Below are 98,069 nucleotides of genomic sequence, written 5' to 3'. Positions count from 1 at the left end.
AAGAAAAGTATTAATATCACGCATAAGAACGCCGGTTTTTTAGATGTGTTTGCTCGCACGAACATCATCCATCAAATCGGCGTTCTTGTTTCTGTCTTTCCCGTGATTCCGTGAAGAACCAAAAAAATGCCCCGCATTTGGGCGGGGCATTTTTATGCGCGAAGCTTACAGACCGTCGAGCATCGCTTTGTTACGCACAGCGCCCTTGTCGGCGCTGGTCGCCAACAACGCATACGCCTTCAACGCGGTGGTGACTTTGCGCGGACGCTTCTCCACCGGCTTCCAGCCTTTCTTGTCCTGCTCGACCCGGCGTGCCGCCAGTTCTTCATCGCTGATCAACAGGTTGATCGAACGGTTCGGGATGTCGATCAGCACCTTGTCGCCATCCTGCACCAAGCCAATCGCGCCACCGGCAGCCGCTTCTGGCGAAGCGTGGCCGATGGACAGGCCCGAAGTACCGCCAGAGAACCGACCGTCGGTCAGCAGGGCGCAGGCTTTGCCCAGGCCTTTGGATTTCAGGTAGGACGTCGGGTACAGCATCTCCTGCATACCCGGGCCGCCTTTCGGGCCTTCGTAGCGGATGATCACGATGTCGCCTTCCTTCACTTCGTCGGCGAGGATGCCGCGAACCGAGCTGTCCTGGCTCTCGTAGATCTTGGCGCGACCTTCGAAGACGTGGATGGATTCATCCACACCGGCGGTTTTCACCACGCAACCGTCGAGGGCGATGTTGCCGTACAGCACGGCCAGGCCGCCTTCCTGGGAGTAGGCGTGCTCGACACTGCGGATGCAGCCGTTTTCACGGTCGTCATCCAGGGTGTCCCAACGGGTCGACTGGCTGAACGCGGTTTGCGTCGGGATGCCCGCTGGGCCTGCCTTGAAGAAGTGAAGCACGGCTTCATCGTCAGTCTGGGTGATGTCCCATTTGGCGATGCCTTCGGCGAGCGTCTTGCTGTGCACGGTTGGCAGGTCGGTGTGCAGCAGGCCGCCACGGGCCAGGGAGCCGAGGATCGAGAAGATCCCGCCGGCGCGGTGCACGTCTTCCATGTGGTACTTCTGGATGTTCGGCGCGACTTTGCACAGCTGTGGCACGTGACGGGACAGACGGTCGATGTCGCGCAGGTCGAAATCGATCTCGGCTTCCTGGGCCGCAGCCAGCAAGTGCAGGATGGTATTGGTGGAACCGCCCATGGCGATGTCCAGGGTCATGGCGTTTTCGAACGCCTTGAAGTTAGCGATATTGCGCGGCAACACCGATTCATCGTTGTCATGGTAGTAACGCTTGCACAGCTCGACGATGGTGCGGCCGGCCTGCAGGAACAGTTGCTCGCGGTCGCTGTGGGTGGCCAGTGTCGAACCGTTGCCCGGCAAGGCCAGGCCCAAGGCTTCCACCAGGCAGTTCATCGAATTGGCGGTGAACATGCCGGAGCACGAACCGCACGTTGGGCAAGCGCTGCGCTCGTATTCCGCAACCTTCTCGTCAGAAGCGCTGGAATCGGCGGCGATCACCATGGCGTCGACCAGGTCGAGGCCGTGGGAGGCGAGCTTGGTCTTGCCGGCTTCCATCGGGCCGCCGGAAACGAAGATCACCGGGATGTTCAGGCGCAGGGAGGCCATCAGCATGCCGGGGGTGATCTTGTCACAGTTGGAGATGCACACGATGGCGTCGGCGCAGTGAGCGTTGACCATGTATTCCACGGAGTCGGCGATGATCTCGCGGCTCGGCAGGGAATACAGCATGCCGTCGTGGCCCATGGCGATGCCGTCGTCCACGGCGATGGTGTTGAATTCCTTGGCTACGCCGCCAGCGCGCTCGATCTCGCGGGCGACCAGTTGGCCCAGGTCCTTGAGGTGGACGTGGCCGGGTACGAACTGAGTGAATGAGTTGGCAATCGCGATGATCGGCTTCTTGAAGTCGTCATCTTTCATCCCCGTGGCACGCCACAGTGCGCGCGCGCCGGCCATGTTGCGGCCATGGGTGGATGTTTTCGAGCGGTAATCTGGCATGGAGCACTCCGGGCGGCTAATCGGTATCAAAGGGGAGTGAGCTTCTATTGACGTCTGGAACACTCAGAAAATGGCCGTGTGTCCAAAAGTTGCCACTCGCGTCGCGGGATCGCCGCTTGCTTGGGCCTTGAGCTCATAAACCCGCCGGGGGATGACTGGCGATGAATAGGCCGATTCTACACCGCTGGCGGCTGGAGGGAATGGCTGCAACCGTGAAGATGGCGGCTACGGGACGTGCGGGTGGCGCCGCACCCATGCGTTCAACGCCAGTGCGACGATGCTCAGAATTAGAAAGCACAGGCCAAGCGCAGTGCTTAGCTGGTGAGTAAAGGTGCTGATGAATGCACTGATAAGACCGCCGGCAATGAACAACACTGCTGCTACGGCTGATGCCGCCGTCCCCGCACTGTCTGGAAACAAGCTCATGGCCCTGGAGTTGGAAATGGGCCGGGTGATGGTCGTGCCCGCCGTGCAGAGCAGCATGGGCACCAGTACGGTCAGCGTTGATAAGCCGAACTGATAGGCCAGAAGTAGCATGACCAGCCCAGAAATCGCGATCAGCACCAGCCCTATGGCCATCTGAGTCGCAGCAGGCAGGCGTTTGTGCAGGAAGCCTGCACAGACGCCGCCCAATACGTAAGCGGCGCCATAGAGGAGTAAGGTCAGTGAGTACTCATGGGGTGACAGTTTCAGTTGGTCCATGAATATGAGCGGTGAAACAACGATGAACGAGAAGTGGCAGGCGAAGGTAATCGCGGAGATCGTGGCATAGCTGACGAAATGGCTGTTGGCGAAGACCTTGGTATAGGCCTTGAAAATACTGTATCGGCTCGCGGCTGTTTGAGGCATGCCGCCATGGAGTAACCGGTTAGCCATGATCAAGGATGCTGTACAGAGGGCTATGAACACGTAGAAGCTGGCTTGCCAGCCCCAATGCAGTTGCAGCCACGCGCCCAGCAGCGGCGAAATCGAAATGAAGATTCCTCCGGCCGTGACCATTGCTATGCGCAAACGCTCTTGTTCTCTGCCGAAAAAAAGGTCCTGCACCAACGCCTGGGACAATATGAAACCGCCGCAGCCCATGGCTTGGATGACGCGAAAGAACAGGAATTGGGGGGTGTTGCTGGCGGTCAAGCACCCGGCGGCACCGGTGATCGCCACGACCATGCTGGCCAGTAGCAGCTTCTTGCGGCCGATCTTGTCGGACAACGGGCCGATCAACAGCATTGAGCATGAAAAGCCAATGGCGAACAGGCTGACTGATCGGGCGATATGGGTTGTCGATGTGTGGAAGTGTTCCGCCAAAGCGGGAAAGGAAGGCAGCACGACGTCAAGAGGGAAGACGCCCAGCAGGGTCATGGTCATCAGCCAGAAAACAATGAATGGTTTTTCAGCGAGCGTGATAGCAGCCGACATGAGCGAGCCTCGATTCCGTGAGGAAGGGGAGAATCGAGCCTGTGGGGAGGAAAGTCAAAGTCTGGTGCGGGACGAAACTTCCTTAAAACCTGTAGGAACCCGGAAGTCCCTACAGGTCAATAGCATCAGCTATTGGGCAACAACCGGCACGTAATGCTCTTGATATACCGGGTCTCAACAATCGCCGGGTGCACCGGATGATCCGGGCCCTGGCCGCCGCGTTCCAGCATCTGGATATTGCGATCCAGGTGACGGGCGCTGGTCAGCAGGATGTTTTGCAGGTCGTCTTCCGGCAGGTGCATGGAGCACGAGGCGCTGACCAGGATGCCGTCCTTGCTGAGCAGGCGCATGGCTTGCTCGTTGAGGCGGCGGTAGGCGCCTTCGCCGTTTTTCATGTCTTTTTTGCGTTTGATGAAGGCCGGTGGGTCGGCGACGATCACGTCGAAGCGTTCTTCGCTGGCTTTCAGCTCTTTGAGGGCTTCGAACACGTCGCCTTCAATGCAAGTCATCTTCTCGGCAACACCGTTCAGCGCGGCGTTGCGCTCCACGCCGTCGAGGGCGAAGGCGGAGGCGTCGACGCAGAACACTTCACTGGCGCCGAAAGCCGCAGCTTGCACGCCCCAGCCGCCGATGTAGCTGTAGAGGTCGAGCACGCGCTTGCCTTTGGCGTACGGGGCCAGGCGGGCGCGGTTCATGCGGTGGTCGTAGAACCATCCGGTTTTCTGGCCCTGGATCACCGGGGCTTCGAATTTCACGCCGTTTTCTTCCAGGGCGACCCATTCAGGCACCAGACCGAATACGGTCTCGACGTAGCGGTTGAGGCCTTCGGCGTCGCGTGCGGCGGAGTCGTTCTTGAACAGAATGCCGCTCGGCTTGAGCACTTGGGTCAGCGCAGCGATCACGTCTTCCTTATGCGCTTCCATGGTCGCCGAAGCGATCTGCACCACCAGGATGTCGCCGAAACGGTCGACTACCAGGCCCGGCAGCAGGTCGGAATCGCCGTACACCAGGCGGTAGAACGGCTTGTCGAACAGGCGATCACGCAGTGACAGCGCCACGTTGATCCGGTGCACCAGCAGCGACTTGTCCAAAGGCAACTTGATGTCGCGCGACAGCAGGCGGGCGCAGATCAGGTTGTTCGGGCTCATGGCCACGATGCCCAGGGTCTTGCCGCCGGCTGCTTCCAGGATAGCCTGGTCGCCTGCCTGGAAGCCGTGAAGTGGGGTGGCCGCCACGTCGATTTCGTTGCTGTAGACCCACAGGTGGCCGTTGCGCAAACGGCGATCGGCATTGGGTTTGAGGCGCAGGCTTGGCAGGGACATGACGTCGCTCCGGAAAAAAGAGCGGGAGTATACCTTGTGTGGGAGCGGGCTTGCTCGCGAAAGCGGTGGGTCAGGCACTGGATCCGCCGACTGGTATACCGCTTTCGCGAGCCAGCCCGCTCCCACTTTTGATCCATTTTTAATCCGGGTTTTGATGTGTCGGTCAGCTTCCTATAAAGGTTAGAATCGCCCTCTAGCCCGGAGTATGTACTTATGTCCCAAGAGCTTTCCGCCGAACAGATCCAGCAGACCCTGCAAGGCATCAGCGTGCCGCCTCAACCGCAGATCATGGTGGATTTGCAGATGGAGCAGTACATGCCCGACCCGGACCTGGAGGTGATCGCGCGGTTGATCTCCCAGGACCCGGGCCTTTCCGGCGCGCTGCTGAAGATTGTCAATTCGTCCTATTACGGGCTGAGTAACAAGATCGCCTCGATTCAGCGCGCGGTGAACCTGCTGGGCAGCCGTTCGATCATCAACCTGATCAACGCCCTGTCGATCAAAGGCGAGATGAGCGACGACACCATCGTCACCCTCAACCGCTTCTGGGACACCGCCCAGGATGTGGCCATGACCTGCCTCACCCTGGCCAAGCGCACCGGCGCCCAGGCGGTCGACGAAGCCTATGCATTAGGGCTGTTCCACGATTGCGGCGTGCCGCTGATGCTCAAGCGCTTCCCCAATTACATGGCCGTGCTGGAGCAGGCCTACGCCAATGCGGGGCCCGATTGCCGTGTGGTCGACACCGAGAACAACGCGTTCAACACCAACCATGCGGTGGTGGGTTACTACACCGCCAAGTCCTGGCGCCTGCCGGAGCATGTGACCGACGCCATCGCCAATCACCACAACGCCTTGGCGATCTTCAGTGATGAGTCGTCGCGTAATCCGCAGCTTAAAAACTTGCTGGCGATCCTGAAAATGGCCGAGCACGTCTGCTCGTCCTGCCGCGTGCTGGGCAATCAGACCATCGACCATGAGTGGAATACTATCGGCCACCTGGTGCTGGACTACGTGGGGCTGTCGGACTACGACTTCGAGAGCATGAAGTTGTCGATCCGCGAGCTGGGCGCGCACTGACCCTTCCTTCACGAGGTACACATGCCCGAGTTACCAGAAGTCGAAACCACCCGGCGCGGCATTGCACCGCACCTGGAAGGCCAGCGCGTCAGCCGCGTGGTGGTGCGTGAACGGCGCTTGCGCTGGCCGATCCCGGAAGACCTTGATGTGCGCCTGTCCGGGCAGCGCATCGTGCTGGTGGAGCGGCGGGCCAAGTACCTGTTGATCAATGCCGAAGTGGGCACGTTGATTAGCCACCTGGGCATGTCGGGCAACCTGCGCCTGGTGGAAGTCGGCATGCCGGCCGCCAAGCATGAGCATGTGGATATCGAGCTCGAATCCGGCCTGGCCCTGCGATACACCGACCCGCGGCGTTTCGGCGCGATGCTTTGGAGCCAGGACCCGCACAATCATGAGCTGTTGATTCGCCTGGGGCCAGAGCCGCTGACGGACCTGTTTGATGGTGATCGCTTGTTTCAACTGTCCCGTGGACGGTCGATGGCGGTGAAACCGTTCATCATGGACAACGCGGTGGTGGTGGGTGTGGGCAATATTTACGCGACGGAAGCGCTGTTTGCGGCGGGCATTGATCCGCGTCGCGAGGCCGGAGGTATTTCGCGGGCGCGTTATCTGAAGTTGGCGATTGAAATCAAGCGCATCCTGGCCGCCGCTATCGCGCGCGGTGGTACGACGCTGCGGGACTTTATCGGCGGTGACGGGCAGCCGGGGTATTTCCAGCAGGAATTGTTCGTTTATGGCCGCAGCGGCGAGGCATGCAAGGTGTGCGGGACTGAGTTGCGCAATGTGGTGCTGGGGCAGCGGGCGAGTGTGTTTTGCCCTAAGTGTCAGCGCTGATTGATGTGCGAAGGCTGATGCAGCCTTCGCGGGCTTGCTCGCGAAGAGGCCCTTGCAGTCACTAAAGAGCCTCAGGCCTTACCGGTAATCTTCCGGTACTTCTCCATCAACTGCTCTTCCGTCTCCGGATGGGCCTCATCCAGCGGAATGCAATCTACCGGGCACACTTGCTGGCACTGAGGCTCGTCATAGTGGCCGACACACTGGGTGCACAGGTTAGGGTCGATCACGTAGATCTCCTCGCCTTGGGAAATCGCGGCGTTCGGGCACTCGGGTTCGCAGACGTCGCAGTTGATGCAATCGTCGGTGATGATCAGGGACATGGAAACTCCTGCCAGGGCTGTCAGCCAAGGCATCTGAAAACTAATGCGCGCAATTGTGCCGCATTGGCGCCCGCAGTGCGAGCAGGCGCCGATTAAGCGGTCTTACTTCTTGAAGCGCAGTGTCAGCGCATCGGCCACGGCCGGGTGCACGAACTTGGTGATATCGCCGCCCAAAGCGGCAATTTCACGGACCAACGTCGAGGAAATGAACGAATAACGTTCAGACGGCGTGAGGAACAGGCTTTCCACGTCCGGCGCCAATTGGCGGTTCATGTTAGCCAATTGGAATTCATATTCGAAGTCCGATACCGCGCGCAGGCCACGCAGGAACACATTGGCGTTCTGCTCTTTGGCGAAGTGCGCCAGCAGTGTGGCAAACCCCACCACTTCCACGTTGGGCAGGTGTTTGGTGACCTCACGCGCCAGCTCCACGCGCTGTTCCAGGGGAAACAGCGGGTTTTTCTTGGGGCTGGCCGCGACCGCGATGATTACATGGTCGAACAAGCGTGAGGCGCGTTCGACCAGATCGCCATGGCCTTTGGTAATCGGGTCGAAGGTACCTGGGTACAACACTCGGTTCATCGCGTCGTCCTGGCGGAGTCCGTTGGGGAACCGGATGGTATCGCAGCCATCCCGGTCGGCCAAGTCGACTTATGTAGATACATGCCGCTTATCGCGCGTTTTTTCATGCTGTTTTCAGACGTTCGGCCAAAGCCGTCGCCAGTTGCGCGGTCAAACCGTACACCGATAATTGTGGATTGGCCCCAATACTGGTGGGGAATAGCGAGCCATCGTGGATCGACAGGTTGCGCAGTTGGTGATGACGACCGAGGCTGTCGGCCACTGCGTTTTTCGGGTCTTCACCCATGGCACAACCGCCCATCACATGGGCGCTGCCCAGGCAGGTGCGGTGCAGTTCCAGGTTGAGCCCGTCGATCAGGCTGCGCGCTTCGGCCAGGGTTTTCACGTAGCGCGCGTCGTGGTGCAGCGGCTTGACCGACTTGGCGCCCGCCGCGAACTGGATTTCGGCCATGCTGTGGAACGCTCGGCGCAGGCCGTCCCAGGCGTAATCCGAGACCTGATAGTCAAGCACTGGCGTACCGTCGCCGCGCAATTCCACGCTGCCGCCCGGGCTGTCGGGGTGGAAGCCGTCGCGCAGCAACGCCAGCATCGCGTGGGTGTTGGGCAATTGGCTCATATCCAGAGCGTTCTGGGTGCCATAGCCGCCGAGTAGGGTGCTCGCCAGCGCAGGGTGTAAGGGTGGCGCTTCTAGCTTGTAGGACATTTTGCCAGTGGTGCCGTCCTGCCATTGGAAATGGTCGGAATAGATCGACTGGGGTGCGCCATAGAACGGGTTGATCATCTCATCGAATAGCGCTGCGGAGAAATTCACCAGATGCAGGAAGGTGCGCTTGCCCAACCGTGAATGCGGGTCCGGAGCATCCGAGCGCATCAGCAGCGCCGGGCTGTTGATACCACCGCCCGAGAGCACGTAATGCTTGGCTTTTACCGTGATCTTACGTCCGGTCGGCGCCACGCACAGGTCGTCCAGGGCCACGCATTCCAGGCTGCTGATGGTGTCGCCGTTGTAGACGAGGCGTTCGGCGCGTGCCAGGTAAAGCAGCTCGCCGCCCTGTTCCAGGGTGGAGGGAATGGTGGTCACCAGCATCGACTGCTTGGCGTTGACCGGGCAGCCCATGCCGCAATACCCGAGGTTGAAACAGCCACGCACATTGCGCGGGATCACATGCCAGCTGTAACCGAGCTTTTCGCAACCTTTGCGGATCACATCATTGTTCGGGTTGGGCGGCAGGGCCCAGGGCGCTATGCCCAGGCGTTGTTCCATCTTTTCAAACCACGGCGCCATCTCGGCGCTGCTATGACCCTTCACCACATATTCGCTGGCCCAATGGGCGAGTGTGGCGTCCGGGGTGCGAAAGCTCGACGTCCAGTTGATCAGTGTGGTGCCACCTACCGCCCGACCCTGCAGGATGGTGATCGCACCATCCTTGCTCATGCGGCCGATGCCCTCCTGGTACAGGCTGGTGTAGGCCTCGTCCTCGAGCAGCTTGAAATCGCTGCTGGTCTTGAGCGGGCCTTCTTCGATCAGCAGCACTTTGTAGCCGGCAGCGCTGAGGATTTCTGCGGTGGTACCGCCACCTGCGCCGCTGCCGATGATCGCCACATCGGCTTCCAGGGTCAGGTCGCTGTCGAGGGCGGCGCCGTTATGGGTTTTCCAACCACGGGCCATGCCGTCGCGGAACAGATCAGGTACGGGCATAGAAGTGCACTCTTGTTGTTATAGATATCACTGGCTACGACGTTGCGGTCCCACATTTTTGAGTGGGTTATCAGGGTCAGATCTTGGGCGGGCCCGGATAGCCGCAGTGGGCCCAGGACGCCGGCTGGAAGTACCAGGCCATGATCACCAGCTTGAGCAGCGAGCCCTGGCCCATGCGCAGCAGGTTCAGGTAGCTGTTTTCCCAGCGGTGCAAAAAGTTGCGAATCTGTTCGCCGCTGGCGTTTTCCCAGCTGCCCCAGATCCCGGTCAACGGCCCACGGGTAATGCCCATGCCCAGCACGTCGAACAGTTGTTGGGTGAGCTTGAACATCTCCGGCGACAGGCGCTGCAGGCTGAAGTCGAGCTTCTTAAGCGTGTCTTCAATCCCGCGGGTGACTTCCTGGGCGCTGGCGACGCCTTCGAGCAGCACTGGGATGACTGCGCGCAAGAAGGGCAAGTCACTGCTGCGCAACATGGCAAAGCCGCTGGCCGGCGTGCTGCTGGAGCAACCGCTGAGGCTGGCGCCGAGCCCGGCGGTGGCCAGGAAGGCACTGGCGCACAAGCCGATTTTCAAGACGCCGCGCCGTGAAAGCGCAGGTGAATCAGTCAGGCTAGGGTTCATTGTTGTTGTTATCCCGTGGGTGGCGGTATCAGCGAACGAACAGCTTCTGGATCAACGTCTGGATGGATTTGCCGTAGGGTGGGTAGATCAACTTCGCCGCGTTCAGGCGTTGTTTCACCAACACACCCTTGGCTTTGCTGAAGGTAAGAAAACCTTCGTGACCGTGGTAATGGCCCATGCCCGAGGGGCCGATGCCGCCGAACGGCATATCGTCCTGGGCCACGTGCAGCAAGGTGTCGTTCAGGCACACGCCACCGGAATGGGTTTCGTGGAGCACGCGGTTTTGCTCGCTTTTGTTGTAGCCGAAGTAATACAGGGCCAGTGGGCGAGGGCGCTTGTTGATGTAGGCAAAGGCTTGGTCGATGCCGCGATACGGCACGATCGGTAGCACCGGGCCGAAGATTTCGTCCTGCATCACGGTCATGTCGTCGCTGACATTCAACAACAGGCTGTGAGCCATGCGCCGCGCCTGGCCCTGGTCGTACAGCGGGATCAGGGTGGCGCCCTTGTCGGTGGCGTCTTTCACGTAGGCATTGAGCCGGGCCAGTTGTCGCTCGTTGATGATGGCGGTGTAGTCCGGGTTGTTGGCCAGGGTCGGATAAAACCCGCGAATGGCCTGGGTGTAGGCCTCGACAAAACCGTCGACACGATCTTCCGGCACCAGCACGTAGTCGGGTGCCACGCAGGTCTGGCCGGCGTTCAACGCTTTACCGAAGGCAATGCGCTCGGCAGCATCCTTGAGCGGTACATCAGCGGACACGATGGCCGGCGACTTGCCGCCCAACTCCAGCGTGACCGGCGTGAGGTGTTCGGCCGCCGCACGCATTACATGCTTGCCGATGCTGGTGGCGCCGGTAAACAACAGGTGGTCGAAGGGCAGCTTGGAGAACGCCATGCCTACTTCGGCTTCACCCAGCACCACGCACACCAAATCCTCCGGGAAGACCTTTGCCAGGAGCGCCTTGAGCAGTTCGCCGGTGGCGGGGGTAGATTCGCTGAGCTTGAGCATCACCCGGTTGCCCGCCGCCAACGCGCCGACCAGCGGACCGATGGCCAAGTACAGCGGGTAATTCCAGGGCACGATCACCCCGACAACGCCCAAGGGCTGGTAGATAACTTTAGCCGAAGCCGGTTGGAAGGCAATGCCTACAGCTCGCCGGGACGGTTTCATCCAGCCCTTCAGGTGTTTGCTGGCATAGTGAATGCCATGCAGGCTGGGCATCAGTTCGGCGAACAGGGTTTCGTCGGCGCTGCGGTGGCTGAAGTCCTGGCTAATCGCGTTGATCAACGCCTCGCGCTCGTCGCTGAGCAAATCACGCAGAGCCTTCAGCCATTGTTGGCGCTGTGCGGCCGGTGGCATTGGGTTGGCGGCGTAGGCGCAGCGTTGCGCATCGAACAGGGTCTGGAGTTGATCCAGCACCTGGGAATCTTGCAAGTAGGCAACGTTGGCAGACATGGCGGCGTTCCCGATTGTTATAGGTCTGCCTGAGTTTTTAGAGTCATTACTCTAAATTGTCAAATAACATCGCAGCAACATGCACATTTATCCTGGCAAGGATAGGCCGTAAGATGCCCCATCACGTGTACAGAAGCTGATCCCCTATGGCACCACGAGTAAAGACCAGCGAGCGCATTGTGCAAACCAGCCTGGAGCTTTTTAACCAGCAGGGCGAGCGCAGTGTGAGCACCAACCACATCGCCGCCCATATGGAAATTTCTCCGGGCAACCTGTACTACCACTTCCCCAACAAGCAGGCGATCATCGCCGTACTGTTTCGCGAATACGAAGCCCTGGTGGACAGTTTCCTGCGCCCGCCTCAAGGTCGTGCCATGGCCGTGGCGGACAAGCGCTTCTACCTGCAAGCCGTATTGGCCGGCATGTGGCGTTATCGTTTCCTGCACCGCGACCTCGAACACCTATTGGAAAGCGATCCAGAACTGGCCACCGGCTATCGGCGTTTTTCCCAGCGCTGCCTGATCCAGGGCGGCGCGATTTACCAGGGGTTTGTCGATGCCGGCATTCTGAATATGGACCCGGTGCAAACCGAGGCGCTGACCCTCAATGCGTGGATTATCCTGACCTCCTGGGTGCGTTTTTTGTGCACGACCAACGAAAATTCCACCCACTTGAGCGCCGAGGCCATCAAGCGCGGGGTGTATCAGGTGTTGGTGCTGGAGGCTGGGTTTGTCACGCCCCAGGCGAAAGAGGCCGTGGACGCCTTATTCAAAGAGTTTTACGTGCCGTTGAATCAGGCATTGGAAGAAGTGAAGTAGGACCTTTCTCGAATCTATTCATAGGAGGCCGTCATGCCGCTTGCCCAACTGATCAGTCCCCAGCAACTGGCCGAGCGCCAGAAGGCTGGCGGGTTGGTGATCCTGGATTGCCGCTTTGCCCTGGAAGACCCGAACTACGGGCGCTGCAGCTACGCCGAAGGGCATATCGAGGGCGCGCAGTATGCTGACTTGGAACGTCATATGAGCGGGCCGGTGACCAAGGGTGTGACCGGGCGTCATCCGTTGCCGGCAGCGCAGACGTTCGCTCGGCAATTACGGGCTTGGGGCATCAGCGCTGACACCGATGTGGTGCTGTATGACGACGGTCCTGGCGCCTACGCCGCGCGGGCATGGTGGCTGTTGGTTTGGTTGGGCAAGCGTGATGGCGTGTTTATTCTGAATGGCGGCCTCAAGGCATGGCATGCCGCGGGTTTCGCGTTGAGCCTGGATACGCCGGTCGTTGAAGCTGGCACTTTCGCGGGGACGCCGGACAATCGCCTGCTGCTCGATGCCGAACACCTGCAAAAACGCCTGGGCCAGCCGGGATTGACGCTGATCGATGCGCGCGCTCAACCGCGTTTTCGCGGCGAAGTGGAGCCTATCGATCCGATTGCCGGGCATATCCCTGGGGCGCAATGCGCGGCGTTTAACGAAAACCTGGGCAGCGACGGTCGCTTCCTGCCGGCAGATCAGCTTAAGCAGCGCTTTGCTGCCCAACTCCGGGGGCGCTCGCCGGATGAGCTGGTGGCGTATTGCGGTTCAGGCGTGACGGCCTGCCACAACCTGTTTGCGTTGAGCCTGGCGGGTTATCCCTTGGGTAAGTTGTATGCGGGGTCTTGGAGTGAGTGGATTACTGATCCGCAGCGGGAAGTCGCTACCGGCGACTGAGTTGTCCGGCGAGCAAGCCCACACATGTTTAACCGTGTTGTGTCAGTAACCACTGGGGAATCCGGCGCTCCAGGTAGTAACCGGGGCGTTTGAGCGAGCCCTCAACAAACCCAACATGCCCACCCTTGTCCGTCAGCTCAAACTCAGTGCAGTCCGACAGCTCGCTGGCCTCTGGCAGGCTATGGGCAAACACAAACGGATCATCCGCCGCCTGGATAATCAGGGTCGGCGTGCGGATACTGGCCAGGTAATAACGACTCGATGCGCGGCGGTAATAATCCTCCGCACTCAGGTAGCCGTGCAGCGGCGCGGTCACGCGGCCATCGAAGTCCCAGAACGTGCGCATCTTCTCCAGTGAGCCGAGGGACTCCAGGGTTTTAAGCCCGTCAGCCCGACCATCCTGTAGAAAACGGCTTTGCTTGACGCGGATATACGCGAGCATTTCACGCATGAAGTGTTTTTGATAAATCCGCGAAAAGCCCAGGCCGATCCGGTCCGCACACTGATCCAGGCGAAACGGCACCGACACCGCCGCCGCGCCTTGTAGCCCCGACGCCTTTCCGGTTTCGCCCAAATGCTTGAGTAGCACATTGCCGCCCAGGGAATAACCCACCGCGTACAACGGCGCCAAAGGCCGCTTGGCGCGCAGATGAGCAACCGCTGCGACCAGGTCTTCGCTGGCGCCGGAGTGGTAACTGCGTGCCAGCAGGTTGGGTTCACCCGAGCAACCGCGCCAATTCAGCGCCACGCTGGCCCAGCCTTGGACGGCGAGGGCTTTTTGCAAGCCCGCTACGTAGGGTGAGTTGGACGAACCTGTCAGCCCGTGCAGCACCAGCACCAGAGGTGCTTGCGTGTCATGAGGCCCGTGCCAGTCGAGGTCGAGGAAGTCGCCGTCGTCCAGCCACAGGCGTTCGCGTTGGCGCTCGATATGAGTGGTGGGGCGGCACAGCGGCCCCCATAGCGTTTGCAAGTGGGGGTTGCCGAGGCCGAAGGCGGGGGTGAATTTTTCAGTGAAAGGCTTCATGAGGGTCCCGCTCACCACAGGTTTAGGCGGCGGTTTCGACCACGCGGTGCCACAACGCGTAATACACCCGACCGGACTTCTGCTCCCGGTGCAGGCGCCACGCGCCCGGCAAGCCCAGTGTCGACGGCGCAGTCTCACTTTCGGTGTAGACCCACGCATCCGGCGCCAGCCATTGGCGTTCTTCCAGCAGCGCACACACGGTCGGCAGCAGGTTCTGGTTGAACGGCGGGTCGAGGAACACCACGTCGTACTCGCTGGCGGCTTGGGTTTCCAGGTAGCGCAGCGCGTCGGCGGTTTGCACCTGGCCGTTGGTGCAACGCAGGGTGCCCAAGTGTTCCTTGAGGCTGGAGACGGCCACATTGCTGGCGTCCAGTGCCTGCGCCTGGGCGGCACCACGGGACAGCGCCTCCAGGAACAGCGCGCCGCTGCCCGCGAACGGGTCCAGCACCTTGGCCCCTGCGATGTAAGGTGCGAGCCAGTTGAACAGGGTTTCGCGCACGCGATCTGGCGTCGGGCGCAGGCCTACGACGTCGGGGAAGCTCAGCTTGCGGCTGCCCCATTCGCCGCCAATGATGCGCAGCTGGCCCACACCGTTATGCACGTTGTGGACAGGTTTTTTCGGGCGAGATGAACTGGCCATTAATGCTCCGGAACCCCGAGCGGCTGCTCGGCGGGTTTATCAGTGGGGGGCGGTAGTGGCTTTTGCGCAATCGTCGGGCCGGCGGTCACGATGACCATCTTGTCCGCGCTCAAGTGTTTGTTCATTGCAGCCTTGACCTGTTCTACGGTCAGGGCCTGGGATTGTTTCATGAAATCTTCCAGATAGCTCAGCGGCAGGTTGTAGAAACCCATCGCGCCCAGCTGCCCGACGATATCGGCGTTGCTTGCGGTAGACAGCGGGAAGCTGCCAGCCAGCTCACGCTTGGCGTCATCCAGTTCTTTTTGCGTCGGGCCGGTCTTGAGGTAGTCGGCGACCACATCCTCAACCAGACGCAGGGTGCCGCCGCTCATTTCGGCGCGGGTCTGCAGATTGATCATGAACGGTCCGCGCACCTGCATCGGCGAGAAACCGGAGTACACGCCGTAGGTCAGGCCGCGCTTTTCACGCACTTCACTCATCAAGCGAGTGCCGAAACCACCGCCGCCGAGGATCTGGTTGCCCAAGGACAAGGCTGCGTAGTCCGGGTCGGCGCGGTCGATCCCCAGTTGCGCGAACAGCAGGTGAGTCTGCTTGGACGGGAACTCGATACGGGTCAGGCCGGGCTTGGGCTCGGTGGGCTGGGCGATTTTTGCCAGGGCCGGGCCTTTGGGCAGCGATGAGGAAATCTTGGCCGTCATGGCTTCAGCTTCGGCGCGGGTCATGTCGCCGACTACGGCAATCACCGCGTTGCCCGCTGCATAAGCCTTGGCGTGGAACGCCTGCAACTGCGCCAGGGTAATCTTCGGAACGCTTTGCGGCGTGCCTTCGCTTGGGTGAGCGTAAGGGTGGTCACCGTACAAGCGCTTGAACAGCTCGAGGCTCGCCAGCTTGCCGGGGTTTTGCTTCTGGTACTCAAAGCCGGCCAGGATCTGGTTCTTGATCCGCGCCAGGGAATCGGCCGGGAAAGTTGGCTTGCCGATCACTTGATCAAACAGGGTCAAGGCGGCGTCGCGTTTGTCGCTGTCACTCAGGCTGCGCAGGGAAACCAGCGCCATGTCGCGAAATGCGCCGTTGCCAAAGTCCGCGCCGAGGCCTTCAAAGTCGCGGGCAATCTGGCTCACGTCCTTGCCCGGCACGCCTTCGTTGAGCATGGCGTTGGTCATCAGCGCCAGGCCAGGCACGTCGCCGTCCTGGCTGCTGCCAGCGGCGAACAGGATGCGCACGTCGAACATCGGCAGTTCGTGGGCTTCGACGAACAGCACTTTGGCGCCTTCGGCGGTATTCCAGGTCTGCACGTCGAGCTTGCGGTTGGTCGGCGCCTTGCCGTCCAGTTCCGTCAGGGATTGCAGTGTATTGCCCGATTGGGCTTTTTCCAGCGCTGGGCTCGCAACCGATTCAGTCGGACGCATGAAGTACACGGCGCCGGCGGCGATTAAGGTGACAGCGATCAGGCCGGGAAAGATCAGGCGGCTGTTTTTGCGATCACTCATGAGCGGTCTCCTGGGGCAGGACATGGGCGACGCTGAGACGTTCGCGGGTGAAATAGGTGCGCGCGGCTTTCTGGATATCTTCCGGGGTCACGCTTTGCAGGTCGGCCAGTTCGGTGTCCATCAGCTTCCAGGACAAACCGACGGTTTCCAGCGCGCCAATGGCCGTAGCCTGGCTGGTGATGGAATCACGCTGGTAGACCAGGCCGGCAATGACTTGGGCTCGGATGCGTTCCAGTTCTTCGGCGGTCGGTGGTTTGGCTTTCAGCTCTTCCAGCAGGCGCCACAGGCCGGCCTCGGCTTGGGCCACGGTTTTCTTTTTCTGCTGGTTGGGAGTGGCGGTCAGCATGAACAGGGTATCGCCACGGGTGTAGGCGTCGTAGTGGGTAGAGGCAGCGGAGACCAGTTCCTCACCGCGTTCCAACTGCTCGGAGATACGCGCGCTGTAGCCGCCGTCCAGCAAGGCCGAGATCAGGCGCAGGGCTTGTACCGAGCGTTTGTCTTCGGCGGTGGCCAGCCCAGGTACGTTGAAACCCAGGATCACGCTCGGCAGTTGAGTCTGCACATGCAGGGTCAGCAGGCGTTCGCCCGGCTCGGCCAGTTCCATCGGGATCTTGGCCGGTGGTACGTCACGCTTGGGGATCGGGCCAAAGTAGCGCTTGGCAAGGTTTTTTACCTCGTCCGGGGTGACGTCGCCGACCACCACCAGGGTCGCGTTGTTCGGCACGTACCAGGATTGGTACCAGTGGCGCAGCTCTTCGACCTTCATGCGGTCCAGGTCGGCCATCCAGCCGATGGTCGGCGTGTGATAACCGCTGGCCGGGAAGGCCATGGCCTTGAAGCGCTCATAGGCCTTGGACATCGGATTATCATCGGTGCGCAGACGGCGCTCTTCCTTGATCACCTCGATCTCGCGGCTGAACTCGTCGGCCGGCAGGCGCAGGCTGGCCATGCGGTCGGCCTCCAGCTCGAAGGCCACACCCAGGCGGTCACGCGCCAGCACTTGGTAGTAGGCGGTGTAGTCATCGCTGGTGAACGCGTTTTCTTCGGCGCCGAGGTCGCGCAGGATCAGCGAGGCTTCGCCGGGGCCGACTTTGGCGCTGCCCTTGAACATCATGTGCTCCAGGGCGTGGGACAAACCGGTCTGGCCCGGGGTTTCGTAGCTCGAACCGACCTTGTACCACACCTGGGAAACCACCACTGGCGCGCGATGATCTTCGCGCACGACCACCTTGAGGCCGTTATCCAGGGTGAACTCATGGGTGGGTTGTGGGTCGGCAGCCAAGGCTGACAGAGGCAGACAAACTGTACCGAACAGCAGGCCTGCGGCGCGGCGGGCTAGAGCATTCATTCGTTTTTAAACCTGTTGGGCTGACCGCTTGGTCTTAGCGTCGGCGGGCGAGGAGGTTAGGGCGTGTCATTCATCATTACCAGTGGCACTGGTAATGATGAATGACACGCCCTAGGATACTGATCCGACTTAAGGACGGCCACTGCGGCGGTCCTGTTGAGGCCCTATTTAGGCCTTACAAAATGTTGCGCATGAACGAGCTGGCTAAAAAACAGTCTGTTACGCATCAAATTTTATTTACCGAAGCGCCCCTTGGCGCGTCGCTACCTTGAGATAGCCGTCTCCATGTTTGGTTCCAACGACGACAAGAAGACCCCAGCTGCGGCTGGCGAGAAGAAAGGCCTGTTCGGATGGCTGCGCAAAAAGCCGCAGGAAACCGTCGTCGAACAGCCGCAGGTTCAAGCTGAACCGATCCCTGACCCTATAGTAGAAGCCGAACCGGTCGCCGAAACGCCAGCGCCGGTGGTGTTGCCGATGGCTGAACCGGTGTTGCAGCCGGTGGCAGAGGGTGAGCCAGGGCCAGAGCCAGAGCACAAGCCGTGGCCTGAGTTGCCGGTGGCCGAAGAGCCTGTGGCGTTGGTTGAAGATGTGCAGGCCGAGCATGTGGCACCGCCGATTCCGGCTGTGGCTGCGCCGGTTGACATCGTGGTCGAAGCGCCGCCCGTCGTTGAAGTGCCTGCGCCAACGGTGGTCGAATCCCCGCCTGCCGCCGTCGAGCCCGAGCCTGTCGCTGACACTGCGCAAACCAGCAAAGCTGGCTTCTTCACCCGCCTCAAGCAAGGCCTGAGCAAAACCAGCGCCAGCATCGGCGAAGGCATGGCCAGCCTGTTCCTCGGCAAAAAAGTCATTGATGACGAACTGCTGGAAGACATCGAAACCCGTCTGCTCACCGCCGACGTGGGCGTCGAAGCTACTGCCGTAATCATCCAGAGCCTGACCCAGAAGGTAGCGCGCAAGCAGCTGACCGACGCCGACGCGCTCTACAAATCCCTGCAGGCAGAGCTGGCCGCCATGCTCAAACCGGTGGAAGCGCCGCTGGTGATCACCCCGAACAAGCCGTTCGTGATCCTGGTGGTGGGCGTCAACGGCGCCGGCAAGACCACCACCATTGGTAAATTGGCCAAGAAACTTCAGTCGGAAGGCAAGAAAGTCATGCTGGCCGCGGGCGATACCTTCCGTGCTGCCGCGGTTGAGCAGTTGCAGGTCTGGGGCGAGCGCAACAAGATCCCGGTCATCGCCCAGCACACCGGCGCCGATTCCGCCTCGGTTATCTTCGATGCCGTGCAAGCCGCCAAGGCGCGCAACATCGACGTGCTGATCGCCGATACCGCCGGTCGCCTGCACACCAAAGACAATTTGATGGAAGAACTGAAGAAAGTGCGCCGCGTGATCGGCAAGCTGGATGCAGACGCGCCGCACGAAGTGCTGCTGGTGCTCGACGCCGGTACCGGCCAGAACGCCATCAGCCAGGCCAAACAATTCAACCAGACGGTGCAACTGACCGGCCTGGCATTGACTAAGCTCGACGGCACGGCCAAGGGCGGTGTGATTTTCGCCCTGGCTAAACAGTTCGGGCTGCCGATTCGTTACATCGGCGTTGGTGAAGGCATCGACGACCTGCGCACCTTTGAAGCCGAACCCTTTGTACAGGCGCTGTTTGCCGAGCGGGAGCGTTCATGATTCGATTCGAACAGGTCGGTAAACGCTATGCCAACGGGCATGTCGGCTTGCATGAGCTGAGCTTTCGAGTGCGTCGCGGCGAATTCTTGTTTGTCACCGGCCATTCCGGTGCAGGCAAAAGTACCTTGCTGCGCCTGCTGCTGGCCATGGAGCGCCCAACCACCGGCAAACTGCTGCTGGCGGGTCAGGATCTGGCAACTATCAGCAATGCGCAGATTCCCTTCCTGCGCCGCCAGATCGGCGTGGTGTTCCAGAACCACCAGTTACTGTTCGATCGCACGGTGTTCAATAACATCGCGCTGCCGTTGCAGATCCTCGGGCTGTCCAAGGCCGAGATCGTCAAGCGCGTGGACTCGGCCCTTGAGCGCGTGGCGCTGTCTGACAAGACTGATCTCTACCCCGGCGACCTGTCCACCGGCCAGCAACAGCGTGTCGGCATCGCCCGCGCCATCGTGCATCGCCCGGCCTTGCTGCTGGCTGATGAACCCACCGGTAACCTCGACCCGCGACTGGCGGCCGAGATCATGGGGGTATTCGAAGACATCAACCGCCTGGGCACCAGCGTGCTGATCGCCAGCCACGACCTCGCGCTGATCGCGCGCATGCGCCATCGCATGCTGACCCTGCAACGCGGCCGCCTGATCGGTGACGGGGAGGCCGGCGTATGAGTGCAACACGCAGCCCTAAAGTCTCCGAGCGCGTGGCGCCGAAACCGGCCGACCCGCAACCGCAGAAGAAGAAAAAACACGACGAAGACGACGGCCCGGACTTCAGCACCTTGCTGCGAGCCTGGATTGAAAGCCATCGCGCCAGCCTGCTCGACAGCCTGCGTCGCCTGGGCAAGCAGCCGATCGGCAGTTTTTTCACCTGCCTGGTGATGGCTGTGGCGTTGAGCCTGCCGATGGGTTTGTCGTTGCTGCTCAATAATGTCGAGCGCCTGGGCGGTTCCTGGCAGCGCGCGGCGCAAATTTCCCTGTACTTGAACATCGACGCCAGCGCCAAAGACGGCGAGTCCCTGCGCGATGACATCAAGAATATGCCCGGCGTGGCGGAGGCTGAGTACATCAGCCGTGATCAGGCTCTTGAAGAGTTCCAGCAACAATCCGGCCTGGGCGAGGCGCTCAAGGAGCTGCCGCAGAACCCGCTGCCGGGCGTGGTTCTGGTAACACCGAACGAAGTCGATAAGCCGACGCTGGAAGCCCTGCGACAAAAACTCGCAGAGATGCCCAAGGTGCAACAGGCGCAACTTGATCTAGTCTGGGTTGAGCGGCTGGCGGCGATTCTGAAGCTGGGCGACCGGTTTGTGTTCGGGCTGACGGTGCTGTTGGTGTCTGCATTACTTTTGGTGATAGGTAATACCATTCGTCTTCATATTGAAAACCGTCGCATCGAGATAGAAGTGATTAAACTGGTCGGCGGCACGGACAGCTATGTGCGTCGTCCTTTTCTGTACATGGGCGCGCTTTATGGCTTCGGTGCCGGGATTTTGTCCTGGGGGGTGCTGGCGTTTGGCCTTGACTGGCTGAACGACGCGGTTGTCGGGCTTGCCGGACTTTATGGCAGTGATTTCGCCTTGGCCGGTGTGCCGGTCGCCGATGGTCTGAGCCTCTTGCTTGGCGCAGTACTGTTGGGGTATATCGGTGCCTGGATTGCGGTTGCACGGCATTTACGTGAGTTGGCACCGAAGTAGTTAATGCCAGATTAATGTGGTTACGTTGTATTGACCGTATCAGTGGTTTAGGGAACTTGTCCTACGGTTCCCGGTCAATTTTCGCAGTGCTGAACTGCACGAGTTATGTGAGTCGGAGGTTTTTTCGTATGACCACTTCTTTGCAACCTGCTTATGCCTTGGTGCCAGGTGCGAACCTGGAAGCCTATGTGCACACGGTGAACAGCATTCCATTGCTGACGCCTGAGCAGGAGCGTGAACTGGCCGAGAGTCTCTACTATGAGCAGGATTTGGGGGCGGCTCGGCAGATGGTGCTCGCCCACCTGCGTTTTGTCGTACATATCGCCCGTAGCTATAGCGGCTACGGCCTGGCCCAGGCTGACCTGATCCAGGAAGGCAACGTTGGCCTGATGAAGGCGGTCAAGCGCTTCAACCCTGAAATGGGTGTGCGCCTGGTGTCGTTTGCCGTCCACTGGATCAAGGCGGAAATCCACGAGTTCATCCTGCGCAACTGGCGCATTGTGAAAGTCGCGACCACCAAGGCCCAGCGCAAGCTGTTCTTCAACCTGCGCAGCCAGAAGAAACGCCTGGCGTGGCTGAATAACGAGGAAGTCCACCGTGTGGCCGAAAGCCTCGGCGTGGAGCCGCGTGAAGTGCGCGAGATGGAAAGCCGCCTGACCGGCCATGACATGGCCTTCGACCCGGCCGCCGAAGCGGACGACGACAGCGCCTTCCAATCGCCGGCCAACTACCTGGAAGATCACCGGTACGACCCGGCGCGTCAATTGGAGGATGCGGACTGGAGCGACAACTCCAACCACAACCTGCACGAAGCGTTGGAAGTGCTGGACGACCGCAGCCGTGACATCCTCTACCAGCGCTGGCTGGCGGAAGAAAAAGCCACGCTGCACGACCTGGCACAGAAGTACAACGTGTCGGCTGAGCGGATTCGTCAGCTTGAGAAAAGCGCGATGAATAAGCTGAAGTTGTCGATCGCCGCCTAAAACGCTGCGAAAAGCCAAAAAAATGCCCCGATCGAGAGATCGGGGCATTTTTGTTTGCATCTATTAACTGACCGTAGCCGCTGTCGAGAGAGGTTGGGTCAGTCGGACCAAGGCGCCTTGCGGGAGTTATTCAACTCAACCAGATAACCATCCCCACCCAACTGGCCCATCTGCTGCCGAATCCACGCCGCGCGCCTTGCCACATACGCCGTCGGATGGCTGGCACTCCAGACCCGAGGGTTAGGCAGTACGGCGGCCAAATAGCTGGCCTGTTGCCGAGAAAGCCCCTTGGCACTTACCCCAAAGTGATGCCGCGCTGCCGCTTCTGCGCCAAACACCCCTTCATCCCACTCAACGCTGTTGAGGTACACCTCAAGAATCCGCTGCTTGGGCCACAACACCTCGATCAGCCCGGTAAACCAAACCTCCAGGCCTTTGCGTAAATAACTGCGGCCGGCCCACAGGAACAGGTTTTTCGACACCTGCTGGCTCAACGTGCTGGCGCCGCGTATCGAACCGCCGCGCTCGTTGTGCTGGATCGCCGCCTGGATTGCGCCGAAATCAAAACCCCAGTGCTGCGGGAAGTGCTGGTCTTCACCGGCAATCACCGCCATTTTGAGGTCATCGGAGATCTCGTCCCACGGCACCCAGCTGCGCTGCAGGTCGATGGGCTCACCGTCAAGCCACGATTCGACCTTGCGCTCCACCATCAGCGCAGTGAAGGGCGGCGGGACGAAGCGAAACAGCAGGACCAACAGCACACTGCCGATGGCGAGCCATTTGACGACGTTGAGAAAGCGTTTGAAGAGGACACGCAGCATAGAGATGGCTTGGCCGAACCCGTTGAGCGGGCCATTATACAGACCCTGCCCGATGAGTCTGACTGGAGTTCCTCATGCTGCGTAGCTTTCTGATGCTGGCTGCCTTTTTCGGCTTCACCGGTGTCGCCCTTGGCGCCTTCGCCGCCCACGGCCTGAAGAACCGCCTGAGTGCCGAATACCTGGCGATCTTCCATACCGGTGTGACCTACCAACTGGTGCACACCCTGGCCCTGTTTGGCGTGGCACTGTTGGCCGCGCACATTCCTGGCCGGCTGGTCACCTGGGCGGGTATCTCCTTTGCCGTCGGCATCCTGCTGTTCTCCGGCAGCCTGTATGTGCTGACGATGACCGGTATCAGCAAGCTCGGCATCATCACGCCATTTGGTGGCCTGGCCTTTCTGCTCGGCTGGTTCTTTCTGGGGCTGGCGGCGTGGCGCTTGCAGCTTTAGACCGCTTGACGCTTGAAGCTGACCTTCAGGTCCCAATCGCGCTAGAATGCTGGCCCCTAAAAACGATGGCGGCCCCTGGCATGCGCATTCAGTTGAACGGCGAGTCCCTTGAACTGCCCGACGGTGAAACCGTTGCGGCCCTACTGACCCGTCTGGACCTGACCGGGCGTCGCGTCGCAGTGGAGCTCAACCTGGATATCGTCCCGCGTAGCCAGCACGCCGAGACCGCGCTCACCGACGGTGACCAGGTCGAAGTGGTCCACGCCATCGGCGGCGGCTAGTCGCGCAGCTTGCTGAATTCTGCAGAACCTCACCCCATTTCGAGGATTTCCCATGAGCATCGTTCGTAGCGACAAGCCCTTCGTCCTGGCCGGTCGTACCTACCAGTCCCGCCTGTTAGTGGGTACCGGCAAGTACCGCGACATGGAAGAGACCCGCCTGGCCATTGAAGCCTCGGGCGCCGAGATCGTCACCTTCGCCGTGCGCCGCACCAACCTCGGCCAGATCGAAGGCGAGCCGAACCTGCTCGAAGTGCTGTCGCCGGATCGCTACACCTTTTTGCCGAACACCGCCGGGTGCTACGACGCCATTGAAGCCGTGCGCACCTGCCGCCTGGCCCGTGAGCTGCTCGACGGCCATAATCTGGTGAAGCTGGAAGTGCTGGCCGACCAGAAAACCCTGTTTCCCAACGTGATCGAGACCCTCAAGGCCGCTGAAACGCTGGTCAAGGAAGGCTTCGACGTGATGGTCTACACCAGCGATGACCCGATCATCGCGCGCCAACTGGCCGAAATCGGCTGTATCGCCGTGATGCCGCTGGCCGGTCTGATCGGTTCCGGTCTGGGTATCTGCAATCCGTACAACCTGCAGATCATCCTTGAAGAAGCCAAGATTCCCGTGCTGGTCGACGCGGGCGTGGGCACTGCCTCCGACGCTACCATCGCCATGGAACTGGGCTGCGACGCAGTGCTGATGAACTCGGCCATCGCCCATGCCCAACAGCCAATCATGATGGCTGAAGCCATGAAACACGCCATCGTCGCGGGCCGCCTGGCGTACCTCGCCGGTCGCATGCCGAAAAAACTCTACGCCAGCGCCTCCTCGCCGCTGGATGGTCTGATCAAGTAAGAGCCATTGATGACTGAATCAAACGAAACGCCGAACACTCTGGACGACGCCGACGAGTCCAAGCACCGCCGCATCAAGAGTTTTGTGATGCGCGCCGGTCGCATGACCGAAGGCCAGCAAAAGGGCCTGGAGCAAGGCGCACCCTTGTTTGTGCTGCCCCTGGCCGACGCACCGGTGGATTACGACCAGGTGTTCGGCCGTTCGGCCCCGCGTTCCCTGGAAATCGGCTTCGGCATGGGCCACTCCCTGCTGGAAATGGCGGCAGCCTCGCCAGAACAGGATTTCATCGGTGTTGAAGTGCATCGCCCAGGTGTTGGCGCGTTGCTCAACGGCGTATTGACCCAAGGGTTGACCAACCTGCGGGTCTACGACTGCGACGCGATCGAAGTGCTCAACCGCTGCATCGCCGACAACAGCCTTGATCGGCTGATGCTGTTCTTCCCGGATCCTTGGCATAAATCCCGTCACCACAAGCGCCGTATCGTCCAGGCTTCCTTCGCGGAGCTGGTACGCAGCAAGCTCAAGGTCGGCGGCATCTTGCACATGGCCACCGACTGGGAACCGTACGCGGAATACATGCTGGAAGTCATGAACGTGGCCCCCGGCTACCGCAACCTGGCCGAAGACGGCAAATGCGTGCCACGCCCGGCTGAGCGCCCGATCACCAAGTTCGAACGTCGCGGCGAGCGATTGGGGCATGGGGTGTGGGATTTGAAGTTCGAAAAAATCGACTGAGTAGCACACGGTCAAAACTGTGGGAGCTGGCTTGTCGGATCGCGGCACCGCTGCGATGCAGACACCTCGGTGTATCAGTGATACCCAGGTGATGCTATCGCAGCGGTGCGGCGATCCGACAAGCCAGCTCCCACATTTGTTTTGTGTTGGGCTTTAGGTCAGCGGCGGTCTGCCACAACCCCAATCAACACCAGCACCACCACCAGCACCGGTGCCAGGCTGTAGTTATTGAACTGGCTCAACCCTCGCACAATCCACGGTGTGGCATAGATCAACGCCGCGCCGCTGCCGATCATGCACAGCAGCGCCATCAACGGGACGCGCAATGCGCCGGCGACGCTGCCCAGGCGGGCTTCTACCCAGCCTTTGATATCAGCGCCAAACAGCACCAGCAAACAGCCCACAAGGGCCAGGGATATTTCCGACAGGTTGCTGCGGCTCCAGCGGGATACGGTGGCGAGCAGGTCGAGTACCAAATCCATTCGATTTCCTTAGAGCGTCAGCTCAAAAACTTCTGCAGCAGGTCATTGAGAAAGAGTTGCCCGCGGTCGGTCGCCGCCAGGCGTGACGGTTCGACCTGCATTAAGCCGCTTTGTTCTGCATCCGTGCGTGCGTCATCCAGGCTTGCCAGATCGAGGCCGGTGCGCTCGGCGTAGAGCTTGGCTTCGACACCTTCGGTCAGGCGCAAAGCGTTCATCAGGAACTCAAACGGCAGTTCCTCGTTAGTCAGCTCTTTCGCCCCAGCCTGAAAGCTTTTGGCCGGGTTGAGGTAGTCCTTCGGCGCTCGCGTCTTCCAGGTGCGCACGATGCGCCCGTCCGGATGGCTGAGTTTGCCGTGGGCGCCGGCGCCGATGCCGATAAAGTCACCGAAGCTCCAGTAGTTCAGGTTATGCCGCGCCGGGCGACCTGGCTGGGCATAGGCCGAGACTTCATATTGCGCGTAACCGTGTTCAGCAAGCAGCGCCTGGCCCGCTTCCTGGATATCCCACAGCGTATCGTCTTCCGGCAGCGCGGGCGGCTGGTTCCAGAATACGGTGTTGGGCTCCAGGGTCAGTTGGTACCACGACAAGTGCGAGGGTTTGAGCGCGATGGCTTGGCGCAAATCGCTCAACGCGTCGTCCAGGGACTGATCGGGCAAACCGTGCATCAAATCCAGGTTGAAGTTATCAAACCCGGCCAGGCGCGCCATGCCCGCTGCACGCACGGCTTCATCACCATTGTGGATACGTCCCAGGGCCTGGAGCTTTTCCTGCTGGAAACTCTGGATGCCGATGGACAGGCGATTGATCCCCAGCTTGCGATAAGCCACGAATTTCTCTTGCTCGAACGTCCCTGGGTTGGCTTCCAGGGTGATCTCTATATCGCTGGCAAACCGGATGCGTGCTTCCACGCCCTCAAGCAAGCGGCCCAGCGCTGCGGCGCTGAACAGACTGGGCGTACCACCACCGAAGAAGATCGAACTCAGTTCGCGACCGTAAACCGCATACAGGTCCTGATCGAGATCGGCCAGCAAGGCGTCCACATAGTCTTCTTCCGGCAGCACCTTGCTGGCGGTGTGGGAGTTGAAGTCGCAATAGGGGCATTTGCGTACGCACCACGGGATGTGGATATACAGCGCCAGGGGCGGCAGCACAGGCAGGGCCGCCCGGGGTGTTTGCGCGCCGCCGTGGATCAGCGGCTGCGCGGAGGTGTTCTGGGTCATTTCAGGCTCAGGCGTTGGCGCAGCAAATCCATTGCGCGAGCGCGATGGCTGATCTGGTTCTTGTCGGCCGGGCTCAACTCGGCGCTCGAGACATTACGTTCCGGTACCCAGAACAGCGGGTCATAGCCAAAACCATGCTCACCGCTGGCCGCATGCAGAATGCGCCCGTGCCACAGGCCTTCGCACAGGATCGGCAATGGATCATCGGCATGTCGTACCAGGGCCAGCACACACACGAACTGCGCGCCGCGCATCGCGTCCGGTACATCCTTGAGGGCGTCGAGCAACTTGGCGTTGTTGGCCGCGTCGCCTTTGCCGTCGGCGTAACGTGCCGAGTAAATGCCAGGGGCGCCGCCGAGGAAGTCCACCGCCAGGCCCGAGTCATCCGCCAGCGCCGGCAGGCCGGAAATACGTGCCGCATTGCGTGCCTTGAGAATGGCGTTCTCGACGAAGGACAGGCCGGTCTCTTCCGGCTCCACCTGGCTGAACTCGCCAATCGAGCGCAATTGCACGGATTCGCCGAGCATCGCCTGGAGTTCTTTAAGCTTGCCGGCGTTGTGGCTGGCGAGTACGAGTTGGGTAAGGTTTATCATTGCGCCGGAAACAGTTCCTGGTTGAATTGGAAGCTATGGGCTTTGCCACCGGTTTCAACATTGATGGTAAACGTCTTGTATTCCCGCTGCGTCACGGCGTAAGGGGCGAGGTAGTTAATCCCGCCTTTTTCTTCGATTTGCTTGAACGTCAGTATCTCGCTCTTACCGCCCAAATCCTTGATGGTGCCCGTCACTTGCGCCGCCACTGGCGTCACACCCTTGATCACGGTTACGTTGATCAAACCCTTCTCCTTGCTGCGCACCACGCCGATCTTCTGGGCGGTTTCCGGTTGCAGGAAGCTGGAAGTGAAGGTGTTGTAGTGGACGGTGATATCGCCAAAGTCTTTCTTGCGATTTGCGTCGATAGCGTCCGCGGCCATGGCGCTGGCGCCCAGGCAAGCGGTCAATAGAAAAACAGCCAAACGACTCATGAACGTCCCTCTTGAAAGATGATTAGACGGCAATCTTGTGGTCGATCAGGCCAGGGCTGCTGACCCGGTAAATACCAATTTCGCCCAACAGGTTGGGCCATAGCTTACTCGCCCAGCCGTGGCGGTGCTGTTGATCGACGGCAAGGCGGTTGATCACTTTGGCTTCACGCTCGCTACACAAGGCTTCGAAGTCTTCGAAAGTGCAGAAGTGGATGTTCGGCGTGTTGTACCAGGTGTAGGGCAGGAAATCCGATACCGGCATGCGGCCCTTTGTGGCCAGGTACCAGCGGCAGCGCCAGTGACCGAAGTTGGGAAAGGTGATGATGCACTGGCGGCCGACGCGCAGCATTTCGTCGAGGATGCGATCCGGGTAGTGCACCGCCTGTAGCGCCTGGGTCATCACCACGATGTCGAAACTGTTGCTGGCAAAGTTGCCCAGGCCCTTGTCCAGGTCCTGTTCGATCACGTTAATGCCCTTGGCTACGCACTGGGCGATGTTGTCCGGGTCGTTTTCCAGGCCGTAGCCGGTGACTTGCTTGTTGTCCCGCAGCCAACTCAGCAGTTCCCCATCGCCGCAACCCAAGTCGAGCACGCGGCTGCCAGCGGGGATCCAGTCTTGGATGATTTCCAGGTCGGCTCTCATGGTGCTCTCACAAAGTTATGCGGTTCATGTAGTTGCTGAAGGCTTGCAGGTACCGCGGGATCGGAATCAGGAAGGCGTCATGGCCTTGCGGAGCATCGATCTCCAGGTAGCAGACGTCTTTGCGCGCAGCCATCAGCGCATCCACCAGCTCACGCGAGCGTGCCGGCGAGAAACGCCAGTCGGTGGTGAAGGACATCACGCAAAACTTGGCCGTAGCGCCCTCGAAGGTTTTCGCCAGGTCGTCGTCGTGGTTGGCGGCCGGGTCGAAGTAGTCCAGGGCCTTGGTCATCAGCAAGTACGTATTGGCGTCGAAACGCCCCGAGAATTCCTCGCCCTGATAACGCAGGTAGCTCTCCACCTGGAACTCAACGCTGTGGAAGTCGTAGTTGAGCTTTTCGCTCTTGAGGCCACGGCCGAATTTTTCGCCCATGGAATCATCGGACAGGTAGGTGATGTGCCCGACCATGCGCGCCAGCATCAGGCCGCGCTTGGGAATCACACCCGCTTCCTGGAACGAACCGCCGTGGAACTCGGGGTCGGTAAGGATGGCCTGGCGCGCCACTTCGTTGAAGGCGATGTTCTGTGCCGACAACTTGGGGGCCGAGGCGATAGCCAGGCAATGGCGCACGCGATCCGGGTAGGTAATGGTCCATTGCAGCGCCTGCATGCCGCCCAGGCTGCCGCCGATCACCGCTGCCCATTGATCGACGCCCAACAGGTCGGCAAGACGCGCCTGGCTGTGCACCCAGTCTTCCACGGTGAGCACCGGGAAGTCGGCGCCGAACGGCTTGCCGGTTTCCGGGTTGATACTGCTCGGGCCAGTGGATCCGTTGCAGCCGCCTAGGTTGTTCAGGCTGACCACGAAGAACGTGTTTGTGTCGATGGGTTTGCCAGGGCCGATGCAACTGTCCCACCAGCCAGGCTTGCGCTCGTCGGCGGAGTGGAAACCGGCAGCGTGATGATGGCCGGACAGGGCGTGGCAGATCAGCACGGCATTGCTCGCCGTGGCGTTCAGTTGGCCGTAGGTTTCGTAGATCAGGTCATAGGCAGGCAGCGAACGTCCGCAGGCCAGGGCCAGCGGTTCGCTGAAGTGCGCCACTTGGGGCACGACCAGTCCAACAGAATCGGGGGGGAAGGCAGTTGGCATCGACCCTGCTCTCGTTTAAATGAGGCGTAAGTCTAAAGACCGCTGCACCTAGCGGCAAGCAAAGGCCTGTGCGGATTCAATTCAATAGGCAGATACAAAATGTGGGAGCTGGCTTGCCTGCGATACCGGCGTGCCAGTCAGCCAATCCGTTGACTGATACACCGCTGTCGCAGGTAAGCCAGCTCCCACACTTTACTGCGCCAAGTGTTAGATCAGCACTCGCAGGATGTCCGGCATTGACGTCATGGCCGCCAGGTTGTTGATCACCAGCATATCCAGCAACTTGAGCACCATGAACGCCAGGATCGGCGAGATATCCAGGCCGCCCAGGTTCGGCAGCAGCCTGCGGAACGGCGCCAGGGCCGGCTCGCAGATCTGGTTCACCAGCTCAGCGCCGGGGTTATGGCTACCCGGAGCGACCCAGGACAGGATCACGCTGATGATCAAAGCAAAGAAGAAGATCTTCAGGAACAGCGCGGTCACGCCGATGATTGCCCAGACCAGCAACTGGACGAAATTGCCGGTGGTGCCGTAGGTCAGCAGCAGGGTCAGCGCCATCAAGGCCAACTGCACCAGGATCGCCAGTACCAGCGACGACATGTCCAGGCCGAAAAGGCTCGGGATGATCCGGCGCAACGGCTTGAGCAGTGGCTGGGTGGCCTTGACGATGAACTGGCAGAGCGGGTTGTAGAAGTTCGCGCGCACCAGTTGCAGCACGAAGCGCATCAGCACGATCAGCAAATACAGACTGCCGATGGTTTGCAGCACGTAGACGGCTGCGGTGTTCAAACCAATCATGTTGGCTCCTTATTTGCCAAGTTGTTCGGCGAGTTCGGCCGAGCGGTGCGCAGCGGCGCCCAATGCTTTTTCGACCAGGGCTTCAAAGCCCCCGGCCTGGAACGATTCGATAGCCGCTTGTGTGGTGCCGCCGGGGGAGGTCACGCGACGGCGCAACTCGGCTGCGTCCACGTCGCTGGACACCGCCATATGTGCGGCGCCCAGGGCGGTCTGTTCAGCCAGCTGCTCGGCAACGTCCTTGGACAGGCCCAGTTTTACGCCGGCGGCGGTCATGGCTTCGATCAGCAGGAAGAAATACGCCGGGCCGCTGCCGGATACGGCGGTGACCGCGTCCAGTTGCTGCTCCTGTTCCAGCCACAGGGCGATGCCCACGGCGGACAGCAGCTCTTGGGCCTGGTCACGTTGTTCGGCGGTGACGTCAGCCGTTGCGTACAAACCGCTCACGCCCTGGCGCAGCAGGGATGGCGTATTCGGCATACAACGCACGATCGGCTGGTCGCCGAGCCATTGCTTCAGGCTGGCGCAGTTGATCCCGGCGGCGATGGACACCACCAGTTGCTGCGGTTGCAGGCTCGGGCGCAGGCTTTCGCACACGGCCTTCATGGCTTGCGGCTTGACTGCCAGCACGATCACGTCGACGCCCTGGATGGCCTCAGCGTTGTCGGCAAAGGTTTCAATGCCGTGCTCGGCGCTGACGCGGGCACGGGTGTCGGCGCCCGGGTCGCTGGCGCGAATTTGCGCGCTGCCCAGGCCTTGGGCCCGTAGGCCTCCGATCAGGCTGGCCGCCATGTTGCCGGCGCCGATAAAAGCTATACGCGTGTCTGTCATGACAGGTCCTTGGTTAAATAGAAGTCAGCCATTTTCAAGGCTGGCCGTAGTCGCGGGCGCCGAACAGGGCGGTACCGATCCGCACCCAGGTGGCGCCTTGGGCAATGGCCGACTCGAGGTCGTGGCTCATGCCCATGGAAAGTGTGTCCAACGGCAGGTTCAAACGGGCTTGCAGCTCGCGTACGGTGGCGAACGCCGCATCTTGGGCCGCCCGATCTTCAGTCGGCTCGGGGATCGCCATCAAGCCACGCAGCTTCAGGCGCGGCAAGGCGCTGATCGCATTGGCCAGGGCCGGCAGGTCGGCGGGTGTACAGCCGGACTTGCTGGCTTCGCCACTGACGTTGACCTGAATGCAGATATTCAGCGGCGGCAGGTTGGCCGGGCGCTGTTCGGACAAACGTTGAGCAATTTTCAAGCGGTCCACGGAATGCACCCAAGCGAAGTTCTCGGCGATCGCACGAGTCTTGTTCGATTGAATGGGGCCGATGAAGTGCCAACTCAAGGGCAAGTCGGTCAATTCCTCCTGTTTGCCCAACGCTTCCTGTAGATAGTTCTCGCCAAAATCGCGCATCCCGGCGGCATAGGCTTCGCGCACTGCGAGTGCGGGTTTGGTCTTGCTCACGGCCAGCAGGTGGATGCTGCTTGCGTCACGTTGCACGGCGTCGGCTGCGGCGCGGATGCGCTGGCTAACCAGGCCGATGTTGTCTGCTATCGTCGACATTCAAGATGCGCCCGTGGATATGGAGTCCGCGGCATTCTACTGGAAATGGAAAGCCCTATGGATATCACTGAATTACTCACGGCCAGCGTGCGCCGTGGCGCCTCCGACCTGCATTTGTCAGCTGGCCTGGCGCCGATGTTGCGGGTGGATGGCGAGGTGTGGCCGCTGGATTGGCCGGTGCTCTCACCTACGCAAGTTGCGGACTTATTGAGACCCTTACTGAATCAGCACCAACAAAAGGATTTCGAAACATCTCTTGAAACGGATTTTGCTTTCGAGCTGCCCGACGTAGCGCGGTTCCGTGCGAATGTGTTCCAGCAGGACCGCGGCATGGGCGCCGTGTTTCGCACCATCCCCTCTGAGGTGCAGAGCCTGGAAAGCCTGGGCCTGGGGGATGTGTTTCAGCGTATCGCCCAGCTACCGCGCGGCTTGGTGTTGGTGACTGGCCCCACTGGCTCGGGCAAGTCCACAACCTTGGCGGCGATGATCGATTTTCTCAATCAGCATCGGCGTCAGCACATCCTCACGCTCGAAGACCCCATCGAGTTTATCCACACACCGAAAACGGCGTTGATCAACCAACGCCAGGTGCACCGCGACACCCATAGCTTTTCCACCGCACTGCGCTCGGCGCTACGGGAAGATCCTGACGTGATCCTGGTGGGTGAACTGCGCGACCTGGAAACCATCCGCCTGGCGCTGACGGCGGCGGAGACCGGGCACCTGGTCTTTGGCACACTGCACACCAGCTCGGCGGCGAAGTCCGTAGACCGGCTGGTGGATGTGTTCCCGTCCGGGGAAAAAGCCATGGTCCGCGCGATGCTGTCAGAGTCGTTGCAGGCGGTGGTGTCCCAAGTGCTGGTGAAGAAGATGGGCGGCGGGCGGGTGGCGGCTCACGAGATCATGCTGGGCACGCCGGCGATTCGGAATTTGATCCGCGAGGACAAGGTGGCGCAGATGGCCTCGGCGATCCAGACGGGTGGAGCGTTGGGGATGAAGACGCTGGATATGAGTTTGAAGGCGTTGGTCGGGGAGGGCGTGATCAGTCGGGAAGAGGCGCAGGGCAAGGCGAGGGTGCCTGCAGACATATGAGGTCTTGAAAACGATGTAAATAAAAGGTGGGAGCGAGCAAGCTCGCTCCCACCTTTTTACTGTATTTCAGCCTGAAATCAGCGCTGGACGATCCGCAAGTTGTTCTGCTCTTTAGGCAGAACCCGCTTGGCAACCACGTAGTTCTTATTCCAGAACGGCTTTTTCAGCGTGTCGATGCTGACCGATTTGCCACGGCGCGGCGCGTGGATAAAACGGTCATTGCCCAGGTAGATAGCAACGTGGTTCACCTTACGGCTCTTCAGTTTGAAGAACAACAGGTCACCCGGTTTCAGGTCCTTGCGATCAACCTTCTGCCCGTGGCCTGCGGCCATGGCATTGGACGTGCGCGGCAAGTCTACTGCTGCAACATCATTAAACGCATATTTCACCAAACCACTGCAGTCGAACCCTTTACTTGGGCTGCTACCGCCCCAACGATAAGGAGTACCGAGCACGTTGACGGCGCGGCTGAGGACGCTGCTGCTCTGCTTGGTGTTGACGCCTACCAGGCCCGGTACTGCTTTGCCGTTGTGGGCCTTGCTCAGTTGAGTTGGGCGGCTGACAGTCAGCTTTACCGACTTGGTAGTGCCTGGCGTGCTGTGGACTTTAGGGGTGAAACCGTTAACGTTAGGAAGTCGTTGCTCACGATTGGTGGCGTGGGCGGCCAGTGGCATTAATAGGCAAATGGTTAGCCATGTCTTGAAAAATGGTCGCATTAGGCGTGGCTCTTATGGGTTTGCGCGCAACTTTATAACAGGTTTTAGTGTCGTTCTCAGGCCGTTTGTCGACTGAACCTTGACGTCAAAATCAGGAAAAACGCGACGATTCGCCGCAATTGTCCTACACAAGGCAGGTGGCATAAGGCTTTCAGGGCAGGGAAGATACCATTTGCCGTACGTCGGGCGCCTGTAAAAAAGTCACAAAGAAAGTGAAAAATTTTTTCTATCGAGGCAAAAGAGGTACGCGATGAACACCTATCAGCAGATTGGCCAGCAACAAGACACCCACAGCAAGGTGATCGGTTACCTGTTGTGGATTTTCGGTTTTACCGGCGCGCATCGCTTCTATTACGGCAAGCCGGTGACCGGTACGATCTGGTTTTTCACCTTGGGCTTGCTGGGGATTGGCTGGCTGATCGACCTGTTCCTGATTCCGGCCATGGACCGTGAAGCGGACCTGCGTTTTACCGCCGGGCCTATCGAATACAACGTGGCGTGGATTCTGTTGGCGTTCCTGGGCGTATTTGGCGTGCACCGTATGTATCAGGGCAAATGGATCTCCGGCCTGATCTACCTGCTGACCGGCGGCTTGTTCCTGGTGGGCGTGCTGTATGACTTCTGGACGCTGAATACGCAGATTTCGATTCGTAATGCCGAGCGCAACGGCGGACGTTGAGTCTCTAGAGGCCGATACAAACTAACTGTGGGAGCGGGCTTGCTCCCACAGTTACTGTGCCCGCTCTAGACCGGCTTTAGGCCTGATAGCTGATCCGCCCATCCACCAAGGTGTAACGCACCGTTGCCGGCAAGCTATGCCCGATAAACGGGCAATTCTCACCTTTGGACAGCCAGTGCTCCCCAGCTACCGTGGAGCTGGCCGGATCAAACAGCACCAAGTCCGCCGCCGAACCCACCGCCAACTTACCCGCCGGTAAACGCAATGCCTCGGCCGGGCCGGCGCTCAGTCGCGTGAGCAACGTCGGCAAGTCCAGCAAACCCTCTTCCACCAGCGTCATCGCCAACGGCAGCAACAGCTCAACGCTGCTGATACCCGGCTCTGTCGCGCCGAACGGTGCCAGCTTGGCATCGCGCTCGTGGGGCTGGTGGTGGCTGGAAATCGCCGAGATCACACCCGACTTCACCGCCGCGCGCAAACCATCACGGTCGGCACGGGTGCGCAGCGGCGGTTGCACGTGGTAGAGGCTGGAGAAGTCGATCAGCGCCTCATCGGTCAAAATCAGCTGATACAACGCCACATCCGCCGTCACCGGCAAGCCACGGGCCTGGGCCTGCGCAATCAGGGCCACACCGCGTGCGCTGGTCAGTTGGCTGAAGTGCGCACGCACACCGCTTTGTTCCACCAGCAGCAGGTCACGGGCCAGGGCCACGGTTTCGGCGGTTTCCGGAATGCCCGGCAAGCCGAGGAAGCTGGCCACGGCGCCTTCATGGGCCAGGCCGCCTTCGGCCAAGTCGTGGTCCTGGGAGTGGAAGATCACCGTCAGGTCGAAGGTGGCTGCGTATTCCAGGGCGCGGCACAGGGTGCGGGTACTGCGAAAGCTCTCCAAACCGTTGCCAAAGGCCACGCAACCGGCATCGCGCAGGGCGATCAGCTCGGCCAGTTGTTCGCCTTCCAGGCCTTTGCTCAGGGCGCCAATGGGGAACACTTTGCAATTGCCGGCCTCACGGGCGCGGTCCAGGATCAGCTCGGTCACCGCCGAAGTGTCCAGGACTGGCTTGGTGTGCGGCGGGCAGCACAGGCTGGTCACGCCACCGGCCGCAGCGGCGCGGGTTTCGCTGATGATGTTGCCCTTGCGACTGTAACCCGGCTCGCGCAGGGCGACGTTCAGGTCCACTAGGCCAGGCGCGGCCACCAGGCCTTTGGCATCGATGGTTTCAACCGCGCTGAAACCAGCAGGGGCCGCGCCAATGGCGATGATCTTGCCGGCTTCCAGGTGCAGATCGGTAACTTGATCCAGGCCACTGGCCGGATCGATAACGCGGGCGCCGAGAATGCTTAGCTTCACTGGGCGTTCTCCTGCTCGAATTGACGTTGCGCGGTTTGCCCGCTCATGGCCATGGACAACACCGCCATGCGCACGGCGATGCCGTAGGTCACTTGGTTGAGGATCACCGACTGGTTGCCGTCGGCCACCGCCGACTCAATCTCCACGCCGCGGTTGATCGGGCCGGGGTGCATCACGATGGCATCCGGCTTGGCGCCGGCCAGGCGTGCAGTGGTCAGGCCGAACAGGCGGTAGAACTCGCCTTCGCTTGGGAGCAGGCCGCCGGACATGCGTTCGCGTTGCAGGCGCAGCATGATCACCACGTCGACATCCTTGAGGCCTTCGGTCATGTCGGTGTAGACCTTCACGCCGTACTGCTCGATACCGATCGGCAGCAGGGTTTTCGGTGCGATCACGCGGATGTCTGGGCAACCCAGGGTTTTCAGGGCCAGCATGTTCGAGCGCGCCACCCGCGAGTGCAGGATGTCGCCGACGATGGCCACCGAGAGGTTTTCAAAGCTGCCCTTGTGCCGACGGATGGTGAGCATGTCGAGCATGCCCTGGGTCGGGTGGGCGTGACGGCCGTCGCCGCCGTTGATGATCGCTACCTGCGGGCACACGTGCTCGGCGATGAAATGCGCGGCGCCGGAATCGCCGTGGCGCACCACGAACATGTCAGCGGCCATGGCTTCCAGGTTGCGCAGGGTGTCGAGCAGGGTCTCGCCCTTGCTCGCCGACGAGGTCGACACGTTCAGCGTGATCACGTCGGCCGACAGTCGCTGGGCCGCCAGCTCAAAGGTGGTACGGGTGCGCGTGGAGTTTTCGAAGAACACATTGCAGATGGTCTTGCCGCGCAGCAGCGGGACCTTCTTCACCGCGCGGCCGCCGACTTCGAGGAACGAGTCAGCGGTGTCGAGGATTTCGGTGAGCAGTTCGCGGGGCAAACCGTCGAGGGACAAGAAATGTTGCAGCTGGCCCTGAGCATTGAGCTGCAGCGGGCGCTTGGCATCTAGAGGCGTCATCGCGGGGACTCTGTACAAGGCGGTTTAAAGGGCAAGGTCTTGCAGTTCGAGTTCGAGCGGCGTGGGACCGGACAATTTTACCCGCTGGTGGGCTTCCAGCGACAGTGTGGCGCCGACCACATCCGGGCTGATCGGCAATTCGCCGGCTTCCAGGTCCAACAGGCACACCAGTGTCACGCTGGCCGGGCGACCGTAGTCGAACAGTTCGTTCAGGGCGGCGCGAATGGTGCGGCCGCTCATCAGCACGTCATCGATCAGCACCAGATGCTGGCCTTCGATCTCGAAGGGCAGGGCCGACGGGCGCACTTGCGGGTGTAGGCCGTTCTGGCTGAAGTCATCGCGGTAGAAGGACACGTCCAGGGTGCCCAGGGGCGAATCGCTGCCGAGCTCTTCCAGCAGTGCCTGGGCCACCCACACACCGCCAGTGCGAATACCGATGAAACGCGGTTCGCTGATGGCGCGGAGTTGCAGATGGGCCGTGAGGCTTTTGGCCATCTGGCTGATCAGTTCGGCGGGGTTCGGCAAGCTCATGGTGGCTCCTTCAAGGCCTGGCGGGGGCAAGGTCCGGGCGTAAACGTAAAAAGACGCGGCAAGCCGCGTCAGTCAGGATTCAAATAAAGCTGTGTTTTCGTCCAGCCAACCCTGCAGCAGCAGGGCGGCGGCGATGGCGTCCACGGGGTTGTCGCGGTAGCTGCCTTTCTGCCCGCCACGGTCGCGTCGCTCGCCCTTGGCTTCAAAGGTGGTCAGGCGCTCGTCGTGGGTATAGAAGGGGATGTTGTAGCGGCCATTGAGGCGGCGTGCGAACTTTTCGGCGCGCAGGCACATGTCGCTGGGCGTGCCATCCATATTCAAAGGCAAGCCGACCACCACTGCGTCGGGCTTCCACTCTTTAATGAGGGCCTCGACCTGGTTCCAGTCCGGGATGCCGTTCTGGGCCTTGAGGGTGCACAGCTCGCGGGCCTGCCCGGTAATCACCTGGCCGACTGCTACGCCGATCTGTTTGGTGCCGTAGTCAAAGCCGAGGATCAGACGCAAGGCCATCAGGCGTGCCCCGCCTGGCTGGTCAGCAGGCTGAGGTTGACCCGCAGCTTCGCCGCCGCAGCTTCCAGGCGCAGTTCGCTGGGGGTGTTGAAGAGGATATCGGCGTCAAAGGGGCAGGTCAGCCAGGCATTGCTCGCCAACTCAGCTTCCAGTTGTCCGGCTTCCCAGCCCGCATAGCCCAGGGTGATCACGTTTTGCTCGGGGCCAGCGCCGTCAGCGATGGCGAACAACACGTCCTGAGAGGTCGACAGCGACACGCCTTCCAGGTCGACCGTGGCCTGGAACTTCGGCCCGGTGGGGTGCAGTACAAAACCGCGATCGGTCTGCACCGGCCCACCGATGTAGATCGGCACGTCCTGGCAACGGGCCGGCGGGTCGACGTCCGGTCGCAGTTGTTCGAGGATATCCGCCAGGTTCAGCTCTTGCGGGCGGTTTACCACGAGTCCCATAGCACCATTGGCCGTGTGCTCGACAATGTAGGTCAAGGTTTGCGCAAAGTTCAGGTCGGCCATATGGGGCATGGCGATCAGGAATTGGTGCTTGAGGTAGGTCGGGCTTACGTTTTTCATGTCCGCTAGTGTGGCGTTGGAGGGGCGAACTGACAAGCTGGCGATGTGCCGGATCCGGCAATTGTCATCAATTGCTGGAAAGCCGATCGCCCTTGGCGAACTTCCAGGTGCGGATGATTTCCAGGCGGTCAACGTCATTCAAATCCCCGCTGAACGGGGCAAACGGTGCAGCCAGGCGCACGATGCGCTGGGCAGCCTGGTCCAGCAATGGCTGGCCGGAGGACTCCAGAATCTGCACTTCATATAACGTACCGTCACGGTTGATCGACACCAGTAAGCGCAAATTGCCATAGATCTGCTGGCGCCTTGCCTCATCCGGGTAGTTGAGGTTACCGATACGCTCAACCTTCCTGCGCCACTCGTCCTTATACCAGGCACCTTTGTCGCGCCTGGTCGAGGCGGCGTTCAACCGGTAGATACGCGGGCGCTTGGCGTACAACTGCTGCTCGTTGGCCAGCTCCGCTTCCAGGCTGGAAATTTCATCGGTCAGCGTCGAGCTGTCGAACGTCGGCGCCGGCTTCACGGGCTCGGGTTTCGGTTCGGTCTTGATCTTTTCGCGCTGGGTCGGGGCTTTTTGCGGTTTGGGTGCGACGGTAGTCACCGCAGGCTTGGGTGAGGCTTGCTTGACCTCGGGCTTAGGCGTCGGCGGCGGACCGACTTTATTCACCTTGTTGTCCTGGAACGGCGCCACTTCGGTGGTCTTGGGCACGGCTTTCTTGTCCAGGGTGCCGCTGCCTTGCTGGTTGTCCTGGGCGAGAAAGTCGGCCTTCTCGGGCGTCTTTTCGCTCTTGAACGTGGCGAGGGTGATTTCCAGGGTTTTGCTGATCTGCTTGGGTTCGACCATCGTGAACCCCACGCCGAGGATCAGGGCCAGGTGAATCAATGCCGCCAGGAACAGGGTAAATCCGAGCCGATCAGCCGGGCGCACGCCGCTGTGGGAGAGTTCGGGGGGCAGTTCGGACGGCAGGGGCATAAAAACCAACATCGCGGGTTTCGAGGTTCGGCATGATAGCGCAATGTTGGTTTTTAGCTTCAAGCGGCAAGCCACAAGCTGCAAGTCTAAAAGCGGTCTGCTTTAAACGTGCGGTTTGGAGCTTGCAACTTGCAACTTTTCGGCAATCACGGCCATAAGCATTTCCCCGATGTTGGTGCCGAAAGCATTGTCGATCTCGCGGATACAGGTCGGGCTGGTGACGTTGATTTCAGTCAGGTTCTCACCGATCACGTCCAGGCCGACAAACAGCAAGCCCTTTTCACGCAGTGTTGGACCGACTTGGGAGGCGATCCAACGGTCCTTGTCCGACAAAGGCCGTGCTTCACCACGCCCACCGGCCGCCAGGTTGCCACGGGTCTCGCCGGCTGCCGGGATGCGCGCCAGACAGTAATCCACCGGCTCGCCGTCGATCATCAGGATGCGCTTGTCGCCGTCCTTGATCGCCGGAATATAGGCCTGGCCCATGATCTGCTGGGTGCCCAGGGCGGTCAGAGTTTCCAGGATCACCGACAGGTTCGGGTCGCCCGCGCGGTGACGGAAGATCGAGGTGCCACCCATGCCGTCCAACGGCTTGAGAATCACATCGCCATGTTTAGCGGCAAATTCACGCAGCACATCGGCGCGGCGGCTGACCACGGTCGGCGGCGTGCACTGCGGGAACAGCGTGGCGAACAGCTTTTCATTGCAGTCGCGCAGGCTCTGCGGCTTGTTGACGATCAGCACGCCAGCGCGTTCGGCCTGCTCCAGCAGGTAGGTGGAGTACACGAATTCCATGTCGAACGGCGGGTCCTTGCGCATCAGGATCACGTCCAGATCGCTCAACGGGCTGTCGATTTCATCTTGCAACTCGAACCACTTCTGCGGGTTGGCAAACACCTGCAGCGGGCGCATGCGCGCGCGGGCTTCGCCGTCGCCTTGGTAAAGATCGCGCTGCTCCATATAGAACAACGTCCAGCCGCGGGCCTGGGCGGCCAGGAGCATGGCCAGCGAGCTGTCCTTTTTATAGGAAATGCTGGCGATAGGGTCCATGACAATGCCGACGCGAACGCTCATGGGGGATTTCCTCTAACAAATAAGGGCACACAAAAGTGGCGTCAGAGTGGCGCTGCGGCTGTTGTGGGTCAAGGAAAAACCACCCGGCCGGTTGCTCGATAGATTGCGCCCGGAGACTGTGCTAAAAAGACTGCCACAGCGCAGCAGCCCTTGAATTCCAAGGCTTGCGGCGTTCATCCTGTGCAACATCAGACAGTACACACCGAAAACCGATTCGCTGTGGCGATGGCAGAGCAGATATGGAACAGCAATCCAACGCCTTGAGAGTGATGGTGATCGACGATTCGAAGACGATCCGCCGCACCGCCGAGACCCTGTTGAAGAACGTGGGGTGCGATGTCATCACGGCCATCGACGGTTTTGATGCCCTGGCCCGGATTGTTGATCATCACCCGCACATTATTTTTGTCGACATCATGATGCCGCGCCTGGATGGCTATCAGACTTGCGCGCTGGTGAAGAACAACCCGGCGTTCAAGTCGATCCCGGTGATCATGTTGTCCTCCAAGGACGGCCTGTTCGACAAGGCCAAGGGCCGTACCGTGGGTGTCGATCAGTTTTTGACCAAGCCTTTCAGCAAGGAAGAACTGCTGGGCGTGATCAAGGCCTACGTGCCTGCCTTCGCCGCAGTAGAACAAGCACACTGACGCCGCCTCACAAGGGCCGGTGTCCACCTATGTAGTGGGGAAAACCATGGCACGTGTTCTGATCGTCGACGATTCGCCGACCGAAATGTACAAACTCACCGGCATGCTGGAAAAGCACGGCCACCAGGTCCTCAAGGCTGAGAACGGTGCGGACGGCGTGGCCCTGGCCCGCCAGGAAAAACCCGACGCCGTGCTGATGGACATCGTGATGCCGGGCCTCAATGGCTTCCAGGCCACGCGCCAGCTGTCCAAGGAGCCGGAAACCAACGGCATCCCGATCATCATCATCACCACCAAGGACCAGGAAACCGACAAGATCTGGGGGGCACGCCAGGGTGCCAAGGACTACCTGACCAAGCCGGTCGATGAAGAAACCCTGATCGCCACCCTGAACAAGGTGCTGGCCGGCTGACGGTACGCGATCATGACCGAGTCGCAAACCGCCTTTGAGCTGTTGCTGGACATCGACCGCCGCTGCCGCCTGTTGGCCGCCGACCTGCCGTCCCAGGAAACCCGCCTGCAACGTTGGAGCGGCATTGGTTTTCGCCTGGGGCAGCACTGGTATGTAGCGCCCATGGGTGAAGTCGCCGAAGTCCTGCATGAGCCGCGTTGCACTTTAATGCCCGGGGTCAAGGCATGGGTCAAAGGCGTGGCTAATCTGCGTGGGCGCTTGTTGCCGGTGATGGACCTGGGTGGTTTCCTCAGCCTTGAACTGTCCAAGGCGCGTAAACAGCGGCGGGTGTTGGTGGTGGAATGTAACGACCTGTTTGTCGGGCTGCTGGTGGACGAGGTGGTGGGGATGCAGCATTTTGCACAAGACGCGTGGCTGGCGAACGCCGCACCCGACGCACCGTATATCCAAGGCTGGTTCGACGGCGACCAGCGGTGGCAGGTCTTCAGCCCCTTCGCCCTGGCCCAGGCCCCAGGTTTCATGGATGTTGCCGCATGACCACCGCCACCACGTCCAAACCCCAGGCCGGCTCGCGCAGCCGCTCGCAGATCATCGTGCTGTTTATCGCACTGATCGTGTTCATCATGTTGCTGTTCGCCAACTTTGCGTACCTCAACACCCAGTCGACCTATGACAAACAGTACATCGGCCACGCCGGTGAATTGCGCGTGCTGTCCCAGCGCATCGCCAAAAACGCCACCGAAGCTGCCGCCGGCAAGGCGGCTGCGTTCAAGCTGTTGGGCGAGGCGCGCAACGATTTCGCCCAGCGCTGGGGCTACCTGAAAAAAGGCGACCCACAAACCGGGCTGCCCGCCGCGCCCAGTGCGGTACGCGCCGAAATGCGCGCCGTACAGACCGACTGGGAGGCGCTGCTGAAAAATACCGATGCGATTCTTGCCAGCGAGCAGACCGTGCTGTCGTTGCATCAAGTTGCCGCGACGCTGGCCGAGACTGTGCCGCAATTGCAGATCGAGTCGGAAAAGGTCGTCGACATCCTGCTGCAACGTGGCGCCCCGGCCAGCCAAGTGGCGTTGGCCCAGCGCCAGTCACTGCTGGCTGAACGTATCCTGGGTGCAGTGAACACCGTGCTCGCCGGCGACGAAACCGCCGCGCAGGCCGCCGACGCCTTTGGCCGCGATGCCAACCGATTTGGGCTGGTGCTCAACGGCATGCTCCAGGGCAACCCCGGCCTGCGCATCACCCAGGTCGAAGACCGCGACGCCCGCGCGCGGCTGGCGGAAATTGCCGAGCTGTTTGAGTTTGTCTCCGGCTCCGTGGATGAAATTCTTGAGACCTCACCGCAACTGTTCCAAGTGCGCGCATCGGCGAGCAACATCTTCAACTTGTCGCAAACCCTGCTCGATGAAGCCTCACACCTGGCCACCGGGTTTGAAAATCTTGCCGATGGGCGCAGCTTGGACACCATCGGTGGCTACGTGCTCGGCTTGCTGGCGCTGACCTCGATTATCCTGATCGGCCTGGTGATGGTGCGTGAGACCAACCGCCAACTGCATGAAACTGCCGAGAAGAACGAGCGCAACCAGAACGCGATCATGCGTCTGCTGGATGAAATCGAAGACTTGGCCGACGGCGATCTCACCGTGACCGCGTCGGTGACCGAAGACTTCACCGGTACCATCGCCGACTCCATCAACTATTCCGTGGATCAGCTGCGCGACCTCGTCGCCACCATCAACCTCACCGCCGGGCAAGTCGCCGGAGCGGTGCAGGATACCCAGGCCACCGCCATGCACCTGGCCCAGGCGTCGGAGCATCAGGCCCAGCAGATCGCCGAAGCCTCCACCGCGATCAACCAGATAGCCCAGTCCATCGATCAGGTCTCGGCCAACGCCGCCGAATCTTCGGCAGTGGCAGAGCGTTCGGTGGAAATTGCCAACAAAGGCAACGAGGTGGTGCACAACACCATCCACGGCATGGACAACATTCGCGAGCAGATCCAGGACACCGCCAAGCGCATCAAACGCTTGGGCGAGTCGTCCCAGGAGATTGGCGACATCGTCAGCCTGATCGACGACATTGCCGACCAAACCAACATCCTCGCCCTCAATGCCGCAATCCAGGCGAGCATGGCTGGGGATGCAGGGCGCGGCTTTGCCGTGGTGGCGGATGAAGTTCAGCGCCTGGCCGAACGTTCGTCGGCCGCGACCCGGCAGATCGAAACCCTGGTGCGCGCGATCCAGGCCGACACCAACGAAGCGGTGATCTCCATGGAGCAGACCACCACCGAAGTGGTGCGCGGCGCGCGGCTGGCGCAAGACGCCGGGGTGGCGCTGGAAGAAATCGAAGGCGTGTCGAAGACCCTGGCAGCGCTGATCCAGAGCATATCCAACGCGGCGCAGCAACAGACCTCGTCGGCGGGGCAGATTTCCCTGACGATGAATGTGATTCAGCAGATCACTACGCAGACCTCGTCGGGCTCCACGGCCACGGCCGAAAGTATCGGTAACCTGGCAAAAATGGCCAGCCAGTTGCGCCGGTCGGTGTCGGGTTTCACCCTCCCGGCCCCCAAGCAGGTCGACGATTGAAATGCCGTCAAAATCTGGGAGCGGGCTTGCCCGCTCCCAGATTAGGTATCCATTGGTTTTGAGATATCTGCAAGACAAGCAACCCACGAATTCTAAGCGGAGCAGTTATGGTTGATCGGCACGACTACGTGGCCCTCGAATGGGTCAAGGGCGACATTGCCGAAACCCTGAAACAGGCCCGTTCGGCGCTGGACGCGTATGTCGAAACCACTGACGGCGACGCAATAAGCGAGTGCCTGGCTGGCATCCACCAGGTGCATGGCGCGTTGCTAATGGTCGAGTTCTACGGCGCCGCGCTGCTGGCCGAGGAAATCGAAGCACTTGCCTTGGCCCTGCAAGCCGGGCGCGTCAGCCAGCGCGATGAAAGCATCCGCCTGCTGCAACAGGCCCTCAACCAATTGCCGCTGTATCTGGAGCGTGTACACAGCGCCCGACGCGATCTGCCGCTGGTGGTGTTGCCGCTGCTCAACGACCTGCGCAGCGCACGCGGCGAAAGCCTGCTGTCGGAGACCAGCCTGTTCAGCCCGCAACTGCTGTCGATTGCGCCGCTGCCCGACGAAGCGCTGGCGCAACGCGCGACGCCTGACCTGAAAGAGCAACTGCGCCAGTGGCACTTACTGCTGCAACACGCCTTGGCGGGTTTGTTGCGCGAAGACCACGGCCCAAGCAACCTGGAAGACATGGCGCGAGTGTTCGCGCGTCTTGAAGCGTTGTGCCAGGGCGCGCCGCTGTTGCCGCTGTGGCAAGTCACCTCGGCATTGGTCGAAGGGATGCTCACCGGTGTGATCGCCAACAGCCCGGCCCTGCGCAGCTTGCTCAAGGCCAGCGACAAACAGCTCAAACGCCTGCTGGCCCAGGGTATCGGTGGGATCAACCAGCCGGCGCCGGATGAATTACTCAAGAGCTTGCTGTTCTATGTCGCCAAGGTCACCCGACCGACGCCGCGCATGCAAAGCCTCAAGGAACGCTACGGTTTGGATGAGGCCTTGCCTGACAGCGCGGTGGTCGACGCCGAGCGCGCCCGCCTGGCCGGTCCGGATCGCAATGCGATGGGCTCGGTACTCGGCGCGTTGTGTGAGGAGTTGGTACGGGTAAAAGAGCGCCTCGACTTGTTCGTACGCAGCGACCGCCAGCACACCAATGACTTGGATGCGCTGCTCGCGCCGCTGCGGCAGATCGCCGACACCTTGGCCGTGCTGGGCTTTGGCCAACCGCGCAAAGTCATCATCGACCAGCTTGCGGTGGTGCTGAGCCTGGCTCAAGGTCAACGCGACCCCAACGATGCCGTATTGATGGACGTTGCCGGCGCGTTGCTCTACGTCGAAGCCACGCTGGCCGGCATGGTCGGTACCGTCGAGCCGGAAAGCCGCGAAGAAAGCCGCCTGCCCACCACCGACCTGACCCAGATCCACCAACTGGTGATCCGCGAATCCTGCCAGTGCCTCAAGCAAGCCAAGGAACTGGTGATCGACTGCATCGAAGCCGATTGGGACCGCCAGCGCCTTGAGTCCCTGCCGGAACTGCTGAGTCAGGTGCGCGGCGCCCTTGCGATGATCCCGCTGCCCCGCGCGGCGAGCCTGATGCGCGGATGCACCGATTACGTCGACGAGCAATTGATGGACACCGATGCGCCGCCGTCCGAGATGCAGCTTGCGCATTTTGCTGACGTGATCAGCAGCCTGGAGTACTACCTCGAACGTATGCTCCAAGACCCGGACGCCGGCGGCGAACGGGTGCTGGAACTGGCCACCCAAGGCCTGGCCGCACTGGGTTACCTGCCCGCCGAGAAGCCCTGGCGCCAAGCCTTGGCTGCACCGGATGGGGCACTTTCGGGTGAGATCACGCCGAGTCAGTCCCAGTTCGATGCACTGGCCAGTCCAACGTCGCGCCTGAACCCGCCGGCCCTGCAACGCCCCGGCAGCCTGTTGCCGCCACCGGCCGATGAAGAACCCATCGACGATGAGCTGCGCGAAGTCTTCCTCGAAGAAACCGACGAAGTCCTCGAGGCGCTGCACCGCTCTCTGCCCAACAGCACCAACAAAACCGCCCAGGGCGAAATGCGCCGTGCTTTCCATACCCTCAAAGGCAGTGGCCGCATGGTGCGCGCCCTGGTCTTGGCCGAGCTGGCCTGGGCCGTGGAAAACTTGCTCAACCGCGTGCTGGAACGCAGTGTTGTCCTGGGCCCCAAGGTGCAACAGGTGCTGGATGAAGCGGTGGCCCTGCTGCCGGAGCTGATCGCCGACTTCGCCACCGACGACCAACGCCAGCGCGATGAAGTCGACGCCCTGGCTGCACGTGCCCACGCCTTGGCCAGCGGTACGCAAGCGCCGGTCGCAGAGTCCCACGACCCGATGTTGCTGGAGATCTTCCGCAACGAAGCCCAAAGTCATCTGGACAGCCTCAACCACTTCCTGCAACAGGCTGCCGAGCATGTGCCGCTGCAAGTCAGCGATGAGCTGCAACGCGCCTTGCACACCCTTAAGGGCAGCGCCTACATGGCCGGCGTGTTGCCCATCGCCGAACTGGCGCGCCCCCTCGACCACCTGACCCGCGAATATAAAGCTCACCGCCTGCCGCTGGACCTGGACGAAGTGGAGTTATTGCTGGAGGCCGAAGACCTGTTCCAACGCGGGCTGCGTGATTTGAACAGTGATCCCCTGGCGCCTATCAAAGGCGCAGAGGCCCTGATCAGCCGCACCCAACGCCTGCTGGATCACCAGCTCGAAGCACTGCTCGACGCGCCGAGTACCGGCCTGCACATCAAGCGTGACACGCAATTGATCGCCAACTTTCTGGCCCAGGGCATGGACATCCTGCTCGACGCCGAAAGCCTGCTGCGCCGCTGGCAACAACACCCCGGCGAGCGCCAGGAGCTCACCGCGCTGCTGGACGAATTGACCACGTTGGGAGAGGGCGCTCACGTTGCCGACCTGCACGCCATCGACGAACTCTGCGAAGCCCTGCTCGACCTGTATGGCGCCGTGGAAGAGAGCAGTCTGGCCGTCAGTGAGCGGTTTTTCCACGAGGCTGAGCAAGCCCACGAAGCGCTGATCAGCATGCTCGACCAATTGGCCGCCGGCCAGGAAGTCAGCCCGGCGCCGGCACGGGTCCTCGCCCTGCGCGGTCTGCTGGACGACGCCCTCGATCCGTCCGCCACCGGCCTGATCAAAAGCGACGGCAGCCGCACGCTGAGCATTTCCGAGCTGGGCGCCGCCACACAGCAGTTGGAGCATGAAACGGCGATAGACGACGAGATTGTAGAAATATTCCTCGAAGAAGCCGTGGACATCCTCGACAGCGCCGGGCAGTCGCTCAAACGCTGGTTGCTGGCGCCCGACAGCGCCGCACCGTTGTCGTCGTTGCAGCGTGATTTGCACACCCTCAAGGGCGGTGCGCGCATGGCCGAAATCGGGCCCGTGGGCGACTTGGCCACTGAGTTGGAATGCCTGTACGAAGGGCTGGTGGACCGCCGCTACAGTTACTCCACCGAGCTGTCCCTGTTGCTGATGGCCAGTCATGAGCGGCTGGCCTTGCAGCTTGAAGAACTGCAACAGCACCAACCCCTGAGCGATGCCAATGAGCTGATCGCCGCGTTACGTGAATTCCGCCAGAACAGCACGCCTTCGGCTCCGGCCGAGGCGCCCCAAGCGTCGGGCGCTGATCCTGAATTACTGGATATTTTCCTCGAAGAAGCCGCCGACATTCTCGACAGCTCAGGCAGCGCATTGCTGCGCTGGCAGGCCGAGCCCGGCAATCGACAGGAAGTGGAAACCCTGCTGCGCGACTTGCACACCCTCAAGGGCGGTGCGCGCATGGTCGAAATTGCGCCCATTGGCGATTTGGCCCACGAGCTGGAATTTCTCTACGAAGGCCTGTCCGCCGGCTTGATCGCGCCCTCTGCGGAGCTGTTCGCGTTGCTGCAAGGTTGCCATGACCGCCTGGCGCAGATGATCGACGCTGTGGCGGATGGCCTGCCTGTAGGCTCGGTGGACAAACTCATTGAGCGCATCAAAAGCCTGTTGCACCCAAGCGTAGAGCCGGTAACGCCAGTGGCGTTGCCAGTCGGCAAGACGGAAGCAGTCGTCGACCCGGCTGCCGACATGGTGAAAATCTCCGCCGAGCTGCTCGACGACCTGGTCAATCTGGCCGGTGAAACCTCGATCTTCCGTGGCCGAATCGAGCAGCAAGTCAACGACGCACGCATCGCCCTGACGGAAGTGGAAACCACCATCGAACGCATGCGCGACCAACTGCGCCGTCTCGACACCGAAACCCAGGGCCGCATCCTCAGCCGCCAACAGGCCGAGGCCGAACGCCTGGGCTACGAAGAATTCGACCCGCTGGAAATGGACCGCCATTCGCAGTTGCAGCAGCTGTCCCGTGCGCTGTCCGAATCCGCCTCCGACCTGCTGGACCTTAAGGACACCCTTGAGCGCCGCAACGAGGATGCGCACGACCTGTTGCAGCAACAGGCACGCATTAACACCGAGTTGCAAGAAGGCCTGATGCGCACGCGCATGGTGCCGTTCGAACGCATGCTGCCGCGCCTCAAGCGCATCGTGCGCCAGGTAGCGGGCGAGTTGGGCAAAGACGTGGAGTTCAACGTCGGCAATGCCGAGGGCGAGATGGACCGCAACGTGCTGGAGCGCATGGCGGCGCCGCTGGAACACATGCTGCGCAACGCCGTCGACCATGGCCTGGAATCCCGCGATGTACGGCTGCTGGCCGGTAAGCCGGAAAAGGGGCGCATCACCCTGGACCTGACCCATGAAGGCGGCGACATTGTCTTCGACATGCGTGACGACGGTGCCGGTGTGCCGCTGGAAGCGGTGCGGCGCAAGGCGATCAAGCGTGGCTTGCTCGACCCCAATCAAGAGATCAGCGACCGCGACGTGTTGCAGTTCATCCTGCAACCTGGGTTCTCCACGGCGGAGAAGATCACCCAGATTTCCGGACGCGGCGTGGGCATGGATGTGGTGCATGAGGAGGTGCGTCAGTTAGGTGGCTCAATGTTCATTGACTCGACGCCGGGCGAGGGTGTGCATTTCCGCATTCGCTTGCCATTTACCGTGTCGGTCAACCGTGCGCTGATGGTGCAGTGTGCGGACTATCAATACGCGATTCCGCTCAACACCATCGAAGGCCTGGTGCGCGTGCTGCCGCATGAGTTGGCCGGGCACTATCAGCAGGATCCGCCGTGTTATGAGTACGCCGGCCAGCGCCACGAGCTGTTCTATCTCGGTGACTTGTTGCAGACCGTCAGCCGCCCGAAACTGCTGGGCCAGTACCAGCCCGTGCCGGTGCTGTTGGTGCAGTGCAATGAGCGGCGCGTTGCCATCCATGTGGACGCCATGGCCGGTACGCGGGAAATCGTGGTCAAGGGCCTGGGCCCGCAGTTTGCGGGTGTGCAGGGCTTGTCCGGCGCGACGATTCTGGGCGATGGGCGTGTGGTACTGATCATCGACTTGCTGGCACCTATCCGCGCCCGCCAGCCCGCGTTGCCGGCTCAAGCGGCTGATGTGCCGCTGATTCTCAACGATCCCCTGAAAAAGCGCCCGCTGCTGGTGTTGGTGGTGGACGATTCGGTCACCGTGCGCAAAGTCACCAGTCGCCTGCTGGAGCGCAACGGCATGAACGTGCTCACCGCCAAAGACGGCATCGACGCGCTCGCTGTGCTTGAAGAACACACCCCGGACCTGATGCTGCTCGACATCGAAATGCCGCGCATGGACGGCTTCGAAGTGGCGACCCAGGTGCGCGCCGACCCGCGGCTGATGCGCCTGCCGATCATCATGATCACCTCGCGCACCGGCCAGAAACACCGCGACCGCGCCATGGCCATCGGCGTGAATGACTACCTCGGCAAGCCGTATCAAGAGTCGGTGCTGCTGGAAAGCATCGCCTATTGGAGCAAGTCCCATGCTTGACCACCGCACCCGCCAACTCACCGGCCTGTTGCTGCCCCTGGCCGATCGTCACCTGGTGCTACCCAACGTCGCCATCGCCGAGTTGATCGACTTCCAACGCGGCGAACCGGCCAGCGATGCGCCGCCGTGGTATCTGCGGCAAGTGACGTGGCGCGATCGGCAAATCCCGTTGATCAGCTTTGAAGCGGTGTGCGGCGAAGCGAGTGTGACCGGCGCACGCTCGCGGATCGTGGTGCTGAATGCGTTGGGTGGGCGGCCGACGTTGAAGTTTATTGCGCTGGTGATCCAGGGCATTCCAAGGTCGTACAAGCTCGACAGCGAATTGAGCTACGTGGATGTGCCGCTGTGCCCGCTGGAGCTGGCGGCGGTGCAAGTGGGGGAGCATGTGGCGAAGGTGCCGGACCTCATGGGGTTGGAAGCCTTGCTGGTCGAATCCGGATTGGCCTGAGCACTATTCTCCAATTCAACGAGACCAACTGTGTGTGGCTTGCCTGCGATAGCGGGGTGTCACTCACGCATAAGCCAACTGACCCACCGCCATCGCAGGCAAGCCAGCTCCCACGCTGATCACAATCCGCGCAAACCGCTCAATCACCGGCTGCTCCCGATGCTCGGCCTGCCTTAAGTCATAGGCACTTTGCATCGACAACCATTGCTGGGCGATATGTCGGAATAGGATGGAGTTACTGTAGGCGAGTTCTGAGTTTGGAATAGGCGGGTTTGCAGGCCGCAGTGGAGTGGCTAGTTTCTGCACTCCTCACTGCCAGCAAGGATTCGCAAATGGCCGTACCGTTAATGCCGCCGGGTGTTTCACTTCTCGAAAATATGGCGACAGCCAAGTGCAAGGGCACTCATCTCTAGTCTTCAATTATGGTGCTACAGGCACGGTGCTGGGCATTCCCGAGCATGTTCTGTTACGGGCAGCAGGTGTCGCTCAAACATTCGCAAAAACCACCAAGCCGGAATTTGGCTCATGGTGGGGCGGTGACCCTTTTGGCGATGATCCTCGAGATCAATATTGGATAAGGAGAGGTATCGAGTATGCAATTTCTCAGGGCTACTAAGAGCCTCTTGCCGGTCCTGCGCAACTGCCTGCTGGTGGCCTGCCTGATTTATATCGGGGGCAATTGGATCATGTCATCCGGTACCCCGGATTTGGACGAAGTGGTTTTGAAACACTCCTTAGGCAACGGCAGCTCAATTTATGGAGCACGTGACGGTCAGGGCGGCGCGACAGTGGGGTTTTCCTACAGGTACTACGTTTATAAGGACTTAGGTAGTGATCGGGCAATACTGACAGCGCTGGTTTCGGCACATCCCTTTTTGAAAACCAAAGAGCCTGATGTCCAAGTGACTCGGGTGGATGGCGTCATCCACCTCATTGTCCGTGGGGAGGTTTATGAGTACCGCAGCTATCCGCTTGAAGGTTTGGGGGCTGTGAGCATCGACATGAAGTTGTAGGCCGGCCGGCTTCGGATTTTTCCCGCAAGATTTTGGGCAGTGCATGAACTTGTCGCGTGCAGCCAGCGCGCCTAGTCTTCGTCCCGTCATCGCAAAAAACGGTGACACGGACGTGCAAGTCCGGTTACATGTCGGCGCACCTGCGCCCATAGCCATTCAACGGGCGTTTTTTATGCCTGCTGTATTTGTTATGGCGGCTGTGCGTGGGAGATCCCTTGGGGTCTGCCGGGGTCCGATATGCCCGGTCTTGCACACCTGCGTACAGCTGCCACCTTATTCGCGTGCAAGTGAAAGAGGGCAGTATCCATCACATATCGGAGCTGTAAATCATGGTCAAACCTACCCCCAATCCGCCCCTTTTCACCGTAACCCCCCACCAAGACACCGAAACCCTGCTGGTTAACGCCAGCGAGACCCTGTCCTCCCTGAGCGCACTCACCTGCAACTTGGCCTTCGACCTGGACACCTCCCAGCGCGCAATCATGCTCGGAATCCAGCAAATGGCAGCGTTGGGGCAGTTGTTGGTTGATAGAGCGTTGGAGCACGGCAGCCCATCGCCGGAATCTTAAAGCGGTCTCAAATAGGGACTGATCGTTAACAAGCGCCACCGAGCAAATGGAATGCCGGGAACAGTTTTGTGCAGCGGGTGGTGCAGCAGGACAAGATCAATCTGATTGGGGGCAACCCATTGGAACCCACGGATGGACAGCAAGGCAAACCTGGAGAATCTGCAACGTAGCGGCGGCTTGAAGGCTGAGCCGCCGGATCGCAAAGAGTGTGATGGGCTGATGCGTTCAGCCAGGGATCGGTTGAAGGGTGCCGGCAATCCACAGTGATCATTCGCCAGCCGTTTTGACCGGGCTTAGAACGCTGCTCATGCTATCGCCCTTACGGCCTTGCGCTTGCAAGGGTATCGCTCGGACAAACGTTACCAGTTGATTGACAGCACGATCACACTGCAGGGAAACGTGGAGGACCTGTTGGCCAGCTATCAGTGAGAATGACTCGGTCAGAACGTTGGAGGGGGCGTCCTGGGGAATTGCGGCGAGTCGCGGATCACTTGCTCGCCCCATCGTAAAGATCCTCGCCCCACTGCCGATAGCCAATGGAGTTTTTCGACAGAAGTATCGACGCAATGTGGCTTTTGGATGGATTTGCCTGGCTCTACAACCTCAACCGTTTTACCGGCACGCTGCTGATGTGGTTTGGCGTGCTGGTGTTCACTGCGGTGGTAACCATGAACGTGCAGTCCAACCGGGGGAAGCTGTGGGGCTTTATGATTGCCACCGCAGGCGCGGTGTTTATTCTGGTGTACCTCGAAAGCCTCAAGCTGATCGGTGCCGATAAGGCAATCAAAGGCGTTGTGAGTAATTTCGTGGTCATGACCCTGGGCGGTCTCGGGTCGGGTCTGCTGGCGGTGGCGATTTCTCAAGGACCCACACCGGAAGAGGATAAACAGGCTCGTGGGTTTATCCGTGATCGTCTGCTAGATGCGCTTGAGTACGCTTTTGTGTATGTCGCGATCTGCTCGTTCACCCTGTTCGCGGTCTGCCTGCCGCTCAACCTGCTGGGGTGGCCTCCGGTCGGCGAGCATGACCTGCTGAGCCTGCTGATTGTGTGTCTGGGCGCATTGTTGGGTTACGCGATAGCGTCCCGCCCCAGTCGCTTGAGAAACTGGGAGCAAGTGGGTGCTTGCGCGCTGGTGGCGTTGCTCGTGCTGCTGTTACCGGTTTACGCGCAGGCGCTGTCAGGGCTGTGGGATTGGAGTTGGGCGGCCGTGTCGGGGTTGCACGTTTTTGCGGCGTTGGCGTTTTTCAGGACCCTATGGTTCCATCGCAGCGAATGGCGCAGGGTCTGAACGCCCGTGTTGATTGAGTCATCATTAACCCAAGCGTAACAGTCCAGCGTCCAGCTTGATTGATGGCTCCCTCAATCGCTCCTAAGGTAAGCCCACGACAGCAAATCCGTGGAGCGACCATGACAACAACAAAAACCCCCGACTCGCGCTGGACGCGGCGGCGCGACGAGAAGCAGCGGCGGCTCGGGCTGGTCAAAAAGTACGCAGACGGGGCCGTGCTGCCCAGCGACAAGATCGTGGAGGCGCTCGAAGCGCTGATCCTCCCCGGCGACCGCGTCGTGCTGGAAGGCAACAACCAAAAGCAAGCCGACTTCCTCTCGCGCTCCCTGGCCAAGGCCGATCCCGCCAAACTCCACGATTTGCACATGATCATGCCCAGTGTCGGCCGTTCCGAGCACCTGGACCTGTTTGAAAAGGGTATCGCGCGCAAGCTCGATTTCTCCTTCGCCGGCACCCAATCCCTGCGCATCAGCCAGTTGCTGGAAGACGGCTTGCTGGAAATCGGCGCGATCCACACTTACATCGAACTCTACGCACGGCTGGTGGTGGACCTGATCCCCAACGTGGCGCTCTCCGCCGGTTTCATGGCCGACCGCGCCGGCAATATCTACACGGGCGCCAGCACCGAAGACACCCCGGCGTTGATTGAACCCGCTGCCTTTAGCGATGGCATTGTCATCGTGCAGGTCAACCAGTTGGTCGACGACGTCACCGACTTGCCCCGTGTCGATATCCCGGCGAGCTGGGTGGATTTTGTGGTGGTGGCCGACAAACCCTTCTACATCGAGCCTTTGTTCACCCGCGACCCGCGCCATATCAAGCCGGTCCACGTACTGATGGCGATGATGGCGATCCGCGGCATCTACGAAAAACACAATGTGCAGTCGCTCAACCATGGCATCGGCTTCAACACCGCCGCCATCGAATTGATCTTGCCCACCTACGGCGAATCACTCGGCCTGAAGGGCAAGATCTGCCGCAACTGGACCCTCAACCCGCACCCAACCCTGATCCCCGCCATCGAAAGCGGCTGGGTAGAAAGCGTGCATTGCTTCGGCACCGAACTGGGCATGGAGAACTACATCGCCGCACGGCCAGACATTTTCTTCACTGGCCGCGACGGCTCGATGCGCTCCAACCGGATGTTCTGCCAGTTGGCGGGCCAGTACGCGGTGGACCTGTTTATCGGCGCCACCCTGCAAGTCGACGGTGACGGCCATTCCTCTACCGTGACCCGTGGCCGTCTCGCCGGTTTTGGTGGTGCGCCGAACATGGGCCACGACCCGCGCGGCCGTCGCCATGGCACGCCAGCCTGGCTCGATATGCGCCACGGCGACGCCCCCGAAGCTTTGCTCGAACGTGGCAAAAAGCTTGTCGTGCAAATGGTCGAGACCTTTCAGGAAGGCGGTAAACCGACCTTCGTCGACACCCTCGACGCGGTGGAAGTGGCGCGCAAAAGCCGCATGCCGCTGGCACCGATCATGATCTACGGCGACGACGTGACTCACCTGCTCACCGAAGAAGGCATCGCCTACCTGTACAAGGCACGATCCCTTGAGGAGCGCCAGGCGATGATCGCCGCCGTCGCCGGGGTGACCGCCATTGGCATGCGCCACAACCCCAAGGACACCGCACGCATGCGCCGCGAAGGCTTGATCGCCTTGCCCGAAGACTTAGGCATCCGTCGCACCGACGCCACCCGCGAGTTGCTGGCCGCCAAAAGCGTGGCTGACTTGGTGGAGTGGTCCGGTGGCCTGTACAACCCGCCCGCCAAGTTCAGGAGCTGGTAAATGCGCGCCCTCAAACTGCATGAACTGAGCCTGGCTGAACGCCTGGCGGATATGGCCGTCGATGCGCTGATCGATGAGGCTGACTTGTCGCCAAAACCTGCGTTGGTCGACCGGCGTGGCAACGGTGCCCACAGCGATTTGCACTTGGGCCTGATGCACGCCTCGGCGCTGTCGCTGTGGCCGATGTTCAAGGAAATGGCGCAAGCGGCTATCGAATTCGGTGAGGTCGGTTTGCCCCTGCGCGAAGCGCTCGGGCGCATTGGCCGTGAAGGGGAGCTGGCGATGCTCGCTACCACCGACGGCGTGAATACCCATCGTGGTGCGATCTGGGCCCTTGGCTTGCTGACCGCAGCGGCAGCCCTGCAACCACGCTCCATAACGCTGACCGCAGCCAGATTAGCCTTGCTCAACGACCGCTTCGCGCCCCAGCCCATGAGCCACGGCGCCCAGGTAGCCCAACGCTACGGCGCACGCGGCGCCCGCGAGGAAGCGCAACTTGGATTCCCCTCCGTGATGCAACGTGGCCTGCCGCAACTGCGCAAAAGCCGCCAGCAAAATACCGGCGAACAGAACGCTCGCCTGGATGCGTTGCTCGCGATCATGACTGACCTGGCCGACACCTGTGTGCTCTACCGCGCGGGTATCGAGGGGCTGAACGCCATGCAAAAAGGCGCTCAAGCGGTGTTGGACGCCGGTGGCAGCGCAAGCCTCGCTGGGCGTCGCAGCTTGCACGAACTGGACAACCAGTTGCTGGCCCTGAATGCCTCCCCCGGTGGTGCTGCCGACCTGTTGGCCGCCTGCCTGTTTATCGATCGCCTCGACGGAGCGTTGTGATGGAAACCTTATCCTTTGAATTCCCCGCCGGGCAGCCGCCAAAAGGCCGCGCGCTGGTGGGTTGTGTCGGCTCGGGCGACCTGGAAGTGCTGCTGGAACCAGGCACGCCGGGCACGCTGACCATCCAGGTGCAGACCTCGGTGAATGGCGCCGAGCACCGCTGGCAGCATCTGTTCGAACGCATCTTTCAGGAGCAGACGCCACCGGCGTTGAAGATTGATATCCACGATTTCGGCGCGACCCCTGGCGTGGTGCGTTTGCGTCTGGAACAAGGCTTTGAGGAGGTGGGTCATGACTGACTTGCTCGCTAAACACAGCTTTGTTGAATTGGGTGCGCGGCAGCGGGCAAAGGCGCTGCTGGATGCAGGTTCCTATCGTGAATTGATCGACCCGTTCCAGCGCGTTATGTCGCCGTGGCTCAGCCGTCAAGGCGTGGTGCCGCAAGCCGATGACGGCGTGGTGATCGCCAAGGGCAGCATCGCTGGCTTGCCGGTGGTGATCGCGGCGATTGAGGGCAATTTCCAGGGCGGCAGCCTGGGTGAAGTCGGCGGTGCAAAAATCGCGGGCGCTCTGGAGCTGGCGGCTGAAGACAATCGCAAGGGCATTCCCACCCGCGCAGTTCTGCTGCTGGAAACCGGTGGCGTGCGCTTGCAGGAGGCCAACCTGGGCCTGGCGGCGATCGCGGATATCCATGCAGCGATTGTCGATCTGCGCCAATACCAGCCGGTAATCGGCGTGGTGGCGGGCAGTGTCGGTTGCTTTGGCGGTATGTCGATTGCGGCCGGGCTGTGCAGTTACCTCGTTGTCACCCGTGAAGCGCGCCTGGGCCTGAATGGCCCGCAAGTGATCGAGCAGGAAGCCGGCCTGGAAGAATACGACTCCCGCGACCGGCCTTTCATCTGGAGCCTTACCGGCGGTGAGCAGCGCTTCAACAGCGGCCTGGCCGACCGTTATGTGGCAGACGATGTGGCGCAGATTCAGCAGACCGTCAGCGCACTGCTGCAACAAGGCCTGCCCGCCCGGCAACGCAGCCGTCAGGCCGACTATTACCTGGCGCGCCTGGCCGAATTGGATACCACGCCGCAAATCGAACCGGCGACGGTGCGCGAGCTGTATCAAGGAGAACGCTCATGAGAGGCTTGCAGTGGTTCAATGCATTGAGCGTCGGCGCGACGCCTGTTGCGGGTTTGCCGGATTCTCTGAAAGTGGCCGACGGCGTAGTGGGCGAACACGCCGTGCGATTTCTGGCCGTGGTCACCGACGAACACAATCGCTTCCCCCGCGCACGCAGTGGCGAAGTCGGGTTGCTGGAAGGTTGGGGTCTCGCTAAAGCGGTGGATGAAGCCATCGAGAAGGGCGACAAGCGCCCGCTGATCGCTATCGTCGATGTGCCGAGCCAAGCCTACGGCCGTCGCGAAGAAGCCCTCGGCATCCACCAGGCCCTGGCCGCCGCCGCCGACAGCTACGCCCGCGCCCGACTGGCCGGGCATCCGGTGATTGCGCTGCTGGTGGGCAAGGCGATGTCCGGAGCATTCCTCGCGCACGGCTATCAGGCCAACCGCCTGATCGCGCTGCGTGACCCTGGTGTGATGGTGCACGCCATGGGCAAGGCCTCGGCGGCGCGGGTGACCCTGCGCAGTGTCGAAGAACTGGAAGCCCTGGCCGCCAGCGTACCGCCGATGGCGTATGACATCGACAGTTATGCCAGCCTTGGTTTGTTGTGGGAGACCTTGTCGGTCAGCCAGATTGAACAGCCCACGTCGGACGACGTGGCGCGGGTCAGCGATTGCCTGGTGAGTGCGATCAAGGCTATCGGGGGGAGTGATTTGAGCGGGCGTCTCGGTGCAACCAATCGCGCTGCGTCCAGCCATGTTCGGCAACTGCTGCGGGAACAATGGTGAACGCGCACGACCTGCTCTGGGGCATGACCCCGGCGCACCTGCCCGCTGATGCACCGGCCTGGGCGGTGGAGGTGATCGGCGCCGGTCACCCGGTGGTGGTGCGTCGCGCCATTACCCAGCCGGGCCTGGTTGCAGTGGGTGTGCGCGGGCGTGTGCGTGAGCAGCGGCTTGCCGCCGAGATGCCCATCGCTGCGCTGCAGCGGCGCGTAGTTCCGGAAGCTTTGTGCGGCGTGGTGTCGACACGGAACTTGCCCGCATTGCGAGCACTTGCGTCGCTGCAGACGGTACTGGCGAACGAAACCTGGGGCGTCACTGGCAGCGCAGGCTTCGAACTGGCCACGGGTATTGAAGCGCTGCATGCCCTGAGCGACCTGGATTTGATTTTGCGCACGCCCGAGCCATTGGCGCGAGGTGATGCTGAGGATCTGCTGGCGATTCTCGACACTGCGGAGTGTGCCGTGGACCTGCAACTGCAAACCCCTTTCGGTGCAGTCGCCTTGCGCGAATGGGCGAGCGGGTCGCGCCGTGTGCTGCTCAAAACCGTCAGCGGTGCGCACCTTGTGCTTGATCCATGGCAGGCCGTGGCATGAGCAGCCTTCTCGTGTTCCCCGGCCAGGGCGCCCAACGCCCAGGCATGCTCCAGGCGTTGCCGGCCGCTGTGTTGGAGCAAGCCAGCGATGCCTTGGGTGAGGACGTTCGCGCCTTGGATTCGGCGCAAGCCCTGGCGAATACCCGCGCCGTTCAGCTTTGCCTGTTGATCGCTGGCGTGGCCTATGCGCGCTTGCTGCAACACACCCCGGATTATGTTGCGGGCCTGTCTATCGGTGCCTATCCGGCGGCGGTGATCGCAGGCGCGCTGGACTTCAGCGACGCAATCAAACTGGTCAGCCTGCGCGGTGAGCTGATGCAAAACGCTTATCCACAGGGCTACGGAATGACCGCCCTGATTGGCCCGGAGTTTTCCACAGTCGACCCTCTGTTGGCCGATATCCACAGCCCCGAAACCCCGGTGTACCTGGCCAATATCAACGCCGACAACCAAACCGTGATCGCTGGGAGCGACGACGCCATGAAGCAGGTCGCCAGCCGCATTAAAGGTAACGGCATCGCCAAACGCCTGGCCGTCAGTGTGCCGTCGCATTGCGCGTTGCTGGAGCAGCCGGCCAGGGTACTGGCCGAGGCATTCGTTACGCTCAAGGCGCCACGCATCACCTACCTGAGCAGCACCCGCGCGCGGCCTATCCACAACCCGGAACAGCTACGCGATGACCTGGCCTTCAATATGTGCCGCGTCGTCGACTGGCGCGGCACCGTGCAAAGCGCCTATGAGCGCGGCGTACGCCTGCAGATCGAACTGCCCCCGGGCGCCGTGCTCACCGGCCTGTCGCGCCGTGTGTTTGAACAAGGCACGGTGATCGCCTATGAAGGCGCCCGCCTGGATACCTTGCAAGCCTTGCTGCAAGAGGAGGAACGCCGCCACCGATAAAGCACCACCCAAGGCTGTCGAAGCACAAAAACAACAATTTCGATCGAGCACTTTGAGGACAACAACAATGATTATTTACGGTGTGGCGTTTTTGGCGCTCTGTACGTTGGCCGGCCTGTTCGTCGGTGAGCTGCTGGGCAAATGGATGGGCATTCCGGCCAACGTCGGCGGGGTGGGTATCGCCATGTTGCTGTTGATCGGGCTGGGCAGTTACCTCGCCAAGCGCGGCTTGTTTACCGGTAAATCGGAGCAGGGCGTGAGCTTCTGGGCGGCCATTTATATCCCGATCGTGGTGGCCATGGCTGCCCAGCAAAACGTCTACGGTGCAATCAGTGGCGGCCCGATGGCGATTCTGGCTGGGGCACTCGCGGTGGTGCTGGGCTTTGCCCTGGTGCCAGTGCTTATGCGCATCGGCAACCGTGAGCCAAGCGCGGTTGTTCCCACCAAAGAAGCCGGGTGATTGCCATGTACGAATCGATGATGAAAGTGATCACTGGCTACGGCCTGATCAGTGGCTTTGCGGTAATCGGGCTGACCATGTGGGTCTCTTACTGGATCTGCGACACCTTCACCAAAGGCCGCCTGCACGGCTCGGCCATCGCTATTTTGTTGGGGCTGGTGCTGTCTTACGTGGGCGGTGCGTTTACCGGTGGCTCCAAGGGGGTGGTGGATATTCCGTTTTTGTCGGGTATCGGCCTGCTGGGCGGGGCGATGCTGCGCGACTTTGCCATTGTTGCCACGGCGTTTGGCGTGAGTGTCGATGAGCTGAAACGGGCAGGATACGTCGGTGTATTGGCGTTGTTCGTGGGCGTGGGCTCATCGTTCATCGCGGGCGTCGGGGTGGCCATGGCGTTTGGCTACACCGATGCCGTGAGCCTGACCACCATCGGCGCCGGCGCCGTGACGTACATTGTCGGCCCGGTGACCGGTGCGGCGATTGGCGCCAGTTCCGAAGTGATGGCACTGTCGATTGCCGCCGGGTTGATCAAGGCCATTCTGGTGATGGTGATGACGCCGTTCGTTGCCCCGCTTATCGGCCTGAATAATCCGCGCAGCGCGGTGATTTTCGGCGGGCTCATGGGCACCTCCAGCGGTGTGGCTGGCGGCTTGGCGGCAACCGACCCGAAACTGGTGCCTTACGGTTGCCTGACCGCGGCGTTTTATACCGCGTTGGGCTGTTTGTTGGGGCCTTCGCTGTTGTTTCTGATCATGCGCGGGTTGGTGGGTTAGCGCCCCGATTGGCATACATCCGACACTCCGCCAACAGCGCGAGCAAGTTAGGGTCGCGCTCCTTGGCCTTCAAGAACACCACGCCAATCTGCTGCTGCAACCGATACCGTGGTTGCAGCGGTATCAGCTTCACGCGGTTCTCATACACCGCCGCAATCCGCCCCGGCAGCAGTGCATAACCCACCCCTGAACTGACCATGCTCAGCAGCGTAAAGATGTCATTCACTTGCATCGCCACCTTTGGCTCGAACCCCGCCTGCTTGAACACCCGGTTGCCGTCCTGATGGGTGGCAAAGCCCTGGGTGAGGGTGATGAACGTGGCGTCGCGGACGTCGGCCAGGTCAATTTCCTGCTCGCGGTCGAATGGTGATTCGGCGGGAGTGGCGAGGAAAATGTCGTCGGTAAACAGCGCGATCTGTTCGCAGTCGGGCTCGTTGGCGTGCTCATCCAGGGAGATGAGGATCGCGTCCACCTCCATGTTCTTGAGCTTGTAGAGCAGGTCGAAGTTGGAGCCCAGGATCAGGTCGATGTTGAGTTCGCTGCGACGGATTTTCAGGCCCATGATCAGCTGTGGCACGGTCTTCACCGTGAGCGAATACAGCGAGCCGAGCTTGAAGCGTTCGGCGGAGAAACCAGCGGCCTCGCGGGTCAGGCGCACACTGTCGACCACATCGGCCACCAGTTTCTGTGCACGCTCTTCCAGTACGTAGGCGCTTTCCAGCGGGGTGAGGTTGCGCCCTTCGTGTTTGAACAGCGGGCAGCGCAGCGCATTTTCCAGTGAGTGGATGGCGCGGTGCACGCTGACGTTACTGGTTTGCAGCTCGGCGGCGGCGCGGGCCAGGTTGCCGGTGCGCATGAACGCCAGGAAGATTTCGAGCTTTTTGAGGGTGAATTCTTCGTCGATCAGCATGGCCGTAGGCTCTTGTTCGAATGCCGACAATTGTGCCCGCAAAACCGCCCGGCGTCGCCGGAACGTCATAAGCCGCTTGCACTCTGATGCGCAAGGCTGGACGCTTGCCTGCCAGTCGTTAACGCTTACGGGAGGGCAGTGACAGATGTACCACGGGGAACGATTCAACGCCTGGAGCCATTTGCTCGGTGCAGTCGCGGCGTTTGTAGGCGCAGTGTGGATGTTGGTGGTGGCGAGCCTGGATGGCAGCCCCTGGAAGATCGTCAGCGTGGCAATTTATGGTTTTACGCTGCTGGTGTTGTACAGCGCGTCCACCGTGTATCACAGCGTGCAGGGCCGCCGTAAAGAAATCATGCAGAAGGTTGATCACTTTTCGATCTACCTGTTGATCGCCGGCAGTTACACGCCGTTTTGTCTGGTGACCTTGCGAGGGCCGTGGGGCTGGACGCTGTTCGGCATCGTGTGGGGGCTGGCGGTGATCGGCATCCTGCAAGAGATCAAGCCGCGCTCCGAGGCGCGCATCCTGTCGATCGTGATTTATGCGGTGATGGGCTGGATCGTGCTGGTGGCGGTCAAGCCGCTGATCGCCGCGCTGGGCACGGCAGGGTTTACCTGGCTGGCGGCGGGTGGGGTGCTGTACACCGTCGGCATCATATTTTTTGCCTTGGAGGACCGCCTGCGGCACTCCCATGGGATCTGGCATTTGTTTGTGATTGGCGGCAGCCTGCTGCACTTTGTGGCGATCATGCATTACGTGCTCTAACAGACAACACATTTGATCCTCGTTGTTTTGAAAATCGGCTTTTCACAGCCGTTCCAGCAGCTCTCGGGCGCGGTGGCCGAAAATCTCCAGCAGATTAGCCAGCATATGCGGCGGCGGTTCATCGGCGCGGGTCAGGGCGTACAGCGTGATCGGCAGCGGCGGAGTGAGCGTGCGGATGCAGGTGGCGGCGGTCGAAGCACCGAGCGCGGTGAAGGGGTCGATCACCGTGAGGCCGGCGCCGGATTCCACCATCGCACGGGCCAACGAGTAGGTTTGTACGGAGATCGTCACTCTTGGCGGCGGGTCGACGTTTTCCAGGTAGCTGTCGAGTTTTGCCGCCAGCGGGTCGGCGCTGGAAAGACCTATCAGCGGCGTGCCCGCCAGATCAGCCAGGGGCAGCGGGTTGCTCAGCTCGGCATCAGACCAATAGCCTTTGGACGCCAAGGCCACCAACACCCCGTTGGCCAGCACTTGCGTGGTCAGCCCTGGATGGCCAGAGAAGTTGAGCGTCAGCGCCAAGTCAATCTCACGCATCAGCAGCTTCTGCACCAGCTCGCGGCTGTGGTCGCTGGACAACTCGCAGGCCATGTCCAGGTAGTCGCGTTTCCACTCCAGGATTGCTGGCGGCAGCAGTGACAGGGCCAGCGCCGGGATCGCGCCGATGCGCACACTCTGGCCCGGTTCACGGCGCAAACTCTTGGCCAGGCGCCGTACGCCTTGCAGGCTTTCGGTGACTTTCTCCACTTCGCTTTCCAGCGCCAGGGCTTCCGGCGTGGGCTGCAACTTGCCGCGCACGCGCAGAAACAGCGGGAAGCCCAGTTGCAATTCCGCGTGCTGCAACACCTTGGTCACCGCCGGTTGTGACACATGCAGCAGTTGCGCGGCGGCGCTGACGGAGCCGGTCTGGCGGATGGCCTGGAAGATTTCGATATGACGCAGGCGCATGGCAGGTCCATAACCTTTATTTATAGGTGACCCATCTTTATTCATTGTCGGTGGCCTGTCACCTGCCCCTAGGCTTGAGGCCTCTTGATTAAACGGCGGGCGGCGGGAATGGTGCACATTATTGGGGGTGGGGTGATTGGTCTGGCCAGTGCGTATGCGCTGGTGCGCGCGGGCCACGAGGTGACGGTGATCGACGTGCGCGAGACCCTGGGCAGTGAAACCAGTTTTGCCAATGGCGGGCAGTTGTCCTATCGCTACGTGGCGCCGCTGGCCGATGCCGGCGTGCCGCTTCAGGCCATCGGTTGGCTGTTGCGCGGTGACTCGCCGTTAACGCTGCGCCCACGCCTCGACCCTCAGCAATGGCGCTGGATGGCCGCGTTCCTCGGCGCCTGTCGTCGCGCGGTGAACAAACGCAATGCCGCCCACCTGCTGCGACTTGCCTCCCTGAGCCAGGACACGTTGCAGCAATGGCGCGAGGATGATCATCTGGACGGCTTCCACTGGCGGCGCAACGGCAAACTGCTCACCTTCCGTAAACCCAACTCCTTTGCGCATGCCCGCAGCAAGGTCACCGATATCCTTCAGCAGCAGGTGCTGTCGGCCGCCGATTGCGCACGCCTGGAGCCGGCGCTGGCGGGCGGTGGTTTTGTCGGTGGGATCTACACGCCGAATGAGGAGGTGGCGGATTGTCATGCGTTCTGCCAGCGCTTGGCGGCGCGGCTTGAAGCGTCCGGCCGCTGCCGCTTTTTGCTGGGGCGCAAGGTCACTGGCATTCGCCACGCTGGCGGTGGGGTGCAGGCTATCGAACTGGGCGCAGAGGTGATGCCGGTCGAGCATCTGGTACTCGCGGCCGGGTATCGCAGCGCGGAGTTGGGTGTGCCGCTGCCGCTGTACCCGCTCAAGGGTTACAGCCTTAGTGTGCCGATTGGCGCGCAGCACCAGGCGCCGAAGGTGAGTATCACCGACTACGACCGCAAGATCGTCTATGCGCGCCTCGGCGAACAACTGCGGGTGGCGGCCATGGTGGATATCGTCGGCTTCGACGCCAGCCTTGAACCCAAGCGCCTGGCGCTGATGAAACGCCAAGCGCTGGAGACATTTCCTTTGGCGGGCGATTACGCCGATGCGGTGGAATGGGCTGGTATGCGCCCGGCCACCCCGACGGGCGTGCCGCTGATTGGGGCCAGTGTCTATCCCAACCTGTGGCTGAACCTGGGCCACGGTGCACTTGGCTTTACCCTGGCGTGCGGCAGCGGCCAGCTGCTGGCTGAGTTGATCGGGCAACACGCGCCATCTATTGATATGCAGGGCCTTGCGCCCCAGGCTGCTTGAATGTTCACAACCCCAAGACCAACGGAGAAGAACAATGAAAAAAATCCTGTTGACCGGCTGCACCCTGGCGCTTTTGCTGGGCGCACACGCCCATGCGAACCAAGCGCCGTTGGACGGCACGCTGGGCAAGATAGCTAACGCCAAGTCCATCACGTTGGGCTATCGCGATGCGTCGGTGCCGTTTTCCTACGTCGGGGATAACAGTGGCAAGCCCATGGGCTATTCGGTAGAGCTGGCAAACAAGATCGTCGAGCGCATTCAGCAGAAAACCGGAGTGGCGAAGCTTAATGTGAAGTACAACCTGGTGACTTCGCAGACCCGTATCCCGCTGGTGCAGAATGGCACAGTCGACCTGGAATGCGGTTCTACCGGGGTGACGGCCGAACGGCAGAAGCAGGTGGCGTTTTCCTACGGGTTTATCTACGTGAAGGGGCAATTGCTGACGGCCAAGGACAGTGGCATCCAAGGCTTTGCTGATCTTGCGGGCAAGAACGTGGTGACCACCGCGGGTACCACCAACGAGCGTTTCCTCAAAAGCTACAACGCCGACCACAAGGCCAATATGTTTGTGATCAGTGCCAAGGACCATGGCGAAGCCTTCAAGATGCTCGAGACCGGCCGTGCAGCGGCGTTCTATATGGATGACGCGTTGCTTTACGGCGAGCGCGCCAAGGCAAAGGACCCGCATAACTGGGTGGTGGTGGGGAAGGAGCAGTCGCGGGAAATCTACAGCTGCATGGTGCGCAAGGACGACCCGCAGTTTCTTGCGGTGGTTAACGAGACACTGGCTGATCTGTACCGAAGCGCAGAGATCAACGCGATTTACCAGCGCTGGTTTGAATCACCGATTCCGCCCAAGGGCTTGAACCTGGAATTCCCGATGACCAGTGAATTAAGGGCGATTATTGCCAAGCCGGTGAGTGACCCTGTGGAGTAAGGGGGTAACCCGATCCAACGGTGGGCGCTGGTAAGCCAGCTCCCACCGTTTTGATTGGGTTTGCAACGGAAGAGGGTTAAAAGTCGCCCCACAGTTGTTGGGCGACGGCCAGAGCCACTACCGGCGCCGTTTCGGTGCGTAGCACCCGCGGGCCGAGGCGGGCGGCGTGGTAACCGGCGGCTTGCGCGGTTTCGACTTCCTGGTCGGTCAGCCCACCCTCAGGCCCGATCAAAAACGCCAGGCTTGATGGTTTGGCATGGCTGATCATCGGTTCAGCCACGGGGTGCAGCACCAGCTTCAAATCCGCCTCGGTCTGCTTCAACCAGTCCGCCAGCAACAGTGGCGGGTGAATCACCGGTACCGTCGAGCGCCCACATTGCTCGCAGGCGCTGATGGCCACCTGGCGCCAGTGCAGCAGGCGTTTGTCGGCGCGTTCATCCTTGAGGCGTACTTCGCAGCGGTCGCTGAAAATCGGCGTGATCGCGTTGACCCCCAGTTCGGTGGCTTTCTGAATCGCCCAATCCATGCGCTCGCCCCGGGACAGGCCCTGGCCCAGGTGGATATGCAGCGGTGATTCGGTCTGACCAGCAAAGCGCTCCGTGAGTTGCACGGTGACACGTTTCTTACCGACTTCCAGCAAGTTGCCGAGGAACTCCTGGCCGGAGCCGTCGAACAGTTGCACAGCATCGCCTTCGCCCATGCGCAGCACGCGGCTGATGTAATGCGCCTGGGCTTCGGGTAATTCGTGGTCGCCGAGGCTCAGCGGGGTGTCGGTGAAAAAGCGGGACAGTCTCATTTCTGTTCTCTGGAAAAGTTGGTTAGGCAATCAACCTGGATCGCGGAAGCCCGGGTGGAAGTCTTTTGGCACAGCGACACTGACGTTGCTTTTGGTGGCGATGTCGATCCCTTCACTGGCGACTTCAGCCAGGAAGTCGATCTGCTCCGGCGTAATCACATACGGCGGCAGGAAATACACCACGCTGCCTAATGGTCGCAACAGCGCGCCACGTTCCAGGGCGTGCTCGAACACTTTCAAGCCACGGCGCTCCTGCCACGGGTAAGCGGTCTTGGTGGCTTTGTCCTGGACCATCTCGATGGCCAGCACCATGCCGGTCTGACGCACTTCCGAAACGTGAGGGTGGTCCACCAGGTGCGCGGTGGCGGTCGCCATGCGCTGGGCCAGAACCTTGTTGTTTTCGATGACGTTGTCTTCTTCGAAAATGTCCAACGTCGCCAGCGCCGCCGCGCACGCCAGCGGATTGCCGGTGTAGCTGTGGGAGTGCAGGAACGCGCGCAATGTCGGGTAGTCGTCGTAGAAGGCGTCGTAGACGTCATCGGTGGTGACCACGGCGGCCAACGGCAGGTAACCGCCCGTGAGCGCCTTGGACAAACACAGGAAGTCCGGGCGGATACCGGCCTGCTCACAGGCGAACATCGTTCCAGTGCGGCCGAAGCCCACGGCGATTTCATCGTGGATCAGGTGCACACCGTAGCGGTCGCACGCTTCGCGCAGCAGCTTGAGGTACACCGGGTGGTACATGCGCATTCCGCCGGCGCCCTGGATCAGCGGTTCTACGATGACGGCGGCGACGGTGTCGTGGTTGTCCGCCAGGGTCTGTTCCATGGCCAGGAACATGTTGCGCGAGTGTTCTTCCCAGCTCATGCCCTCGGGGCGAAGGTAGCAATCCGGGCTGGGCACCTTGATGGTGTCGAGCAGGAGCGCCTTGTAGGTCTCAGTAAACAGCGGCACGTCGCCCACCGACATCGCGGCGATGGTTTCGCCGTGGTAGCTGTTGGTCAGGGTGACGAAACGCTTTTTGTCAGGCAGGCCGCGGTTGAGCCAATAGTGGAAGCTCATTTTCAGCGCGACTTCGATACACGACGAACCATTGTCGGCGTAGAAGCAGCGTGTCAGGCCTTCAGGCGTCACCTGCACCAGGCGTTCGGACAACTCGATCACCGGCTGGTGGCTGAAACCGGCGAGGATCACGTGCTCCAACTGATCGACCTGGTCCTTGATGCGCTGGTTGATGCGCGGGTTGGCGTGGCCGAACACATTGACCCACCAGGAACTGACGGCATCCAGGTAGCGCTTGCCTTCGAAGTCTTCCAGCCACACCCCTTCACCGCGCTTGATCGGGATCAGCGGCAATTGCTGGTGGTCTTTCATCTGGGTGCAGGGATGCCACAGCACCGCAAGGTCGCGTTGCATCCACTGGTTGTTCAAGCCCATCGTTATCTCCTCGAAGCGGTCCTGCGGCGTGCGCAGGTAAAACAATCGCGCAAGCCTATGCAATGGGCGGCTGTGTCACAAGACATTACCTGTGAATGGGGTGTAAACGCAGGACGGTCTGTCACGTTTCTTCTGGATAGTCCTTAATCCATTGTTAATTTACTCTTCATACCCTCAAGATCGTATTTCTCGATATTTCAAAGCAGAATTTTCCGCTTTAATTCGATAGGTAAATCGCTAGTCTTGGGCGCAGCTACTACGGGATTAAGTACATGCAGTTACGCAATTCACCGGCCCGCTATGGCTGGGTCAGCATGGTTCTGCACTGGGGCGTGGCCTTGGTGGTATTCGGCCTGTTCGCTCTGGGCTTATGGATGGTCGGCCTCGACTACTACAGCGCCTGGCGCAAAGAGGCACCGGACCTGCACAAGAGCATTGGCATCACGCTGTTCGCCATCATGCTGGTGCGTATCGTCTGGCGCTTGGTCAGCCCGCCACCACCGCCCTTGACCAGTTACAGCCGCATGACCCGCATGGGGGCCGCGTTTGGCCACGCATTCCTGTATCTCGGGTTGTTTGCCGTGATGATCGCCGGTTACCTGATTTCCACCGCAGACGGTGTCGGTATCCCGGTGTTTGGCCTGTTTGAGATTCCTGCCGTGGTTTCCGGACTACCGGACCAGGCAGATAATGCAGGCTTGGTGCATCTGTACCTCGCTTGGGTGTTGGTGGTCTTCGCCGGTTTGCATGGCGTGGCTGCGTTGAAACACCACTTTATCGATCGTGATGTGACCCTCACGCGAATGCTGGGGCGCAAAGCCTGATGTTCAACCTCGACTCACAAGGAATAGAAAGCATGTTGAAAAAGACCCTCGCCGCTCTGGCAATCGGTACTGCCCTGCTGTCCGCAGGTCAGGTGATGGCTGCTGACTACAAGATCGACAAGGAAGGCCAGCACGCCTTCATCGACTGGAAAATCAGCCACCTGGGCTACAGCTACATTCACGGCACCTTCAAGGATTGGGACGGTACGTTCAGCTGGGATGCGGCTAAGCCAGAAGCCAGCAAAATCGCAGTCGACGTGAAAACCGCCAGCCTGTGGTCGAACCACGCAGAGCGTGACAAGCACATCGCCAGCAAAGACTTCCTGGACGTTGCCAAGTTCGCCGACGCCAAGTTCGTCTCCACCGCTGTTAAGTCCACCGGCGCGAAAACCGCTGACGTGACTGGCGACCTGACTTTCCACGGCGTGACCAAACCTGTGACCTTCAAGGCCACGTTCAACGGCGAAGGCAAGGACCCGTGGGGCGGCGAACGTGCTGGCTTCAACGCCACCACCACGCTGAACCTGAACGACTTCGGCATCAAAGGCCCAGGCCCGACTTCCCAGACGGCAGACCTGGAAATTTCGCTGGAAGGTGTTAAGCAAAAGTAATTTCTGCCCGTGCACAAAAAAACCGGATCTCAGGATCCGGTTTTTTTATGCCTGAAATGTCGTCAATAGCGGTAGATCAGTCACTTTAATGTTGGCAGGGATATCGCTATCGCAGGCAAGCCAGCTCCCACAGAAAAGCTCATTGAATGTTGCGAAGTCAAAAAAAAATGCCCCGCATCAAGCGATGCGGGGCATTTTTATGAGGCGTCTAAAATCAGCGGTTGCGAGTCAGCAACGCTGGTTTTTCACCACGAGGGCGGCCTGGCAGTTGATCCAACTGCTCAGGTGTCGGGAAGCGATCCACTTTCGACTCCTTGTGGATGATCTTCGGCGCCGGGCCACCACGCGGGTTCTGCACGGCCGGTTCGGACGAGCGAGGCTGGTCGTCACGGGCTGGGCGGCGGTTGTTGCTACGCGAGTCTTCGCGACGGGCTTGACCGTCACGCGGTGCGCCATTTCGCGGGCCGCTGCGCTTGGCAGGTGGCGTGCCGGTGGTACCGCCGCTGCTGTTACGCGGGCCGTTCTGACGACCGCCCTGAGGCTGGCCGCCACGTGGCGCGCCCGAACCGGTGCCTGCACCTGCACCCGGAGCTTGCCCACCTGGGCGACGGCCACGACCTTGGGCGGGTTTTGCCTGAGGTACGTAGTCAGCGCGGTTACCGAAGTTATCGATATCGTCGTCAAGGAACTCGTCTGGGGCGCGATCAGCAGCGGCGCGTGGCGGCTGGCTCGGCTGGCGCTGTTCGCGGGCCGGGGTACCTTCACGGGGCTTTTGCTCGCGGGCTGGGCGCTCGCCACGGCCGTTGGTTGGCGCTTTTTCCTTGCCGCCTTTGTCTTTGCCCTTGTCGCGACGACCACCGCCACCGCCGCCGCCGTTCGGGCCATCGCCCTTCGGACCGCGTGGGTTGCGTGGGTTACGCACGTCTGGGCGCTCGCGCGCTTCAGGCTTCTCAGCTTCCACGGCGCTGGAATCGAAGCCCATCAGGTCGCCGTCGGCGATTTTCTGCTTGGTCATGCGTTCGATGCTTTTCAGCAGCTTTTCTTCGTCCGGTGCAACCAGGGAAATGGCTTCACCCGAACGACCGGCGCGGCCGGTACGGCCGATACGGTGCACGTAGTCTTCGTCGACGTTTGGCAGCTCGAAGTTGACCACGTGTGGCAACTGGTCGATATCCAGGCCGCGAGCGGCGATATCGGTGGCAACCAGGATGCGTACGCTACCGGCCTTGAAGTCGGCCAGGGCTTTGGTGCGCGCGTTCTGGCTCTTGTTGCCGTGGATGGCGACGGCGGTGAGGCCGTGCTTGTCCAGGTACTCGGCCAGACGGTTGGCGCCGTGCTTGGTGCGGGTGAACACCAGCACCTGTTCCCACGCGCCGGCGGTGATCAGGTGGGCGAGCAGCGAACGCTTGTGGCTGGCGGCCAGGCGGAATACGCGTTGCTCGATACGCTCGACCGTGGTGTTCGGCGGCGTGACTTCGATGCGCTCCGGGTTGTGCAGCAACTTGCCGGCCAGGGCGGTGATGTCCTGGGAGAACGTTGCCGAGAACAGCAGGTTCTGACGTTTGGCCGGCAGGCGGGCAAGGACCTTTTTCACGTCATGGACAAAGCCCATGTCGAGCATGCGGTCGGCTTCGTCCAGCACGAGGATTTCCACGTGGGACAAATCGACGCTGCCTTGGCCGCACAGGTCGAGCAAACGACCTGGGCACGCCACCAGCACGTCTACACCACGGGACATGGCCTGAACCTGTGGGTTCATGCCAACGCCGCCGAAGATGCAGGCACTGACGAACTTCAAGTCGCGGGCATACAGCTTGAAGCTGTCGTGCACCTGGGCGGCGAGTTCGCGGGTTGGGGTCAGGACCAGTACGCGCGGTTGGCGCGGGCCGTGACGCTGGGATTTGTCCGGGTGACCGTTGGGGAACAACCGCTCCAGAATCGGGAGGGCGAAACCGCCGGTTTTACCAGTACCTGTCTGAGCCGCAACCATCAGGTCGCGACCTTGCAACACGGCGGGAATGGCCCGCTGTTGCACCGGAGTAGGCTCGGTATAGCCCGCTGCCTCGATGGCGCGGACTAAAGCCTCGGAGAGACCGAGGGAAGCAAAGGACATGAGTAATCCTGTTTTAGTTAGGGCTTGGCCCAAAGGGATAATCTTGCCGGGCGTGAATGGCGCTTAGGGGAGCGCAATCCCGTCCGGTCCTGCTGCGTCTGGCGGGCACTCCATCGGCTCGCGCGGGCTAAAAGCTGCGCAGCAGCGGGGTTGGGTGCCTTTTTCAAGACCTCAGCGGCCGGGCGTAAGCCTGGCGGAAAGGCCGGAGTATAACAGAGCAATCACCGCGCGCTGCTTTCCTGCTGCTCAACGGTGCGTCCAGCCCCTGTAATCGCTTGGATTCCACCATATTTTGCGCTCAAGGCGGTGTAGGCGGGCTCTTGCTTGAAACGTTTAAGTTCTGCGGCGAAGCGTTGCACCAGCAGGTCCATGCCCGCGCCACGGCGCACGGCGAGGTACTGCTGCTGGCGGCTGACCACTGCTGGCGCCTGGCTGACCTTGCCCTCCAGGTCCAGTGCCTTGATCACATGCTGACCCACCCGGCGATCGGTGATCAGCAGATCGATGCGCCCGAGCATCAATTTGCCGAAGTTGGCCTCATGACTGGGGGCAGCTTCGCGGTTGAACAGGGTCGAATCGCTGAATTCTGCGCCGTACAGGTAGCCCGGTGACGTGCCGACGGTAAGGCCGCGAAGCGCTTCAAGGCTTTGGGCGGGATGAGGGCGCTCATTGGCGTAGAACAGCACGAACTCCACCTCCGACAGCGGTTCGCTGGGGTAGAGCAGCAAGGCATCGCGCTCATGGCTGTGGAAAATGTCCAATGCGCCATCGGCCTGTCCCTGGTCGAGCATCGCCAGGCAGCGCTTCCAGGGCAGGAATTGCCATTGCACCTCGACCCCCAGGCGCTGGAACACGATGACTGTGGTTTCGTAGTCCAGCCCCTGCATGCTGCCGTGTTCCTCATACACGTAGGGTGCCCAGGGCTCGGTCACAATGCGCAATTTCTCGCCATAAGCGGCCAGGCTCAGGCAAGTAAAAAGGGCAGCGGTCGCAAGCTTCAAAATGATGCGCATGCCCTGAGATTACGACGCTCCTGCATTAAAGAGAAGCTCTGGCGCACACATCTGCGAACGATGCTATTTGGCCTCTGAGGTCATCAGGTGTTCGTAGATGGCTGCGCGCCGCTCGCCAAGTATCAGGCGCACCAGGGGGTTGGCGAACCAGTGCTCCAGTTGGTGCGCGTCGACCGGGCATTTCTGGCGTTCTTCCTGATTCTGCCGGGCCTTGTCCCACCAAACCGTGCCACATGCCTGGTCGAATTCGTTTTCGTGCTCGTAGCAGCCGTAGAGAATCTCGCGGATAAATTGCTGCTTGCGCTTGGGCAGGGCCAGGGTGATCAGCTTGTACACCATGCGCTGCAGGCGCGGCGGGCGTGGCAGGTGGGCGGATACCTTGCGGGTATCGGCCAGTGCCACGGCGCTGGTGGGGGCGGCGCCGTGCTTGGCGACCCACGCCAGGACCTTGGCGCGGAACAGCTGTTTGCGGCTCCAGTAGTGGTGGATCAGGTCCGGGCACTGGCGTACGTTGACCTTGCGGTAAGCGGCAACCGACAGGCAGAACTCTTCCAGAGTGTAGGCTCCGTGGGCCATTGGGAACAGTTCGTCCATCAGCTCAATGGAATGATCCAGCAACGGCGCGTCTTGCCGGGTCAGGCCCATGACGCCGGAGTTGAGCAGCCACATATCGTCGTCGGCCACGCCTTTGTCGGCCAGGTAGTTGGCCAGGGCCTTGTACAGCACACTTTCGCGGTTATCGCCGTACTTGGCCTGGAAGGCATTGCACAACAAGGTGCCGGGGGCGACGCGTTCGAACAGTGCCATGGGCGAGTCGTGGAAAAACGTGTCGGTGTCGATCAACAGCGCCTGTTCCGCCGTTTCAAGCACGTGGCGCAGCAGCACGTGTTTGGTTCGAAAATGGTAGCCGTGGGGCTCGCTCCACTGTTTGCGCGTGGCTTCGTCCAGTGCGTGGACCTGCACCGGCAACCCCACGTAGGGCGCCGGGTTGTCGCTGAACACCTGGATGTCCAGCGGCATGTCCTTGGCACCGCCCAAATGGGACAGCGCGCTGGCGATGCTGAATACGGCTTCCTGATGGTAGGTCTCGGCGCCGAATACCAGGTAAACCAACTGCGGGCGAGGTGTCGAGGACGCTGTATTCATTTACTGCGGGCTTCCATTCCAAGGATTTTTGAACAAAAAAGGCCCCCGTATGAACGAGGGCCTGGATGCTACTCAAACGACCTCAGCGCGGCAGCTTGAGGTTGTTCCAGATCGCAAGGCTCGGCTCAGCCTGGTTAAGGGTATAGAAGTGCAAGCCTGGCGCGCCACCTTGCAACAATTCTTCACACATATTGGTGATGACCTCTTCGCCGAACGCCTGGATGCTCTTGACGTCATCGCCATAGGCTTCCAGTTGTTTGCGCACCCAGCGCGGAATCTCGGCACCGCAGGCGTCGGAGAAGCGCGCCAGCTTGCTGTAGTTGGTGATCGGCATGATGCCCGGTACGATCGGGATGTTCACACCCATGGCCTGTACCCGCTCGACGAAGTAGAAGTAGCTGTCGGCGTTGAAGAAGTACTGGGTGATTGCGCTATTGGCACCGGCATTCGCTTTACGGACGAAGTTTTGCAGATCGTCTTCGAAATTGCGTGCCTGCGGGTGCATCTCCGGGTAAGCCGCCACTTCGACATGGAAGTGATCGCCGGTTTCTTCACGAATGAAGCTCACCAGGTCATTGGCGTAGCGCAGCTCACCGCTGGCCATGCCCATGCCGGACGGCAGGTCGCCGCGCAGGGCAACGATGCGCTTGATGCCGGCTGCCTTGTATTGAGTCAGCAGGCCGCGCAGGTCGCTCTTGCTGTCGCCCACGCACGACAAGTGCGGCGCGGCGGGAACTTTGACTTGGCTTTCCAGCTGCAACACGGTGTTGATCGTGCGATCACGGGTCGAGCCACCCGCGCCGTAGGTGCAGGAAAAGAAGTCGGGGCTGTAGCTGGCCAACTGCGTAGCAGTCGCCATCAGTTTTTCATGCCCAGCATCGGTCTTGGTCGGGAAGAACTCGAAGCTGTAGCGACGGTCTTGGGACATGGAGGAGGTCTCCAGCTGCAAGTTGCAAGCTTCAAGCTGCAAGAGGGCGGCGCGCCTGTTCTTGTAGCATGAAGCTCACAGCCCACAACTGCTTAAAGAGCAAGGAAGTAGCAAGCCTTCACACAAACGCTTTTACTTGCCGCTTGTAGCTGAAAGCTTGCCGCTGCTGTCAGTACCTATAAGCGTGCGGCTTGAACGGACCTTCAACGGTCACGCCGATGTAATCGGCCTGGGTCTTGGTCAGTTGAGTCACGACGCCGCCGAAGCCGCGGACCATTTCCAGGGCCACTTCTTCGTCGAGTTTCTTCGGCAGTACTTCCACGGTCAGGCGCTCGGCTTTCTGGGCTGGCGACAGGTCGGCGTACTTCTGGCCGAACAGGAAGATCTGCGCCAGGACCTGGTTGGCGAACGAGCCGTCCATGATGCGGCTTGGGTGGCCGGTGGCGTTACCCAGGTTAACCAGACGGCCTTCGGCCAGCAGGATCAGGTAGTCATCGTTCTGCGGGTTGAAATCACCAGCGCCGGTACGGTGAACCTTGTGCACCTGCGGCTTCACTTCTTCCCATGCCCAGTTCTTGCGCATGAAAGCAGTGTCGATCTCGTTGTCGAAGTGACCGATGTTGCAGACAACGGCGCGCTTCTTAAGGGCTTTGAGCATGTTTGCGTCGCAAACATTCACGTTGCCGGTGGTGGTCACGATCAGGTCGATCTTGCCCAGCAGGGCGTTGTCGATGCTTGCTTCGGTGCCGTCATTGACGCCATCGATGAACGGCGAAACCACTTCGAAGCCGTCCATGCAGGCTTGCATGGCGCAGATCGGGTCAACTTCGGAGACTTTAACGATCATGCCTTCCTGGCGCAGGGACTGGGACGAGCCCTTGCCCACGTCACCGTAGCCGATCACCAGGGCTTGCTTACCCGACAGCAGGTGGTCAGTGCCGCGCTTGATGGCATCGTTCAGGCTGTGACGGCAGCCGTACTTGTTGTCGTTCTTGCTCTTGGTCACCGAGTCGTTGACGTTGATGGCCGGGATTTTCAGCTCGCCCTTGGCCAGCATGTCCAGCAGACGGTGTACGCCGGTGGTGGTTTCTTCGGTTACGCCGTGGACGCGGTCGAGGATCTGCGGGTACTTCTTGTGCAGCAGCTCGGTCAGGTCGCCGCCGTCGTCGAGGATCATGTTGGCATCCCAAGGCGCGCCATCTTTCAGGATGGTTTGCTCCAGGCACCACTCGTACTCTTCTTCGGTCTCGCCTTTCCAGGCGTAAACCGCGATACCGGCAGCAGCGATAGCGGCAGCGGCCTGGTCTTGAGTCGAGAAAATGTTGCAGGACGACCAACGCACTTCCGCACCCAGGGCAACCAGGGTTTCGATCAGCACGGCAGTCTGAATGGTCATGTGGATGCAGCCGAGGATCTTGGCGCCTTTGAGTGGCTGCTCAGCAGCGTACTTGCGACGCAGGCCCATCAGGGCAGGCATTTCGGATTCGGCGATAAAGGTTTCGCGACGGCCCCAGGCGGCGAGGGACATGTCGGCGACTTTGTAGTCGGTGAAATCTGCAGGCGTGTTGACAGCGCTCATGAAGAGCCTCCATTCGTAGTGTGCGAATGGGCGCCGTTGTGCGTTTAGTATCAGGCCGAATAAACCAGGCCGGACAACGCCCCATCCGAGCCTGACAGGTTGAACCTGCTGCAGCGCCCCTCGGACAGGTGGCGGGAGAACGGTGGTGGCCGTTCGAAATCAGGACGATTATAGCTTTCTTTGTCTGGTGAGTGGCAAGGGGCAGCTACAAGCGACAAGCTACAAGCGGCAAGTAAAAGCGAATTGGCTTTTAACTTGCAGCTTGCAGCTTAAAACTCGAAGCTGGGGGCCATAACCCAATCGTCCAACCCCCTCAACGTCGGAGCCCCCCCCATGAACTTTCATACCCGCAAATGGGTAAAACCCGAAGACCTCAACCCCAACGGCACCCTGTTCGGCGGCAGCTTGCTGCGCTGGATCGACGAAGAAGCGGCGATCTACGCCATTGTGCAATTGGGCAATCAGCGCGTAGTGACCAAGTACATCTCTGAAATCAACTTCGTGAGTGCCTCGCGCCAGGGCGACATCATCGAACTGGGCATCACCGCCACCGAGTTCGGCCGCACCTCCATCACCCTGACCTGTGAAGTGCGCAACAAGATCTCCCGCAAAAGCATTCTGACGGTCGAGAAAATGGTCTTCGTCAACCTCGGTGAAGATGGGCAGCCTGCACCTCACGGCCGCACCGAGATCAAGTACGTGAAGGATCAGTTTCAGGACGACAGCCTTCCCGAGTAACCACGCCGCGGTTTGATTTGCTTTACCAAATCATTCCGCATGGATCGTTGCGCGGCGCGCTCATCACTCAGGACCACACCCTGTAGAGAGAGCCCGTGGATGAAAGTGTTTAATTCGATTGCGCAGATTCATCCCTCATTGAGTGAGAAGGGTCATTTCCCGGCCCATCAAGCTGAGAAGACGCCTCTGGTGGAGGGGGTTGGCAAGCGCAACCTGACGCTCCTGCGTGATAACCAGGGACGGGTGGAGGTGATTTTATCGGCACCGCCCGTCACGAGCTTGGTGCTCAGTGGTGGTGGGGCCAAGGGCATCGCTTTTTCGGGGGTGGTGCAGGCACTTGAGGGCGCCGGACAGCTGCAAGGTATCCAATCGACCTCCGGCTCATCTGCTGGTGCGATTTCAGCGGCGCTGATTGCCAGCGGAATGAGGGCTGCGGCGTTCGACAGGTTGTCGGACAGCATCAATTTGCCAAGCCTGTTGAACAGCAGCGATGCCGTGACGGCCTGGATGCAAGAGGCCAGTACGGCACTTGGCAAACTCACTGGCCGCTTGCCCGGCTCCGTCGGCGCGGTTTCTCAGTTGTTGATGACCTTGCTGCCGCGCTTGCAGACTGAAGCCTTGCCCCTGGAAGATTTGATCCGCAACGAGTCGCGCCAGTCGATTCTTGGCCACATCGCGCAAACCCCTGGGGAAACCCGACCCGCCGAAGTCATCGACATTGCTGACAAACTGAGTGCCGGTGGCGGCCCCACGTTTGGTGATCTCGAGGTGTTGAGCCGGCATATTCCTGCGATCAAGCAACTCAATATCACGAGCACCGGCATGTTTGCCGGCCGCCCGCAGTTGGTGGTGTTCAATGCCAGTCTGACCCCGCAGATGGACATTGCCAGGGCGGCGCATATTTCGGGTGCGCTGCCGATGGTGTTCAAAAAGCCGGTGGAGCAAGGTCATGGTTTCCAGGCGTCAGCTGAAACCACCGCGTTCAAAGACGGCGGCTTGCTGCTCAATACCCCGGCGCCAGGCGTGGTGGAAAGGTTATTTCCTGACAGCCCCTTGAACAAATCTGAATCGTTGATCGTCAAGTTCGAGGCTGGCATCACTGATGCGCCAGTGCGCAGTAGGCGTTTTTTCAGCCGTGTGGCCGACCGCATTACAGGCGTTGCGCATTCGGCCGCTGGCGCCTTTCAAGATAAAAAGCTCGAAGCGTTTGCCGATCAGATTGTGACATTGCCCCTCAAGACCGAAAAAGGTGACTTTCGTGGCCTGCTCACGGGCACAGTCAACTTCACTATGCTGCATGAGCAGAAGCAACACCTGCAGGCAAAGGCGCGTCAAGCGGTGGAGGCACATTTGGAGCGTCGCACCACGGCACTTGAGCATCACGCGTTCCATTCGCTGGATGAGGCAGTGCTGGCCATGGATGATGAAATGCTCGCCAGTGTGCAACCGACGCTGCACAAGGACCCGGCCGCTGCTGATGTCCTCATGTTTCGAAAGAGCGCGCAGCAGGTGTTGAAAACCCTGGATGACGCGATTGGCGAGGCCAATCAGTCACAGGCCGCGTTGGTGTTCACGCCGAAAATATCAACGGCATTGCGTAATCTGAATGCGCTCGCCAAAAGGCCTGAGCAGATCGATTGGTTGGCGCGGCGCCTCAATGTTACAGGCCAGCGCAATTTCCAGCAGTTGCTGCAAGTGGCGGCCAGACAGATCGCAAGCGATGCAGTGCCGATGTCCAACGTCATCGGCGGCGCTGTCGCCGAGATGAAACTGCGTGACATAGCGATGAAGGCTGAGAACTTCACACGGGAAGTCATTTATCCCTCGTTGTTTCGGCTGGGCCAACCCGAGTCCAACGTGGAACTGTTGCACCGCGCAGCTCAAGACATAGCGTGGGCGAACACGCCCGCCGAATTCAACCGGGTGCTCGATACCCTCAGTGACAGCTACAAAGCGCGTAACAAACCCTGGGACAAGGCGTCCGGCTCGACCACTGTGGAGATGGCAAAGGCCTGGCGTGTGCAGGTTTAGTTGCTTGGCCATTGAACAGCCACTGTGGCGGCGTGTCGTAGCTACAAGCACCCCTTGGACTCTGGATAATCATGGCCACTGACGAATCAGGCAAAACCCCTAATCTGTCGCAGGAAGAGCAACAGGACGTCGACAAAAACCAACCGCCCCGTGCGGCGGTGCTGCATGAAATCATCCGCACTCAGGGCGACCAGGAGCTGGAGCGCAATGTGGCTGCGTTGTGGTGGTCGGCGTTGGCTGCTGGCCTGACAATGGGCCTTTCATTGATGGCGATGGGGCTACTCAATTCGCGCCTGCCAGACGGCGAAGGATTCAAGGTTATTGCCAGCTTCGGCTACTGCGCGGGCTTCCTGGCGGTCATTTTGGCGCGCCAGCAACTGTTCACCGAAAACACGCTGACCGCTGTGCTGCCCGTGATGAGCAAGCCCACCCTCGGCAACGCGGGGCGCCTGTTAAGGCTATGGACCGTGGTGCTGGTGGGCAACCTGTGTGGCACTTTGCTGGTGGCTTACGTGATGTTGCACCTGCCGATCTTTGACACCAAGACCGACATGGCCTTCCTCGACATTGGGCGCAAGGTCATGGAAAACGATGCCGGCCAGATGTTTGCCAAGGGCATCATCTCCGGCTGGATGATCGCCACCATGGTCTGGATGATCCCCTCCATGGAAAGCGCCAAGATGTTCATCATTATCCTGATCACCTATCTCATGGCGCTGGGGGACTTCACTCACATCGTCGTGGGTTCGGCAGAGGTCTCGTATCTGGTATTTGCAGGCGAGTTGCCGTGGAAGGATTTCTGGTTGGTGTTTGCCGGGCCGACCCTGGCCGGCAACATCATTGGTGGCAGCTTTATCTTTGCGCTGATCAGTCACGCGCAGATTCGCAGCGAAGGCAGCCTGGCGGGCAAGAAAGCTGCGGACCCGAGGCATCCGCAGCAGATCAACAAGGATCAGTGAGCGTCAGGCGTAGCCTGGGGCTCGTCACGTAGAACCTTTCCAGGCGCTACGGTTCATAGCGGTAGGGTGCGGCCAGATGTTTTTAGTGCTAAAACTCTAATCGCTGTTTAAAACTAAAAAAGGAATGAGTCATGACGGTCGCTTTCTGGTGTGTGTTGATCGCAATTTTTCTGCCTTACCTGTGTACCGGCGTGGCCAAGTTCAGCGGCGGAAAGTTTCGGCCGCGCCACAATCACGACCCGCGTGCATTCCTCGAGACGCTCGAGGGGGTTGCCAAGCGAGCCCACAGTGCACAACTCAACAGCTTTGAAGTCACCCCGGCATTTGCGGCGGCGGTCATTGTCGCGCACCTGGCCGGCACGGCTGAATTGGTGACCATTAACGTGCTGGCCGTGCTGTTTATCACCAGCCGCTTGTTGTACATCATTTGCTATCTGGCGGACTGGGCAATGCTGCGCTCGGTGGTGTGGGCGGTGGGCATGGCGTTGATTGCGAGCTTCTTCTTTATCTCGATCTAACGTTTGACGCGAATCCTCCTGTGGGAGCGAGCAAATCCGCTCCCACATCTTCAGTGTCTGTCAGCTTCCGACAGGTGTATCCGGCACTTGCGGCAACGCTGCGCCCTTGGGCCACAGCATCCAGATCTGGCCTTGCTGTTTCATATTGCCCGCCAGTTCACCGGCTGCATCGCCGGTGCCCCAGAACAGGTCCGCGCGCACTTCACCGGTGATTGCACCGCCGGTGTCCTGTGCGGCCACGGGTCTCGTGATCGGCGAGCCATCCGGCTTGGTGGTCGACAGCCACAACAGAGTGCCCAACGGAATCACCTTGCGATCCACTGCTACGCTGTAGCCAGGGGTCAACGGCACGTTCAAGGAGCCGCGCGGGCCTTCATTGCTATCGGGGCGGGCGCTGAAGAACACATAGCTCGGGTTACTCGCCAGCAGTTCCGGAATACGCTGCGGATGCGCCTTGGCCCAGGCGCTGATGGCACCCATGGTCACGTCTTCTTTCTTCAACTCGCCTTGCTCCAGCAGCCAGCGACCGATCGGGCGGTAAGGGTAGCCATTCTGGTCGCCATAACCGACACGAAGTTGGCGTCCGCCCGCCAGTTGAATCCGGCCCGAGCCCTGGATTTGCAGGAATTGCAGGTCCATCGGGTCTGTCAGCCAGGCAATCGGTTTGGCGGTTGAACCCTGGCCGTTGATGGCGCTGGCATCGTCATAGGGCTTGAGTACGCGACCTTCCAGACGACCGCGCAGGCGCTTGCCCTTGAGCTCGGGGTAGATGCTTTCCAGGTTGACGATGATCAGGTCGTCCGGCACGCCGTACACCGGCACGTTGGCTTTGGCGGTCTTGGTCAGGCTGCCGGGGTAGACCGGTTCGTAGTAGCCAGTGATCAAACCGTTCGGGGTGTTGTCGGCCGAGCGCAGGCCGAACACATCCAGGCGCTCTTTTAGAAACCCGCGCACTGCCACTGCGTTGCTCGGGACCGTGGCGGCTGCCGCACAGGTCGCGCCCCATACCGGGTCTGCCTTGAGGCGTTGGCAGGCGCTGCGCCAGGATTCAAAACCGGCCAGCAGGTCGCTGTCGGATACTGTCGGCAAGGCTTCCCACGGCGCACTGACATAGGTGGCGACGGCGTGAGGCTTGGAAGTTTCATCCTTGGCTGTTTCTTTGCCCGCGTCGCAGCCGGCCAGCAGCGCGATCATCGGTAGAGCCCACGCCAGGCGGCGGCTCCAGGGTTTCAAGCTGACATTCATACAAACAATTCCTGAAGCGATTGCCCGCGTCGCAGCGCTTTTGGGCAACCCTTATTAATAATAGGGCTATTGGTCTTTGCGGGCGGGGCGAGGATACTGGCCGCCGTTTCCCGCGACCTCGAAGCCACCATGACTTTTAAAAGACTGACCGTTGTACTGCTGGCCTGCCTGACACTGTCCGCCTGTGGCGGCGTTGATCCGAATTCGCCGCTGGGCCAGCGCAAGGCGATCTTCAAGCAGATGCTCAAGACCGGCGAAGACCTGGGCGGCATGTTGCGTGGGCGCATCCCGTTCGACGGCGCTAAGTTTGCCGAAGGTGCGGTCAAGCTGGATGCATTGTCCCATGAGCCGTGGAAGCATTTCCCGAGCGTGCGCGAAGAAGATCACACCAGCGCCAAGGACGATGTCTGGCAGAAACAGGCGCAATTCCAGCAATTGGCCCGCGGCCTTGAGGCGGCCACCGGTGAATTGGTGACCGCCAGCCAAGTGCAGCCTTACAAGGCGAGCAACCTGGGGCCTGCTGTGCAAAAAGTTGAAGATGCCTGCAGCGCCTGCCATAAACAGTTCCGGGACCACTGATCGGTTTTACTGGTCTAGCTCCTCCACGGCATCCTGCAGTTCCTTGCGGGATTCGGCGAGCTTGTCCTTACGTTTGTTGATCTTGTCCGCGTCGCCTTTTCTCATGGCCTTGTCCAGATCGGCCTGACGGCGGCTGACCTCATGCTTGGCGTCGAGCACCTTGTTTTCCCGCTCCTTTTTCAGGGATGCGTCGGTGCAGTTGGCGGTCACTTCGCTCAGGGCTTTTTCCAGGCCGGCTTGTTGCGCACTGTTGCCGTGGGCCTTGGCCTGTTCGATCTGGGTGCTGATGGCTTGGCGCTTGGCGGCGCAGCCGGTGAGCTGCGGTGCTTCCTCCGCAGCCAGTAGCGGAGTGGTCATGAAGCTTGCGACGGTCAACAGGGCAAGCGGTGCTAGAAATTTCATGTGGGACTCCAAGGTCGCAATCTGGTGGCCGGCTGGGGTCTAAAACCCGTCGATGCCGGCCGCGCGTAATGTGTCTGCCAAGGCCTGTACTTGCGGGTCGCGGAAAAAGGCGCTCAATTGCGCTGCGCGGCCCGGGCCGATGCCGTCGATGGCCAGCCAGGCTTGGGTATCTCTGGCGACCAGCGTCTGCCAGTCGCCTTCCAGGTTGTTACGTGCCGCAGGCGGTACACCCAAGGCTTTGAGCCATTGTGCGAAGGGCCGTTGCCGCGCGCTGTGAAGGCTTTTGAGCACTCGCGCACGGCTGCGATCACCGAAGCCATCAATGTTAGCAAGCTCTGCCGCATCCAGGGTCAACCAATCGAGAAAGCCTGCGATTAGACCGGCCTGGATTAATACGTTCCAGGTCTCGCGGCCGATGTGTGGCAAAGCGAGGCCCTCGTTGCCACTCAGCCAGGTAAGGCGTGCCAGCAATTGTTCTTCACAACCGGGGTCCAGTTGCCAGCAGCTCAACGCGTGGAATTTTCCTGGGTTGGGCACTGGCAGCTCCGCCCTTGTGATGTTGCGCAGAATGACCTCATCCAACCGAGGAATGACTTGGCCCGCCAGGCTGATCGAAACCTGGTCACCGGGGCGGATATCCAGCGCTTGCCAACGCTTCAATGAGCCCACGCTTACCCGGCTGATCTGCCGGTCATCCAATCGCACCGGTTCCAACGCCAGCATCGGGGTCACGCGCCCGGTGCGGCCGATCTTGAATTGCACGTTACGCACCAGCGCCAAGGCCTTGGCCGCCGGGTACTTCCAGGCAACCGCCCAGTAGGGCGCGCTGGCCTGCCAGCGATCGGCGGGTGCGCGCTGCGCCTGGTGCAACACCACCCCATCGCTGGCGAACGGCAGAGGGTGGTTGTACCAATAGGCGCGCCAGTGCGTGGCTTCGTTGGTGTCGCGGATGGGCTGGCTGTAGCGCCGGCTATCGGTGAAACCCCAGCTTGCCAGCGTGGCCAGGCGCTCGCTGAACCCTGCCGGCCCCTCAGGCCAGGCCCAGACGAACAGACCAATGCCGGCGGCGTCGGTGTCGCTTAATCGTTTGCGGTTCATCAGCCCGGCCACCTTGCTGCGGGCATTAAGCCCTCCGCTTGCCGATTGCACATGGTCGTCGAGGTGCCAATAAAGTTCGCCTTGCAGCACCACGTCGATGGGCTCTGGCAATTGCTGGACAATGCTGGGGATTTTGCGCGCGGAGGCAGACCAGTCGTGGCCCTTGACGCCATCGCCTCGGCTGATGACTTGACTCAGGCGCCCCTGGCGATACACCACAGTCACTGCAACACCGTCTACCTTGGGTTGAATCCATACATCCTCGCGCTTACCCAGCCAGCGACCGACGGCCTGTTCATCCAGCAGTTTCTCCAGACCGGTATGGGCAACGGGGTGAGGCAGGGTGCCGCGTGAACTCGCGAGAGGGTTGTCGGGCGTCGCAGTGGGCTCGGGAAAGCACCGACGCCAGTGAGCCAATCGCTGGCGCGCCTGGTCGTAAAGTTCATCAAAGACCGGGGATTGGCCAAGCCGGTGGTAGCTGTCATCCCACTGGCGGATCTGTTCGGCCAAGGTGTCGACCTGCGAGCGGGCTTCGTCCGGGCAGCCTTCGGCCCACACCCAGAAGGGTAGTGCGCTGAGTAAAAGGGCAAATAATGAACGCATCATGAGCATCCTTGCTCGGAAAGGGTGCCCAGCCTAAATGATCCGCGCGGGCACAAAAAAGCCCCGGCAGTGCGAGGCTTTTTACTGGGTGTTTCTATTTACTTGAACAGCCCGCCCAGGGCTTTCACTGCGTCGGGCTTATCGGCCTTGGCCTCTTGGTTTTGCTGCTTGGCGTCGGCTTTGGCTTGGGCTTCAGAGAGTTTGTTGCAACCTTTGTTGATCTGGTCCTGCGCGGCTTTGAAAGCCTTCACTTTCATCTTGTCCTTTTGGGCTTCGGCGGCATCGATCTTGGTTTGCAGGTCTGCAGATTGCTTCTGGCAGTCGCCGGAATTGCGGCCACCCAGTTGGGAGCCCAGGGCGCCACTCAGTGCGCTCAGGTCGGCGGCGTTTACTGGCAGGGCGAACAGGCTGAGCAGAAGAGCGGCAGGGGCGAGCGTGGAGATGCGCATGAAAAACCTCAATGTTCGATTGCCTGCACACGTGTCTATCCCGGGCTGGCGCAGGGCAATATCCAAATAAGGTAGGGGGCCCGAGAGGGCGCGGATTCTAGAGCGCCATCATTGTGCCTTCAAGATTTGGATCCAAAAAATGTGAAAGTCATCGCGCGAGTTGCCGCGCAATAAAAAGCCCCGCCGGGCAAACCCGGCAGGGCTTTTGTGTACCGGCAGCGATTACAGGCCGGCGGCAGTCCGCAGGTCGTTGGCGCGGTCGGTTTTTTCCCAGGTGAAGGTGGTGAAGGTGTCGTCGCCGACAGTCTTCTGCGCAGGGGTACGACCGAAGTGGCCGTAGGCTGCGGTTTCCTGGTACATCGGGTGCAGCAGGTCGAGCATGGTGGTGATCGCGTAAGGGCGCAGGTCGAAGATCTCACGCACCAGTTTCACGATCTTGTCATCGCCGATCTTGCCGGTGCCGAAGGTATTCAGCGAGATCGACGTAGGCTGGGCCACGCCGATAGCGTAGGAAACCTGGATCTCGCAACGCTCGGCCAGGCCGGCAGCGACGATGTTCTTGGCCACGTAACGACCGGCGTAGGCCGCCGAACGGTCAACCTTGGAAGGGTCTTTGCCCGAGAACGCGCCACCGCCGTGACGGGCCATGCCGCCGTAGCTGTCGACGATGATCTTGCGACCGGTCAAGCCGCAGTCGCCTACCGGGCCACCGATGATGAACTGGCCAGTCGGGTTGATGTGGAACTGGGTGTCTTTGCTGAGCAGTTCGGCAGGCAGCACGTGCTTGACGATCAGCTCCATCACGCCTTCGCGCAGGTCAGCATAGGACACGTCCGGGTTGTGCTGGGTCGACAGAACCACAGCGTCGATACCGACGACTTTGCCGCCCTCATAACGGCAGGTCACCTGGGACTTGGCATCCGGACGCAACCAAGGCAGCAGGCCGGATTTACGCGCTTCGGCCTGGCGCTGCACCAGTTGGTGCGAGAAGGTGATCGGTGCTGGCATCAGCACGTCGGTTTCGTTGCTGGCGTAACCGAACATCAGGCCCTGGTCGCCGGCGCCCTGGTCTTCCGGCTTGGCACGGTCGACACCCTGGTTGATGTCCGGGGACTGCTTGCCGATGATGTTCATCACGCCGCACGTCGCGCCGTCGAAGCCGACGTCGGAGCTGTTGTAGCCGATGTCGGTGATCACGTCACGAACGATCTGCTCAAGGTCAACCCAGGCAGTGGTGGTCACTTCGCCAGCGATGATCGCTACACCGGTTTTCACCAGAGTCTCGCACGCCACACGGGCGAACTTGTCTTCAGCAATGATGGCGTCCAGCACCGCGTCAGAAATCTGGTCGGCGATTTTGTCCGGATGCCCTTCAGACACGGACTCGGAGGTGAAAAGGGAGTATTCGCTCATCTCGATGTTTTCCTGATTTTACCGATGGTGAGTGTCGCCAGCCGGCCGCTGAAAATGGCGGACCTGGATCTGGAAACCATTACGTAAACCTACATAGAGGCTTTCCCCGGGAACGAGTCCCGCAGCGGTGGCCCAACGGGCCAGATCGTCCTGTTCAAAACCCAACCAGAGATCACCGCAGGCCTCCCTGGCCCAATTCTGGTTGTGGCTGCATAAATCCGTAACCAATAGGCTACCGCCGGGGTGCAGCAACCCGGCCATTTGTTTGAGCGCGTCGGCGGGGGCGGCGAAATGGTGCAAGACCATGTTCAACACCACGCAGTCGGCTTTAATCGCTGTGCTATTCAATGCATCAGCCAGTTGCAGGCGGACATTGCCCAGTGCCTCGCGCTCGCAGAGCTGGCGCGCCAGTTCGAGCATCGCCGGGCTGTTGTCCAGCGCCGTGACCTGGTGAAAACGCCGCGCCAGTTCCGGCAGGAAACCGCCATCGCCTGGGCCGACTTCGAGTGCTGTGGCCTCATCACTGAAGCTCAGCTTGTCGAGCAGCGCCAGTACGCTGTCGCGGTATTGGGCAAGGCCGGCAATCAGGTCTTGCTGGGCGCGAAACTTGTCGGCAACCCGTGCGAAAAAATCCTGGCTCGCGGCAGCCCGCTGCCCGTGGACCTGGCCGATGCGGGACTGCACATCCCCCGGCAGCTCCAGGCTGTCCACTTCTTCAAGCAGGGCGGCGTGCAGCTTGCCACCGAGCAGTTCGGTGTGGGGCAGGGCGCGGCGGTAGAAAATCGCATTGCCTTCGCGGCGGGTGGCTACCAGGTCGGCTTGGGCCAATACCTTCAAGTGGTGACTCATGCCGGACTGGCCAATGGCGAAGATCTGCGCCAGTTCCAGTACGCCAAAGGAATCGTTGGTCAGCGCGCGCAATACATTCAAACGCAGAGGATCGCCGGCGGCCTTGCACAAGGCTGCCAGTTCATCGCCGTCGTCGGGGCGCAGTGAGGGCATCGGTAGATTCATAAGGCCAGCAGTCTAGTGATGGCTGGATAACCCCGCAAGGCCAATATCAAAAAGTTTTGATATTGGTCGATAAGTGGTGGTTACAAGCAGCCGCTATAACCTTTAGACGAACCGGTTAAAGGTTTATGCAGGGGATTGGCGTCCAAAGCACAGGAAAAACCGCCCAAGTGACTATCTGTCATTGCCCGCAAGCGGTGGCTGAGGGAAAATGCCGGTCCTTTTTTCCGTTTCTTTATATTCAAACCTCAGGAGATCAGCGATGCCCAGCCGTCGTGAGCGTGCCAACGCCATTCGTGCCCTCAGCATGGATGCCGTGCAAAAAGCCAACAGCGGCCATCCCGGTGCCCCGATGGGCATGGCGGATATCGCCGAGGTACTTTGGCGTGATTACCTGAAACACAACCCGAGCAACCCGTCGTTCGCCGACCGTGACCGCTTCGTGCTGTCCAACGGCCATGGCTCGATGCTGATCTACTCGCTGCTGCACCTGACCGGCTACGACGTCACCATCGACGATCTGAAAAGCTTCCGCCAGTTGCACAGCCGCACCCCGGGCCACCCGGAGTTCGGCTACACCCCAGGCGTCGAAACCACCACCGGTCCCCTGGGCCAAGGCCTGGCCAATGCCGTAGGTTTCGCACTGGCTGAAAAAGTCCTGGGCGCGCAATTCAACCGCCCTGGTCACGACATCGTTGATCACCACACCTACGTGTTCCTGGGTGATGGCTGCATGATGGAAGGCATTTCCCACGAAGTCGCTTCCCTGGCCGGTACCCTGGGCCTGGGCAAGCTGATCGCTTTCTACGATGACAACGGTATCTCCATCGACGGCGAAGTCGAAGGCTGGTTCACCGATGACACCCCTAAGCGTTTCGAAGCCTACAACTGGCAGGTGATCCGCAATGTCGACGGCCACGATCCGGAAGAGATCAAGACTGCCATCGACACCGCTCGCAAGAGCGCGCAGCCGACCCTGATCTGCTGCAAGACCACCATCGGCTTCGGTTCGCCGAACAAGCAAGGTAAAGAAGACTGCCACGGCGCCCCACTGGGTGACGCGGAAATCGCCCTGACCCGTGAGGCGCTGAAGTGGAACCACGGCCCGTTCGACATCCCGGCCGACATTTACGCCGAATGGGATGCCAAGGAAAAAGGCCTGGCCGCCGAAGCCGAATGGGACCAGCGTTTCGCTGCCTACTCTGCCGAATTCCCAGAGCTGGCCAATGAGCTGGTTCGTCGCCTCGCTGGCGACCTGCCTGCCGACTTCTCGGAAAAAGCCTCGGCCTACATCGCCGAAGTTGCGGCCAAGGGCGAGACCATCGCCAGCCGTAAAGCCAGCCAGAACACCCTCAACGCCTTTGGCCCGCTGCTGCCTGAGTTCCTCGGCGGTTCGGCTGACCTGGCCGGTTCCAACCTGACCCTGTGGAAAGGCTGCAAAGGTGTCTCGGCTGAAGACGCCAGCGGCAACTATATGTACTACGGCGTGCGCGAGTTCGGCATGAGCGCCATCATGAACGGCGTGTCCCTGCACGGCGGCCTGGTGCCTTACGGCGCGACCTTCCTGATGTTCATGGAGTACGCGCGCAACGCCGTACGTATGGCAGCGCTGATGAAGAAGCGTGTGATCCATGTGTACACCCATGACTCCATCGGCCTGGGCGAAGACGGCCCGACGCACCAGCCGGTCGAGCAACTGACCAGCCTGCGCACCACGCCGAACCTGGATTGCTGGCGCCCAGCCGACGCCGTCGAATCCGCCGTGGCCTGGAAGCACGCGATCGAGCGTAAGGACGGCCCTTCGGCGCTGATCTTCTCGCGTCAGAACCTGCAGCACCAAGTGCGTACCGACGCGCAGATCGCCGACATCAGCCGTGGTGGCTACGTGCTCAAGGACTGCATTGGCGAGCCGGAGCTGATCCTGATCTCCACTGGTTCCGAAGTGGGCCTGACCGTTCAGGCCTACGACAAGCTGACCGAGCAAGGCCGCAACGTACGCGTCGTGTCCATGCCGTGCACCAGCGTGTTCGAAGCCCAGGACGCGGGCTACAAGCAGTCGGTATTGCCGTTGCAGGTCAGCGCGCGTATCGCTATCGAAGCGGCGCACGCCGACTACTGGTACAAATACGTGGGCCTGGAAGGCCGCGTGATCGGCATGACCACCTACGGTGAGTCGGCGCCGGCGCCAGCATTGTTCGAAGAGTTTGGCTTTACCCTGGAAAACATCCTGGGTCAGGCTGAAGAGCTGCTGGAAGACTAAGGCTGTAGATTGAGGTGGCTGTACTGACCTCTTCTTCGCGAGCAAGCCCGCTCCCACATTGGAGTGCAATCTAATGTGGGAGCGGGCTTGCTCGCGAAGGCGGCGGCACATTCACCCCATTACCCACGGTAATCGAGAACCCCATGCCCCAACCGCGTCCCTACAAAGTTGCACTCAACGGCTACGGCCGCATTGGTCGTTGCGTCTTGCGTGCGCTGTTCGAGCGAGGGGCGGCAGCCGGGTTTGAAATTGTCGCGATCAATGATCTGGCCGACATGGCCAGCATCGAATACCTGACACGCTTTGACTCCACCCACGGCCGGTTCCCCGGCGAAGTGCGGGTTGAGGGCGACTGTCTGCATATTAATGGTAGCTGCGTGCAAGTCTTGCGCAGTGCCACCCCCGAAGGTATCGACTGGAAAGCGCTGGGCGTCGACCTGGTGCTGGAATGCTCCGGTGTCTATCACACCCGCGCCGACGGCCAGCGTTTTATCGACGCCGGCGCACCGCGTGTACTGTTTTCCCAGCCGATGGCCAGTGAGGCGGACGTGGATGCCACCATCGTCTACGGCATCAACCAGGATTGCCTGACCGGCGCCGAGTTGCTGGTGTCCAACGCCTCCTGCACCACCAACTGCAGCGTGCCGCTGTTGCGCCTGCTGGATCAGGCGATTGGCCTGGATTACGTGTCGATCACCACGATTCACTCGGCGATGAACGACCAGCCTGTGATCGACGCCTATCATCACGAAGACTTGCGCCGCACGCGTTCGGCGTTTCAATCAGTGATTCCGGTGTCTACAGGCCTGGCGCGCGGAATCGAGCGACTGCTACCGGAACTTGCCGGGCGAATCCAGGCCAAAGCCGTACGGGTGCCGACGGTGAACGTGTCCTGTCTGGATATCACGATGCAGACCGTCAGCGACACCGATGCGACGCAGGTCAACCGAATCCTGCGCGACGCCGCCACCAGCGGTCCGCTCAAAGGTTTGTTGGCCTACACCGAGTTGCCCCACGCCAGTTGTGATTTCAATCATGACCCGCATTCGGCGATTGTCGATGCCAGCCAGACCCGCGTTTCCGGCCCCAGGCTGGTAAACATCCTGGCCTGGTTCGACAACGAATGGGGTTTTGCCAACCGAATGCTCGACGTTGCAGAGCACTATCTGCAAATAGCTTCCAAACAACCTCAACAGTAATTCAGGAACTGCGACCCATGACCGTGTTGAAGATGACCGACCTCGATCTGCAAGGTAAGCGCGTACTGATTCGCGAAGACCTCAACGTCCCAGTCAAGGACGGTGTTGTCACCAGCGATGCGCGAATCCTGGCCTCGCTGCCGACCATCAAGCTGGCCCTGGAAAAAGGCGCGGCCGTGATGGTCTGCTCCCACCTGGGTCGCCCGACCGAAGGTGAGTTCTCCGCCGAAAACAGCCTCAAGCCTGTCGCCGATTACCTGAGCAAGGCCCTGGGCCGCGACGTACCGCTGGTGGCTGACTACCTGGGTGGCATCGACGTTAAAGCCGGCGACATCGTACTGTTCGAAAACGTGCGCTTCAACAAAGGCGAGAAAAAGAACAGCGACGAACTGGCCCAGCAATACGCTGCGCTGTGCGACGTGTTCGTGATGGACGCGTTCGGCACTGCCCACCGCGCTGAAGGCTCGACCCACGGCGTGGCCAAGTTCGCCAAGGTCGCCGCTGCTGGCCCGTTGCTGGCTGCCGAACTGGATGCACTGGGCAAGGCGCTGGGGGCTCCGGCGCAACCGATGGCCGCCATCGTGGCGGGCTCCAAGGTGTCCACCAAACTGGACGTGCTCAACAGCCTCAGCGCCATCTGCAACCAGTTGATCGTCGGCGGCGGTATTGCCAACACCTTCCTGGCCGCTGCCGGTCACCCGGTGGGCAAGTCCCTGTACGAGCCGGACCTGCTCGACACCGCCCGCGCCATTGCCGCCAAAGTCAGCGTGCCATTGCCGGTCGACGTGGTGGTTGCCAAGGAGTTTGCTGAAAGCGCCGAAGCCACCGTCAAGCTCATCGCCGATGTAGCCGACGACGATATGATCCTGGACATCGGCCCGCAAACTGCAGCCAATTTCGCTGAGTTGCTGAAGGCTTCGCAGACCATCCTGTGGAACGGTCCGGTTGGCGTGTTCGAATTCGACCAGTTCGGCAACGGCACCCAAGTGCTGGCCAAGGCCATCGCCGAAAGCTCGGCATTTTCCATCGCTGGCGGCGGCGACACCCTGGCCGCCATCGATAAATATGGCGTTGCTGATCAGATCTCCTACATTTCTACCGGTGGCGGCGCATTCCTTGAATTCGTCGAAGGCAAAGTGCTGCCTGCCGTTGAAGTGTTGGAAACCCGAGCCAAAGGTTAAGGCGCGTGATCCGGAAAAGGAGTATTCCCATGATCAAGTCATTGGCGTTGGTGATCGCAGCGGGCCTGCTGGTCGGCTGCGGTAGCACGCCAAGCACGGCGCCTGAGCCTGGAAAGCCTGGAGCGCAGCCGAAAAAAAGCTGCTACCAGGCTGACTGGCAAGCCGAGACCATGCCGGTGATTAACAAGCGAATTGGCAACGAGCGGCTGGAGCAATACGACTCCGCGCCCAACGGTCAGGAACAGGGTTGCCCTTGACGGGTCTGATCAACTTGAGGATTGGCAATGAAAAGCGCTTTCGCCCTGGCAGCCCTGGCCTTGTTGGCCGGCTGCAGTAGCATGGACATGTTTAACAAGGCAGAAACTGCCGATAAGTGGACCACCTGGACCTGCGACAGCAAGGCCGAGGTCAACTGGCGCTTTGCCAACCCGGCTAAATCCGAGGTGGATGTTCGCCTTGGCGGTTCCGCCCAGATCTACCGCCTCAAACAGGACGTGGCCGCCTCGGGCGTGCTGTATGCCAACGACCAATTGGCGTTTCACACAAAAGGTGAGGAAGGCCTGGTTTACTGGGTCGCCACGGATGATTTGATTGGGCGCGGCTGCAAGGCCCAATAGTGAGATCAATGAAAATCAAATGTGGGAGCCGGTGGGTCTGTAATGCATGTGTTAGCTGACACACCGCTTTCGCGAGCAAGCCCGCTCCCACAGTAAATCCGGTTCCAAAGTGACATAAGTTGCGAACCTGACACTGCAATAACGATTCAGCAGGCCAGGCCTACAAAACCTGACCGGCAATAACTTGAATAGCAGCCGCCGCTACGGCAGGCTTGCACGATTAACGACCCTCGACCGGGAGAGACAACACAATGGCACTTATCAGCATGCGTCAAATGCTGGACCACGCAGCCGAGTTCGGCTACGGCGTCCCAGCCTTTAACGTCAACAACCTTGAGCAGATGCGCGCCATCATGGAAGCCGCTGACAAGACCGACTCCCCCGTTATCGTCCAGGCTTCCGCCGGTGCGCGCAAATACGCCGGTGCACCGTTCCTGCGTCACCTGATCCTCGCCGCGATCGAAGAATTCCCGCACATCCCGGTGTGCATGCACCAGGACCACGGCACCAGCCCTGACGTGTGCCAGCGCTCGATCCAACTGGGCTTCAGCTCGGTGATGATGGACGGCTCCCTCGGCGAAGACGGCAAGACCCCAACCGACTACGACTACAACGTACGCGTGACCCAACAAACCGTGGCCATGGCCCACGCCTGCGGCGTGTCGGTTGAAGGCGAACTGGGTTGCCTGGGTTCCCTGGAAACCGGCATGGCCGGCGAAGAAGACGGCATCGGCGCTGAAGGCGTGCTGGATCATAGCCAAATGCTGACCGACCCTGAAGAAGCCGCCGACTTCGTGAAGAAGACCCAAGTTGACGCCCTGGCCATCGCCATCGGCACCAGCCACGGCGCCTACAAGTTCACCAAGCCACCGACCGGCGACGTACTGGCCATCGACCGCATCAAAGAAATCCACAAACGCATCCCCAACACCCACCTGGTGATGCACGGTTCGTCCTCGGTCCCGCAAGAGTGGCTGGCGATCATCAACCAGTACGGCGGCGACATTAAAGAAACCTACGGCGTGCCGGTTGAAGAGATCGTCGAAGGCATCAAGTACGGCGTGCGCAAGGTCAACATCGACACCGACCTGCGCCTGGCCTCCACCGGCGCAATGCGTCGTTTGATGGCGACCAACCCGAGCGAGTTCGACCCACGTAAATTCTTCGGCGCCACCGTGACCGCCATGCGTGATGTGTGTATCGCGCGTTATGAAGCGTTTGGTACGGCGGGTAATGCTTCGAAGATCAAGCCGGTTTCGTTGGAGGCGATGTATCAGCGGTATTTGAAAGGTGAGTTGAACGCTAAGGTGAATTAAGCCTTAGGCATTTAAAAAGAAGCCCGCAGCGATGCGGGCTTTTTTTCGGATGGACTTTATAAAGCGGCGTCAGCTGTATCGAAGCTTCGGTGCTCGATCACCCGGAATACATCACTCACGTCCTGCACCAGAATGCGCGCCGTATTGGCTACGTTGTTCAGGTCGCGTTTGCCAACGTCCTGCAGGCTGGAGCAGGCCATCAGGTTGAGGTGTTCGAGGACGGCGTTGAGACATTCTCGCAAGCAGGAATGGCGGTCCCGCAACGGGGCGTCGCTGTCGATTAAGAGCAAGGCTGCCCGCGATGGCGGCGTGTCAGTCTCTGAGGATGCCGGCTGATACACCGTCATCGCGGGCAAGCCCGGCTCCCACACGAATCGTTGGCGTATTCAAGAGTGCGAATGATCTGTGGGCTCGTTAGGACTAGGCCTACAAGACAGGAGTCGATGCTTACTCGTGATCAATATCCAATTTAGCAAACGTCACCCGCGCGCCTTCCTTGGTATTCCCACTGTTGTCCTGCACGTACGCCCCAGCCTTGAAGTACAACGGCTTTGACCCCCACGCCGCACCAATGCGTTCATTCCACTCTCCATCCGCCGCATACACACTTAGCAGCCCGGCTTTGTTGAGGTTGATCACATAGGTAAAGCTCTTCTCCAGCGGCACATTCGACGCGACGGTAATCACCCGACTTTCACCGTCATCCGGGCGCATGCGCACCTTGGCGACGATGTTGCCGGTCTGGGTTTTTTCCTTGAATTGGTACTCCAGCTTGATCAGCGGTTTCTGGCTGTCATAGGCATGGATCTGCCCGATCACTATCTTGCCGGTGGACGGTACCTGATTGACGGCCAGGGTGGCGCGCAGAAAGTTGTCCGCATCCGGATAGGTCCAGTTGCGCAGGCGCCCGTCGGCGTAGGTTTCGCGCAATTCGCTGCGCGGGTAAACGGCGTTTTCGGTGCGGGTACCGGTCACGGGTGTCCAGAATTGCACGCTGCTGCCTTCGGCCTGGAAATATTGGTCCTTGAATCCGCTCATCAGTTTGGAGGTTTCGATGGTGGCAGGCGGGGAGCCGACAGGAATGCTGAGGTTCCAGGTGGAAAGGTCAATCATGGCGTAGGCCTTTTTACAGAGAGGTGTAGGCTATGGCCCTTGGGCCAGACAAGTTCTTTATAGGTGGTGTTAACCGTCTTGTTAAATATTTTTGGCGATTTATTGGCGTCAACCAAGCGTCAAAAAGCCATGTCTCCCATGACCCGCGGGCTCCAGACACTGACCGTTAGTCGGCTTCCTGAAAATTGGCGCAATGATGGCACTGCTGTTACTTCTGATTTTTCGGAACCGAGGATAGAGTGAGTCCTCATTGTTTGTCCGGGTTTTTTCCCAGAAGTGACCGGAGCAGCTCCTAAGGAAGATTCGTAGCATGGAATGCGCTCCACACCACGGCGATGGCAATTCAGTTCTCTTGGTGGTCGATGACTATCCGGAAAACCTGATCAGCATGCGTGCACTTTTACAGCGTGACGATTGGAAGGTCGTCACTGCGAGCTCCGGCTTAGAGGCCTTGGAGTTGTTGCTGGCGCACGAAGTCGACCTGGTGTTGCTGGATGTGATGATGCCCGGCATGGATGGCTTTGAAGTGGCCCGCCTGATGCGCGGCAGCCAGCGTACGCAGATGACGCCGATCATCTTCCTCAGTGCCAACGCCCAATCTCCCGCCGCAGTGCTGGAGGGCTACGCCAGTGGCGCCATCGATTACCTGTTCAAACCCTTCGACCCGCATATGCTCAAGCCCAAGGTCCAGGCGTTGCTGGAGCATCAGCGCAATCGCCGGGCCTTGCAGCGCCTGAGTCATGATTTGGAGTCCGCTCGCGCCTTTAATGCCTCGGTGTTGGATAACGCCGCCGAAGGCATCCTTGTGGTGAGTGAGGAGGGCGTGATCGAGTACGCCAACCCGGCGATATCACGCTTGCTCAATGCCACGATGGACGAACTGCAGGGCCAGGAGTTCCTGGGGTTCCTGCAAAAACCTCATGTGCCGACCTGGCCGGACTCGCTGATGTATGCCGCTTACCGCCAGAGTGACACCTGGCGCCTGCACGATGCGCTCCTGCGTACCAATCGTGGCCAGCAGGTGCCGGTTGCGTTGTCTTGCGCGCCGTTGCCCGCCGAGCAGAAGGCGATGGTAGTGACGGTGCTGGACATGTCCGAGGTTCGCCACCTGCATCAGCAACTGGAGTTCCAGGCCGTTACGGATCCGTTGACCGGGCTGCTGAACCGGCGCGGTTTCCACCAGGCAGTGGAGAACACCCTGCTGCGCAGCGAGCGAACTGACCAGGCCCTGGTGTTGCTGTACCTGGACCTGGATGGCTTCAAACGGGTCAACGACTCCCTGGGGCATGACGCAGGCGACCGGGTACTGCGTTGGGTGTCGGAGCAATTGCAGCGTTGCCTGCGCTCCTACGACATTCTCGGGCGCATGGGCGGCGATGAATTCACCGCGCTGCTGGAGTTGGAATTCCCAGAACAGGCGGCGAAGATTGCGGAAAAACTGATCGAGCGCGTGTCGATCTGCCATCAGGTGGACGGCCTGGACGTGATGCTCGGCGTCAGTATTGGTATCGCTACTTTCCCGGATTGCGGCTCGGACTTGAATGGCCTGATGCGCGCCGCCGACATCGCCATGTACGAGGCCAAGCGTGCGGGCCGTCAGCAGTATCGCTATTACGACCAGGAAATGAACGGCCGCGCCCGTTCGCGCCTGATGCTGGAAGACAGCGTGCGCACGGCGATACACAACAAGGATTTCATCTTGGTGTATCAGCCTCAGGTGTCCCTGGATGACGGGCGTTTGCGCGGTGTCGAAGCACTGTTGCGCTGGCAGCATCCGAGTGTTGGCGATGTGCCGCCTGGGTTGTTCTTGCCGTTGCTGGAAGAAGCGCGGTTGATCAGCCAACTGAGCGCCTGGATTTACCAGCAGGTCGCCGCCCAGCGTCAGGCATGGCAAGCCAGCTTTGATGATGAGCTGGTGCTGAGCGTGAGCCTGAGCAGTAACCAGTTCAATATGCCCAACCTGGCGACCCAACTGCAGCAGGTACTCGATCGACATGGGTTGCAGGGGCGCCAGCTGGAGGTGGAAATCAGCGAAGAAAGCCTGATGAGTAACCTGGAAGAGTCGACCAAGCAACTGAAGTTGCTGCGCCAGCTCGGTGTGCGCACTGCGCTGGACGATTTTGGTTTAGGCAACTGTTCCCTGGCGCATCTTCGCGATTTAGCGTTCGACACCCTCAAGCTCGACCCGCAATTGGTCGCTCGCTTGCCGGGCTCCGCACGGGATGCGGTGATGGCCCGTAGCATTATCGAGCTATGCGGGCATTTCGATGTGCTGGTGATCGCCGAAGGCGTAGAAACCCAAGAACAGGCTCAATGGCTCAGGGCCAATGGGTGCGCGTTTATCCAGGGCCCATTGGCGGCGCAGCCATTGATGGCCGAGGAAGTCGCCAACTGGTCGCGCGCCCGCGTGCGCTGAATTCGCTACACTGGCGCCCATCCGAACCCTGTTGCAGACCCCATGACCGCGCTGAAGTACCTCCAGGCTTATCCCACCGCTCTCCAAGAGCAAGTGCGCCAGCTGATCGCCAAGGACCAGCTGGGTGCTTACTTGGAGCAACGTTACCCTGAACGCCACGCCGTGCAGAGCGACAAGGCCCTGTACGCCTACGCGTTGGCCTTGAAGCAGGAACACCTGCGTAATGCGCCGGCCATCGACAAAGTGTTGTTCGATAACCGCCTGGACCTGACTCATCGCGCTCTCGGCCTGCACACCACGATCTCGCGGGTGCAGGGCGGCAATTTGAAATCCAAGAAAGAGATCCGCATTGCTGCGCTGTTCAAGGAGGCCGCGCCAGAGTTCCTGCGCATGATCGTGGTACACGAACTGGCCCACTTCAAGGAATCGGACCACAACAAGGCGTTCTACAAACTCTGTGAGTACATGATGCCGGGCTACCACCAGGTGGAATTCGACCTGCGGGTCTACCTCACGTACCGCGACCTGCAGGGCAAACCCTGACCGCACAAGGCGACCGACGATGGATGTGAGCAAGACCAAGAGCAGCTTTTACCGCCGCCTGTATGTGGCCTACCTGATCGACAGTGGGCAGGCGAGCAACGTCCCGGCGCTGACCGACACCACCGGCATGCCCCGGCGCACGGCGCAGGATACGATTGCGGCGTTGGCCGACCTGGATATCGTGTGTGAGTTCGAGCAGGAGGACGGTGCGCGCAATCATGCGGGGCACTATCGGATTCGCAGCTGGGGGGCGATTGATCGGGTTTGGATCGAGGAGAATCTGGCGGTGATCAAGCAGGTGTTGGGGTATCCCTGAAGGTCGGCGCTGTCTGGGCTGACGCCTTCGCGAGCAAGCCCGCACACATTCGACCGCATTCCAAAGGTAGTAACCGGTCAAATGTGGGAGGCCCCACTACATCTTCGACGTAGCGCTGTCGCGCATCAAACTGGTTCATCGTAAGGTTATAGAACGCGTGCGGGGCAAAGGCCGTAGCCAGCACTGGTGTGTCAGCACCCGAGTGG

The 98,069-nt window shown here is 60.6% G+C and carries 99 protein-coding genes, 2 pseudogenes and 1 riboswitch; of the genes and pseudogenes, 54 read left to right on the top strand and 47 right to left on the bottom strand.

From position 1 onward, the window contains the following. Positions 1-165: 165 nt before the first annotated feature. The 3 genes from ilvD to AACY52_RS19325 form a co-directional block, all read right to left on the bottom strand. A complete protein-coding gene (ilvD, locus tag AACY52_RS19335; RefSeq protein WP_339415237.1) occupies positions 166-2,007 on the bottom strand; it encodes a dihydroxy-acid dehydratase in 1,842 nt (613 codons plus the stop codon). A gap of 225 nt (positions 2,008-2,232) precedes the next feature. Next, entirely contained in the window at positions 2,233-3,423 is a 1,191-nt protein-coding gene (locus AACY52_RS19330; protein ID WP_339560714.1) for an MFS transporter, read from the bottom strand. A gap of 125 nt (positions 3,424-3,548) precedes the next feature. Continuing rightward, the gene (locus AACY52_RS19325; RefSeq protein WP_049711083.1) at positions 3,549-4,745 is read right to left on the bottom strand and encodes a class I SAM-dependent rRNA methyltransferase; all 1,197 of its coding nucleotides are present in this window, start codon (positions 4,743-4,745) and stop codon (positions 3,549-3,551) included. Positions 4,746-5,012: 267 nt separating this feature from the next. On the opposite strand from AACY52_RS19325, the gene AACY52_RS19320 reads away from it, so the two are divergent. Next, positions 5,013-5,825 carry an HDOD domain-containing protein gene (locus tag AACY52_RS19320; RefSeq protein WP_339415455.1) on the top strand — a complete coding sequence of 271 codons (813 nt, stop codon included), beginning with the start codon at positions 5,013-5,015 and terminating at the stop codon, positions 5,823-5,825. Positions 5,826-5,846: 21 nt separating this feature from the next. Next, entirely contained in the window at positions 5,847-6,659 is an 813-nt protein-coding gene (gene mutM / locus AACY52_RS19315) for a bifunctional DNA-formamidopyrimidine glycosylase/DNA-(apurinic or apyrimidinic site) lyase (protein WP_339560713.1), read from the top strand. 71 nt (positions 6,660-6,730) lie between these two features. Here mutM and AACY52_RS19310 read toward each other — a convergent pair whose 3' ends face one another. The 5 genes from AACY52_RS19310 to AACY52_RS19290 all read right to left on the bottom strand — a co-directional run bounded on the left by AACY52_RS19310 (position 6,731) and on the right by AACY52_RS19290 (position 11,341). Next, positions 6,731-6,982, bottom strand: coding sequence for a YfhL family 4Fe-4S dicluster ferredoxin (locus AACY52_RS19310; RefSeq protein WP_003195146.1), 252 nt, complete (start codon positions 6,980-6,982; stop codon positions 6,731-6,733). Between the two features lie 102 nt (positions 6,983-7,084). Beyond that, positions 7,085-7,564: a pantetheine-phosphate adenylyltransferase gene (coaD, locus tag AACY52_RS19305; protein WP_049711086.1), complete on the bottom strand. Its 480-nt coding sequence runs from the start codon at positions 7,562-7,564 to the stop codon at positions 7,085-7,087. Positions 7,565-7,667: 103 nt separating this feature from the next. Then, positions 7,668-9,263 (bottom strand): GMC family oxidoreductase, encoded by a 1,596-nt coding sequence (locus AACY52_RS19300; RefSeq protein WP_339560712.1) that lies wholly within the window; start codon positions 9,261-9,263, stop codon positions 7,668-7,670. Positions 9,264-9,339: 76 nt separating this feature from the next. Then, the gene (locus AACY52_RS19295) at positions 9,340-9,885 is read right to left on the bottom strand and encodes a twin-arginine translocation pathway signal protein (protein ID WP_339415241.1); all 546 of its coding nucleotides are present in this window, start codon (positions 9,883-9,885) and stop codon (positions 9,340-9,342) included. 28 nt (positions 9,886-9,913) lie between these two features. Continuing rightward, a complete protein-coding gene (locus tag AACY52_RS19290) occupies positions 9,914-11,341 on the bottom strand; it encodes a coniferyl aldehyde dehydrogenase (protein WP_339560711.1) in 1,428 nt (475 codons plus the stop codon). Between the two features lie 146 nt (positions 11,342-11,487). Here AACY52_RS19290 and AACY52_RS19285 point away from each other — a divergent pair, with 146 nt between their 5' ends. After that, entirely contained in the window at positions 11,488-12,159 is a 672-nt protein-coding gene (locus AACY52_RS19285) for a TetR/AcrR family transcriptional regulator (protein WP_339436152.1), read from the top strand. A 33-nt stretch (positions 12,160-12,192) separates the two neighbouring features. Continuing rightward, positions 12,193-13,047, top strand: coding sequence for a sulfurtransferase (locus AACY52_RS19280; RefSeq protein ID WP_339415243.1), 855 nt, complete (start codon positions 12,193-12,195; stop codon positions 13,045-13,047). 28 nt (positions 13,048-13,075) lie between these two features. On the opposite strand, the gene AACY52_RS19275 is transcribed toward AACY52_RS19280, so the two are convergent. From AACY52_RS19275 to AACY52_RS19260, 4 genes are read right to left on the bottom strand one after another with little or no spacing between them, the layout of a single operon-like run. Next, positions 13,076-14,071 carry a hydrolase gene (locus AACY52_RS19275; RefSeq protein ID WP_339415244.1) on the bottom strand — a complete coding sequence of 332 codons (996 nt, stop codon included), beginning with the start codon at positions 14,069-14,071 and terminating at the stop codon, positions 13,076-13,078. A gap of 22 nt (positions 14,072-14,093) precedes the next feature. Next, the gene (rsmD, locus tag AACY52_RS19270) at positions 14,094-14,711 is read right to left on the bottom strand and encodes a 16S rRNA (guanine(966)-N(2))-methyltransferase RsmD (RefSeq protein WP_339415245.1); all 618 of its coding nucleotides are present in this window, start codon (positions 14,709-14,711) and stop codon (positions 14,094-14,096) included. Further along, positions 14,711-16,201 carry a pitrilysin family protein gene (locus AACY52_RS19265; protein ID WP_339415246.1) on the bottom strand — a complete coding sequence of 497 codons (1,491 nt, stop codon included), beginning with the start codon at positions 16,199-16,201 and terminating at the stop codon, positions 14,711-14,713. The genes rsmD and AACY52_RS19265 overlap by 1 nt, the downstream gene beginning before the upstream one ends. Continuing rightward, positions 16,194-17,549 carry a pitrilysin family protein gene (locus AACY52_RS19260; protein WP_339415247.1) on the bottom strand — a complete coding sequence of 452 codons (1,356 nt, stop codon included), beginning with the start codon at positions 17,547-17,549 and terminating at the stop codon, positions 16,194-16,196. Before AACY52_RS19260 ends, AACY52_RS19265 begins: the two co-directional genes overlap by 8 nt. Positions 17,550-17,834: 285 nt before the next feature. Here AACY52_RS19260 and ftsY point away from each other — a divergent pair, with 285 nt between their 5' ends. The 4 genes from ftsY to rpoH all read left to right on the top strand — a co-directional run bounded on the left by ftsY (position 17,835) and on the right by rpoH (position 21,902). Further along, positions 17,835-19,229, top strand: a complete 1,395-nt coding sequence (gene ftsY, locus AACY52_RS19255) for a signal recognition particle-docking protein FtsY (protein WP_339427692.1) — start codon at positions 17,835-17,837, stop codon at positions 19,227-19,229. Next, the gene (gene ftsE / locus AACY52_RS19250; protein WP_003213784.1) at positions 19,226-19,897 is read left to right on the top strand and encodes a cell division ATP-binding protein FtsE; all 672 of its coding nucleotides are present in this window, start codon (positions 19,226-19,228) and stop codon (positions 19,895-19,897) included. The genes ftsY and ftsE overlap by 4 nt, the downstream gene beginning before the upstream one ends. Beyond that, entirely contained in the window at positions 19,894-20,919 is a 1,026-nt protein-coding gene (gene ftsX / locus AACY52_RS19245) for a permease-like cell division protein FtsX (RefSeq protein ID WP_339415248.1), read from the top strand. The genes ftsE and ftsX overlap by 4 nt, the downstream gene beginning before the upstream one ends. Before the next feature lie 128 nt (positions 20,920-21,047). Continuing rightward, entirely contained in the window at positions 21,048-21,902 is an 855-nt protein-coding gene (gene rpoH, locus AACY52_RS19240; protein ID WP_003176698.1) for an RNA polymerase sigma factor RpoH, read from the top strand. A gap of 98 nt (positions 21,903-22,000) precedes the next feature. Here rpoH and mtgA read toward each other — a convergent pair whose 3' ends face one another. Beyond that, a complete protein-coding gene (mtgA, locus tag AACY52_RS19235) occupies positions 22,001-22,723 on the bottom strand; it encodes a monofunctional biosynthetic peptidoglycan transglycosylase (protein ID WP_339415249.1) in 723 nt (240 codons plus the stop codon). 74 nt (positions 22,724-22,797) lie between these two features. Here mtgA and AACY52_RS19230 point away from each other — a divergent pair, with 74 nt between their 5' ends. From AACY52_RS19230 to trmB, 4 genes are all read left to right on the top strand, one after another. After that, positions 22,798-23,172 (top strand): DUF423 domain-containing protein, encoded by a 375-nt coding sequence (locus AACY52_RS19230; RefSeq protein ID WP_339415250.1) that lies wholly within the window; start codon positions 22,798-22,800, stop codon positions 23,170-23,172. A gap of 80 nt (positions 23,173-23,252) precedes the next feature. Further along, positions 23,253-23,453 carry a sulfur carrier protein ThiS gene (gene thiS / locus AACY52_RS19225; protein WP_163003275.1) on the top strand — a complete coding sequence of 67 codons (201 nt, stop codon included), beginning with the start codon at positions 23,253-23,255 and terminating at the stop codon, positions 23,451-23,453. Positions 23,454-23,505: 52 nt separating this feature from the next. Next, positions 23,506-24,300, top strand: a complete 795-nt coding sequence (locus AACY52_RS19220) for a thiazole synthase (RefSeq protein ID WP_032884143.1) — start codon at positions 23,506-23,508, stop codon at positions 24,298-24,300. 9 nt (positions 24,301-24,309) lie between these two features. Further along, complete coding sequence (trmB, locus tag AACY52_RS19215; protein WP_339415251.1) at positions 24,310-25,035, top strand: tRNA (guanosine(46)-N7)-methyltransferase TrmB; 726 nt, start codon at positions 24,310-24,312, stop codon at positions 25,033-25,035. Between the two features lie 158 nt (positions 25,036-25,193). Here the strand turns inward: trmB and AACY52_RS19210 are convergent, their stop codons facing one another. The 9 genes from AACY52_RS19210 to AACY52_RS19170 form a co-directional block, all read right to left on the bottom strand. Further along, positions 25,194-25,517 (bottom strand): DUF3392 domain-containing protein, encoded by a 324-nt coding sequence (locus tag AACY52_RS19210; protein ID WP_010207241.1) that lies wholly within the window; start codon positions 25,515-25,517, stop codon positions 25,194-25,196. Between the two features lie 17 nt (positions 25,518-25,534). Next, positions 25,535-26,737, bottom strand: coding sequence for a radical SAM family heme chaperone HemW (gene hemW, locus AACY52_RS19205; RefSeq protein WP_339415252.1), 1,203 nt, complete (start codon positions 26,735-26,737; stop codon positions 25,535-25,537). Beyond that, a complete protein-coding gene (gene rdgB, locus AACY52_RS19200) occupies positions 26,734-27,330 on the bottom strand; it encodes an RdgB/HAM1 family non-canonical purine NTP pyrophosphatase (RefSeq protein ID WP_339427647.1) in 597 nt (198 codons plus the stop codon). Before rdgB ends, hemW begins: the two co-directional genes overlap by 4 nt. Beyond that, positions 27,327-27,761 carry a DUF4426 domain-containing protein gene (locus AACY52_RS19195; protein WP_339415254.1) on the bottom strand — a complete coding sequence of 145 codons (435 nt, stop codon included), beginning with the start codon at positions 27,759-27,761 and terminating at the stop codon, positions 27,327-27,329. The genes rdgB and AACY52_RS19195 overlap by 4 nt, the downstream gene beginning before the upstream one ends. A 22-nt stretch (positions 27,762-27,783) precedes the next feature. Beyond that, positions 27,784-28,404, bottom strand: a complete 621-nt coding sequence (gene metW, locus AACY52_RS19190) for a methionine biosynthesis protein MetW (protein WP_339415255.1) — start codon at positions 28,402-28,404, stop codon at positions 27,784-27,786. A 7-nt stretch (positions 28,405-28,411) separates the two neighbouring features. Then, complete coding sequence (locus tag AACY52_RS19185; protein ID WP_339415256.1) at positions 28,412-29,551, bottom strand: homoserine O-acetyltransferase; 1,140 nt, start codon at positions 29,549-29,551, stop codon at positions 28,412-28,414. Between the two features lie 207 nt (positions 29,552-29,758). After that, complete coding sequence (locus tag AACY52_RS19180; protein ID WP_339415257.1) at positions 29,759-30,349, bottom strand: YggT family protein; 591 nt, start codon at positions 30,347-30,349, stop codon at positions 29,759-29,761. A gap of 9 nt (positions 30,350-30,358) precedes the next feature. Beyond that, on the bottom strand, positions 30,359-31,177 hold the full coding sequence (proC, locus tag AACY52_RS19175; RefSeq protein WP_339415258.1) for a pyrroline-5-carboxylate reductase: 819 nt from the start codon (positions 31,175-31,177) through the stop codon (positions 30,359-30,361). A 34-nt stretch (positions 31,178-31,211) separates the two neighbouring features. After that, positions 31,212-31,898, bottom strand: a complete 687-nt coding sequence (locus tag AACY52_RS19170) for a YggS family pyridoxal phosphate-dependent enzyme (protein ID WP_339415259.1) — start codon at positions 31,896-31,898, stop codon at positions 31,212-31,214. A gap of 57 nt (positions 31,899-31,955) precedes the next feature. On the opposite strand from AACY52_RS19170, the gene AACY52_RS19165 reads away from it, so the two are divergent. Then, a complete protein-coding gene (locus AACY52_RS19165) occupies positions 31,956-32,990 on the top strand; it encodes a type IV pilus twitching motility protein PilT (RefSeq protein WP_339427648.1) in 1,035 nt (344 codons plus the stop codon). A 77-nt stretch (positions 32,991-33,067) separates the two neighbouring features. On the opposite strand, the gene AACY52_RS19160 is transcribed toward AACY52_RS19165, so the two are convergent. Further along, positions 33,068-33,706, bottom strand: a complete 639-nt coding sequence (locus AACY52_RS19160) for a C40 family peptidase (protein WP_339415261.1) — start codon at positions 33,704-33,706, stop codon at positions 33,068-33,070. Between the two features lie 250 nt (positions 33,707-33,956). Here AACY52_RS19160 and AACY52_RS19155 point away from each other — a divergent pair, with 250 nt between their 5' ends. Beyond that, on the top strand, positions 33,957-34,385 hold the full coding sequence (locus tag AACY52_RS19155) for an NINE protein (RefSeq protein ID WP_370467849.1): 429 nt from the start codon (positions 33,957-33,959) through the stop codon (positions 34,383-34,385). Between the two features lie 76 nt (positions 34,386-34,461). Here the strand turns inward: AACY52_RS19155 and AACY52_RS19150 are convergent, their stop codons facing one another. From AACY52_RS19150 to gshB, 7 genes are all read right to left on the bottom strand, one after another. Further along, a complete protein-coding gene (locus AACY52_RS19150; protein ID WP_339415262.1) occupies positions 34,462-35,733 on the bottom strand; it encodes a dihydroorotase in 1,272 nt (423 codons plus the stop codon). Then, positions 35,730-36,734, bottom strand: a complete 1,005-nt coding sequence (locus AACY52_RS19145; protein ID WP_049711114.1) for an aspartate carbamoyltransferase catalytic subunit — start codon at positions 36,732-36,734, stop codon at positions 35,730-35,732. The genes AACY52_RS19150 and AACY52_RS19145 overlap by 4 nt, the downstream gene beginning before the upstream one ends. Before the next feature lie 24 nt (positions 36,735-36,758). Next, a complete protein-coding gene (pyrR, locus tag AACY52_RS19140) occupies positions 36,759-37,265 on the bottom strand; it encodes a bifunctional pyr operon transcriptional regulator/uracil phosphoribosyltransferase PyrR (protein WP_339415263.1) in 507 nt (168 codons plus the stop codon). Between the two features lie 72 nt (positions 37,266-37,337). Next, positions 37,338-37,775, bottom strand: a complete 438-nt coding sequence (gene ruvX / locus AACY52_RS19135) for a Holliday junction resolvase RuvX (protein WP_003176676.1) — start codon at positions 37,773-37,775, stop codon at positions 37,338-37,340. Continuing rightward, the gene (locus AACY52_RS19130; RefSeq protein WP_339415264.1) at positions 37,775-38,344 is read right to left on the bottom strand and encodes a YqgE/AlgH family protein; all 570 of its coding nucleotides are present in this window, start codon (positions 38,342-38,344) and stop codon (positions 37,775-37,777) included. Before AACY52_RS19130 ends, ruvX begins: the two co-directional genes overlap by 1 nt. A gap of 67 nt (positions 38,345-38,411) precedes the next feature. Beyond that, on the bottom strand, positions 38,412-39,317 hold the full coding sequence (locus tag AACY52_RS19125; RefSeq protein ID WP_339560710.1) for an energy transducer TonB: 906 nt from the start codon (positions 39,315-39,317) through the stop codon (positions 38,412-38,414). Positions 39,318-39,419: 102 nt separating this feature from the next. After that, entirely contained in the window at positions 39,420-40,391 is a 972-nt protein-coding gene (gene gshB, locus AACY52_RS19120) for a glutathione synthase (protein WP_339469681.1), read from the bottom strand. A 239-nt stretch (positions 40,392-40,630) separates the two neighbouring features. On the opposite strand from gshB, the gene pilG reads away from it, so the two are divergent. The 21 genes and pseudogenes from pilG to madM all read left to right on the top strand — a co-directional run bounded on the left by pilG (position 40,631) and on the right by madM (position 60,522). After that, entirely contained in the window at positions 40,631-41,038 is a 408-nt protein-coding gene (gene pilG, locus AACY52_RS19115) for a twitching motility response regulator PilG (RefSeq protein ID WP_339415266.1), read from the top strand. A 46-nt stretch (positions 41,039-41,084) separates the two neighbouring features. Next, positions 41,085-41,450 carry a twitching motility response regulator PilH gene (gene pilH / locus AACY52_RS19110; protein ID WP_014720320.1) on the top strand — a complete coding sequence of 122 codons (366 nt, stop codon included), beginning with the start codon at positions 41,085-41,087 and terminating at the stop codon, positions 41,448-41,450. Positions 41,451-41,462: 12 nt separating this feature from the next. Continuing rightward, the gene (locus tag AACY52_RS19105; protein WP_339469683.1) at positions 41,463-41,987 is read left to right on the top strand and encodes a chemotaxis protein CheW; all 525 of its coding nucleotides are present in this window, start codon (positions 41,463-41,465) and stop codon (positions 41,985-41,987) included. Continuing rightward, positions 41,984-44,035 carry a methyl-accepting chemotaxis protein gene (locus AACY52_RS19100; RefSeq protein WP_339560709.1) on the top strand — a complete coding sequence of 684 codons (2,052 nt, stop codon included), beginning with the start codon at positions 41,984-41,986 and terminating at the stop codon, positions 44,033-44,035. The genes AACY52_RS19105 and AACY52_RS19100 overlap by 4 nt, the downstream gene beginning before the upstream one ends. Before the next feature lie 107 nt (positions 44,036-44,142). Further along, positions 44,143-49,962: an Hpt domain-containing protein gene (locus AACY52_RS19095; RefSeq protein WP_339560708.1), complete on the top strand. Its 5,820-nt coding sequence runs from the start codon at positions 44,143-44,145 to the stop codon at positions 49,960-49,962. Continuing rightward, positions 49,955-50,410: a chemotaxis protein CheW gene (locus AACY52_RS19090; protein WP_339415270.1), complete on the top strand. Its 456-nt coding sequence runs from the start codon at positions 49,955-49,957 to the stop codon at positions 50,408-50,410. Before AACY52_RS19095 ends, AACY52_RS19090 begins: the two co-directional genes overlap by 8 nt. Positions 50,411-50,699: 289 nt before the next feature. Next, a complete protein-coding gene (locus AACY52_RS19085; protein ID WP_339560707.1) occupies positions 50,700-51,026 on the top strand; it encodes a polymorphic toxin type 44 domain-containing protein in 327 nt (108 codons plus the stop codon). Further along, entirely contained in the window at positions 51,004-51,423 is a 420-nt protein-coding gene (locus AACY52_RS19080) for a hypothetical protein (protein ID WP_339560706.1), read from the top strand. The genes AACY52_RS19085 and AACY52_RS19080 overlap by 23 nt, the downstream gene beginning before the upstream one ends. A gap of 329 nt (positions 51,424-51,752) precedes the next feature. Then, positions 51,753-51,992 (top strand): DUF6124 family protein, encoded by a 240-nt coding sequence (locus AACY52_RS19075; RefSeq protein WP_339560705.1) that lies wholly within the window; start codon positions 51,753-51,755, stop codon positions 51,990-51,992. Between the two features lie 44 nt (positions 51,993-52,036). Continuing rightward, positions 52,037-52,162 (top strand): annotated as a pseudogene (locus tag AACY52_RS19070) (transcriptional regulator); the annotation flags it as partial. Further along, positions 52,125-52,355: pseudogene (locus AACY52_RS19065) on the top strand (hypothetical protein); the annotation flags it as partial. The pseudogenes AACY52_RS19070 and AACY52_RS19065, both read left to right, overlap by 38 nt. A 203-nt stretch (positions 52,356-52,558) precedes the next feature. Next, positions 52,559-53,281, top strand: a complete 723-nt coding sequence (locus AACY52_RS19060; RefSeq protein ID WP_339427655.1) for a hypothetical protein — start codon at positions 52,559-52,561, stop codon at positions 53,279-53,281. A gap of 119 nt (positions 53,282-53,400) precedes the next feature. After that, on the top strand, positions 53,401-55,071 hold the full coding sequence (gene mdcA, locus AACY52_RS19055; protein ID WP_339560704.1) for a malonate decarboxylase subunit alpha: 1,671 nt from the start codon (positions 53,401-53,403) through the stop codon (positions 55,069-55,071). Beyond that, on the top strand, positions 55,072-55,905 hold the full coding sequence (locus tag AACY52_RS19050) for a triphosphoribosyl-dephospho-CoA synthase (protein WP_339469692.1): 834 nt from the start codon (positions 55,072-55,074) through the stop codon (positions 55,903-55,905). Further along, a complete protein-coding gene (locus AACY52_RS19045; RefSeq protein WP_339415277.1) occupies positions 55,905-56,204 on the top strand; it encodes a malonate decarboxylase subunit delta in 300 nt (99 codons plus the stop codon). The genes AACY52_RS19050 and AACY52_RS19045 overlap by 1 nt, the downstream gene beginning before the upstream one ends. Continuing rightward, a complete protein-coding gene (locus AACY52_RS19040; RefSeq protein ID WP_339415278.1) occupies positions 56,197-57,039 on the top strand; it encodes a biotin-independent malonate decarboxylase subunit beta in 843 nt (280 codons plus the stop codon). The genes AACY52_RS19045 and AACY52_RS19040 overlap by 8 nt, the downstream gene beginning before the upstream one ends. Then, positions 57,036-57,806, top strand: coding sequence for a biotin-independent malonate decarboxylase subunit gamma (gene mdcE, locus AACY52_RS19035; protein WP_339415279.1), 771 nt, complete (start codon positions 57,036-57,038; stop codon positions 57,804-57,806). The genes AACY52_RS19040 and mdcE overlap by 4 nt, the downstream gene beginning before the upstream one ends. Continuing rightward, a complete protein-coding gene (locus tag AACY52_RS19030) occupies positions 57,800-58,396 on the top strand; it encodes a malonate decarboxylase holo-ACP synthase (protein ID WP_339415280.1) in 597 nt (198 codons plus the stop codon). The genes mdcE and AACY52_RS19030 overlap by 7 nt, the downstream gene beginning before the upstream one ends. Continuing rightward, complete coding sequence (gene mdcH / locus AACY52_RS19025; RefSeq protein ID WP_339415281.1) at positions 58,393-59,292, top strand: malonate decarboxylase subunit epsilon; 900 nt, start codon at positions 58,393-58,395, stop codon at positions 59,290-59,292. The genes AACY52_RS19030 and mdcH overlap by 4 nt, the downstream gene beginning before the upstream one ends. 67 nt (positions 59,293-59,359) lie before the next feature. After that, complete coding sequence (madL, locus tag AACY52_RS19020; RefSeq protein ID WP_339415282.1) at positions 59,360-59,752, top strand: malonate transporter subunit MadL; 393 nt, start codon at positions 59,360-59,362, stop codon at positions 59,750-59,752. Positions 59,753-59,757: 5 nt separating this feature from the next. Further along, positions 59,758-60,522 carry a malonate transporter subunit MadM gene (gene madM, locus AACY52_RS19015; protein WP_339415283.1) on the top strand — a complete coding sequence of 255 codons (765 nt, stop codon included), beginning with the start codon at positions 59,758-59,760 and terminating at the stop codon, positions 60,520-60,522. On the opposite strand, the gene AACY52_RS19010 is transcribed toward madM, so the two are convergent. Further along, positions 60,500-61,432 carry a LysR substrate-binding domain-containing protein gene (locus AACY52_RS19010; RefSeq protein WP_339415284.1) on the bottom strand — a complete coding sequence of 311 codons (933 nt, stop codon included), beginning with the start codon at positions 61,430-61,432 and terminating at the stop codon, positions 60,500-60,502. The genes madM and AACY52_RS19010 overlap by 23 nt on opposite strands. A gap of 145 nt (positions 61,433-61,577) precedes the next feature. Here AACY52_RS19010 and AACY52_RS19005 point away from each other — a divergent pair, with 145 nt between their 5' ends. Then, positions 61,578-62,195 (top strand): hemolysin III family protein, encoded by a 618-nt coding sequence (locus tag AACY52_RS19005; protein WP_339415285.1) that lies wholly within the window; start codon positions 61,578-61,580, stop codon positions 62,193-62,195. Positions 62,196-62,237: 42 nt separating this feature from the next. Here AACY52_RS19005 and AACY52_RS19000 read toward each other — a convergent pair whose 3' ends face one another. Beyond that, a complete protein-coding gene (locus AACY52_RS19000; RefSeq protein ID WP_339560703.1) occupies positions 62,238-63,140 on the bottom strand; it encodes a LysR family transcriptional regulator in 903 nt (300 codons plus the stop codon). Positions 63,141-63,248: 108 nt separating this feature from the next. Between AACY52_RS19000 and AACY52_RS18995 the strand changes: the two genes are divergently transcribed. Beyond that, on the top strand, positions 63,249-64,472 hold the full coding sequence (locus AACY52_RS18995; RefSeq protein ID WP_339560702.1) for a D-amino acid dehydrogenase: 1,224 nt from the start codon (positions 63,249-63,251) through the stop codon (positions 64,470-64,472). 34 nt (positions 64,473-64,506) lie between these two features. Then, positions 64,507-65,409, top strand: coding sequence for a transporter substrate-binding domain-containing protein (locus AACY52_RS18990; RefSeq protein WP_339415288.1), 903 nt, complete (start codon positions 64,507-64,509; stop codon positions 65,407-65,409). A 76-nt stretch (positions 65,410-65,485) separates the two neighbouring features. On the opposite strand, the gene AACY52_RS18985 is transcribed toward AACY52_RS18990, so the two are convergent. Together AACY52_RS18985 and AACY52_RS18980 are read right to left on the bottom strand one after the other, a co-directional pair. Beyond that, complete coding sequence (locus AACY52_RS18985; RefSeq protein WP_339415289.1) at positions 65,486-66,205, bottom strand: 16S rRNA (uracil(1498)-N(3))-methyltransferase; 720 nt, start codon at positions 66,203-66,205, stop codon at positions 65,486-65,488. A 30-nt stretch (positions 66,206-66,235) separates the two neighbouring features. Continuing rightward, complete coding sequence (locus AACY52_RS18980; protein WP_339560701.1) at positions 66,236-67,642, bottom strand: adenosylmethionine--8-amino-7-oxononanoate transaminase; 1,407 nt, start codon at positions 67,640-67,642, stop codon at positions 66,236-66,238. A 272-nt stretch (positions 67,643-67,914) separates the two neighbouring features. Between AACY52_RS18980 and AACY52_RS18975 the strand changes: the two genes are divergently transcribed. Then, positions 67,915-68,466, top strand: coding sequence for a cytochrome b (locus AACY52_RS18975; RefSeq protein WP_339415291.1), 552 nt, complete (start codon positions 67,915-67,917; stop codon positions 68,464-68,466). 32 nt (positions 68,467-68,498) lie between these two features. Further along, a complete protein-coding gene (locus AACY52_RS18970) occupies positions 68,499-69,077 on the top strand; it encodes a YceI family protein (protein WP_049711142.1) in 579 nt (192 codons plus the stop codon). A 214-nt stretch (positions 69,078-69,291) separates the two neighbouring features. On the opposite strand, the gene AACY52_RS18965 is transcribed toward AACY52_RS18970, so the two are convergent. The 5 genes from AACY52_RS18965 to ahcY all read right to left on the bottom strand — a co-directional run bounded on the left by AACY52_RS18965 (position 69,292) and on the right by ahcY (position 75,856). Further along, on the bottom strand, positions 69,292-71,190 hold the full coding sequence (locus AACY52_RS18965) for a DEAD/DEAH box helicase (RefSeq protein WP_339415292.1): 1,899 nt from the start codon (positions 71,188-71,190) through the stop codon (positions 69,292-69,294). Between the two features lie 221 nt (positions 71,191-71,411). Next, entirely contained in the window at positions 71,412-72,203 is a 792-nt protein-coding gene (locus AACY52_RS18960) for a transporter substrate-binding domain-containing protein (RefSeq protein ID WP_339427659.1), read from the bottom strand. 63 nt (positions 72,204-72,266) lie between these two features. Continuing rightward, on the bottom strand, positions 72,267-73,349 hold the full coding sequence (locus AACY52_RS18955) for a hypothetical protein (RefSeq protein ID WP_339415294.1): 1,083 nt from the start codon (positions 73,347-73,349) through the stop codon (positions 72,267-72,269). A gap of 82 nt (positions 73,350-73,431) precedes the next feature. Next, positions 73,432-74,277, bottom strand: a complete 846-nt coding sequence (metF, locus tag AACY52_RS18950; RefSeq protein WP_339415295.1) for a methylenetetrahydrofolate reductase [NAD(P)H] — start codon at positions 74,275-74,277, stop codon at positions 73,432-73,434. Between the two features lie 169 nt (positions 74,278-74,446). Continuing rightward, positions 74,447-75,856, bottom strand: coding sequence for an adenosylhomocysteinase (ahcY, locus tag AACY52_RS18945; protein WP_339415296.1), 1,410 nt, complete (start codon positions 75,854-75,856; stop codon positions 74,447-74,449). A gap of 21 nt (positions 75,857-75,877) precedes the next feature. After that, positions 75,878-75,984, bottom strand: a riboswitch (S-adenosyl-L-homocysteine riboswitch). 205 nt (positions 75,985-76,189) lie between these two features. Between ahcY and AACY52_RS18940 the strand changes: the two genes are divergently transcribed. The 4 genes from AACY52_RS18940 to AACY52_RS18925 all read left to right on the top strand — a co-directional run bounded on the left by AACY52_RS18940 (position 76,190) and on the right by AACY52_RS18925 (position 80,102). Then, on the top strand, positions 76,190-76,594 hold the full coding sequence (locus AACY52_RS18940) for a hotdog domain-containing protein (protein WP_339438188.1): 405 nt from the start codon (positions 76,190-76,192) through the stop codon (positions 76,592-76,594). Between the two features lie 99 nt (positions 76,595-76,693). Continuing rightward, complete coding sequence (locus tag AACY52_RS18935) at positions 76,694-78,625, top strand: patatin-like phospholipase family protein (protein ID WP_339427660.1); 1,932 nt, start codon at positions 76,694-76,696, stop codon at positions 78,623-78,625. A gap of 71 nt (positions 78,626-78,696) precedes the next feature. Beyond that, entirely contained in the window at positions 78,697-79,584 is an 888-nt protein-coding gene (locus AACY52_RS18930) for a formate/nitrite transporter family protein (RefSeq protein ID WP_339415299.1), read from the top strand. Between the two features lie 131 nt (positions 79,585-79,715). After that, entirely contained in the window at positions 79,716-80,102 is a 387-nt protein-coding gene (locus AACY52_RS18925) for an MAPEG family protein (RefSeq protein ID WP_339415300.1), read from the top strand. A 60-nt stretch (positions 80,103-80,162) separates the two neighbouring features. On the opposite strand, the gene AACY52_RS18920 is transcribed toward AACY52_RS18925, so the two are convergent. Next, positions 80,163-81,347, bottom strand: coding sequence for a murein transglycosylase A (locus tag AACY52_RS18920; protein WP_339560700.1), 1,185 nt, complete (start codon positions 81,345-81,347; stop codon positions 80,163-80,165). A gap of 129 nt (positions 81,348-81,476) precedes the next feature. Between AACY52_RS18920 and AACY52_RS18915 the strand changes: the two genes are divergently transcribed. Then, positions 81,477-81,926, top strand: coding sequence for a cytochrome c (locus tag AACY52_RS18915; protein WP_339415302.1), 450 nt, complete (start codon positions 81,477-81,479; stop codon positions 81,924-81,926). Positions 81,927-81,932: 6 nt separating this feature from the next. Here AACY52_RS18915 and AACY52_RS18910 read toward each other — a convergent pair whose 3' ends face one another. The 5 genes from AACY52_RS18910 to AACY52_RS18890 form a co-directional block, all read right to left on the bottom strand. Then, a complete protein-coding gene (locus tag AACY52_RS18910; RefSeq protein ID WP_339415303.1) occupies positions 81,933-82,328 on the bottom strand; it encodes a DUF1090 domain-containing protein in 396 nt (131 codons plus the stop codon). A gap of 39 nt (positions 82,329-82,367) precedes the next feature. Beyond that, the gene (ligB, locus tag AACY52_RS18905; RefSeq protein ID WP_339560699.1) at positions 82,368-84,032 is read right to left on the bottom strand and encodes an NAD-dependent DNA ligase LigB; all 1,665 of its coding nucleotides are present in this window, start codon (positions 84,030-84,032) and stop codon (positions 82,368-82,370) included. 95 nt (positions 84,033-84,127) lie between these two features. Next, complete coding sequence (locus AACY52_RS18900) at positions 84,128-84,478, bottom strand: hypothetical protein (RefSeq protein WP_339560698.1); 351 nt, start codon at positions 84,476-84,478, stop codon at positions 84,128-84,130. Positions 84,479-84,700: 222 nt separating this feature from the next. Then, entirely contained in the window at positions 84,701-85,891 is a 1,191-nt protein-coding gene (gene metK / locus AACY52_RS18895) for a methionine adenosyltransferase (RefSeq protein ID WP_049711157.1), read from the bottom strand. A gap of 18 nt (positions 85,892-85,909) precedes the next feature. After that, positions 85,910-86,905 (bottom strand): metalloregulator ArsR/SmtB family transcription factor, encoded by a 996-nt coding sequence (locus AACY52_RS18890; protein ID WP_339415305.1) that lies wholly within the window; start codon positions 86,903-86,905, stop codon positions 85,910-85,912. A 259-nt stretch (positions 86,906-87,164) separates the two neighbouring features. Here AACY52_RS18890 and tkt point away from each other — a divergent pair, with 259 nt between their 5' ends. The 6 genes from tkt to fba all read left to right on the top strand — a co-directional run bounded on the left by tkt (position 87,165) and on the right by fba (position 93,475). Further along, positions 87,165-89,162, top strand: a complete 1,998-nt coding sequence (tkt, locus tag AACY52_RS18885; RefSeq protein ID WP_339455968.1) for a transketolase — start codon at positions 87,165-87,167, stop codon at positions 89,160-89,162. Between the two features lie 143 nt (positions 89,163-89,305). Then, a complete protein-coding gene (gene epd / locus AACY52_RS18880) occupies positions 89,306-90,361 on the top strand; it encodes an erythrose-4-phosphate dehydrogenase (protein WP_339415307.1) in 1,056 nt (351 codons plus the stop codon). 17 nt (positions 90,362-90,378) lie between these two features. Then, positions 90,379-91,542, top strand: coding sequence for a phosphoglycerate kinase (locus tag AACY52_RS18875; RefSeq protein ID WP_339415308.1), 1,164 nt, complete (start codon positions 90,379-90,381; stop codon positions 91,540-91,542). A gap of 29 nt (positions 91,543-91,571) precedes the next feature. Continuing rightward, positions 91,572-91,799 (top strand): hypothetical protein, encoded by a 228-nt coding sequence (locus AACY52_RS18870; RefSeq protein WP_339415309.1) that lies wholly within the window; start codon positions 91,572-91,574, stop codon positions 91,797-91,799. 27 nt (positions 91,800-91,826) lie between these two features. Then, entirely contained in the window at positions 91,827-92,159 is a 333-nt protein-coding gene (locus AACY52_RS18865; RefSeq protein WP_339415310.1) for an MliC family protein, read from the top strand. Between the two features lie 251 nt (positions 92,160-92,410). After that, positions 92,411-93,475, top strand: coding sequence for a class II fructose-bisphosphate aldolase (gene fba / locus AACY52_RS18860; RefSeq protein WP_076953202.1), 1,065 nt, complete (start codon positions 92,411-92,413; stop codon positions 93,473-93,475). A gap of 56 nt (positions 93,476-93,531) precedes the next feature. Here the strand turns inward: fba and AACY52_RS18855 are convergent, their stop codons facing one another. Then, positions 93,532-93,822: a fructose-bisphosphate aldolase gene (locus AACY52_RS18855; protein WP_339415458.1), complete on the bottom strand. Its 291-nt coding sequence runs from the start codon at positions 93,820-93,822 to the stop codon at positions 93,532-93,534. A gap of 100 nt (positions 93,823-93,922) precedes the next feature. Further along, positions 93,923-94,588 (bottom strand): polysaccharide lyase family 7 protein, encoded by a 666-nt coding sequence (locus tag AACY52_RS18850; RefSeq protein WP_339415311.1) that lies wholly within the window; start codon positions 94,586-94,588, stop codon positions 93,923-93,925. A 310-nt stretch (positions 94,589-94,898) separates the two neighbouring features. Between AACY52_RS18850 and AACY52_RS18845 the strand changes: the two genes are divergently transcribed. The 3 genes from AACY52_RS18845 to AACY52_RS18835 are packed head-to-tail and all read left to right on the top strand — an operon-like array spanning position 94,899 to position 97,863. Continuing rightward, entirely contained in the window at positions 94,899-97,004 is a 2,106-nt protein-coding gene (locus AACY52_RS18845) for an EAL domain-containing protein (protein ID WP_339415312.1), read from the top strand. Between the two features lie 42 nt (positions 97,005-97,046). Beyond that, a complete protein-coding gene (locus AACY52_RS18840) occupies positions 97,047-97,547 on the top strand; it encodes a M48 family metallopeptidase (RefSeq protein ID WP_065871892.1) in 501 nt (166 codons plus the stop codon). A gap of 19 nt (positions 97,548-97,566) precedes the next feature. Continuing rightward, entirely contained in the window at positions 97,567-97,863 is a 297-nt protein-coding gene (locus AACY52_RS18835) for a winged helix-turn-helix domain-containing protein (protein ID WP_339415313.1), read from the top strand. The last annotated feature ends 206 nt before the right edge of the window (positions 97,864-98,069 follow it).

Source organism: Pseudomonas sp. EA_65y_Pfl1_P113, from assembly GCF_963970525.1.
Classification (GTDB): Bacteria; Pseudomonadota; Gammaproteobacteria; order Pseudomonadales; family Pseudomonadaceae; genus Aquipseudomonas; species Aquipseudomonas tritici.
The sequence above is the reverse complement of the archived record's forward strand: the minus strand, read 5'-3'. Positions and strand labels throughout refer to the sequence as shown.

Bases quoted from the DNA above. Each gene is read 5' to 3' on its own strand.
- AACY52_RS19300 (WP_339560712.1), bottom strand. From the start codon at position 9,263: ATGCCCGTACCTGATCTGTTCCGCGACGGCATGGCCCGTGGTTGGAAA.
- AACY52_RS18980 (WP_339560701.1), bottom strand. From the start codon at position 67,642: ATGGGCTTGAACAACCAGTGGATGCAACGCGACCTTGCGGTGCTGTGG.
- madM (WP_339415283.1), top strand. From the start codon at position 59,758: ATGTACGAATCGATGATGAAAGTGATCACTGGCTACGGCCTGATCAGT.
- AACY52_RS19210 (WP_010207241.1), bottom strand. From the start codon at position 25,517: ATGGATTTGGTACTCGACCTGCTCGCCACCGTATCCCGCTGGAGCCGC.
- AACY52_RS19310 (WP_003195146.1), bottom strand. From the start codon at position 6,982: ATGTCCCTGATCATCACCGACGATTGCATCAACTGCGACGTCTGCGAA.
- AACY52_RS18940 (WP_339438188.1), top strand. From the start codon at position 76,190: ATGAACTTTCATACCCGCAAATGGGTAAAACCCGAAGACCTCAACCCC.
- AACY52_RS19265 (WP_339415246.1), bottom strand. From the start codon at position 16,201: ATGAGTGATCGCAAAAACAGCCGCCTGATCTTTCCCGGCCTGATCGCT.
- AACY52_RS18840 (WP_065871892.1), top strand. From the start codon at position 97,047: ATGACCGCGCTGAAGTACCTCCAGGCTTATCCCACCGCTCTCCAAGAG.
- AACY52_RS19275 (WP_339415244.1), bottom strand. From the start codon at position 14,071: ATGAAGCCTTTCACTGAAAAATTCACCCCCGCCTTCGGCCTCGGCAAC.
- AACY52_RS19030 (WP_339415280.1), top strand. From the start codon at position 57,800: ATGGTGAACGCGCACGACCTGCTCTGGGGCATGACCCCGGCGCACCTG.
- metF (WP_339415295.1), bottom strand. From the start codon at position 74,277: ATGTCCCAAGACCGTCGCTACAGCTTCGAGTTCTTCCCGACCAAGACC.
- ahcY (WP_339415296.1), bottom strand. From the start codon at position 75,856: ATGAGCGCTGTCAACACGCCTGCAGATTTCACCGACTACAAAGTCGCC.
- metW (WP_339415255.1), bottom strand. From the start codon at position 28,404: ATGAGAGCCGACCTGGAAATCATCCAAGACTGGATCCCCGCTGGCAGC.
- madL (WP_339415282.1), top strand. From the start codon at position 59,360: ATGATTATTTACGGTGTGGCGTTTTTGGCGCTCTGTACGTTGGCCGGC.
- AACY52_RS19330 (WP_339560714.1), bottom strand. From the start codon at position 3,423: ATGTCGGCTGCTATCACGCTCGCTGAAAAACCATTCATTGTTTTCTGG.
- AACY52_RS19170 (WP_339415259.1), bottom strand. From the start codon at position 31,898: ATGTCGACGATAGCAGACAACATCGGCCTGGTTAGCCAGCGCATCCGC.
- ftsX (WP_339415248.1), top strand. From the start codon at position 19,894: ATGAGTGCAACACGCAGCCCTAAAGTCTCCGAGCGCGTGGCGCCGAAA.
- AACY52_RS19285 (WP_339436152.1), top strand. From the start codon at position 11,488: ATGGCACCACGAGTAAAGACCAGCGAGCGCATTGTGCAAACCAGCCTG.
- AACY52_RS18985 (WP_339415289.1), bottom strand. From the start codon at position 66,205: ATGAGACTGTCCCGCTTTTTCACCGACACCCCGCTGAGCCTCGGCGAC.
- AACY52_RS18870 (WP_339415309.1), top strand. From the start codon at position 91,572: ATGATCAAGTCATTGGCGTTGGTGATCGCAGCGGGCCTGCTGGTCGGC.
- coaD (WP_049711086.1), bottom strand. From the start codon at position 7,564: ATGAACCGAGTGTTGTACCCAGGTACCTTCGACCCGATTACCAAAGGC.
- AACY52_RS18925 (WP_339415300.1), top strand. From the start codon at position 79,716: ATGACGGTCGCTTTCTGGTGTGTGTTGATCGCAATTTTTCTGCCTTAC.
- AACY52_RS19130 (WP_339415264.1), bottom strand. From the start codon at position 38,344: ATGAAAAACGTAAGCCCGACCTACCTCAAGCACCAATTCCTGATCGCC.
- mdcE (WP_339415279.1), top strand. From the start codon at position 57,036: ATGAGAGGCTTGCAGTGGTTCAATGCATTGAGCGTCGGCGCGACGCCT.
- AACY52_RS18995 (WP_339560702.1), top strand. From the start codon at position 63,249: ATGGTGCACATTATTGGGGGTGGGGTGATTGGTCTGGCCAGTGCGTAT.
- AACY52_RS18900 (WP_339560698.1), bottom strand. From the start codon at position 84,478: ATGCGCATCTCCACGCTCGCCCCTGCCGCTCTTCTGCTCAGCCTGTTC.
- tkt (WP_339455968.1), top strand. From the start codon at position 87,165: ATGCCCAGCCGTCGTGAGCGTGCCAACGCCATTCGTGCCCTCAGCATG.
- AACY52_RS18975 (WP_339415291.1), top strand. From the start codon at position 67,915: ATGCAGTTACGCAATTCACCGGCCCGCTATGGCTGGGTCAGCATGGTT.
- AACY52_RS18835 (WP_339415313.1), top strand. From the start codon at position 97,567: ATGGATGTGAGCAAGACCAAGAGCAGCTTTTACCGCCGCCTGTATGTG.
- AACY52_RS18855 (WP_339415458.1), bottom strand. From the start codon at position 93,822: ATGACGGTGTATCAGCCGGCATCCTCAGAGACTGACACGCCGCCATCG.
- AACY52_RS19125 (WP_339560710.1), bottom strand. From the start codon at position 39,317: ATGCCCCTGCCGTCCGAACTGCCCCCCGAACTCTCCCACAGCGGCGTG.
- epd (WP_339415307.1), top strand. From the start codon at position 89,306: ATGCCCCAACCGCGTCCCTACAAAGTTGCACTCAACGGCTACGGCCGC.
- AACY52_RS19220 (WP_032884143.1), top strand. From the start codon at position 23,506: ATGAGCATCGTTCGTAGCGACAAGCCCTTCGTCCTGGCCGGTCGTACC.
- mutM (WP_339560713.1), top strand. From the start codon at position 5,847: ATGCCCGAGTTACCAGAAGTCGAAACCACCCGGCGCGGCATTGCACCG.
- metK (WP_049711157.1), bottom strand. From the start codon at position 85,891: ATGAGCGAATACTCCCTTTTCACCTCCGAGTCCGTGTCTGAAGGGCAT.
- AACY52_RS18850 (WP_339415311.1), bottom strand. From the start codon at position 94,588: ATGATTGACCTTTCCACCTGGAACCTCAGCATTCCTGTCGGCTCCCCG.
- AACY52_RS19260 (WP_339415247.1), bottom strand. From the start codon at position 17,549: ATGAATGCTCTAGCCCGCCGCGCCGCAGGCCTGCTGTTCGGTACAGTT.
- AACY52_RS18910 (WP_339415303.1), bottom strand. From the start codon at position 82,328: ATGAAATTTCTAGCACCGCTTGCCCTGTTGACCGTCGCAAGCTTCATG.
- AACY52_RS19040 (WP_339415278.1), top strand. From the start codon at position 56,197: ATGACTGACTTGCTCGCTAAACACAGCTTTGTTGAATTGGGTGCGCGG.
- ftsY (WP_339427692.1), top strand. From the start codon at position 17,835: ATGTTTGGTTCCAACGACGACAAGAAGACCCCAGCTGCGGCTGGCGAG.
- AACY52_RS18865 (WP_339415310.1), top strand. From the start codon at position 91,827: ATGAAAAGCGCTTTCGCCCTGGCAGCCCTGGCCTTGTTGGCCGGCTGC.
- AACY52_RS18915 (WP_339415302.1), top strand. From the start codon at position 81,477: ATGACTTTTAAAAGACTGACCGTTGTACTGCTGGCCTGCCTGACACTG.
- thiS (WP_163003275.1), top strand. From the start codon at position 23,253: ATGCGCATTCAGTTGAACGGCGAGTCCCTTGAACTGCCCGACGGTGAA.
- AACY52_RS19160 (WP_339415261.1), bottom strand. From the start codon at position 33,706: ATGCGACCATTTTTCAAGACATGGCTAACCATTTGCCTATTAATGCCA.
- AACY52_RS19180 (WP_339415257.1), bottom strand. From the start codon at position 30,349: ATGATTGGTTTGAACACCGCAGCCGTCTACGTGCTGCAAACCATCGGC.
- AACY52_RS19050 (WP_339469692.1), top strand. From the start codon at position 55,072: ATGCGCGCCCTCAAACTGCATGAACTGAGCCTGGCTGAACGCCTGGCG.
- AACY52_RS18960 (WP_339427659.1), bottom strand. From the start codon at position 72,203: ATGCGCATCATTTTGAAGCTTGCGACCGCTGCCCTTTTTACTTGCCTG.
- pilG (WP_339415266.1), top strand. From the start codon at position 40,631: ATGGAACAGCAATCCAACGCCTTGAGAGTGATGGTGATCGACGATTCG.
- mdcH (WP_339415281.1), top strand. From the start codon at position 58,393: ATGAGCAGCCTTCTCGTGTTCCCCGGCCAGGGCGCCCAACGCCCAGGC.
- AACY52_RS19155 (WP_370467849.1), top strand. From the start codon at position 33,957: ATGAACACCTATCAGCAGATTGGCCAGCAACAAGACACCCACAGCAAG.
- AACY52_RS18920 (WP_339560700.1), bottom strand. From the start codon at position 81,347: ATGAATGTCAGCTTGAAACCCTGGAGCCGCCGCCTGGCGTGGGCTCTA.
- AACY52_RS19095 (WP_339560708.1), top strand. From the start codon at position 44,143: ATGGTTGATCGGCACGACTACGTGGCCCTCGAATGGGTCAAGGGCGAC.
- trmB (WP_339415251.1), top strand. From the start codon at position 24,310: ATGACTGAATCAAACGAAACGCCGAACACTCTGGACGACGCCGACGAG.
- AACY52_RS19090 (WP_339415270.1), top strand. From the start codon at position 49,955: ATGCTTGACCACCGCACCCGCCAACTCACCGGCCTGTTGCTGCCCCTG.
- AACY52_RS18965 (WP_339415292.1), bottom strand. From the start codon at position 71,190: ATGTCCTTTGCTTCCCTCGGTCTCTCCGAGGCTTTAGTCCGCGCCATC.
- AACY52_RS18935 (WP_339427660.1), top strand. From the start codon at position 76,694: ATGAAAGTGTTTAATTCGATTGCGCAGATTCATCCCTCATTGAGTGAG.
- AACY52_RS19045 (WP_339415277.1), top strand. From the start codon at position 55,905: ATGGAAACCTTATCCTTTGAATTCCCCGCCGGGCAGCCGCCAAAAGGC.
- rsmD (WP_339415245.1), bottom strand. From the start codon at position 14,711: ATGGCCAGTTCATCTCGCCCGAAAAAACCTGTCCACAACGTGCATAAC.
- AACY52_RS19145 (WP_049711114.1), bottom strand. From the start codon at position 36,734: ATGACGCCTCTAGATGCCAAGCGCCCGCTGCAGCTCAATGCTCAGGGC.
- hemW (WP_339415252.1), bottom strand. From the start codon at position 26,737: ATGACCCAGAACACCTCCGCGCAGCCGCTGATCCACGGCGGCGCGCAA.
- AACY52_RS18955 (WP_339415294.1), bottom strand. From the start codon at position 73,349: ATGAATACAGCGTCCTCGACACCTCGCCCGCAGTTGGTTTACCTGGTA.
- AACY52_RS19010 (WP_339415284.1), bottom strand. From the start codon at position 61,432: ATGCTGATCGACGAAGAATTCACCCTCAAAAAGCTCGAAATCTTCCTG.
- ligB (WP_339560699.1), bottom strand. From the start codon at position 84,032: ATGATGCGTTCATTATTTGCCCTTTTACTCAGCGCACTACCCTTCTGG.
- AACY52_RS18890 (WP_339415305.1), bottom strand. From the start codon at position 86,905: ATGAATCTACCGATGCCCTCACTGCGCCCCGACGACGGCGATGAACTG.
- AACY52_RS19005 (WP_339415285.1), top strand. From the start codon at position 61,578: ATGTACCACGGGGAACGATTCAACGCCTGGAGCCATTTGCTCGGTGCA.
- pyrR (WP_339415263.1), bottom strand. From the start codon at position 37,265: ATGAGCTTGCCGAACCCCGCCGAACTGATCAGCCAGATGGCCAAAAGC.
- AACY52_RS19100 (WP_339560709.1), top strand. From the start codon at position 41,984: ATGACCACCGCCACCACGTCCAAACCCCAGGCCGGCTCGCGCAGCCGC.
- AACY52_RS19105 (WP_339469683.1), top strand. From the start codon at position 41,463: ATGACCGAGTCGCAAACCGCCTTTGAGCTGTTGCTGGACATCGACCGC.
- AACY52_RS18990 (WP_339415288.1), top strand. From the start codon at position 64,507: ATGAAAAAAATCCTGTTGACCGGCTGCACCCTGGCGCTTTTGCTGGGC.
- AACY52_RS19280 (WP_339415243.1), top strand. From the start codon at position 12,193: ATGCCGCTTGCCCAACTGATCAGTCCCCAGCAACTGGCCGAGCGCCAG.
- AACY52_RS19290 (WP_339560711.1), bottom strand. From the start codon at position 11,341: ATGTCTGCCAACGTTGCCTACTTGCAAGATTCCCAGGTGCTGGATCAA.
- AACY52_RS19230 (WP_339415250.1), top strand. From the start codon at position 22,798: ATGCTGCGTAGCTTTCTGATGCTGGCTGCCTTTTTCGGCTTCACCGGT.
- mdcA (WP_339560704.1), top strand. From the start codon at position 53,401: ATGACAACAACAAAAACCCCCGACTCGCGCTGGACGCGGCGGCGCGAC.
- AACY52_RS18845 (WP_339415312.1), top strand. From the start codon at position 94,899: ATGGAATGCGCTCCACACCACGGCGATGGCAATTCAGTTCTCTTGGTG.
- AACY52_RS19295 (WP_339415241.1), bottom strand. From the start codon at position 9,885: ATGAACCCTAGCCTGACTGATTCACCTGCGCTTTCACGGCGCGGCGTC.
- rpoH (WP_003176698.1), top strand. From the start codon at position 21,048: ATGACCACTTCTTTGCAACCTGCTTATGCCTTGGTGCCAGGTGCGAAC.
- AACY52_RS19075 (WP_339560705.1), top strand. From the start codon at position 51,753: ATGGTCAAACCTACCCCCAATCCGCCCCTTTTCACCGTAACCCCCCAC.
- fba (WP_076953202.1), top strand. From the start codon at position 92,411: ATGGCACTTATCAGCATGCGTCAAATGCTGGACCACGCAGCCGAGTTC.
- ruvX (WP_003176676.1), bottom strand. From the start codon at position 37,775: ATGGCCTTGCGTCTGATCCTCGGCTTTGACTACGGCACCAAACAGATC.
- pilH (WP_014720320.1), top strand. From the start codon at position 41,085: ATGGCACGTGTTCTGATCGTCGACGATTCGCCGACCGAAATGTACAAA.
- AACY52_RS19080 (WP_339560706.1), top strand. From the start codon at position 51,004: ATGCAATTTCTCAGGGCTACTAAGAGCCTCTTGCCGGTCCTGCGCAAC.
- AACY52_RS19195 (WP_339415254.1), bottom strand. From the start codon at position 27,761: ATGAGTCGTTTGGCTGTTTTTCTATTGACCGCTTGCCTGGGCGCCAGC.
- AACY52_RS19165 (WP_339427648.1), top strand. From the start codon at position 31,956: ATGGATATCACTGAATTACTCACGGCCAGCGTGCGCCGTGGCGCCTCC.
- AACY52_RS18875 (WP_339415308.1), top strand. From the start codon at position 90,379: ATGACCGTGTTGAAGATGACCGACCTCGATCTGCAAGGTAAGCGCGTA.
- mtgA (WP_339415249.1), bottom strand. From the start codon at position 22,723: ATGCTGCGTGTCCTCTTCAAACGCTTTCTCAACGTCGTCAAATGGCTC.
- proC (WP_339415258.1), bottom strand. From the start codon at position 31,177: ATGACAGACACGCGTATAGCTTTTATCGGCGCCGGCAACATGGCGGCC.
- AACY52_RS19060 (WP_339427655.1), top strand. From the start codon at position 52,559: ATGTGGCTTTTGGATGGATTTGCCTGGCTCTACAACCTCAACCGTTTT.
- AACY52_RS19185 (WP_339415256.1), bottom strand. From the start codon at position 29,551: ATGCCAACTGCCTTCCCCCCCGATTCTGTTGGACTGGTCGTGCCCCAA.
- ilvD (WP_339415237.1), bottom strand. From the start codon at position 2,007: ATGCCAGATTACCGCTCGAAAACATCCACCCATGGCCGCAACATGGCC.
- rdgB (WP_339427647.1), bottom strand. From the start codon at position 27,330: ATGATAAACCTTACCCAACTCGTACTCGCCAGCCACAACGCCGGCAAG.
- AACY52_RS18930 (WP_339415299.1), top strand. From the start codon at position 78,697: ATGGCCACTGACGAATCAGGCAAAACCCCTAATCTGTCGCAGGAAGAG.
- AACY52_RS19000 (WP_339560703.1), bottom strand. From the start codon at position 63,140: ATGCGCCTGCGTCATATCGAAATCTTCCAGGCCATCCGCCAGACCGGC.
- AACY52_RS19325 (WP_049711083.1), bottom strand. From the start codon at position 4,745: ATGTCCCTGCCAAGCCTGCGCCTCAAACCCAATGCCGATCGCCGTTTG.
- gshB (WP_339469681.1), bottom strand. From the start codon at position 40,391: ATGAGCGTTCGCGTCGGCATTGTCATGGACCCTATCGCCAGCATTTCC.
- ftsE (WP_003213784.1), top strand. From the start codon at position 19,226: ATGATTCGATTCGAACAGGTCGGTAAACGCTATGCCAACGGGCATGTC.
- AACY52_RS18970 (WP_049711142.1), top strand. From the start codon at position 68,499: ATGTTGAAAAAGACCCTCGCCGCTCTGGCAATCGGTACTGCCCTGCTG.